Genomic DNA, 112,980 nt, shown 5'->3' with positions numbered 1-112,980 from the left:
CCGCCCAGCGCGTTGCGGACGGCCAAGCGCGCCTGGGCGTCGATCACCGCCGACGCCACCCACCACCTCGTTCTGCAGGACGACGTCGTGCCGGTCCCCGGCTTCGCCAGAGAACTGACCGAGGCCATCGCGCATCGTCCCGGCTTCGGGCTGGCGTTGTGCGTCAATTGGAACAGCCCGCACAATTCCTATTTGACGCGCAAGGCCGCTATGGCGGGACGCGCCTGGGCGCCGCTTTCTCGTTATGAGTGGACGCCGACATTGGGATTGGTGCTGCCCGTCCGGGAGGCGCGGGCGTTGGCCGAGCACCTGTCCCGGCTGCCCGACGACGCGTTCTGGGGGGACGACGACGAGGCGATCATCGACTTCCGCAACCGGCGCGGCCTGCCCATGACCGCGACGATCCCGCATCTTGTCGACCACACCGACCATCCGAGCCTGGCGGGCAACGACCTGGACGGCTCGCGGCACGGGACCGTCCTGGCCCCTGGTCTGCGCCTGCCGCCAGGGCACTGGGCCGACTCGCCGGATGAGGCCGGGTTCACCGGCGGGCCGCACGAATTCACCGTGGAATTGCGCGGGTCCCGCTGCCTGATCAGGTTCGTGCGTCCGGGCGCGGACGAATACGTCTCCCACCCGTACGGCTGGTATTGGCACGACTGGTGCGGTGTCGCGGGCTTCGATCCGGACACGATACTCGACGGTTTCGCGGATTTCCTTTCCAGCGGCCTTGTCGCGGGCGGCGTCACGGTCGCGGAAGCGACCGAGGTCTGGGCCGCCGGTTACCTGCTCGGTGCGGACCTCGCGCGTTCCGGGGCTCGCCCGGTGGCGGACGGACCCGTCCGGGCTGCGCTGCGGACGGCGGCGCTGGAATCGTGGATCGACTCGGGGCTTCGGGCCCGTCCGGCGGCGGACGCCCGCGCGGCGTACGCGGCGATCTGCGCGGCGGGGTGCGCTCGCGGGTCGTCCGACCACAGCGGGGCCGCGTGTCCGGTGTGACGGCGGTCGTCGAGCGTATGGCGCGGCGCGAGGCGGCGGTCTTCTTCCTCCGCTCGCGCGAGATGACGCCGCTGGTCGCAAGGGTGCTGCGCTGCCCGACGTGCGGCGCAGGCGCGGACGATGCCGAGGAGTATCTGCGCGGCTTGCCGGTGTGGGGCGGGCGGCCCGCCGTCACCGTCCTGCCCGTCACCGAGCCGCGCCCGGACGGCGGCGACCCGGCCCTGACGATGCTCGCCTGCGAGGCACTGCCCGCCCGCGCCTTCCTGTTGATCGCCGAAGCCGCGTACAGCACCGTGGCGCTAGACGTCCGAACCCGCGCAGTCGCTTGGACCACACGCCCGCCCAGCACCGAGGCAGACGCCCTTCACTCGCTCGACGCCGCTGAACGCTGGGCCGACGCCCTCCCGCCCCAGCCGTCCGACGACGCGGTACTCCCCATCTCCACCCGCCTACGCCCGGACCCCCGCCAGGAATGGCAAGCGCACCGAACGCGGCTCGCACAGCACTTCCTAACGCCCCACTGCACGACGCACTCGCTGCTGAAACTGAACGAGGCGTACCATCGCCTCCGCATCCGCGCCGCCGCCGACATGCTGGAACGCGAGGCTCAGCTCGGATACTGACGCGCGGAGAACATTGCGATCTCGGTGAGGTGGACGTCCGGCGGGGTGCACAGCACGTGGCGCACCTGGGCGGCGACGTCGCGGGGGTCGAGTCCCTCCTCCCGCTGGTCGCGTTCGGCGTCCGCGCGGAGGGCGGGGTCGGTGATGTAGCCGCCGTGGTTCGTCCTGACCAGGCCCGGCGCGATGACGGTGACCCTTATGCCCTTGTCGTGCAGTTCGCAGCGGATCGCCTCGCTCATGGCGTGGACGGCGTGCTTCGTCCCCGCGTACACGCCGCTCGCCGGATGGGACACGCGGCGGCCGCTCATCGACCCGATGTTGACGATCTGGCCGCGCGGGCTCCGCGCCAGGTGCGGGACGGCCGCCCGGGTCACGGCGAGCAGGCCGAGGATGTTCACCTCCACCATGTCCTGCCAGTCCGAGGTGAGCCCGTCGGTGACGTAGCCGAGGCGGAACGTCCCGGCGTTGTTGACCAGCGCGTCCAGGCCGCCGCCCAGCCCGGAGGCGGCAGCGGCCACCCCGTCGGCGGCGGCGTCGGGGTCCTTGAGATCGGCCTGGACGGGGACGCCGCCGATCTCGCAGGCCAGTGCTTCGAGGGGACGGGCCCGCCGCGCCAGCACGGCGACGTGCGCGCCGCGCCCCGCGAGGTCCCGCGCGATCGCCTCACCGATTCCGGTGGACGCGCCGGTCACGAGCACGCGCCGCCCTTTCAGTCCTGTGTCGCGGACGTCATCGGACAAAGACGCTCCCCTCTCCGGAACCGCACACGGGATTGACGTTCAGTTCGCTCGTCGCCCAACGGCGTATCCCGCCCGCGAAACGGCGGCCGACGAAGAAGGCGCCGGTGACGGAACGCGCGGGCGCCGCTCGCATTCGCCCGCCCTGGAAGGAGGTGAGGCGTTCCGTCTCCGATGGGACGAAACGCTGCACCGCCCAGAGGCGGTCGTCATCGAGCGCGCGGTCGATGCTCCGCGCCCATTCCGACTCCGCCATCGTCGCGCCAAAGGCGACGTCCGCGCCGCCGTATCCGTCGACCGGTTTAAGGACGAGGCCGTCCCGGTGCCGCGAACAATGGTCGAGGAGGTCGATTGGCGCGCCGTCGCGGGTGGTTCGTCCGTCCGCCAGGAGGCGAGTCCAGGGCAGAACGTTGCGAACATCGGCCGCGTTCGGAACGGTGCCGTTGTCGGCGGCCTCGGAGAGCATCGCCAGCAACGTCTTGTTGGCGAACACGTCACCGACGAAATCGCCGACAAGGACGACTCGTCCGGCGGCGATGTAGTTGAGCAGCCGCCGCCACCGCCCGGCCCTTTCCGGGTGGTCGTCTTCGACTTCCTCGAAGAACCGGTAGACAGCCGCGACACGGTTTCCTTCGAGCGTGATGTGATGCCCGGTGAGGTCGAGTTCCTCGATCGGCGCGACCACGGCGTTGAGCCCGCCCCGCCTGACCTGCGACTCCAGCGCGCGGCGGAACACCGGGGGCATGTTGTCGTGCCCGTCCGCCCAGTAGGCGATCACCACGAGATCGTCCGGCCGGAGCCGTTCGGACGCCAGAACGTGCTCGGCGAGCGAACTGACCGTATCGACGGAACAGACCCCGGCCTCTTTCAGGAAACGCTCCGCTCGCGGCCACCCCACAAGCGCGCGGGCGAGCAGGTCGCTTTCGCCGAGCCCGCCGAGCCAGGTGCCCGCGTTCAGTTCGAGAAGCCGCGGAACGTCCCCGTGCCAGATGACGTCGGGACGAGCGATCCGCGCCCAATCCTGGCGCCGCGCAACATGCAGAAGACCCATCTTCCAGCGCTCGATCTGAAGAGCCTCGGCCGCCTTTTCGGCATCGTCCTCGAAAGTCGCGCGCAGCAATTGGTCGATGCCCGCCATGACCGCCCGGACGCCCCGCTCCAGCGAATCGACCGCGCCCCGGGACAGGATCTGCGGCGTGACGGTGTGCCGCCATTCGTCCAGGCGGTATCCCAGCTCGATGAACTCTCCCATGGCCCGGCCGGGGGAGACCGGCGACGGGCTGAGGAATTCCGCCGCCTCGTCCGGGTTCTCGGCGAGCAGGCGGTTGAACGCCTCCGTCACATCCAGGGCCCGCGTCGGCATTCCGCACCGCTTCCATCCCGTCCGATGATCAAGAGAGTAGCGGCCGGTCGCCGCGGCGGGCGGCGAAACGTGAACGCGCCGGTGTCGATGAGGCTGGCCCCACTGTTCGCGGTCCGGGGAACCTGAACGCGGATTCGGGAGATCGCCGCAATGTGCCGGGCCGGGCCGCGAACCTAGCGTCGTCGTCCATGACCACAAGTGAATCCAGGCGGGGCCGCGCCGTCCGGGGGACGGTCGCGGTGCTCGCGGCGGGCGCCGTGATCGGCGTCCCGGCCATGGCCCCGGCGCCGGCGCGGGCCGTGGCCCCGCGCGGCTGCGAGCACGCCGCCGCCCGGCAGGTGCTGAACCGCATGACGGGCGTGCACGGGATGCCCGGCGCGGCGGTGCGGGTCGACGACCCGCGCTGCGGGACGTGGACGGCGGCGACCGGAACCGCCGACCGGCGGACCGGACGTCCCATGGACGCCGCCTCGCGGACCAGGGTCGCCAGCATCACCAAGACGTTCACCGCGACCACGGTGCTCCAGCTCGCGGCCGAGAAGCGGATCGCGCTGGACGCGCCCGTCGCGCGCTACCTGCCCGGCCTGATCGACCGGAACGGCCACGACGGCCGGAAGATCACCGTGCGGAGCCTGCTGAACCACACCAGCGGCCTGCCCGACCACATGGAGACCTTCGCGTCCGCCGACGAGTTCCGGTACCGGCATTTCGAGCCGGGGGAACTGGTCGACCGCGCGCTGTCGCTGCCCGCTCCCGAAACCGAATGGCATTACTCCACCACCAACTACGTCATCGCGGGGCTCCTCATCGAGAAGGTGACCGGGCACCGCGCGGAGGCCGAGATCCAGCGCCGGATCATCGGCCCGCTGCGGCTGCGCGACACCTACTGGCCGGGCGACGAGCTCCGGATCAAGGGCCGCCACCTGCGCGGCTACGTCCGGCAGGAGGACGGCAGGGTCGTCGACTACACGGAGATGAACACCACGGCGGCGTGGACGGGCGGCGCGCTGATCTCCACCCAGCGGGACGTGTCCGCCTTCTTCGGAGCGCTCCTCGGCGGCCGGCTCCTGCCGCCCGCGCTGCTCGCGGAGATGAAGGACACGGTCGCCCTCGACCCCGACCGCGTCTGGGACGGCGCCGCCTACGGCCTCGGCCTGATCGGCACGCCGCTGCGCTGCGGCGGGACGTGGTGGGGCCACGCCGGTGACATCGACGGCTTCACCTCGATCGCGGGCGTCGCGCCGTCCGGCCGCCGGGTCGCGATCGCGTTCAACGAGAACCCCGCGACCAAGGAGGCGTTCGACGACGAGCTGAACCTCGTCCAGACCGCCCTGTGCGACAAGTGACGCGTGCGGCTAGTGACGTGTGCGACAAATGACGGAGGCAACGATGGTGACCACGATCCGATCGGTGGCCGTGCTCGCGGTGGGCGCCGCCGCGGCCGCCGCGCTGGCGGTGTCCGCGATGCCGGGGGCGAGGTCGTCGGCCGCCTCGACGCCCGGTGACCTCAGCCGGTTCTACCAGCAGCGGCTCGACTGGAAGGCGTGCACGCTCGGCGCGGACGACGAGACCGGCAAGGAGTTGGACGCGGCCGGCGCGCGATGTGCGGACGTGACCGTCCCGCTCGACTACACCAGGCCGGACGGCCGGACGATCAAGGTGGCGATCTCCCGGCTGAAGGCGTCCGGCCCGGGGCCGCGGCTCGGCATGATGCTGCTCAACGGCGGCGGACCCGGCGCGGCCATCGACCTGCCGCCGTACATGCGGAACCTGATGGGCGCGGCCGGTCCGCGCTACGACCTCGTCGGCATGGACCCGAGGTCGCTCGGCCGCAGCGCCAAGGTCGACTGCGGCTGGCCCAGCGCCACCTGGGTCAAGGGCGCCGGGCCGACCCGCCGTTCGTTCGAGCGGGGCGTGGCCTTCGCGAAGGACCTGGCGGACCGCTGCGCCCGGACGAACGGCGACGTGATCCCGCACATCAGCACCCGCAACATCGCCCGCGACATGGACGTCATCCGGGGAGCGCTCGGCGAGAGCAAGATGTCCTACAACGGTGCGTCATATGGCACCTACCTCGGTTCGGTGTACGCGACGATGTTCCCCGGCAAGCTCGACCGCGTCCTCCTGGACAGCTCGCAGGACCCCTACTCCTGGGGTCCGCGCCTGATCGCCGGAACCGAGGACGCCAACGAGCGCGCCCTCGCCGCGTGGGCCGGATGGACCGCCGAGCGCAACCGGACCTACGGCCTGGGCGACACCCGCGACAAGGTGCTGGCGGTGGTGGACGGCATCGCCGCCGAGTCGGGCCGCCGCCCGCTCGCGGTCGGCCGGTACCGGGTGGACGCCTCGACGTTCCCGAGCGTGCTGATCGACAACCTCGGCACCGACGAGGACGGCGCCCGCGCGGTGCTCGCCGGGTCGATCCGGGTTTTCCGGGAGGCCGCGGCGGGACGTCCGGCCAAGCCCACGCCCGAGCTGGACGACGAGCTGTCCTACCTGCTGACCGGCGCCGCTTCCGCCGAGGGCAGCGGCCAGTCCGCGATCATCTGCGGGGACCGGGCCGCGCCCCGCGACCCCGCGTTCTACTGGCGGGACGTCCAGAGGCACCGCCGCTCCAGCCCGACGTTCGGACCGCTGGCCCGCAACATCCAGCCCTGCGCGTTCTGGGCGACGCGCCCCGCCGAGGCGCCGACGAGGATCGACGCGGCCCTGCCCGCGCTGATGGTGGCCGCGACCGGCGACACCCGCACCACCTACGAGCGGAACGAGACCGTCCACCGGCTGCTGCGCGGCTCGCGGATGATCACGCTGGACGGCTACGTCCACGCTCCCTACCAGCGCGGATACCCCAACACGTGCGTCCGGGACCGGGTGAACGACTACCTGCTGACCGGCCGTCTCCCGGCCAAGGACCAGACCTGCCCGGCGGAGAAGTGACCGCATGACGCCGGGAGCCCCGGATCGGGACCGGTCCCGATCCGGGGCTCCCGGATTCGCTGCTGGAAGATCAGGTGGAATTGCCTGATTGGAGATTCGAGTCGTGGACGTCCATGACGACGGCGCCGCTCGTATCGCTGTCGCCTATCTGGGCGTTCACGTCACCGGTGCCGCCGGTCACCACATTCGAGTCGTCGTAGGTCGCGATGTTCCGCTTTCCATGGACGGTCGTGCCGAGGTTGTCGTAGCCGTCCGCGCCGATCGTGAGGGAGTTCTTACCGGTGGCGTTGGATTCACCGTCGTCGGTCACCTTGCTGGAAGTCTGGCCTTTCGGGGTGGCGGGCGCCGCGGGCAGGGCGACGGGCGCGACAGTCGGCCGGGGGTCCGCTCGCCTGGCGTTGTCGTCGCTGTTCTCGTCGCCGTCCTCGCCGTCTTCGTTATGGTCGCCCGACTTGACTGTCGAGCCCGTTACGTCGACGGCGTTGAGGCCGCTCGAATCGGTGTCCCCGGTGTTCGCGTTGAGCCGCCCGTTCCGGTTCACGAACAGGTTGGAATCGTCGTAGACGGCGATCTGGTCCTCGCCGGAGACGTTCACCGAATGGTCCTCGTATCCCGAGATGGCGGTGCTTTGTCCCTTCTCCGAGACGGGAATCGGGAACTGCGGCGTCGTGGCCCGCGTGCGGGTTTTCCGGACGGGCCGCGGCTTCCCGACACGGGAGCCCGCCGGGTCCAGAGACGCATGCCCGGCCTGGGCGGGAGGCTGCGGCTGGGCTGCGACCGGGCCCGCACCGGTCGGAGTCGCGGGCGAGCCATTGGTCGAGGTGCCGGACTGGAGCGTCGAGTTCTTGTCGTCGATGCCCAGGGTCCCGCTTGAGGAGACGTCGCCTGTGTTCGCGTTGGGGCGGTTGCCGTCCCCGACCGTCGCCACCGACCGGTCGGTGACGATGGTGTTGTTGTTGCCGTAGACGTTCACCACCGTCACGGGCGCTTTGGCGCCATTCCCGACGTGCTGCGACGGTCGTGGCGCGCCCGGAGGGGTCGCGGCGTTCGCGCCGTTGCCGAGCAAGATCGTTCCCGCCGCCGCGATGGCGATCACGAAAATGCGAAACGTCATACTTCCCCCTTCTCGGACGCGCGCGGAGACCCTGAACCCGGCGCGTCGAAGACCCCGTTTTGATTTACCGCAGCATGGTAACGAGGGCGGGCGGAAGTTTGCCAAGGAAAACGTTTAATGCAGTGCCAACATCATGCCACCCTTCTCATCTTGGCGCGGACAGTGGTCTTTTTTCGCGCCCATCGGCATTCGTTTCCGCCGGTCAGAGGCGAAAGCCCGACAATTCGTCGCGATGGCGAGAATGGAGACGGTATTGCCGATGTGTCGGCGTCCTCAGCCTTCGGGGTAGAAAAGGAACAACGTGCAGCCTGTGGTGGTCTGCGGGACGTGACTGGACCCCGCCGGGGCGTGGATGAACGACCCAGCCGGGTAATCGCGGACGCCGTCGTTGAAGACGCCCGACGTCACGAAGACTTCCTCCGGGCCGGGCTCGTGGACGTCTATGCCCTGCCAGCAGGAGCCCGGGTCCATTTCCAGCACGTGGGCGGAGGCGCCGTCGTCCCCTTTCCACAGCGTGCGTAGGCGGATGCCCGGGAAGAGTTCGCGAACTGGGGCGTCCTGGACGGCCGCCCACACGTAATCGACTGTCGCCATGAGGCCAGGCTGCCCGAGCGTCCACCCCCGTCCCCAGTGTCAGGAATGACGTCTTGGGGTACTTTCCTGCCATGCATCGTGTGGTGGCGCTCGTCCGGCCGCAGCAGCTGACCTTCGAGCTCGGCTGCGCGGCCCAGGTGTTCGGCGCGCAGTGGCCGGCGCTGCCCGTCCGCTACGGCTTCGGCGTGTGCGCGGAGCGGCCCGGCCAGGTCAGCACGCGCGCCGGGTACTCCATGCTGGTCGAGGACGGGTTGGAGGCACTGGGCCGCGCGGACACGGTGGTCGTCCCCGGCTGGACGCCCGTCGACGAGGTGCCGTCGCGCGCGGTCGTCCGGGCCCTGTGGGACGCGCACGAGCGCGGCGCGCGGGTCGTCAGCATCTGCACCGGCGCGTTCGCGCTGGCGCACGCGGGCCTTCTGGAAGGACGGCGGGCCACCACGCATTGGGCGCGGACGCGGGAACTGGCCGAGCGCTTTCCGTCCATCCAGGTCGACCCCGACGTCCTTTACGTCAACCACGGGGACGTCGCCACGAGCGCCGGCGCCGGTGCGGGCATCGACCTTTGCCTGCATCTGGTGCGCGCCGACCAGGGCGCCGGTTATGCCGCGCACGTGGCGCGGAGCATGGTCATGCCGCCGCACCGCGAAGGCGGGCAACTGCAGTACGCGGCGCCGGCCCGTCCCGTCCAGATCGACGGTTCGCTCGCGCCATTGCTGGAATGGGTCACCGGACGGCTGGCCGAACCCATCAGCGTCCAGGACATGGCCGCGCACGCGGGCGTCTCCGCGCGCACCCTCGCCCGCCGATTCACCGACCAACTCGGCGTCGGCCCGGGACAACGGCTGCTCGCCCAGCGCCTTTCCGCCGCCCGGGAACTGCTGGAATCCTCCGACCTTCCGCTGGACGCCGTCGCGCAGCGGGTCGGGCTTTCCTCGTCCACCAACCTCCGCAGGCGCTTTATCCGCGCCCTGGGCACGACCCCCGGCGCCTACCGCCGCGCATTCCACGCCCGTCCCCGCTAAAAACCACGCACATCCGGTGGCCGTGCGGAAACGGCAGCTATTCCGGCTCGGCGTCAGCCGGGCGGGTCGGGGACGAGTTGTTCGCGGGCGAGCCGCTCGACCAGCACCGGGACGAAATCCCGAATGGGCCGGTTGTCGAAGCGGCGGTAGATCGCGTCGACGGCCTGCGTCACCTGTTCGGGACGCCGCCGACCGGCGAAACTGCGCAGCAGGCGGTCGGTCACCTCGCGCATGACGTGCTCTTCGCGCTCTATCGGATTCCCGGACGGGGTCATCGACAGGCCCCCTCGACCGGGCGGCGGCTGGGGCATGAACTGCTCGGCGAGGTGCGAATACCCCAGCGAGCACGCGCCCACCCGCGGCTGGACGGTGTCGATCGTCGCCAGGTCGGCCTTGATGGCGACGCTCACCAGGGAAATGAGTAACGCGATGTCGTCGTCGCCGCCCAGCCAGATCCGCACCCAGCCGCTGCCGGGCCGGATCCGCACGGACGCGCAGTCCATGAGGGGCCGCCGCATCCGCCAGATGAGCGGCCAGGTCAGATACAGCTCGGCCAGATCACGGCCGTGCAGGTGCAGGATCTGATCGCCCCCGCAAGCGAACGCCCTGCCGAAACCGCAATCGGCTCTGCACAACCTCAGCGCCGGCCACCCGCTCAACTGCTCCACCACGCAGTCGGTCGGACAGATCCCCAGACCACCGGTCCCGCCCATACCCGCAGGATCCTGCCTTGACCAGCATGATCAGTACCCGCGCCGCGAAATCGTTACCAGAATGGTTGCCAAGCCGCCGTTTTCTCGTCGGCTCCCCGCCAAACCCATCACCTAAGAGGCCGACAACGGCCACGACGAACGGCACCCGATTCCCAAACGTAGCAAAACCGTACTTGTTTCACTCGACCGCCCCGCCCATAAATCCAGTTATGGTCTACCCAATGGAGGTCACGGACGGATCGTGTACGTCGAGGTGATCGGTCGGCCGCCGGTTCGGCGGGGGGTTCAGTAGGACGCCTCGTGTTCGGTCAGGGCGGTGCGGCGGAGTTTTCCGGCGTCGTCGCGGGGTGGGCGGTCGGTGAAGCGGAAGGTGCGGGGGATCTTGTACCGGACGAGGCGTTCCGCGAGGAAGGCGCGCAGGTCGTCCGCGGTGAGGGGGACGGCGGCCTGCACCACGGCGTGGACGCGGCGGCCGAGGTCCTCGTCGAGGAGGCCGACGACGGCGCAGTCGAGCACGGACGGATGCTCGCTGATCGCCGCCTCGACCTCCGCGGGGTAGACGTTGGCGCCGCCGGTGATGATGAGGTCGGTGCGGCGGTCGCTGAGGTAGAGGTAGCCGTCGGCGTCCAGCCGGCCGAGGTCGCCCACGGACTCCCACTCGCCCGCCCGCCGGGGCTCCGCGCCCACGTAGCGGTAGGGCGGCGTGTCCGGGCCGGGCCGGGTGTAGACCTCGCCGAGTTCGCCCGCGGGGAGTTCGGCGAGGTCGGGGCCGAGGATCTTCACCTCGCCCCAGAGCGGGCGTCCGACCGAGCCCCGGTGCGCGAGCCATTCGACGCCGTCGATGTGGGTCATCATCTGGCCCTCGGTGGTGCCGTACATCTCGTGGACGTTCGCCGCGCCCACCAGGTCGAACCACGTCTCCTTCAGCCAGGCGGGACAGGGCGCGGCGCCGTGCCAGACCTGTTCGAGGGAGCCGAGGTCCCACGAGCCGCCCTTCTCCAACTCGCGCAGCACCCGCAGCATCATCGTCGGGACGAGGCTCACCCAGTCGACGCGGTGCTTCTGGACGGCCTCCAGCACGGAGACCGGGTGGAACTTCTCCAGCACGACCAGATGCTGGCCCGCGAACAGCCCGTACATGGAGAAGTTGAACGGGGCGTTGTGGTACAGCGGTCCCGGGACGAGCTGGACGCCGCCGTCCCGCTGGCTGAGCAGCGACGCGGTCGCCGCCGGGTCGAGCTCGCCGCGCTGGCCGGAGACGATCAGCTTGGGCCGCCCGGTGCTGCCGCCCGACGTCGGCGCCTTCCACGACGGCCCGACGCGCGGCTCGACGTAGGCGTCGCTGAGGCCGGGGTCCGGGGCCTCCTCGGTGACGACGAGGACGGGCTTCGCCAGGTCGATGATCGCCGCCCGTTCCGCGTCCGGCAGCCGCGGGGAGATCAGTTGCGGGACGGCGCCGAGCTTCCACAGCGCGAACACCACCGCGTAGAAGCCGATCCCGTTGGGCAGCCCGACCGTGACGAAGTCGCCCGGCCCGACGCCCCGGCTCCGGTAGGTGCGCGCCAGCCGGTTGGCCCTGGCCTCCAGCCCGGCGCGGGTCGCGGTCTCGTTCCCGCAGGTCACGATCGGCCGGTCCGGGTCGGCCAGCGCGAGGTCGGTGAGGATCTGCCCGAGCGGGACCACGCCGCCCTCACCCACGGGTGAACCGCTTCATGAAGTCGGGTTCGACGATGAAGCCGTGCACCTGCGCGTTGTGGCTGTGCGCGAGCTGGTGCAGCGCGAACGCGTGCCGGATCGCGTCCGGCCTGCCCTGCGCGTCCTGCGCCGCGTTGACCGACCGCTTGGCGAGCTTCAGCGCGAACGACGGCTGCTCGGCGATCCGCGCGGCCAGCTCGAGGGCCGTCTCGGTGAGCCGGTCGCGCGGCACGACCCGGTTGACCATGCCGATCCGCTCGGCCTCGCGGGCGGTGAGCGCGCCCGACGTGAACAGCAGCTCCTTGGCCTTCCGGACGCCGAACTCGTACGGGTGGTTGAAGAACTCGACGGCGTTCACGCCCATCGCGACGACGTTGTCGATGAACTCCGCGTCCTCGGAGGCGACGATGAGGTCGCACGGCCACACCAGCATCAGCCCGCCCGCGATCACCTTTCCCTGGACCTCGGCGATCGTCGGCTTGGGGATGTCGCGCCACCGTTCGGAGAACCCGAGGAACACCTCCTCCTCGCGGGCCATGAGCCCCTCCGCGCCCGGTCGCGTGAAACCGGACGCGGTGCCGACCGTCCGGTGGCCGTCCAGCGCCCCGAAGGGGTCCTCCTCGCGCAGGTCGTGGCCGGACGAGAAGTGCGGCCCCTCCGCCGCGAGCACGATGACGGCGATGCCGTCGTCGTGCGCGGCGCGGTCGAAGGCGTCGTTCAGCTCGTAGAGCAGGCCGGTGTCCTGCGCGTTGCGGCGCTCGGGCCGGTCCAGGACGATCCGGGCGACCTTCGGCAGCGGCGTCTCGTACCGGACGGAGCTCATCGGCGCCCCTCCCACAGGACGCGCTCGGCCCCGGCCGGGTCGTCGACCGCGGTGACGGTGTCGGTGATCAGGCCGACCGTGCGGGCGGACGGCTCGTAGGGCGCCCAGCCCGGGTCGCCGGTCGTCACGAAGGCGACCCAGACGGCGTGGAAGGCGTCCGCGACGGACTGCGGCGGCTCCGGTCCGATCCGCGCTTCGAGGCCGGGCGCGTCCAGCGTGTCGAACGCGAACGGGATGTCGACGCCGTGCCCGGAGCCGAGCTCCGGGGCCGCCCAGTCGAACCGGTAGATCCAGGTGTTGCTCCTTCCGCGTTCCTGGGCGCGCGCCTCGGCGGACCGGACGACCGGGACGCGGAAGTACCAGTCGGAGACGACGGCCGACAGCAGGTCGCCGGGCCGCGCGTCAGGCCGGTTCGCCCGGTAGACGGCGAGCGCGCGGTCGGCGTCCAGGCCGTAGGCGGCGGCGGACGCGTACAGCGTGTCCTCGTCGATCGCGTCGATCGCCCCGGACGCGACGAGGATCAGCCGGGCCTCGTCGGCGGTGGTGCCGGTCAGCAGCGCGACCTCCGGGTCGGACCCGTCCAGCGGCGGGCCGGGCAGGACGTCGCCGTCGACGGTCGGCGCGAACGGCTGCGCGGAGAGCGCGAGGTCGCCCCACTTGTCGGGGTCGGGGGCCGTCTGCACCTCCTCGACGACCGCGCGGACCCCCCGCGCGATCGTCGCCGGGGACAGCCGGGCGAACGACTCGCGGGTCGGCTCGGCGTTCACCCGCAGCGCGAGGTCGGCGGCGACGAGCCGTCCCGTCTCCGGCGTCAGGACGTGCTGGGCCCCGCCGCTCTGCGCGATGGCCCGCTGGAAGAGCCCCTTGGCGCGCGGCATGGACAGCAGCGTCTGCACGCACCACGCGCCCGCCGACTCGCCCGCGACGGTCACCCGTCCGGGGTCGCCGCCGAACGCGGCGATGTTGTCCTGCACCCACTGGAGCGCGGCGATCTGGTCGAGCAGGCCGCGGTTCGCGGGGGCTCCGTCCAGGTAGGCGAACCCTTCGGCGCCGAGCCGGTAGTTGACGCCGACGAACACGACGCCGTCGCGGGCGAACGCCGTCCCGTCGTATTCGGGGACCGAGTTCGACCCGTTGGTGAACGCGCCGCCGTGGATCCACACGAGGACCGGGAGGCCGCCTCCGCCCGGCGTCCAGATGTTGAGGTTGAGGTAGTCGTCGCCCTCGATGTCCACTTCGGGGAACAGCGGGACGTACATCGGGATGTAGTCGTCCTTGGGCGCGGTCGGCCCGAACGCGGTCGCGTCCCGGACGCCGCCCCACGGCTCGGCGGGCTCGGGCGGGCCGAAGCGACGCTCGCCGGACGGCGGCTTGGCGTAGGGAACGCCCAGGTAGGCGGTGATCCCGCCGTTGTCGCGCCCGCGCAGCGCACCCTGCTTGGTTTGCAGCAGATAAGCCATGATGTCACCTCCATGAAACATCGAGTGCTTATGTTTCATACATTGGGGTGGCCTTCGACCCGTTGTCAAGGTGTAACGTCCAATGAGGAGGTTTCATCTATGGAACAGACCCCGCTGCAACGTCAGCTGGCGGGCCGGAAGGGCAGGCCGACCGCCCTGGACGCCTTCCGGCGGGCCCGCGCCGACTTCCTCGCCGGACGGCGGCTCGACGTCCAGTCCCTGGCGGCGGAGCTGGGCGTCAGCCGCGTCACCCTCTACCGCTGGGTGGGGACGAGGGAGCAGCTCCTGGTCGAGGTCATCTGGTCGTTGACGGAACGTACCCTGCGGGACGAGTGGGAACGCCTCGCGTCCGAGCCGGGCCCGCGCGTGCCCGAGCTGATGGTCCGCCTGCTGCGCGCCATCTGGGACCAGCCCGGCGCCCGCAGGTTCCTGGAGCAGGAGAACGATCTCGCGATGCGGCTGCTGACCCTCAAGTCGCACGGCTTCCAGCCGAGGCTCCTCGACCTGATCCGCGAGAAGGTCGCCGAAGACCTGGAGGACGGGCGCGTCTCCACGCCGCTGCCGTTGGACGATCTCGCCTACACCGTCCTGCGCGTCACCGAGTCGTTCCACTACCTGCCGACCATCACCGGCGAACCCGCCGACCCCGACGCCGCCGCCCGCGTCCTGGCCGCCCTGCTTCCCCCGCCCCGCCCCTGACGCCCGAGCGCGCGGCCCGCCTCCCGCCGGCCGCGCGCCCGAAACCGCCGGTCAGTGCTTCTTGCGTCCGACGCCGATCTGCATGAGGTCGCGTCCGGGAACGACCTGCCCCGCGAAGTCGCGGCCCGCGCGGCGCCACCGTCCGTCCGGGAGGTGGCCGGGCGAGAAGTGGTTCAGGACCAGCTTGCCCGCCCCCGCCCGCCGCGCCACCTTCCCGACCTGCTCGATGGTGGTGTGGGAGCCGATCATGTGGTTGATGTAGCCGTCCTTGGTCTCCTGCGGGACGGGCAGCGCCGCGATGCTCTGCTCCACCCACGCCTGGTCGATCACCTCGTGGACGAGGACGTCGCAGCCCCCGGCGAGGTCGATCAGGTTGTCCGAGACCGTGGTGTCGCCGGAGAACACCACCGAGCCGTCGTCGGTGTCGAACCGGAAGCCGAACGCGGGGAACATCTGCCCGTGGTCGACGAGCGTCGCCGTCACGCGCACCCGGTCGTCCTCGTAGACGGGGATGGGCCGGTTCAGGCGCGGGATCTTGCGGCCGGGCGCGGCGCCGCCCGGCAGCGCGATGTCGTGGGCCCTCACCCGGGCGGTGATCGCCGGGGACCCGGTGTCGAAGAGCCGGTCGTTGAAGTCGGTGGCGAACGCGGCGACCAGGGACGCGGTCATGTCGACGGTGCCGGGCGTCGGCGCGGCCGGGTTCACCGGCTCGGGCGTGGGCCGGGCGGCCGGGAACACCGCCGGGAGGGCCCCGCGCCGCCCCGGCCCGAACACCTGGACGGGCCGGTCGTCCCGGCCTAGCCCGCCGCCGCAGATGCCGTAGAGCAGCAGGCCCGGATAGTCGGCGACGTGGTCGGAGTGCAGGTGGGTGAGGAACACGGCGCGCAGCTCGCCGAGGTCGTTCTTGCCGTCGCCGGGCCCGAGCAGGCCCGCGTCCCGGAAGTTGTGGACGGAGGAGTTCCCGCAGTCGACCAGGTAGATGGCGTCGCCGACGACGAGCGCCGAGGACACGCCGTCCCGGTCCGATCCCTTCCACCAGATGGGCCCTCCGGCGGTGCCGAGCAGGACGAGCCGCGTCCCGTACCCCTTGGCGGCCGGCGCGGCGGACGGCGCCGCCGCCGACGCGGTGCCGGACAGGACGCCGGACACGGTCATCGCCCCGGCCGCCACTCCGGCCGAGCGCAGCAGCCCCCTGCGGGACAGCCGCGAGCGGGGCTCCCCGCACGACTCCTCATGGGCCTCTGCGCGGAATTCTTCTCCGGACTCTTCGCACATGGTGGGACGACCTTCCTTCGCTGGGGGTGGCCAGAGGCATGCGGCGAGACGGTCGCCGACGACCGGCGAGGGGCGTGAATCTCTGTAGCGTTCACTACAGAGATTGGCGTGACCCTACGGCCGATCGGGGCGCGCTGGCAAGACCTCCCGCGTGCCGTCCAGGTAGGCGAGGACCGCCCGGACGCGGCGGTGGCCGGAGTCGTCCGGGGCGAGGCCGAGCTTGGCGAAGATGTTGCCGACGTGCTTGTGGACGGCGTTGTCGGAGATGCGCATCCGCTCGGCGATGGTGGCGTTGTCGTGGCCCTGCGCCATCAGTGCGAGGGACTCCCGCTCGCGGGCCGTGAGGGCGTCGAGCGGCTCGCCGGGCCGCGCGAGGAGCTGGGCGATCACCTCGGGGTCCATCGCGGTGCCGCCGGACGCGACGCGGCGCAGCGCGTCGACGAACTCGGCCACCCGTCCGATGCGGTCCTTGAGCAGGTAGCCGATGCCGCCGCGCCCGTCGGACAGCAGCTCGCCCGCGTACTCGCGCTCGACGTACTGCGACAGCACGAGGATCGGCAGCGCGCCGTGCTCGCGGCGGGCGCGCAGCGCCGCGTGGATCCCCTCGTCGCGGAACGTCGGCGGCAGCCGCACGTCCACGATGGCGATGTCGGGACGGTGCGCGGCGACGGCGGCGAGGAACGCCGGGCCGTCCCGGACGACCGCCGCCACCTCGCAGCCCTTCGACGCGAGCAGCAGCTCCAGCCCGCTGGACAGCAGGACGTTGTCCTCCGCGATCACGACTCGCACGGCGCCGCAGCCTCCGGAACGATCGCTACACGGACGGCGAGCGTGGTGGGACCGCCCGGCGGGCTGTCGAGCCGGACGGAGCCGTCCAGGGCGGCGACCCGCCGCCGGATCCCGGTGATCCCGGTGCCGCGCGCCTCGTCGGCCCCGCCCTTCCCGTCATCGGTGACATCGATGGACAGGACGTCGCCCGCCCGCTCGACCCGGACGTCCGCGCGGGTGGCGGCGGCGTGCTTGGCCACGTTCGTCAGCGCTTCGGCGATCACGTAGTAGGCCACCGCCTCCACGGTCGCCGGGAGCGCGTCCAGCCCGGCGCGCTCGACGCGGACCGGCACGCCCGACCGGGCCGCGAGGGCGGTCAGCGCGCCGTCCAGCCCTCGGTCGGCGAGGATCGGAGGGTAGATCGTCCGGAGCACGGCGCGCAGTTCGGCCATCGCCTCCTCCGCCGTGTCGTGCGCCTGCCCGATCAGCGTCGCGACCGTGTCCGGGTCGCCCGCGAGCGCCTCACGGGCGATGCCCAACTGCATGGCGATGGCCACGAGGCGCGCCTGCGTCCCGTCGTGGAGGTCGCGTTCGATCCGCTGGAGCTCCGCGCCGTGGGCGTCGACGACCCCGACCCGGCTCCTGGTCAGCGAGTCGACCCGTTCGGTCAGCCGGTCGCGGGCCGAGGGCGCGAGCACCGCCAGGCACAGCCGCGCGTGCAGCCGCGCCAGCGCCGGGAGCGCCCACCACGCCGCCGCGCCGAGGACGGCGAGCTGCGCGGAGCCCGCGACCAGCGCGGTCGTCCACCCGTCCACGTGGACGTCGACGACCGAGAACAGGGTGGGGCGCGCGTCGGCGGGGAACGCCCACCACGACGTCATCGCCACCACGGCGACCAGGATGTTGCCCAGGCACGTCAGGGCGGCGAGGCCGAGCGGGAACCCGGCGGCGACGTGCGCGAACGTCCAGGCGAGATTCCGGTGCGTCCGGCCCTCGGCGGGGACGCCGAGAAGTCTGGCGGCCCGTTGCCGGTGCCAGTCCGCCCAGGCCCGCGCCACCGGCGGCGCGAGCAGCACCGGCAGCGCGAGCACCGTGGCCACGGTGGTGACCAGCGTGCCCAGCAGGTAGGCCGAGCCGCGGAACGCCCGATCGCGCATGCGCGCCCCCTCCCTGGCGACGGCGGTTTGGAGATCATTGTCCGCCGCCGGTTCCCGCGGCGCACTACAGCGGGCTGTAGGACGGCGCCTGCGGTTGGCTGTATCGGACGGGACGTCCAACGCGCATAGCGTCCTCGGCCATGAAACCGAGACTCCTGCTGACCCGGCTGGTGCCGGTCGCCGCCCTGATCGCGCTGTCCGCCGCCGTCGCGCCGCTGAGCGAGGCCGACGGCGCCCCGCCTCCGCCGCCGCACTGGAAGCGCTGCGCCCAGGGGCCCGGCGACACGCTCGGCCGCAAGCTCGACAAGGCGGGCGCGCGGTGCGCGGAGGTCGCCGTCCCGCTCGACCACTCCAAGCCGGGCGGACGCACGATCAAGCTTGCGCTGTCCCGCATCCGCGCCAAGGACCGCGCCCATCGGATCGGGACCCTGGTCCTCAACAACGGCGGCCCCGGCGAACCCACGCTCGGCATGCCCCTGGACGTCCGCGCGGCCATGAAGGACGTCGCCCGCCGCTACGACCTCGTCGGCCTCGACCCGCGCTTCGTCGGACGCAGCACGCCGCTCGACTGCGGCTGGCCCATCGGCATGTGGCTCCGCTCGGCGGGCTCGACCCGCGCCCGGTTCGACCACCAGGTGGCGGTGCAGCGCGATCTGGCTGAGCGCTGCGCCCGCCGCCACGCCGACGTGCTCCCGTACGCCAACACACGCGACACCGCCCGCGACATCGACTTCGTGCGGCGCGTGCTGGGGGAGCGGCGGATCTCGTTCCTCGGCTACTCCTACGGGAGTTACCTGGGCGCGGTCTACGCGCAGATGTTCCCCGGCCGTACCGACCGGGTCGTCCTGGACAGCGCGGGAGACCCGGAGGCGTGGGGCGCGCGGGCGCTGCGCGGCACCGAGGACGAGGCGGAACGCGCGCTGCGCGGCTGGGCGGCGTGGGCCGCCGAACGCCACGGAACCTACGGGCTCGGCGCCACGCCCGCCCGGGTGCTCGCGACCGTGGACGGGATCGTCGCTGCGGCGGAGGAGCGTCCGCTGCGCGTCGGGCGGTACGAGGTGGACGATCAGGCCGTCCCGTATCTGCTCTCGGTCGGGTCGGGGGACGACCGTCCGGCGGGGCGCGCGGAGTTCGCGTCCACCGTCCGGACGCTGAACGAGGCGGCGCACCGCCGTAAGGCCGACCCCGGCCCGGAACTCGACGGGTTCCTGGCGTTCGTCCTGACCAGTGAGGGTTCCCCGCTCGTGAGCCCGGCCGCGGCGATCACCTGCGGCGACCGGGCCGCGCCGCGAGACCCGGACGCCTACTGGGACGACGTCCAGCGCAGCCGCGCGCTGCACCCCCTCTTCGGCCCGCTCAAGAACAACATCTGGCCGTGCGCGTTCTGGCCGAACGACCCGCGCGAGGCCCCGACGCGCGTCGGCAACGCGACTCCGGCGCTGATCGTGTCCGCGACCGGCGACGCCGCCACGACCTACGAGGGCAGCCAGGCCATGCACCGCGCGCTGACCGGCTCCCGCCTGCTCACCCTGCGCGGCGTCACCGCCCACGGCATCTACGGCGAATACGGCAACGCCTGCGTGGACGCCGAGGTCAACGCCTACCTGGCCACCGGCGTCCTCCCGGCGACCGACCCGACCTGCCACGCCGGGACGCGGTGGCCGGGGGAGCGCGGACGCTCGTGATCGTCGCCGAGCCGGAAGGCCCGGCGATCGCCCTTTACCGGTCGCTCGGCTTTGTCGAATCCGAGCGGCAGGTCAAGGTCTCGGGCGGGGCGTAGAGGACTTCGCGGGCCTGCTCGGCGGCGCGGAAGAGGCTCTCGGTGACGAAGTCGAGGAAGCGGGCGGCGTTCTCCAGGCGGGCGGCGGCCGGGGTGCCGGGCCCGAGCACGTCGACGCCCTGGCGCGCGGCGTCGGCGAACTCGTCGTTGGAGCGGGCGCTGCGGATCATCGACTGGTACCACAGGTCGTCGTCCACGACGTAGCGGTCGCGGCGCCGCTCGTCGCGCCGGCGGCGGACGAGCTCCAGGTTCTCCAGGAACGTGATCGCCTTGGAGATGGACGCCGGGCTGACCCGCAGCCGCTCCGCCAGCTCGGACGCGGTGAGGCTCCCCGAGTCGGTGGTGTAGAGGCAGGCCAGCACCCTGGCCATCATCTTCGGCAGGCCGGACGTCATGAAGACGGTGGTCAGCCGGTCGGTGTACTCGCGCACGGCCTCGGCGTCGCGTCCGTCGGCCCGCTCCGCCGCCTCCGCCCGCGGCACGGCCCGCCTGCGCCGGTGGGCGCGGCGCTCGGTGGCGTGGTGGGCCAGGTCGGCGCGGTAGCCGGTGGGCCCGCCGTTGCGCATCACCTCGCGCGTCACGGTCGAGGTCGGACGGTCGAGCCCCCGGGCGATCTCGGCGTAGGGGAGGCCGTCGGCCAGCCCCGCCGCGATCTGCCGGCGGTCCTGCTGGGTGAGCCTGCCTCCCGGCATCGCGATCCCCCTCCGTGGCGGTCCGTGGACGCCTCCACCATAGCGTTCACCGGCTTGCCATTGCAATGAGGGGGCGGGTGTTGTTGCGTTAATCTTGAAGGCTGTTGCAACACTTTCAAGCTTCTTACCTGTGTAAACATGACTCTCATGCAACGTACTTCTTGCAGTGATTTGGAATGCAACGTAGCGTTTCCATCGTTGGAAACCACGAGTGCAAGGAGTGCGCGATGCGACGGTTCGACACCCCCGACCCGATCTCCACCGTCGTCGAGATCCCGGCGGGACGGGTCCGGCTCATCGCCGCCGACCGAGGTGACACAGCGGTCGAGGTCCGTCCCGCGAACGCCGCCAAGGGGCGGGACGTGCGGGCCGCGGAGCAGGTCGCGGTCGACTTCGGCGACGGCGTCCTGCGGATCAAGGCCGCGACCGGCGGCCGGGCGCTCGGCCCGGCCGGGTCCGTCGAGGTGACGGTCAAGCTGCCCGCCGGATCCCACGTCAAGGCGGCGACCGCCGGAGCCGAACTCCGGGCCGTCGGACGCCTCGGCGACGTCGTCTTCGACGGCGCCTACCGGCACATCAAGATCGACGAGGCGGCGGGCGTCCACCTCACCGCGACGGACGGCGACGTCGAGGTCGGACGCCTGAACGGCTCGGCCGACATCAGCACCATGCGCGGCGACATCAGGATCACCGAGGCCGCGGGCGGCAAGGTCGTGCTGCGCACCCAGTCCGGCGACATCTCGGTCGGCGCCGCCGCCGGGGTCTCGGCCGTCCTGGACGCGGGCACCGCCTACGGCCGCATCGACAACGCCCTCAAGAACGACGGCGCGCCCGCGCTCGACATCCGCGCCACCACCTCCCACGGCGACATCACCGCCCGCAGCCTCTGAGGAGCAGAACCGTGACGAACCTGGCCATCGCGGCGAACGGGCTGCGCAAGTCGTTCCCCGGCAAGGACGGCGACAAGGTCGTGCTCGACGGCGTCGACCTGGCCGTCCCCGAGGCGACGATCTTCTCCCTGCTCGGGCCGAACGGCGCGGGCAAGACGACCACCGTCCAGATCCTGTCCACCCTGCTCCGCGCGGACGCCGGAGAGGTCCGGGTCGCCGGGTTCGACCTGGCCCGCCAGGCGGACGACGTGCGCGGCGCGATCGGCGTCACCGGGCAGTACTCGGCCGTCGACAAGCTGCTCACCGGCGAGGAGAACCTGCTCCTCATGGCCGACCTCAGGCACCTGTCCCGCCGCGACGGTAGGCGCAGGGCCGCCGAGATGCTGGAGCGGTTCGACCTGGTCGACGCGGCCCGCAAGCCCGCCGGAACCTACTCGGGCGGCATGCGGCGCCGCCTCGACCTGGCGATGACCCTGGTCGGCGACCCGCGCCTGATCTTCCTGGACGAGCCGACCACCGGCCTCGACCCGCGCAGCCGCCGCACCATGTGGGGCATCGTCCGGGAACTGGTCGCGGGCGGCGTCACCGTCTTCCTGACCACCCAGTACCTGGACGAGGCCGACCGCCTCGCCGACCACATCGCCCTCCTCGACCACGGACGGCTGATCGCCGAGGGCACCGCCGACGAGCTCAAGCGGCTCATCCCCGGCGGCCACGTGTCCCTGCGGTTCACCGACGACGACGCGCTCAAGGACGCGCTCGACGCCCTCGGCCGCGGCTTCGTGGACCCGTCCGACGACGACCGGCTCACCTTGCAGGTCCCGTCGGACGGCGGCGTCGCGTCCCTGCGCGAACTGCTCGCCCGGCTGGACGCGGCGGGCGTCGAACCGTCCGACCTCAGCGTCCACACGCCCGACCTCGACGACGTCTTCCTCACCCTCACCGGCCGCGACCCCGGCCAGAACACGGATCAGAAAGCGGAGGTCTCCCGATGAGCGCCCTCGGTCTCGCGGCCCGCGACTCGTCCACGATGGTCCGGCGCCAGCTCAAGCGCCTGATCCGCTACCCGTCCATGACGGTGCAGCTCGTCATCACGCCGGTGATCCTCCTGCTCCTGTTCGTCTACGTCTTCGGCGGCACGCTCGGCGCGGGCATCGGCGGCGGGCGCGACACCTACGTCGACTACGTCGTCCCCGGCATCCTGCTCATGGCCGCGACCATGGCCGCGACCGGAACGGCGGTCATGGTCGCCACCGACATGACGGAGGGCATCATCGCCCGCTTCCGCACCATGCGGATTTCCCGGGCGTCCGTTCTCACGGGACATGTGGTCGCGAGCGTCATTCAGCAGCTCGTCGGCATGGCCGTCGTCATCGGAGTGGCCCTGGCGGTCGGTTTCCGTCCCAATGCCACCGTGCTCGAATGGCTGGCCGCCGCCGGGCTGCTCACCCTGTTCGTCGTGGCCATCACTTGGCTGTCGGTCGCGCTCGGCCTGAAGTCGCCGACGCCGGAGGCGGCGAGCAACGCGCCGATGCCCCTCGTGTTTCTCCCGTTTCTCGGCAGCGGATTCGTTCCCACGGACTCGATGCCGACCGTCCTGCGCTGGTTCGCCGAATACCAGCCGTTCACGCCCATCATGCAGACCGTCCGGGGCCTTCTGCTCGGAAGCCCCATCGGCAACAACGCCGTCATCGCCATCGCGTGGTGCGCGGGAATCGGCGTCGTCTCCTACCTCTGGGCCAAGCACACCTACAACAAAGCGTGACCGTGAACCGGCCGGAAGGGCCGTCAGACCACCCGGTCTGGCGGCCCTTGGCCGTTTCGGGTGCGGAACGCGCGCCGGTAGTCGGTCGGCGTGACGCCTACATGCCGGGTGAAATGGCGGCGCAGGTTCGCGGCGGAACCGAGGCCGCTCTGCCCGCTGATCTGGTCGATCGGCAGGTCGGTGGATTCCAGCAGGAGGCGGACGCGCCCGAGCCGCTGGTCGAGCAGCCACCGCGACGGGCTCGTCCCGGTATGGGCCGCGAAGCGGCGCGCGAACGTCCGCGAACTCATCTGGGCTTGCCGGACGAGGTCGGTGACGGTCAGCGGCTCGTCGAGACGCGCGGCGGCCCATTGCAGGACGGGCCCGAGCCCCTCCGCGTCCGTGCGCGGGACGGCGGCCTCCACGTACTGGGCCTGCCCGCCGGGCCGGTGCGCGGGCACCACCATCCGCCGCGCGACCTGGTTCGCGACCTCGGCTCCGAAGTCGCGGCGGACGATGTGCAGGCACAGGTCGAGACCGGCGGTGCGTCCGGCGCTGCTCAGCACGTCCCCGTCGTCGATGTAGAGGACTGAGGCGTCCACCCGCACCTCCGGGTGGCGGCGGCGCAGCGTCTCGGCCCACATCCAGTGGGTCGCCGCCGGACGCCCGTCGAGAAGCCCGGCCGCGGCCAGCGCGAACGCGCCCGTGCACAGCGACACGATCCGTGCGCCCGCGCGGTGGGCGCGCACGAGCGCGTCGGTCAGCCCGGACGGCACCACCAGCTCCGACTCGACGTACTCCATCGGCAGGGCCGGGACGACCACCATCTCGGCCTCCGCCAGCGCGTCGAACCCGTGCTCGGCAGGCACGCCGAACCCGAACTCGAACCCCACGTCGCCGGGCTCGGCCGCGCAGAGCCGCAGCTCATACCACCCGCTTCCGCCCTTGGGCCCGGTCAGCTCGCTGCGGTCCACACCGAACACCTGGCAGGCGATGCCGACCTCGTACAGCGGCATCCCGTCCAGCAGCGCGAGGGCGACCGTGGCCATGGACGCCTCCCGGGGCGGAAGTGGCCGAAAACGTGCGGATATCGGCAAGTATGCCACTCGCCGCCGCAACGACCGCGCTGCCAGGTTTGGGAACGTCCACGAACCACCCGCGCAAGGAGTGACGATGTCAGACGACTGGGCGGTCGTTGAGCTTCGGCGATACACCTTGGTGCCGGGCGGGCGCGACATTCTGACCGAGTTGTTCGATCGGGAGTTCGTCGAGTCGCAGGAAGCCGTCGGGATGCGCGTTATCGGGCAGTTCCACGACGAGGACGACCCGAACCGCTACGTGTGGCTGCGCGGTTTCCGCGACATGGAGGCGCGGAAGGCGGCGCTCACCGCCTTCTACCTCGAAGGCGACGTGTGGCGGGAGCACGGCGCCGCCGCCCGCGCCACGATGGTCGACTCGAGCGACGTCCTGCTGCTGCGCCCGGTCGCCGAGGGCTCCGGGTTTCCCGCGACGGAGCCGCGTCCGCCGGTCGGTGCCGCGCGTCCCGGGGCGCGGGCCTCGGCGACGATCCTTTATCGGGGCGCGCCCGTCGACGCCGCGTTCAGCGCGTTCTTCGACGCCGAGGTCGTTCCGTTCCTGACGGAGATGGGAGCGGCGCCCATCGCGCGATTTCAGACCGAGGCGTCCGAGAACACGTTCCCGCGCCTTCCGGTGCGGACGGGGGAGAACGTCTTCGTCTGGTTCTCCCTCTTCGAGTCCGCCGCCGACCGGCGCGCCCATCTCGACCTCTTGGCGCGCTCACCGAAATGGTCCGACCAAATCCTGCCCGCGCTCGACCGGGGTTCCGCGGCGCCTTTGGAACGGTTGCGCCTCGTCCCGACCTGGCGTTCGGCGCTGCGATGACCGGGGCGTCCCGCAAAACGGGCACCAATGAACGCGCCATGATCGGGTAAAGGGTCGGCATGCGAATCGGTGTGCTCGACGTGGGATCCAACTCCGCTCATCTCAAGGTGGTGGACCTCGCCGTCGGCGCACCGCCGGGCTCCGTGACGACGGTCAAGCACCCGACCCGGCTGGCCGAGGCGATCGACCCCGAGGGGGCGGTGGAGAAGGCGGCGGTCGACCGGCTGGTCGCGTCGGTCGGGGAGGCCGTGCGCGCCGCCGCCGCGCACGGCGTCGAGGAGCTCGTCTCGTTCGCGACGTCGGCGGTGCGGGACGCCGCCAACCAGGAGGAGATCGTCGCCCGCGTCGCGGCGGCGACCGGCGTGCGGCTCGGCTTCCTGGCCGGCCGGGACGAGGCGCGGCTGACGTTCCTCGCCGCCCGCGCCTGGTACGGCTGGTCGGCGGGACGGCTGCTGCTCGCCGACATCGGCGGCGGGTCGCTGGAGATCGCCCACGGCGACGGCCAGGAACCGGCGCTCGCGCTGTCGCTGCCGCTCGGCGCGGGCCGGCTCACCCGCGCGCACCTGCCGGGGGACCCGCCGTCCCGCAAGCACGTGCGCAGGCTGCGCCGCCAGGTGTACGAGCGGCTGGCTGAGACGTCCGCCCAGGTGCGGCCGGGGCTGGAGGGGGAGCGTCCGGTGCGGGCGGTGGCGACGTCCAAGACGTTCACCCAACTGGCCAGGCTGACCGGGGCGCCCAAGCGCAAGGCGGGCCCGTACACGCGGCGCGTGCTGGACGTGGACCGCCTCCGCGAGCAGATCCCCGTCCTGGCGGGGAAGCGCGCGGCGTCCCGCGCGAAGCTGCGCGGGGTGTCCCGGCCCCGGGCGGCGCAGATCCTGGCCGGTGCGATCGTGGCCGAGGCGCTGATGACGACCCTGGAGGTCGACCGGGTCGACATCTGCCCGTGGGCGATCCGCGAGGGCCTGATCGTGCGGCGCCTCCAGGCGATGACCGATCCGGCGGCGGCGGACGACGAGACCGCGCGGCTCACCCAGGCCGTCCCCGCCACCGCGCGGCGCCCGGTGCCCGTCCTCACCGGCTGACCGGACTGTTGAACGGACAACTCCGTCGTATCGGGGCGTATGGGACGCAGGTGAGCGGGTAGCGCAACCGAGTGTCAAGCCGACGGAGGAGACGATGACCGTTCAGCAGGCCGCGACCCGGGGGCCCGCCGCGCGAGCGGCGGTTCCGGTGCCGCCCGGAGCGCGGGGCCCGCTGTCGCGGGCCGTCGTGGAGACCCTGACCGGCGGGCCGCCGGGCCCGTCCGACGCCCTCGGGGCCGTCGCGTCGGCCGACCCCTACGGGGAGGATCTGCAACTCGCCCTCCACACCTGTTTCGAGCTGCACTACCGAGGGTTCGCGGGCGTGGACCCCGACCGGGAATGGGACCCGGACCTGCTGCGCCTGCGCGGCGCGATGGAGGCGGTGTTCCTGGACGCCCTGCGCCGCGACGCCGACCTCCGCGACCCTTCCGACGTGGACGGCGCGCTCGACGAACTCCTGGTCGAGCCCGTCGACGGGCACGGCGTCACCCATCATCTCCAGGACGAAGGGGAGCGGTGGCACCTGCTGGAGCACGCCGCGCACCGCTCGGTGTACCACCTGAAGGAGGCCGACCCGCACGCCTGGGTCGTCCCGCGCCTCCGGGGCCGGGCCAAGACGGCGCTGGTGGCGGTCCAGCACGACGAGTTCGGCGGCGGCCGTCCGGAGATGATCCACCAGGGCCTGTACGCCGACCTCCTGGACGACCTCGGCCTCGACGCCTCCTACGGCGGCTACGTGGACGCGGCCCCGGCGGTGACGCTGGCCACGGTGAACATGATGTCGATGTTCGGCCTGCGGCGGTCGCTGCGCGGCGCGCTGGTCGGCCACTTCGCCGCCGCGGAGATCACCACGGCGCCGTCCGCGCGGCGGATGGCGCGGGCCCTGGAGCGCCTCGGCGGCGGCCCCCGCGCGCTCCGCTTCTACACCGAGCACATCGAGGCGGACGCCGTCCACGAGCAGGTGCTGCGGTACGACGTGATCGGCGGCCTGCTGGCCGACGAGCCGGACCTCGCGCCCGACGTCGTCCTCGGGATCCGCGCCACGAACCTGCTGGAGGACCGTCTCGCCGGCCACCTCCTGGGCTGCTGGCGGGCGGACCGCACGTCGCTGCGCCGCCCCCTTCCGGGGACGGTGGGCCGGTGATGCTGCTCCGCCCGCCGGGGGTGTACCGCCCGCAGTCCGACACGCGGCTGCTCGCGGAGGCGTTGCGCGGCACGGGCGTCCACCCGGGCGCGCGAGTGCTGGAACTGGGGACCGGGACGGGCGCGGTCGCGGTCGCCGCCGCCCAGGTCGGCTGCGAGGTGGTCGCGGTGGACGTGTCCGCGCGGGCGGTGCTCACGGCGCGGCTCAACGCGATGGTGCGGGGCCTGCGCGTGCGGGTGCTGCGCGGCGACCTGTTCGCGCCGGTCGCCGGGGAGGTCTTCGACGTGATCGTCGCCAACCCTCCCTACGTGCCGGGCGACGCCGACCCGATGACGACGAAGGGCCTCGCCCGCGCGTGGGAGGCGGGCGACGGCGGCCGGATGCTCCTGGACCGCATCTGCAGGGCCGCACCGCAGCACTTGGCGCCGTCCGGGACGCTGCTCGTCGTGCATTCGGCGCTGAACGGGGTGGCGGCGACCCTGGTGGCGCTGCGCCGCGCCGGAATGCGGGCCTCGGTCGTGGCCCGGCACCGCGAGCCGTTCGGCCCGGTGATGCGCGGCCGCGCCGACGCCCTCGCGGCGCGGGGGCTGCTGAGCGCGGGCCAGGGCCACGAGGACCTCGTGGTCGTGCGCGCCGAAAGGATCATGACGACGGGAAGGGATCATGACGTCGAACGCCGAGCGGCCTAAGGGAACGCGCGTGCGGGTCGTCCCCGGCGGGCCGGTGCTGGTGGAGGGCCCCGTCGAGGTCGTCCTGGACGACGGCTCGACGGTGACGTCCGACCGTTTCCTGGTGGCGCTGTGCGCGTGCCGACGCAGCCGCGCGTTCCCGTTCTGCGACACGAGCCACCGCCGCCGCGTCCGCTCCGGCGCGCCGGACGACAAGGAACGTCCGGCGGCCGACTGACCGGACACGGAACTTCGGGAGCCGACCCCCGATGCTCAGCTTCGCCGGGCCGAATGGCGGGGGCGTGCCCGACCTCCTCGTGAGCGAACTCCTGGACGCCCTCAGCGTCCGGTGACGGCGCCGAGCGCTTTGGTGGCGGCGTCGATGGCCGCGTCCGCGGAGATCTCCAGCAGGCCGGGGAAGGGCGCGCGGCCGTGCGGGTCGCCGTGCCGCCCGGCCCACAGGACGTGGTGCTCGGCGCGCGGGGGCGGGCCCCAGTGGCCGGGCGGCACCGGGCCGAACAGCAGCACCGATGGCGTGCGGTACGCGGTGGCGAGGTGCCCGACGCCGGTGTCTCCGCAGACCACCAGCCGGGCGTCCGCGATGAGCGCGGCGAGTTCCGGGAGCGGCGTGCGGCCCGACAGGTCGGCCGACTCCGGCAGCCCGGCGAGCCGGACGACGCGGCGTGCGAGGGCCGTCTCGCCGGGGCCGCCGGTGACGACGACGCGCTCGCCGCCGTCCCGCAGCGCCGCCGCGACGGCCGCGAACCGCTCGGCGGGCCAGCGCCGCGCCGCGAACGCCGCGCCCGGATGGACGACGACCGCGCCGGGCGCGGGCGACGCCGCCGCGGGCTCGGGCAGGTCCAGGTCGGCGGGGTCGGCGGCGAACCCGAACGCCGTGACGAGGTCGCACCAGCGGGCCACCTCGTGCTCGTCCGGGTCCCAGCCGGGGCCGCCGGTGTACCCGGCGTCCGGGCAGGCGAAGGCCAGCAGCTCGCCGGGGGCGAGGGCCGCGAGGAGCCGGTGGCTCCGCGGGCCCCGTCCGTGCAGGTTGACGGCGACGTCCAGCGGACCGACGGCGCGGGGGAGCGGCACCTCCAGCCCCACCGCGGGCAGGATGTCGTCGACGGCCCCCGACTCGCGGGCGAGCGGGCCGAGGACGGCCGGCGCGCCGAGCGTGATCCGCGCGCCGGGCATCCCGCGCCGCAGCGCCCGTAACGCCGGGACGGCGGTCAGCAGGTCGCCGAGCCCGAGTGCCCGGAGCACGAGCACCCTCTTGCGGCTCACGGCCACGACGGTTCCCGCGACGGGCAGACGACCATCTCGCGCATCGTGACGGCGACCTTCCCCGCCGTCTCGACGGCGAGGGCGCGGGTGAACCCGACGACGCCGGTGATGAGGACGTTCATGACGCGGTTCCCTTCGTGTTGGACGGCAGGCGCGTGGTGGAGCGCCCTTCCAGCAGGGGCGGCGGGACCTCGAACACGACCGCCGCGTCAACGTCGCTGAGCGCCTCCAGCACCCAGACGCGGTCGCACGCGGGCGTCACCGGCCGCCCCGTTTCCGCGCCACGTCGGTGAGGAGAGGACCTGTGCGGTGCCAGCGCCGTAGGCATCGACCTCGTAGAACCGGAGCGAATCCTCTGTAGGTCATTCGCCATTGCCGGGAGCCGGACACCTAAACAGAAGCAGCCCGAAGTTCCTCCAATCTGTTGATTTACCGGGACATTTAACTTTTCGAGCATGGCGTGGAGGACGCCGGGTACCGGCCGGACGATGCGCCTGACCGCCGTCCTCACCACCCGGGAGCGGCGGCGCGGGACGGATCTCCCGACGCCGTCGCGGACGAATTCGCCGCCGGACCGCTGACGTTTCGCCGCGCTGGCCCGGATACGTCGCGGGAGCAGCCCCGCACCGGACCCGAAGGGAGGCGCGGATGCGCGCAATGGCCGCCCGGTGTGGAGACCGGCCTCGGCGGCGGCGACCCGTGGCCCGCCGCGCACCCGATCCCCGCCCCGCCGTCCTGACCCTGCCCGGGTGACCAGAACGGAGCGGCGCATCCGGCTGGCGATGCACGCGGGGTTCTTCCTGCTGCTCGCCGCGTCGGCGTCCCGGCTGGCGGTCAGGCACGGGCTGGGCGGCGCGACGCCCGCGCTGCTCGCGCTGAGCGGGGTCCTCGGCGCCGGGTACGCGCTGGGCGCCGTCCGCTGGGACGCGCTCGGCCGCCGCGGCCGCCTCGGCTGGCTCGCCGCCGTGCTCGTGTGCTGGCTCGCCCTGGTCGCCGCCGCCCCGAGCTTCGCCTGGTGCGCCGTCCCGCTGTTCTTCGCGGCGCTGCGGCTGCTGTCGCCGCGCGCCGCCGTCGCCGCCGTCGTGGTGATCACCGGCGCGGTGATCTTCGCGGCCGTCTACCTGGCGGAGCCGTTCGACCCGAGCCTCGTGCTCGCCCCGATCGCGGTCGCCGGGATGGCGGCCGTGATCCTCCTGGAGTTGCAGCGGCTCGTGGACGAGCTGGTCCGCACCCGCGGCGAGCTGGCGGAGACGCAGCGCGCGGCCGGGGTGCTGGCGGAGCGCGAGCGGCTGGCCCGCGAGATCCACGACACGCTCGCGCAGGGCCTGACCAGCCTCGGGATCCTGCTCCAGGCGGCCGACCGGCAGTGGGACACCGCGCCGGAGGAGGCCCGCCGCCATCTGCGCCGGGCCGCCGACGCCGCCGCCGCGAACCTCGACGAGGCGCGCCATTTCGTCCGAGCGCTGGCCCCGCCCGCGCTGGCGTCCGGATCCCTGCCCGCCGCGCTCGCCGAGCTGGCGGGCGCGGAGGCCGGAGGCCCGCGGGTACGGTTCCGGACGGTGGGGGACGAGTACCCCGTGGACGTCCAGGTGCAGGCGGCGCTGCTCCGCGTCGCGCAGGGCGCCGTCGCCAACGCACGCGAGCACGCCGCCGCGACGGCGGTGACGATCACGCTGACCTATCTGGACGACGCCGTGTCTCTGGACGTGGCCGACGACGGCTCCGGCTTCGATCCCGCCGCCGTCGCGTCCGCCCCGGGACGCGGATACGGGCTCCGCGCGATGCGGGACCGGATGGCCGAGATCGGCGGCGCCCTCGCGGTCGAGAGCGCTCCGGGCACCGGAACCGTCGTCGCCGCCACGGCCCCGCGCCGGGCGGCACCATCGAACTCGGAGGACCGGGGATGAGCGTGGTCCGGGTGACGATCGTGGACGACCATCCCGTCGTCCGGGCCGGGCTGCGCGCCCTGCTCGGCGGTGAGCCGGACATCGAGGTGGTCGGCGAGGCGGCGGACGGGGAGGAGGCGGTCCGGCGGGTGGGGCTCGTCCCGACCGACGTCGTCCTGATGGACCTCCAGCTCGGCCGGGGGATCGACGGCGTCGAGGCCACCCGGCGGATCCTCGCGCTCCCGGATCCGCCGCGCGTCCTCGTCCTCACCACCTACGACTCCGACGCCGACATCTCCCGCGCGATCGCGGTCGGCGCGGCGGGCTACCTGCTCAAGGCGGGCCCGCCGGACGAGCTGTTCCAGGGCGTCCGCACGGCCGCGCGCGGCGAGACGGCGCTGTCGCCGGAGGTCGCGACCCGCCTCGCGGACCGGCTGCGCGAACCCGCGCCCGCGCTCAGCCCCAGGGAGATCGAGATCCTCGAACTGCTGGCCGAGGGCCTGTCCAACCAGCGGATCGCGCGCCGCCTGCTGATCAGCGAGGCCACCGTCAAGACGCACCTGGTGCACATCTTCGCCAAGCTCGACGTCGGCACCCGCACGGCCGCCGTCGCCGCGGCCGTCGAGCGCCGCCTCATCCGCCTCCCCGGCTGAGGGGGCCCGGCGGGTCCGCGGGCTCGACGGCGACGGTGACGCGCAGCCCGAGGACGTCCGCGACGCGCTCCAGCGCGGGCAGCGACGGGACGCGGGAGCCGGACTCCAGCAGGGAGATCGCCGGCTGCGTCAGCCCGGCCCGCTCGGCGAGCCCGGCCTGCGTGAGGCCGCGGGCGCGGCGCCTGAGGCGGATCGCCTCCCCGATCGGCTCGTGCACGGGCACCTCCTTCCTCCTCACACGGTCGCCGTGCGACGTCCGGTTCCCATCGGACGATCGGCGGGACACGACGCGCCGTCCGGTCGACGCTTGCGTCAACCGATCGGTTGATATCGCCGGACCCGCCGCATGGGAACGACCCGCCGAAAGCCCCTATCCCGCCGGGGAATTCGGGTCGGCAGGCCGCGCCTCACGCATAATTTATTCGCCGTTCCGAGTTGCCTCCGCAGTTTTCCGGTGCCTAGTCTCCGCTGCACCGGTCGAGATCCGGCCGGACGCCGAATCCCCGAAAAGGGGAGCCGGGGACCCAGGTTCCTTCGGGGTGAATCCGCTGGCCGCCAGCGGTAGGGCCGTCTCCTGGCCCGAACCCGTCAGCTAACCCGGCAGGCGGAAAAGGAGAGGTGGACGCCGGTGCGAACGGGCATCCAGAAAACGATCGGAAAACGCGGGCGGGGCAGAATGCTGCTGATGGTCCCGGTGATCGCCGGAGGCGTCGCCGTCCCGCTGGCCGTGACCGCCGGAACGGCGAGCGCGCCCGAGGCCGAGCGACCCGCCAGGGCCGCCGCCGCGCCGATGCCGCAGACCCAGAAGACGGTGACGGCTCCCGCGTCCCGCCCCTACGGGGTGGACGTCTCGCATCACGACAAGGGGTTCGACTGGAGCCAGAAGAAGCTCTCCTTCGGCATCGTCAAGGCCACCGAGGGCGTCGAGCACAAGGACTCGACCTTCGTCCGCAACTGGGCGGAGATCCAGGAGAACGGTCTGGTCAGGGGCGCTTACCATTACGGCCGCCCCGGCAACGACCCGGTGCGGGAGGCCGACCACTACCTCAAGACGGTGACGTCCGCCGGACTGCGTACGGGCGACCTTCTCGTCCTCGATTTGGAAACCACGGACGGCCGCTCCAAGAGCGAAGTGAACGACTGGGCCAAGCGCTGGCTGGAGCGCGTTCAGCAGAAGACCGGCGTCAAGCCGCTCTTCTACAGTTCGTGGTCGTTCGCGAAGGAGTACGGCAAGGGCCTGGGCGAGTATCCGCTGTGGGTCGCGCACTACGGAAAGGCGCGCGGACGGGTCACCGCCCCTTCGCCGTGGAAGCAGTGGGCCATTCACCAGTACGCGTCCACCGACCACGACCACAACGTGTCCCGGCTTTCCGCGGACGGTCTCCGGCAACTCGGCTACGACCCTTCGGCGCCGAGTTCCGGCTGACCGGTGTCCTACGGAATCCCTCCGCAGGTCTCGCGGATGACGTGGCGGGCGTTGGCCGAGATGACGCGATTGGTGGCCCGGTAGCAAGGGAGCTGAATGAGGGCCATCGACAGCGCTCGGCCACGCCCGCGCGTCCAGGCCGCGTCGTCCAGTCTGGAAGCCGATGAGGAACAGGACCCCGGCGACGACGAGCCCGGTCTCGACCAGGTGGACGAAGGCATCGGGATCGCCCCAGCCTGCACGCCCCCGGAGCGAACGCGCCACCGGCCCGCCGCCGGGGGCTGGACGATGTCCGAAATGTCCGTTGTCTTGCCGATGGCGACCGAAAGGTGTCGACCGTCGAAAATGGAACGGTCTTAAATGGTGTGCGCGGTGACGAAAAGTGATTGGACGATAACAATTTTCGTACCGAAGGGCGGCCGGGCAGGCCGGATGTCATGCCGACTGGCTGGTAACTGATACAGGACGAGCGTAGATGTTGGCAGTTTCAACCCTTGTAAAGGGCCTCATTCATTCAGCACAATTCCGGAAACCGTCATCCTGGGCCGACCCCCCTCCCCCGCCACCCCCAGGAGCTCCCCGTGAGGTCCATTCCGCTGATCGTGCTCGTGGGCGGCACCGCCGTCCTCGTCGCCACCGCTCCCTACATGATCACCCAGTCTCCCGACTCCGCCCTCGCCCCGGCTCCCGCCCCCGACGTGCTGCCCAAGCGTGCGCCCGCCCCGGACGCCGACTCGCTGAACGAGGCCGCGGCCGGTCGCGTCGCCGCCGAGGCAGCCGCCCCGGCCCGCGGCGGCCACCGGTCGTCCGCGTCCGGACCCGGCCGTGCGTCCGCCCCCCATCTCGCGGCTCCGGACCCTGTCGTGGCGGCCCCCGCCCCCGGCTCGCCGTCCGACCCCGGAAAGGCGAAGCCGGGCAGGCCCGACCCCGGCAGGCCCAAGCCGGGGCCCGTGACCAAGCCTGATCCCCCCAAGGGCCACGACCCCGTGACCCCGCCCGACCCCGGGACCCCCGAGCCGCCGAAGGGCCACGACCCCGACCCCGAGCCGCCGCCCGGCCTGCTCAACGCCCCGGACCCCGAGGGCGGCGAGACGATCTTCGCGCGCGGCGGCGCCCGCTGCACCCTGGGCTTCAACGTGCGCAGGTCCGGCAGCTACTACTTCCTCACCTCCGGCGGCTGCGCCGAGGTGGGCCTGAAGCTGTACGCCGATCCGACGTTCGTCATCGAGCTCGGCACCGTCGTCGAGGTCAGGAACTCCACCGCGCTCGTCCGCTATGTCAGCCCCCGCGTGGAGCGGCCCGGCAGCGTCGGGACGCCATCGGGTTCGCAGGACGTCATGGCGGCGCGCGGCCTGGAGGTCGGCCAGCGCGTCTGCCGCACCAGTCCCGACACCGGAATCAAGTGCGGCACCGTGACGGCGCGCAACCAGAGCGTGCGTCTGCGCGGAGGGACGATCACCGGCCTGGTGAAGACGACGATCTGCACGGAGTCCGGCGACACCCCGGGGACGCCCTACCTCTCCGGCCCCTTCGCGGTCGGCCTGGGAATCGGCGCCGGCGGGAACTGCGACGGCGGCGGCTCGTCCTTCATCCAGCCGCTCGACGGAGTCCTCTCCGCCTTCGACGTCGAAATCTACTGAGGGCTTCCCGCTGCGGCTCGCCGGGACGCCAATGGCATCCTTGCGAGCATGAAGGTGATCGTCGTTGGAGCGACCGGAACGGTCGGACGCGCGGTGGTGAGTGCGCTCGAACCAGCCCATGAGGTGGTTCGAGCGTCCCGACGCGGGCCGGTCGCCGTTGACTTGGAGGACCCGAGTTCCCTGGACGCCCTGTTCGCAGCAGTACCCGACCCCGATGGCGTGATCTGCTGCGCGGCCAGCGGGCCGCTGGTGTCATTGGAGACGGTGACCGATCACGAGTTCGCCCAGGGATTGCAGGGAAAACTGCTGGGGCAGGTCGCTTTGGCCCGACGGGCGCTGCATCATCTGCGCGACGGAGGCTCGATCGTGCTCACGGGCGGCACCTTCGCCGCCCCGCTGAATGGCGGTTCGCTGGGCGCCCTGGTCAATGCGGGATTGGACGGTTTCGTCCGCAATGCCGCCGCTGAACTTCCGCGCGGGCTGCGCATCAATGTGATCAGTCCGGGCTGGATCCGTGAAACGCTGGAAGGTCTCGGCATGGAAGCCTCGAATGGCACCCCGGTCGCCGATGTGGCCAATGCCTATGTCGAGGCGATCGAAGGATCCGCGCAAGGTCTGACGATCGTCCCGTGACGAATTGAGGCCGGAAGGCCGCGGCGGGCGGCGTGCTCGCCCGCCGCGGCCCGGGTCGGTCGGTCAGCGGAGGACGGGGTAGTCGCGGACGATCGGCAGCCGCGCCCAGGCCCGTCCGAGGCCGAGGGTGGTGCCGTTGTCGGCGAGCGCGACGGCGACCAGGAGCGCGGCGTAGATCCAGTGCATGTCCATGAAGGGGTTGGTGTCCGGCCAGAGGGACGCGGCCGCCAGCATGAGGAGCAGGAGCGTTCCACCGGCCGCGGCGATGCGCAGGCAGATGCCGAGGAGCAGCGCTATGCCGAGCCCGCCGAGTCCGAACATGAACAGGGCGTCGACCCAGACCTTTCCGGCCATCGCGTGGAAGAGGTCTTTGAACGGGCCTTCGGTGTGGCTGAGAAAGCCCTTGGACGGTGAGACGCCGTCGAGCCAGCCTTTCTCGGTCGGCTTGCCGAGACCGAAGAGCTTGTCGACGAAGGCCCAGAGGAATGTCCAGCCGAGGAAGATCCGTCCGGCGGCGAGCGCATAACGGGCGGGATGCTTCGAGTCCAGGGAGGACGACGGGCGCAGGGGGGTTTCGAGGGACATGGGAGTTCCTTGGGGCGGGGAGCTGACGGGCCATTCGACTGCGAAGTTTCCTATCTGTTCCCTTTCCTGGCAAGCGTCGCGACCGTTCCGCCCGGTGTACTGGAGTAAATGGTCGTTCGCTCATGTCGAGTGAGCTGGCCGGTCGTTTTGGACGGCGTCCGCGTCGATCGCCCGTCCCGCGCCGGAGACCGCATCACTCAGGTCGAACAAGGTGAACTCCCCGCCCACCACAGCCGCCCACCTGCGAGAAGGCCGTCCCGCCGAACCGGTATTTCGCGTTTTCCCAAGCCGCAAGGGACGGTTCCTATGAGAACTCTCTGAATGTCTCCACCACGGACCAGGCCGTCCTGGGTCTGAACGGCGGTGGTCCGGCTCGCGGCGCGGCGCCAGACCGTCCGGTCGGTGGACCCTCAGCGCCTTTTCTGAGAAAACACGGAGATGAGCGGTGAATGCTGGCGGCACCATGACCAATGCTGATCCCGAAGCCACGGGCCTTCGAAGAGCCGACGGCACGTCCGTCCGGGTCCTCGTCGTGGACGACGAGCCCGACTTGGCGGAGGTGCTGTCCCGCGCGCTGGCGCTGGAGGGCTGGACGGTCCGCACCGCCGCGGACGGCGCCGAGGCGCTCGCCGTCGCGGCCGACTTCCGCCCGGACGCCGTCGTCTTGGACGTGATGCTCCCCGACATCGACGGCCTGCGTGTCCTGCACCGCCTCCGCGCGGGCGCGCCGGACGTGTGCGTCCTGTTCCTCACCGCCCGTGACGCCGTCGAGGACCGCGTCGCCGGGCTGACGGCGGGCGGCGACGACTACGTCACCAAGCCGTTCAGCCTGGAGGAGGTGCTGGCCAGGCTGCACGGACTGCTCCGCCGCGCGGGCATGACCCGCCGGGCCGACGCCGCGCGCCTCATCACGGTCGGCGCGCTCACCATGGACGAGGACGCGCGGGAGGTGACCCGCGACGGCCGTCCCGTCGAACTCACCCCGACCGAGTTCGAGTTGCTGCGGCTCCTGATGCGCAACCCGCGCCGGGTGCTGAGCAAGGCGCAGATCCTCGACCGGGTCTGGAACTACGACTTCGGCGGCCAGGCCCACGTCGTCGAGCTGTACATCAGCTACCTGCGCAAGAAGATCGACGCAGGCCGCCCACCCATGATTCACACCGTCCGTGGTATCGGGTACGTCCTGAAGGCGGAGACTCGGTGAAGGGTCCGCGGTCGCTGTGGGCGCGGCTCACCGCCGGGCTCGTCCTGCTGCTGGCGTTGAGCTGCCTCGCGGTCGGGATCGCGACCACCACCGCGCTCGCCCGGTTCCTGGTCGGACGGCTGGACGACCAGCTCACCGCGTCCGGCGGCCGGTTCCCGGCGAGCCTGGAGCACAACTGGCCGAGGGACACCGGCAACGGTCCCGACACCCGCGGCCAGGCGTCGGGGACGTTCGGCGCGCGGCTGTTCGCAGGGGCGGTGACGCAGGCGGCGGTCGTCCGCGGCGACTCCGACGAGCCGGTGCCCCTCACCCCCGCCGACCGCCGCGCCCTCGCCGACCTGCCCCCCGACGGCCGGGGACGCTCCCTCTCCCTGACGGCCCTGTGCGAGTACCGGGTGGTGGCGGTGCCGGGCGCCGACGGCGACGTCCTGGTCACGGGCCTGCCGCTGCGGCCCGCCGAGGACACGCTGCACCGCGTCGTGCTGGTCGAGGTCGTGGTGTTCGCGGCCGTGCTCGCCGCCGCCGCGATCGCGGGCGCGGTGATGGTCCGGTTGACGTTGCGCCCGTTGCGGCGGGTCGCGGCGACCGCGTCCCGGATCACCGAGCGCCCGCTGGCCAGCGGGCAGGTGGCGATGCCCGAGCGCGTCCCCGACACCGACCCGCGCACCGAGGTCGGACGGGTCGGCGCCGCCCTGAACCGGATGCTCGGCCACGTGGAGAACGCCCTGGCCCGGCGGCAGGCCAGCGAGGAACGGCTGCGCCGCTTCGCCGCCGACGCCAGCCACGAACTGCGCACACCGGTCGCCGCGATCCGCGGCCACGCCGAACTGGCCCTGCGCACCGCCGAACCCGTCCCACCCGACGTGACCCGGGCGCTCGGACGCATCGAGGCCGAATCGGTCCGGATGGCCGAACTCGTCGACGACCTGCTCCTGCTGGCCCGCCTCGACGCCGGCCGCCCCCTGGACACCCGCCCGGTCGACCTGACCCGGATCGTCCTGGACGCCACCGCCGACGCCCGCGCCGCCGGTCCCGAACACCGCTGGGAACTGGTCCTGCCCGAACAACCGGTCATCGTCACCGGCGACGCCCGCAGCCTCCACCAAGTGGTCGCCAACCTGCTCGCCAACGCCCGCGCCCACACACCCCCCGGAACACACGTCACCGCCAGACTCACCCTCACCGGGAACGACGTCGTCCTCGACGTCGAAGACGACGGCCCAGGCGTCCCCGCAGAACTACGCGACGAGGTCTTCCACCGCTTCGTCCGCGCCGACCAAGGCCGCTCACGCACATCAGGCAGCACCGGCCTCGGCCTCGCCATCGTCCAAGCAGTCGCCACCGCCCACAACGGCCACGCCGAACTGATAACCGACGACCACACGATCTTCCGAGTCACCCTCGCTCATTCGGTGAAGATGAGGAGGTAGCTGAGAAGCGCGCCCGGGCGTCAGCCGCCCGGGTGTCAGCGGGGCGGGCTGTCCGGTGGGGTGGCGCCCAGGTGGGTGGCGGCGGCGCGCATCGTGCCGCGGACCGTACCCAGCAGGCCGCCGGTCAGGTGGAGGGCCATGACGCCGGGCAGGGTGATCACCTTGGGAACGATCGTGCCGCCGCCGGCGGGGGCGGCCGGGGCGGCGGCGAGGCTGCCGAAGCGGTGCTGCCGCTGGTGGTGGATCCGCAGGGCGTGCCGGAAATGCTCGGCGCGGAAGTCGGGCCAGAGGACGTCCAGGAACACCAGTTCGGCGTGGGCGCAGTGCCAGAGCGGGAAGTCCGACAACCGCTGCTCGCCGCCCGAGCGGATCAGCAGGTCCACGTCGGGCAGGTCAGGGTCCTGGAGGTGCCGGGCGAACACCTCGGTGGTGATGTCGTCGGGCGGGATTCCGGCGGCGGCCAGCGCGCGGGCGGCGTGCACCAGGTCGTCGCGGCCGTCGTAGCCGACGGCCATTGTCAGATTCAGCCCGTCGTTGTCGCGGGTGATCTCCTCGGCGTGCCGGATCTTCGCCGCCATGTCGTCGGAAAGGCGGCCTTCCAGCGCGCCCAGCATCCGCACCCGTACCCCCTTGGCGTGAAAGCGGGACAGGCTGTTGTCGATGATCCTGTTGGCCAGAGTGCTCATCAGGAATCCGACCTCGCCCGCCGGACGCGACCAGTTCTCCGTGGCGAGGGCGAAGAGCGTCAGCCACGGCACGCCCTCGGCGAGCGCGGCGTCCACGACCGCTTCCAACGCGGGCATGGAGGCCAGGTGTCCGTGAATGCGCTCCAATCCGCGGTTCATGGCCCAGCGGCCGTTGCCGTCCATGATGCAGGCCACGTGCCGGACGGAGTTCGCTGACGCCATCTGTCCTCACGGCCCCGGCCGACCAGACGGTTCGCCCGGTCCCGCGTCCGTCACGGTTTCGGGCGCCGTCGCCCAGGGATGTCCGCACCCCGCATCGAGGATCGGACCTGCCAGGTCGCCGGGCATCGGGACGTGTTCCGCCGTCGTGCCGAGCGGCTCCCCGAGCAGGGCACGGGCCAGGCGGGCCTTGGCGAACCGGGCCGTGTCGTGCAGGTTGTCCACCAGGTTGCCGCCCAGATGCACCGTGACCGTGACGGGCAGCGTCACCAGCCCCCCGACACCGACCAGGGACGGGACGAGTCGGCGCCTGTCTCCGGTGACGGCCGCGCGCATCGGATCGCCATCATGCAGGTCGGCCTCGAACGGCGTCAGGTCCGGTACGCCGAGGTGGGGCGCGTCCTCGTGATGGAGGTCTTCCTCGCACCGTTGGCGCAGGTCATAAAGCTCCAAGGCGCGCCGGAAATGCTCGGTGGTGAAGTCGGGCCACAACACGTCCAGGAAGATCAGCTCGGCGTCGGCGCAATGCCAGGGCAGCACGTGCGACAGGCGGTGCCGGCCACCGGTCCGGATCACGAGGTCGACCTCGGGCAGGCCGTCGTCACCGTGCAATCGGCGGTGGACGGCGTCGGAGGTGACAGGCCCGCCCTCGCTGTCGCCGGACCTGTCGCCGCGTCCGGTGGCGAGCAGGGCGCGGACGGCGTCCAGCAGCTCGGAGCGGCCGTCGTGATCGACGGCGACGGTCAGGTGCAGCGCGGTGTCTCCGGCCGGGAGCGCACCGGCCTGGACGAGCCGCGCGGCCGTCTCCTCGGGAAGCCCGGACGTGTCGCCCAGCGTCCTGATCCGCACGCCTCGGTGGTGCAGGCGTCGCGCGCCGAGACCGTTCAGCAGGGGGTCGACCAGCATCCATGCCGCGTCCCGTACCGCCTCGGGCGGCGGGACCAGCGTCAGGAAGGGCACGCGCTGTTGGAGGGCCGCGTCGATCACCGCCCGCAACGCCGGGTCCGCCGGCACGGAGACGGGCGAGAAATCCAGGCCGCGGTAGCTGGCCCAGTGGGTTCCGCCGTCCATGATGACGACGACGTGTCCGGGGAGGGTGGACGACGCCATACGACCTCCAGGTTGGCTACGCACCGTAGATAGCCGCCTTGTACGAGGCTAGGAAATGGCTGCTATTCCTGCCATCTAGCGCGCCCGTGGGAATCGCACCCCCTTACCGCCAGTCACGCCATCACTAAGAGTGACGGACGAGTGGCATGCCGTGCGGCTATCGCGGGCGCAATACCCGTCTCGTCTCTTTCTGCTGGGCAGGTCAGGCCGATATTGGTCGCGTTGGGGTGATATGTGCTGCTCGTGGCACTGCCCGGCTTTACAGTTGCGGTCGTGGCGGAGGGTATGGGCCTGCTGGTAGGTGGTCGGTACCGGTTGATCGAGCCGGTCGGTCAGGGCGGGATGGGGCGGGTCTGGCGCAGTCGCGACGAGGTGCTCGACCGCGAGGTCGCCGTCAAGGAGATCCTGCTCCCGCCGGGCGTCGCGGACGAGCAGCGCGAGCTGCTGATCGGCCGGATGATGCGCGAGGCCCGCGCCGCGGCCCGGCTCAACCATCCGGGGATCATCACCGTCCACGACGTGGTCGAGCATCGGGGCGCACCGGCGATCGTGATGGAGTTCCTGTCCGGGACGTCGCTGGGCGTCGAGATCCAGCGACACGGACGGCTGCCCGTCGAGCGGGCGGCGCGCATCGGTACGGCGATGGCGGACGCGCTGGCGGCGGCGCACGCGGCCGGTGTCCTGCACCGGGACCTCAAACCCGACAACGTGCTGCTGGCCGGGGACCGTCCGGTCATCACCGACTTCGGCATCGCGGGCATGGCCGACGCCACCGTCCTGACGCTCTCCGGCATGGCCATGGGCACGCCGCGCTACATGGCGCCCGAGCAGATCGAAGGCCGTCCCGTGGCCGCCAGCGACCTGTGGTCTCTGGGCGCGACGCTCTACGCGGCGGTCGAGGGCGTCCCTCCGTTCGACGGGCCGACGCTGACGGCGGTGTACGCCGCGATCCTGACGGGGGAGCCCCGTCCGGCGGAGCACGCCGGGCCGCTGACCGTCGTCCTCGACGTGCTCCTGGTCAAGGACCCCGACCAACGCGCGGACGCCGAGGCCACCGGCCGGGCGCTGGCCCAAGTCCTGTCTGAACTCCAGGCCCCAGCACCGCCTGCCCCCGCGCCGCCCGAGGACACCGTCGCGGTGCCTCCCGCCGTGGAAACGACGCTGCCGAGCTCGCCGTCAACCGAGCCCACCCGCCCGGCGGAGCGGGCCGACACTCCCGGCCGATGGTCTCGGCGGACCGTCCTGTTCGGCGGCCTCGGAGCCCTCGCGGCCGTCGCCGCCGGTACCGGCGTGACGGCGGCCTTGTGGCCGGAGCCGTCGGCTGGACAGGCCGATACCGCCGGCCGCCACGGCACGGGGACCCAACCGTCCTCCCCGAGTCCGCATGTCGTCAGGACGGCGACCTACGCGCGGACGCTCACCGGTCACACCGAATGGGTGACCTCGGTGGCGTTCAGCCCTGACGGCAAGACCCTGGCCACCGGCAGCGGCGACAAGACGGCGCGGCTGTGGGACGCGAGCACCGGCAGCCCTGTCGCCACTCTCACCGGTCACGCCGGAATCGTCCAGTCCGTGGCGTTCAGCCCCGACGGCAGGACGCTGGCCACCGGCTCGGACGCGGCAATGCTGTGGGACGTCGCGACCGCGCGCAGCACGGCCACGCTCACCGGTCAGAAGTACTCGGTCAACGGGGTGGCGTTCAGCCCGGACGGCAAGACGCTGGCCACGGCCGCCGGTGAAGCGACGGTGCGGCTGTGGAACGTGGCCGACGCCGGCGCCACCGCCACGCTTACCGGCCACACCAGCTTCTTGGAGTCCGTGGCGTTCGCACCGGACGGCAGGACCCTCGCCACCACCAGCGCTGACGGCACCGCAAGGCTGTGGAACGCGAGCACCGGCGCCGCCACGACCACCCTCCGAGGCCACAAGGGCATCGTGTTCTCCGTGGCGTTCAGCCCTGACGGCAGGAGCGTCGCCACCGCCGGGGACGACAAGACGGTCCGGCTGTGGGACGTCGCCACCGGCCGTCCAACCGCCACCCTCCGAGGCCACACCGAAGCCGTCAAGTCGGTGATGTTCAGCCCGGACGGCCTGACCCTGGCCAGCGCGAGCGGAGACAAGACGGTCCGCCTGTGGGAAGTGTCCACCGGACGCAGCATCGTGACCCTCAAAGGACGGTTCAAGCAGTACTCCTACTCGGTGGCGTTCAGCCCTGACGGCAAAGTCCTGGCCGCCACCGGAGACGAGGTGGCGTGCATGTGGACCTTGGACTGAGCGGCGGCGCTCAGCCTGAACGAGACCGTCGACGGATGGGCGCCCTCCGCCGATGGCGGAGGGCGCCGTCGTGTTTTCTAGGTGACCGTCCGCAGGCCCGCCCGCAGCCGGTCGTCCCGCAGGGGACGCACGGCGATGCGGAGCAGGGCGAGCGCGTTGTCGTCGCCCGCGATGCGGTTGACGCTCAGCGCCTCGCACGACACGCAGTGATGGATGAGCATCCATTCACCGTCCGGCCGCACGGTGAGGCTGAGCGGCGCCATCCGCCCTCGGCAGCCCGCCCGCCGGTCGCCCGGCGTCAGGTCGTCGAGGTGCAGGCTGGTCAGGCAGTGCGGACAGTGGTTGCGGTGCACCGTCCCCGGCGCGTCGGCCGGGACGTCGAGACGGCATCCGACGCATCGGAACGCGTCGAGCCGTCCCTCCGGCCCGGCCTTGCGCCGCTGGACTCTTTCCCGCCGGTGTTTTCGCCGTGGCATGGGTGCCTCAGAGATCGCCGAAAGGTTCGAGCGGGAACGGTGGTTGTGCCAGCGGTCGCACGGCCATCCGCATCAGGATGAACTGGTTGTCGTCACCGCTGATGGGGTTGGACGTGAGCTCGCCGCACCGCGAGCAGCGGTGGACGACCATCCAGTCGCCGTTCCGCAGCACCGCGATGGAGATCGGCGCCATCTGCGACCCGCACTCTGGCCGTCCGCCCTCGCGGTCGAGGACGTGCCGGGAGTGCAGGCAGCTCGGGCAGTGGTTGCGCCGGACGCCGTCCGGGGCGAGCGCGGCCACGTTCAGGCCGCAGCGCACGCAGTCGAATGTCTCGGTGCTGAGTACGGAGCGTGATACGTCCTTGGACACAGCAGGGTCCTCCTTGCCGATCGGTCATGGAACAGCAGCAAGGAAGCGCCGAACGCGCCTTGCTGGAGTCGCCGCGCACAGCGAACCTGGCCGTCCGGCCGACAGGGAGAGAACTGTCAGGGGCGTTGACGGCCCAGGGCATGGGTAAGCGCGCTCGGCGCTGACCGGGGCATAAAACCTGACTCTCTAGGCACAGAGGCCGACCATGACCAACAAGACGCCCCGACCCTAACAACCCCCCGACCAGCCGATCCACCGATTTTCCTCGCATCGTTCGGCTGCGTCGGGGTGGCTAGGTCGGGGCCGAAGGCTGTCCGGATCCTGCGCGAAGTACTTGGCTGACCTCGCCGCAGGCTTAGCGTTTGAAGAGGTAGGCCAGCATGGCGGCGGTCGTGAAGGCGACCAGGATGTAGAACATGACGTAGGCCATCAGCACGACGGCCGCCAGGACGAAGACCGCGAACGCGACGATCGAGATGACGACGACGGCCGCGCTGCCCACGATGACGGCCGACACGTTCGCGGCGGTGCCGTGCGCCAGCGCCAGTGCCGAGGTGCCCGGCAGGCCGCGGGGAGCGGGCAGCAGCACGGAGACGAGAGCGAGTGCGCCGAACGAGACCAGGCCCGCCTCCGTGGCGAAGAACTCCAGGACCGTCCAGAGGACGGAGAGCGGCCAGTGCAGCGACCAGGTGTGCACCGCGTCGTTGAGCCACTGCGTCTTCACCGCGAACGGCCCGGCCGCGATGGCGGGCGAGTGCTTGTAGATCTGTCCCCAGGCCACCAGGACGGCGATCACGACGCCGAACAGCCCGGCCCGTCCCGGACGGCCCTGCGGCATGACGTCCGCCCGCATCAGCCCGACCATGAGGAACGGATAGCCGATCATCACGGCGATGCCGAGCAGCAGGACGAGCAGGTACAGCGGGTACAGGAACGTGACGAGGATGGCGTTGTGCTCCACCCCGACGCGGGGGATCGCATAGCCGAAGGCCAGGTTGTGGAACAGCGGGACCCAGGCGACCAGGCCGACGACGGCCGCCGGGGCGCGCACCTTCTTGGGCAGCGCCATCGCGCCCCACACCAGCAGCGCGCCGCCGCCGAGGAAGCACAGGATCAGGACGCCGGCGAGCCAGGTGGGCGAGGTGTTGGCGTCGTCGTCGCTCGCGCACTGGTCGCCGCCCGAGTCGAAGCAGGCGAAGAGCGTCTCGCGGTTGCCGGAGGCGTCCCCGCGGACCCAGCGGCGGTCGACCGACTCGTACCGGACGCCCAGCTCGAACTCCTTGGACAGCCTCCGGCGCGTCCCGTCGCCGGACAGCACCGCCCGGTACGTCTCGTCGCTGTCGACCCGGCCGAGGTGGAAGGCGAACGAGCCGCCCTTCCGCGTCGTGGCCGACGCGGCGGGCTCCCATTCGCCGCCGAACATGCCGCCCCGCCGTTGCAGGACGACGCTCAAGCCCGAGGCGGCGCCCTCGAACCTGCCGCTGATCGTCACGGGTTCGCGGTTGGTCGGGTGCGCGGGAGTGGCGCGCAGCGACGGGGCGTCGGCGCGCGCGGCGGGCGCGAGGACGCACAGGAACGCGATCACGAGCGTTCCCACGGCCAGGAACCAGGCGGTGCCGCGCCGCGGACAGGGGAGGGCTGAGGACGGCATACGGCTCCTTGCGTGATCACGGTCCGCGCGGACGAGGTCGTCGCGCGGGCGGCGGCGGGGCGGGGCGAACGGACGGGAGCCGGTGGGGAAAGCGCTGCGGATCAGGGGAGCGCGTCGCGCGGATGCCGGTCGGTGAGCCCGGAAGGTTCCAGGCCGAGTGCGCGCTCCAGGTCCGCGGGCGAATGTTCGCGCAGGTAGGCGGCGAACTTGTGCTTGACCTGGTCCATGTAGCCGGACGCGGTCTTCTCGGTGATGAACAGGCGCCGCGCGATGCTGCGGAACGACTCGCCGCGGGCCCGTCCGGCCAGCACGTCCCGTTCCCGAGGGGACAGGTCGGGCAGCCGTCCGCGCCGTCCGGCCAGCTCTGCCAGCCCGGTCAGCGCCTGCGTGATGACGATCCGACCGGCCGCGACATCGGCGGCGGCAGCGGCGAGCGCGGGCAGCGGCTCGGCCTTGTGGACGACGCCGCGCGCCCCCGCGTTCAGGCACGCGACCAGCACGGCGCGGCGCCGCTCGTTGGTGTAGACGAGGACCCGCCACCCGTCCGCGGCGAGCGCCGCCACCGCGTCCGTCCCCTGGAGGACGGGATCGGTCGCGGTGCCGGTCAGCGTGAGGTCGAGCAGGACGACCTCCACGCGCGGACGGACGGCCAGGAACTCCGCCACGTCCCGGCACGCGGCCACGACGTCCAGACCGGGCACCAGGACCCGGAGGCCGTCCCGGATGAGGGTGTCGTCGTCGATCGCCGCGACCCGCACCTGCGGCTCGTCGCCCGTCACGGCGTGCCCTCCGGCTCGACGGCCTCCCACGAGGCGGGCAGGGGGCCGCGCAGCGTGACCCGCGTCCCGTCGCCGGGGACCGAGTGCACGTGGACGGCGATTCCGTGGGCGGCCAAGGCCCGCTCGACCTGGTCGCGCAGCCCGAACCCGCGCGGCGTGGCGGCCGGGTCGAAGCCGCGGCCGTCGTCGGCGACGGTCACCTCCCACTCGCCTTCGGCGGGGTCGGCGTCGGCGTGGACGACGACGTTCGAAGCGTCCGCGTGCATCCGCACGTTCGCCAGCAGGGTGCCCACGGCGGCGCGGACGGCCCCGGCGGCGGGTTCCGGAAGCGGGACGCCGTCGGCCAACTCCACGCTCGCCTCGACGGGCAGGTCCCGGTAGTCGCCGACGGCCGCGCGCAGCACCGAGACCAGCGACGGGCCGGGCTCGCCAGCCTCCACCGGCGGGTCGTCCAGGAATGCGCGGACCCGGTTGGCCAGCGCCATCGCCTGCGCGCGAAGCGGGCCGTCCAGCTCCTCCGGTACGCCGCCTCCGGCGAACAGCCGCAGCACGCTGATGTTGTCGTGCAGCAACCGCTGCTGCCGTTCCCGCTCCCGCAGCCGCGCCGCCTCGGCCGCCGCCCGCGCCGCCTCCGACCGTGCGCGCTCGGCGTCGCCCGCCAACCGCCGCAGGTAACCGACCAGGAGCCGGGCCAGCACCGCGAACCCGACATAGGCGAAGGCGTTCCCCAGTGCGGTCGCCGCCGAGCCGCCCGCCGCCCCCGGCAGGGTGGCGACCAGGTAGCACCCGGCGAGCACGACGACGGCGACCGCGATGTGCCGTCGCCGAGTGAACACGACCGCCGCTCCCACGGCGGAGCTCAACGTGCAGGCGAAGCCCCACGCCGTCCAGCTCCCCGTACGGTCGGACGCGGCGGTGAACAGCGGCTGGGCCAGCAGCACCGCACCGGCGGTCGCCGTGTCGGCCCAGCCCCAGCGGCGGTCGCGGTAGGCGCGGGCGCTCACCACGACCGCGCCGATCGCCGCCGACTCGGCCAGGTAGCCGCCGAGGACCACCAGCAGCAGGACCGGCGAGGTCGCCTCCCGCAGCGCGACCGGCGACGCGACGGCGAACTGCGCGAGGTTCACCGCGCGCACGCCCGCGAACACCGCCACCGCGCACAGCTCGACCCCGGCCGGAGTCGTCGGCAGCGCGGGTGTCGCCAGCCCGCCGATCAACTTCATGACCGAATGATCCACGATGCCGATTCGTCCGCACTACCCGGCATTTCCCGGGGGCCTTCCCTTGACCGCGTGTGCGATCGTCTAGGGGCCGGCCGCCGTGTACGCGGCGCTCCCAGGCCCGCGACGCGAAAGGACGGCGACGTGTCCGACTTCGATGATCTGGTGTCGGCCGAGCGGCGCAGGATCGACGCGCAGGCGGCGGCGCACGCCGCGCACGAGAGCGCCCGGCGGCACGGCGAACTCCCCGAATGGCAGCAGGTCGTCGCCCGCGTCCAGGACCTGCTGTCGGCCGCGGCACGCCACCTGCGAGACGCCGGCGTCCCGCCCGTCCCCGTGCTGGAGGCGCGCAAGCCCAACCAGCGGCTGGAGCTCTGGGGGCTCGTGCTCGCCGGGCGCGTCGTGATCGTCGGCCGCCGCTGGCCGCTCGGGCCCTTCGCGTTGGACGCCGACGCCCGCGCGTACCCGATGGCCCGCCTGCAACCGCTGCTGCCCGCCTACCCACTCTCGGAGAACCCTCCGAAGAACAAGAAGCTGCGCAAGGCGCGGCTCCGGACGGGCCTGGCGGCCGACCAGCAGGTGATGTGGGCGAACAACAGTCCGTACGTCCTCGACCCGGCCGTAGGCGTCGAAACCGGTCGCATCGCCTGCTTCGGCAAGGGCCAGGACGGCACGCCGCTGCTCCTCTCGGACGACCCCGCCCAAGGCCAGCCCTTGGAGCCTTACCTCGCGAAGTCCGTCGCCCAACACATCGCCCAGAACAGCCGACGCTGACGGCTGGCCCGCTACGGGTGGTCGGCGGGAGGGGGAGGCGTCCAGCGGTTGGAAGGCGTGGGGATGCCGTGGGCGGGTTTGAGTTCTTCGGGAATGGCGTAGTGCATCACGCGGCCGCGGGTCAGTGACGACAGCTCCAGGTGGGTGACCAGGCGGCCGAGCCGGTCGGACATCTGGGCCGCCCACGGGCCGCGGTCCTCGAAGCTTTCGAGGACGCCCAGCAGGGCGGGGCCCATCTTGACGAGAGTGTCGAAGCGGGAGCGGGGGACCTGGAGCCAGTCGGCGGCGGTGTCGCCGATCAGGAAGCGGATGAGGGCCGGGACGATGGGGTCCAGCAAGGTGCCGGGCACGACCTGCTCGTACATGTCGATCAGTTGCCGGGTCAGGTGGACGCCCTCGGTCGAGGGACCCATGTGGCGCATCATGTACCGGTCGGAGAACTCGCGTGCCGCCTCCAGGTCGGGCGGGATCTCCTCCGGGTCGCAGCCCAGGACGGCGCCCACGACCTTCCAGGCGTAGTAGTAGGCGTCGGCGCCGCCGGGCGTGATGTGGACGCCGAGGCGGTGCAGGGCGTCCAGCACCTGGATGCTGAACATCATCAGCCCGCCGAGCATGTCCTCCTGGCAGATCGCCACGGGTTCGGGCCAGCGGTTCTCCTGGCGCAGGTGGCGGCGGATCGTGGCGTGCAGCAGCCGCACCTTCTGCGCGGCCGGAAGGAACCGCCCTCCGGCCTGGAACGCGTCGGGTTGCATGAGGTAGACGGTGAACTGCCCGGTCTCCGCCATCCGCCGCGCCGGGTATTCCAGCGAGTGGGTGGCCGACAGCAGTTTCGCCACGTGCGGGACGACGTAGCACGCGGGCATGGACGCGAACGACAACGCGGTGGAGATGTGCACGTCGTTGTCGATGAAGAACTCCCGCGCCTGCTCCATCATCCCCCAGTCCACCCACTCCGGCGGCGTGGCCGTGGCCTCCAGGTAGTCGCGGGCGGCGACCGGGAGCCCGGCGGGCAGCTCCTGCCCGGAGGTGGTGACCCAGCGCATCAGCGTGTTGAACCGGGGCACCTCCCCGCCGGTGAACAGGGCCTCGACGGTGGCGTCGGCGAGTTTGTCGCCCTTGAGGCGCAGCGAGTCCATGTAGGCGCCGGTGTACCGGCCCTTCGCGGTGGACGGGCCGGTCTCGGCGGTGGCGGGTTCAGGCATCAGCGGTCACCTCGGTGATCAGTCGGGTCAGGGCGCCTGCGGCCTCGGACGGCAGCCGCGCGCGGGCGAGGGCCGCCCGCGACGCGGCGGCGCGGTCGTCGATCATCTGCCGGACCTGGTCGCGGGCGCCCGAGCGGTGCATGATCTGCCGGATCCGCGCGCCCTCGTCCTCCTGGACGGGCGCCCGCAGCAGTTCCCGCAGCTGGGAGCGGTCGCCGCCGTCGGCGCGCTGCAGCGTGAGGGCCAGCAGCGCGGTGGGTTTGCGGCCGGTCAGGTCGTCCAGCGACGACTTGCCGGTCTCGGCGGGGTCGCCGAACACGCCCCACAGGTCGTCGCGCAACTGGAACGCCTCGCCGAGCGGCCGGGCGTACGCGGCGAGCGCGGACAGCACCCCCGGCGCCGCGCCGCCGAGGACGGCGCCGATCCGCAGCGGCCACTCGATCGTGTACGACCCGGTCTTCAACCGCACGACCTGGAGCGACAGGCCCACGTCCGGCGCGGCCCCGGTCCGCAGGATCTCCAGGCACTCGCCCGCGATCAGCTCCCGGCCCATCGCCGTCCACGCCGACACGGCCCGGGCCAGGAACGCGCGCGGCAGGCCCGAGCTGTGGAACAGCTCGCCCGCCCACGCCAGCAGCAGGTCGCCGACCATGATGGCGAGGCCGTCGCCGAGCCTGGCGTGCGCGGTGACCCGGCCGCGGCGCAGCGGGCTGCGGTCGATGATGTCGTCGTGGACGATCGCCGCCGCGTGCACCAGCTCCAGCGCCGCGGCCGCCCGCACCATCGAGTCGGCGTCGGGCTGCCCCGCCGCCCGCCACCCCCAGTAGCAGAACGCCGGGCGGATCCGCTTGCCCCCGGTGACCGACGCGCGCAACTGCTCGGCCACGGGCGCCAGCTCGCCGTCCAGCGCGGTCAGCTCGCCGATCTCGGACTCGACGAACTCCTCCAGGGCCCGGTCGACGCGGACCCGAAGGTCACCCATCGTCCCGCACGAGCTGGGCGGGCCGGGCCGTCTGAGGGGGCGCGGCGGCGCGCTCGCTCACCCGCCGGGCCAGGACCTCCATGTGCGCCAGCGGCGAGGGCGCGTTCCGCCGCAGCGCCAGCTCGCCCCGCGCCCGCAACTCCTGCCGCACGTCGCCCAACCCGGGCAGGCGCCGCACCAGGCCCCGCATCCCGCCGAGCACCACGTCGGCCGCCCCGGCCGCCAGATGGAGCACCTCGTCATGCGCCCCGGAATCCTCGCCTCGCACCATCACGACCCACAGTCATCGAGACAACACCGTCGGCAATATCAACCCACTTTCGGTTACGTCCTGCAATAACCGCATGACGATTCTCACCTCTTGGTGAGAGCCGCCGGCCCGGCGAGCCGAGATCAGGCGATCTCGACATAGTCCGGCTCGGCCTACCGGCTTTGGTGTTGGAAACAAAGGGTGTTCCACCGTCGATTCAGACTGAGGGGCGCCGCGCCCCGTTGCCAGTCGGCTCAGCCGTGAGCGGGATAATCCAGGACGAATTGGGCGGTGCCGTTCACCGTCACGATGCGGCCCGGCTTCCGCGTACGACGGGACGGTCGTTCGCCCAGCCCAGATCCGCCGTGTAGGTCGAGCGCGTCCCTCCTTCGAGGCACTTTCCCACCCAGCCGTGGAAGAAGATGTGCTCGCCGAGCACGTCGGCGCCACCGGGGCCCCGCACCGCGCCGTCGAGGGTCTCGGTCGTCATCAGCGGCCGGTCAGCCTTGCTGAAGGGCTCCGCGAGCGACGAAGACACGGCGTAACTCGTGAAGTAATCGTTGCCGCAGTACGGGCCGCCCGAGTAGAAGAGCACGTACTGGGTGGGACGTTTGATCAGCACAGGCGCTTCGATCACACCATTCTCGACATCGCGATCGTTGCGGATCAGTTCCTTGCGGGGGCCGACGAGAGTGATTCCGTCGGCATCTGCCTTCTGCAGCCAGATGATCGAGGGCGTGCCGTTGTTCAGCGCGTTCCCGTCATTCTTGTAGAGCAGATATCTCTTTCCGTCCGTGTCGACGAAGCTCGCCGGATCGATGTCGCCGCCCTCACGCGGGTCGCAGACGAGGGGGCCGCCGTCGATGGGCCGGAACGGGCCGAGCGGTCGGGTCGAGAGCGCGGCGCCGATGCACATGCGCTCGTTCGCGGCGCTCGGGGCGGTGAAGTACATGAGGTACTGGCCGTCCGCGCGGCGGGAGACGTCCGGCGCCCAGAAACCGCCCTCCTTCGCCGCCCAGGACGGCCTGGTGGGCAGGGCGTCCCCGCGTATGGTCCACGGTCCGGAGGCGGACGGCGCACTGGCGACGGGAACGGTGCCCCTCGAACTGCTGGTCGAGTAGGCATAGACGGTGGCCCCGACTTGGATGACCTCCGGGTCGGCGAAATCGGTGATGACCTCTTTGGGAGGCGCCGTTGCCGTCGTTGAAGGCTCGGTGGCCGCCGCTGGAACCGATCCGACATGCGCCATGGCCGTCACCAACCCGGTGACCAGCAGCACGGCAAGACCAGACGATCGCATCACGCACTCCTCATAAGCGCAGGGACGGTGGAGTCTTGAGAGCTGCCCCGCCGTGCCGTGGCGGGGCGAATTCACTCCAGGTAGTCGAGGCGGCGCACTCCAGCCCAGTGCTGATTGGTGATGCGGTAGTGATGCGCGGCCTCACTGCCGGGGTGCTCTGGGCCGATGTTGACGGTGTCGGCTCGGGACCAGTCGCCGTCGACCTTCTGGTCGACGAAGTAGGTGAACTCGTTGAAGTCGAACTCCGAGGACACGAACGTGTTGGTGATGGTGAGCGAGCGGCGCCTCAGAGTCAGCACAGGTGGGAGGGCGACGGTCTGGTCTTGCCAGACCCGCGGTCCTCCATGGAGGGGCTGCCATACCGCCGCCAAGGCCCCGTTCACGGCGACGGTCGCGGTCTGCATCGCGATGATCGCGTCGAGACGGCGGGTCAGACGTAACTCGGTATGGGCGGGATCGACGCTCACGGTGAATTGGCTCGACCCGCCACTGCTGAACGCACGACCGTCGTCGGTCAGGCGTTGTCGCGGGTGGCCGCCCGCATTGGTGAGCGTCGAGAGACCGATGGCACAGGCCAGCCCCACGGCGACGATCAGTCCGACCGGCAGCGCGAGCCGCCGCCGAACAGCCTTCCCACCGCGCCCGGCCCCTCCACTGACCGGCTGACCCGTCCCGCCGACCGCCGCACCGCCGTCCTCCGCACCGCCGTCCTCCGCACCGCCGTCCTCCGCACCGCCGTCCTCCGCACCGCTGACCGCCGCGTCGTCGTCCTCCGCGTCGCCGTCCCTTGCGCCGCCGTTTTCGGGTTCGACGTCCTCGCGTGCGTTGGGGGAGGGCTCGGGGACCGGCGTGTTCTCCTGCTCGGCTTCGGGGGTCCGCATGGTGAAGGTCTGGGTGAGCTGGGTGATCTTCGCTCGTTCCCATGCGCGTTCCCAGGCGGGGAGTTCGTCCTCGGGCACCTGGCAAGCCCGCAGGAACGCCACCATGAACGCCTTCTTGGGAAACCTTCGTCCGGCCAACATGTCCGAGCACGTGGCCCGCGCCAGGCGGGTTCCGCCCGCCCGGTTCGCACGCAGTTCGAGCTCCCGCAGCGACACGTCGGCTCGGGCGCACTGTTCGGCCAGCAGCCTCGCCAGTTCCTCTCCGGTCGTCACCGAGTCCAGCTCGGACTGACGGGCGGTCGGAGGGTCTGCTGGATCATTGCTCGTCGTCACGCCTGACCTCTGCGCTTCAGTTCTGCTGTCCCGCTGCGGCCGAGTATCCCACCGATTGTGTCCGAGAGTGTCCGAGCGGTGACGACACGTGTCCGGTTGTGGTCCGGGGCATCGCCGATCGCCGTCCGCGACCGGTCAGAGCCTGGACGGAGTACGGACGAGTCCGACCGCCGCCCTGTTGGACACCTTCACGGCCGAGCTTTCCTGTTCTCGCGCACCGTGCATGGCGGGTCATGCACGGCTGGATTTCGAAGGAGCGAGAATGGCGAAGCTGATCAGCGAAACCGAACCGACGCAGTCCGTCCTCTACCGGAAGAAGCCGCCGCCACCGGCGAACCGCGGAACCGTCTCCGACGGGCAGCGTCGAGGCAGCGTGCTGACGACGGCGCTGGGACTGCGGATACCGGCCGAGCTGACGTTCGAGGACTGGGAGCGGGCCGGTCGCCAGATCACCGCGGTGGTGAACTCGTCCGCGTGGTGGCTCGGCGACTGGCTCGTATACGGCAAGGAGCACTACCGCGACCGTTACGAGCGCGGAATTCTCGCCGCCGGACTGCAGTACCAGACGCTCCGCAACTACGCCTGGGTCGCACGGCGGTTCGAATTGTCCCGCCGACGTGCCGCGCTGAGCTTCCAGCATCACGCCGAGGTCGCGTCACTGCTGGTCGAGGACCAGGACAAATGGCTCGACCGCGCCGAGAAGGCGAAGTGGACCACCAAGCAACTGAGGGCGGGCATCCGGCTCTCGTACGCGGCCGAGGTCCGCGAGGCGACGCGGGACGAGGCGACACGGGACGAGGCCACACGGCGGCTCGCGGTGCCCGGCAGCCACCTCGAACGCTGGCGCTTGGCAGCGGACCAGGTCGGCACGGACCTGCGGCAATGGGTGCTGACCACCCTGGACAGCGCCGCCGCGCAAGCGCTGCGGGACTGACATCGGCGTCAGGCTCGGGGCTCCTTCCCGGTCAGCCGGATGAGGGACGCGAGCATGGCCAGGACCATGATGCCCATGAGCACGTAGAAGGTTGGGCCGAGCGCGTCGGTGAAGGCGTCGGCGGCCGCGCCGTCGAGGTCGGACGACCCGACGAAGATCGCGATGACCAGGTCCCGGGGAATGGACCGGGACGCGGACATGATCGCCAGCGGGAAGGAGAACACCCATCCGATGCTCGCGAACGTCCGCAGCATGCCGGAGGAGATCCCCATGAGGTCCCGCGGGGCCGCCTTCATCACTGCGGAGCTGTTGGCGGGGATGAAGAACCCGAGACCGACCCCGTTGACGATGTTCGCCGCCACGATCAGCCAGACCCCGCCGGTGACGGAGACCTGGGCGTAGCAGCCGAGCGCGATGATCTCGGCGCCCAGCCCGACGGCGATCGGCGGCAGCGGCCCGGTGCGGTCGGCGAGCCGCCCGCTGCCGAGGCAGATGATCCCCGCGATCACGTATCCGGGCATGATCAGCAGCGCGGTCTCCAGCGGCGACCGTCCCTCCGGACCCTGGAGATACATGATCGCCAGCCAGAGCACGGCATAGTTGGCCAGCCCCTGGAGGAGCGCGGCGAGCAGCGGGGCCGACAGCGCCGGGATGCGGAAGAGCGACAGTCGCAGCATCGGCTCCGCCTGGCGCCGCTCAAGCTGGACGAAGACGCCGAGCAGCACGACGCCGCAGGCGATGAGCACGGCGAAGAAGAGGCTGAACGGCTCGGTCGCCAGCTTGGTGGTCGACCACAGGACGCAGAACAAGCCCGCGCCCAGCGTGCACATGCCCGGCAGGTCGAGGCCCCGCCGCTGCCGGGGGGCCTCGTCGCGCAGTGCCCCGCGGGCGAACGCCATGGCCACCGCGCCGACGGGAACGTTGATCCAGAAGATCCACCGCCAGGACACATAGGTGATGAGCAGGCCGCCGAGGACGATGCCCGCGACCGCGCCGAGGCTGAAGCCGACCCCGGTATGGCCGTAGGCCCTTCCGCGCTCGTTCCGGGAGAACGCGGTCGCGATGATCGCCCCGCTGTTCGCGGTCAGGAACGCGGCGCCCGCCCCCTGGCACAGGCGGAACACCAGGAGCGAGGGCAGGTCCCAGGCGAGGCCGCAGAACAGCGACGCCACGGTGAGCAGGACGAAGCCCGTCTTGTAGATCCGGGCGGGCCCGTAGAGGTCGCCGAGGCGTCCGGCCTGGGTGGTGAGCAGCGTGTTGACCAGGAGGAATCCGATGATGAGCCACACGAGCGAGGCCAGGGCGGCGCCGAGGCTCTGCTCCATGGTGGGCAGGGCCAGGACCACGATCGTGGTGTCCATTCCGGAGAGGAACACCCCGGTCATGACCACGCCGATGACGGACCCTTTTCGCGCGGGCGCCGCCTCGGGGCCGGTCAAAGTGTCTTGTGCAGTCGACATCCGGCCTCGATCAATCCCCTTCTCGCACGGCAGTGACGATGAGGAAGGTTCCGGGCGTGTACTCGTCCACAATGGCCATTCCCGCCGAGGAGAGCGCCTCGCTCATTTCCTTCTGAGGGAACGACGTGACGCCCAGGCACTCCTCGTGCCGTTGCTGGAAGTACCGGTAGAGCGGATCGGCGGACGGCCGGTAGGTGAGCATCGTGAACGTGCCGCCCCTGTGCAGGCACCTGCCGATCTCGCTGATCGTGACTTCCGGATCGTCGATCGACTGGATGGTGTTCCAGCAGTTCACCGCGCCGAGGGAGCCGTCGGCGAACGGAAGGGACCGGGCCGGGCCGCGCATCGTCAGCGCGTCCGGGACGACCTCCCGCAGGCGTCCGACCATCGCGGACGCGAGGTCGAAGGCGATGACCCGCTCGCCGCCGAACCGCCGCGTCAGAAGCCTCGTCCAACGGCCCGTTCCCGCCCCGAGGTCGAGAAGCGGGCCGCCTTCCGGACGCGCGTGTTCGAGGAGATACCGGTCCTCGTCGGTGATGGAGACGGCGCCGTTCCAGTTCGACCCGTTGATGCGCAGGAAGGCCGGGCGTAGAAGAGGCTCATACCTCGACAGGTAGAGCGGCGAATTACCGGCGATCTGGTCTCCGGCCCCGAACGACTCGGCGGAGAGGTCGAGATAGCCGTGGTCGGTCATGTAGTCGACGGCGCATTGAGCGCAGACCACGCTCGCCCCGTCGCGCACGAGTTCGCTTTTGCAGGACGGACACCGAATCACAGCGGCGAATTTGTCGAAAAGCGATGTCGCCTGCGCGGCGGGCGCAGGCGCGGTCTCCGGCTCTGGTTCGTGAGGCGCCTCGGACGTGACCTGCCCCGTGGCGATGGCGGCGGCGGCTTTGCCGCCCATATAGGCGAGGAGTGTCCGGGTGTCCTTCTCCCAGAACGAGGACGCCGCTTCGGGGGACAACGTCGCCAGCCATCGGCGTTCCCGATCGTGCTCCGCGTCGGTGAGCGTCCAGCGGATCGGGGACGGCCACGCCCGGCCGATGAAAGGTGCCGAAGGATCGAATGACGCGAGGCAGCGTTCGAGGCGGGCGAAATCGTCCGGATCCAGTGCGGCATTTCTGGCCGCCGGGAGTATCCGCGCGGCGTCTTCGGGGAAATGCGCCAGGAGATAGACCAGGGCGGCGCCCAGGGGCTCGTCCTGCTTCAGCGTGTCCAGCAGTTCCACGAAGCGGGGCAGCCCGTCGCGTATCCGCCGGCGCAGCTCCGGGGCGTCGTCTTCGGCTGTCTCGGCCAGCAGGCCGAGCAGGACGGCGAGATGGGCGCGCCGTCCGGCGGGCACCGCCAGCACCCGCTGAACGATCTCCTGCGCCGCGTCCGACGCGCCCGGACGCGGGCGTCCCCCGGCCCACACCATGCGGAGCAGGTCGAGGGAAAGCTGATAGACCTCATCTTCATTTACCTGAGAGAACTGTTCGAGGCGCTCGCTGAAGGCGGCGGCCTGCGCTCTCATATATGTCTCCCAACGCACGGTGGATGAGCGGAAGCGACGTATCCCGTGCAGAGATCGGACAGTTTCGTCCAGGTATAACAGGATATGTCGGCGACCGGCAAGGGGCCGCCCCGTGGCGCGTCCCGCATAAGGCGGCTGGTTATAATCGCCGTGGCCGACGAATCCGCAAGTCGGTCGGCACGTTGCACGCCGATCAAAGGTTTCCGTGCATTGTTGCGGCCACCGCAAATATGCCTGTCGGAAGCCAATTCATATCTGCTTGTGAGGTGCGTCACAACAGGAGAGGCGATGGTGTCGGCACCGCCCGGGAATCGTCACTTCTCCCGCCGCCTTGCGGCACGCACACGCACCCACCCACACATGGACGTACACGGAGGGGAACGTGGAACAACGTCGACTCGGCACAGGCGGACCCTCGGTCTCCGCCCTCGGACTCGGATGCATGGGAATGGCGGGACGCTACGGTCCCGTCGACGAGGCCGAGAGCCTCGCGACGCTCCGCGCCGCGCTGGACGAGGGCGTGACACTGCTCGACACCGGCGACTTCTACGGCATCGGGGACAACGAGCGCCTGATCGCCCGCGCCTTGCGGAACGGGCGGCGTGACCAGGTCGCGGTGAGCGTGAAGTTCGGGGTGCTCTGCGAACCGGGCGGGGGATGGGCGGGGCTCGACGCGCGTCCCGAGGCCGTCCGCAACTCCCTGGCGTACACCCTCCGCCGCCTGGAGACCGACCACGTGGACGTCTACCGTCCGGCGCGGCCCGACCCGGACGTGCCCATCGAGGAGACCGTCGGAGCGATCGCCGAACTGGTGACCGCCGGGTACGTGCGCTCCATCGGGCTGTCGGAGGTCGACGCGCAGACCCTTCGCCGGGCGCACGACACCCACCCGATCGGCGACCTCCAGATCGAGTACTCGATCCTCTCGCGCGAGATCGAGGAGGAGATCCTGCCGTTCTGCCGACAGAACGGCATCGGGATCACCGCGTACGGAGTGCTGTCGCGCGGCCTGCTCTCGGAGAGCCGGTCTCGGCAGAAGACGCGGGACGGCGACATCCGCGGCGGCTTCCCGCGCTTCCAGGGCGAGAACCTCCGGCACAACCTCGCGTTGATCGACGGGCTGCGCGAGGTGGCCGAGCCCACGGGGATGACGGTCGCCCAACTCGCCATCGCCTGGGCGCTGGCGCGAGGAGAGGACATCGTCCCCGTGATCGGGGCGCGAACCCGAGCTCAACTGGCCGAGGCGCTGGCCGTCGCCGACGTCCGCCTCACCCGAGCGGATCTCGCGGCCGTCGAGCGGGCGGTGCCCGCCGGATCGGCCGCCGGCGACCGCTACCCGAGCCGCCCCATTCCGAACCCCGACGACGGCGAAGAGTGAACCGAACCCTCCGACCCCAAGGATGAGCAGATGGCAGACCGACCGACGATAGCGATCCTGCACCCCGGACAGATGGGCACCGCGATCGCCCGGCAGTTGCTCGGCGGCGGCGCGGACGTGATCTGGCTGCCCGAGGGACGCAGCCGGGCGACCCGCGAACGCGCGGACGCCGCCGCCCTGCGACCGGTGGGCGACCTCAAGACCCTGGTCGCGGAGAGCTCCGCGATCCTCTCGATCTGCCCCTCGAACGCGGCCGAGCACGTCGCCGAATCCGTCGCGGAGCACGGGTTCACCGGGACCTACGTCGAGGCCAACGCGATCTCCCCGGAGCGGGTCCGGCGCATCGCCGCCACGGTCGCGGCGAACGGCGCCACCGTCCTGGACGGCGGGATCCTCGGCGCGTCCGGCGCGGAGATGCGCTTCTACCTGTCCGGGCCGTCCGACCGGGCCGCCGCCGTCGCGGGGCTGTTCGACGGGACCGGGGTGGCCGCGATCCCGCTGGACGGGGAGGTCGGCACCGCGTCCGCCCTCAAGCTGGCGTTCGCCCTGTGGCAGAAGGGGGCCCGCGCGCTGGCGGCGGTGTCCTACGCGCTGGCGGATCGGTACGAGGTCGCCGCGAGCCTGTGCGCCGAGGCCGAGACGGAGGCCGACGCGGAGAAGGGACGCACCGGCCGTTCGCCGTTCAGCAGCCCGGACCGCTACCTGCTGCCCGCCGCGGTGCGCGGCTGGCGCTGGGAGCACGAGATGGCGGAGGTCGAGAGCGCGCTGGACGCGGCCGACCTGCCCGGCGAGCTGTCGCGCGGAGCCGCCGAGGTGTTCGCGCGTTGGGCGCCGCTGAAGGACCGGCCCGAGGACGAGTTGGCCGAAGCCCTCGCCCTGCTGCGCGCCGAGGGGACGGGCGCCTCCCGGCAGGGCTGAGGACGCGGCCCGGGACGACCCGGGCCGGACACGGGAACGTCGCGGGGCCGACCGCCGAGAACGAGGGCGCGTCGGCCCCGCCGCGTTCGGGAGCCCCGTCCCCGCCGCGCTTCAGCCGCCTACCGGCCGCATCGCGGCCGCCTTTCGTGGTCCTCCGGTCTGTGATACAAACAGTATCTAGTGAAACGACCTGTAACATCGGAGGTGCCCGGATGACCACCAGTCACCAGGGGGTGACGACGGCGGAACGGCCCGGCCAGGACCGCATGTCGCGCCTGCTGATGATCCTGCTGGCCGCGGCGGTGGGCGCGGCGGTGGCGAACCGGTTCTACATCGAGCCGCTGCTGGGCCTGGTCGCCGACGAGTTCGACGTGTCCAACGCGGCGGCGGGCCTCCTGGTGGCCGGCGCGAACGTCGGTTACGTGGTCGGGCTCGTGCTGCTGGTTCCGCTCGGCGACCTGCTGGATCGGCGCTGGCTGGTGACGGCCATGCTCCTGCTCGCCGGTGCGGTGGCCCTCGGCTGCGCCGCCGCACCGGCGCTTCCCGTGCTGGCCCTGGCGCTCGCCGGGCTGGCGATGATGTCGGTGTCCGCCCAGATCCTGATCCCGCTCGCCGCCTCCCTCGCGGGGCCCGACGAGCGCGGGCACGTCGTGGGCTTCGTGACGAGCGGCCTGCTGATCGGCACGCTCTCCGCGCGCACGCTCAGCGGGTTCGCGGCGGGCATCGCCGGATTCCGGCTGATCTTCGTGGTCGCGGCGGTGCTGATGGTCGTCCTCGCGATCCTGCTGAACCGGACGCTGCCGCCCACGCCGTCGATGCGGCGCACCGGCTACTGGACGCTCCTCGGGTCGGTGACGACGCTGGTGAGGTCCGAGTCCGAGCTGCGCCGCCGCATGATGCTGGCCTTCTTCCAGTTCGCCGGTTTCACCGTGCTGTGGACGCCGATGGCCTTCCTCCTCACCGACTCGCCCTACGACTACGAGGCCACGACCATCGGCCTGTTCGGGCTCTTCGGAGTCGCCGGAGCGCTGGTCGCCCCATTGGCGGGACGCCTGGGCGACCGCGGCCACAGCGGCCGCACAGTCACGATCTCCCTGACCGTGATGCTCGCCAGCTGGGGACTGCTCGTCCTCGGCAGCACCTCGGTCATCGCGCTCATCGTCGGCATCGTGCTGCTCGACGCCGGGTTCCAGGGCGCCCACATCAACCACCAGCGCACCGTCTTCGCGATCAATCCCGAGGCGCGAAGCCGGATCAACACCGCCTACATGCTCGCGTTCTTCCTCGGCGGTGTGGCCGGTTCGACGTCGGCCGCGTTCGTCTACAACGCCGCGGGGTGGTCCGGGATCTGCCTCCTCGGCGCCGGGCTCGCGACGGCCGCGCTCGCCGTGTGGTGGATCACGACTCCGCGCGGGGCCGACGACCTCGCCGAGAGCACCGACAATGGCTGACCGGCGGCGGCGCGGCGGCGCGGGTCGGCCGGCTGGGCTCAGTCGGACGACTGACCGTTCTCCGGGATGCAACTCCCGAGGGTGTCCCGGACGCGGGACCGCAACCAGGCGTGCGCCGGGTCGGCCTCGCTCCGCGGATGCCACGCCATGCGAATGGCGACGGGAGTCGCTGGAATGGGGAGCCCGAATGACCGCAGCCCCGCCTTGAACAGGCCGGGATGCAGGATGACCTCCGGCGCGATCGCGACCAGATCGGTCTGGCCTATCACCGGGAACGCAGTGGTGTAGTGGTGCGTCGTCATGGTGACGCGGCGGCGCAGATCATATTTCGCGAGAGACGAGTCGACCGCGGCGCCCGCCGCGTCGGCCTCAAGGACGTCGATATGCGAGGCGTTCGCGAACCGCTCGACATCGATCGTTCCATCTAAAAGCTCATGGCCGGCCCGCACCACGGCGACGTAGCGGCTGAACAAGAGATTCTCGACCCTCAGCTCCGGTGAGAAGGAATGGACCCTCCCGATCTCCAGGGCTGCGGTTCCCTCGCGCAGGGCGTCGGGGTCGGCTTGGCTCGCGGACATGAAATGAAAGGTCGCGCCCGGTATTTGCGGGTAGTCGTATGACATGAGCCGCGGAGCGAGGACGCCCGCGTATCCGTCATCGACGAGCAGCACGAAGTTGCGCCAGGCGGACGCCATGGCGTCCACCTCTCCGGAGGAGAACAACTCCTCGGCCTCGCGGACGAGAAGGTGAACCCGTTCGCGCAGCTCGATTCCTCTCGGAGTGACGACCATGCCTCGTCCCGCGCGGGCGAGTATCGGATCTCCCAGCCGGTGGCGAATACGGTGCAGCGTCCGGCTCATGGCGGAGGGAGAAAGATGCAGCCGCTTTGCGGCCTGGGTGACGCTCTCTGTCTGAAGAAGGGCGTCCAGCGCGACGAGCAGGCGAAAATCACTGGGCAGGGAGAGCTCAGCGTCGTTATTCGGTGGAACCACTTCTGATGACACTCCTCGCAGCGGCGGTACCTGATCTACGGTAGCTCAGATGGAGGATCGACCGTATCTCGGCCAAGTCATTATCATACCCACGGACAGGCGCTAATTTGAAGGGCATGATGGCCTGTCGATGAGGCCCGTCCATGCGACTCGGGGGAGCAGGCTGCTTTTTCGTGGCGGGTCAGCTCTCGGCCGCGTCGAATCGCAGCGGAGTGATCTGCTGGATGTCGTACTTTTCGCGCAGGTTGATCACGGCATCCACATTGGCGGTGCCGCTGTCGAACATCTCCAGCAGCTCCTCGAAATACGCCTCGTGGTCCGGTGGCGGCGCGGAGAGAAAGAGCATCCGGGCGGGAGTGTCGTGCGGATTGGTGAAGGCGTGCGGGCACCCGGCGGGAACGAACATGCAACTTCCAGGGCCGGCGCGGACCGGACGGCGGCCGTCCGACCCGCGCCAGGAACGCCAGTCCTCGGGCGTGCGCTCGTCCGGCTCGAATGCGAGCAGTTCGAGTTCTCCGTCGAGAACGTAGAAGATCTCTTCGGTGCGGGTGTGGACATGCGCGCCCACGTCGAATCCAGGTGGGACGACGACCTCGAAAAGCGAGCCGGTGCGCGAATGGTCGCCCGTCACCTTGAAGGTCACTTCCTGGGCCTTGGTGACGAATTTCCGACCGGCGCCGGGCGGTATGACGAGACCGTCGGTCATGGCGCGTTCCTTCCCGAGTTCCGCTGGCGAGGACGAGGTCACGAGACGGGGTGGCGGGCGGCCCGCCGAGGGGCCGCGGCCCGCGTGGTCGTCCCGTCCGCCCAGGTCCCGACCGCCATCTCGGCCGTGATCCCCGGGCCGAAGCCCGCGATGATCCCCCTTTCGTCGTTCTGCGTTTCGTCCTCTTCAAAGAGGCGTCGCAGCGCTTCCAGGACGACGCTGCTGGCGATGTTCCCGTATTCGGTGAGCGTGGCCCTGCTGTGCCGGAAGGCGTCGGGCTTGACGTCCAGGAAACGGCACAGATCGTCCAGGATTCGCGGGCCGCCCGCGTGAATGATGTAGAAACCGAGTTTGGACACGTCCCAGCCCTGGTCGCTCACGAGGTCGCGCAGGACCGGGGCGAGCGGCTCCATCGTGGTGGGGACCCGCTTGTCGAGCTGGAAGTGGAATCCGGTGTCCTTCACGGCATAGGAGATCCAGTCCTCGGTGTTCGGAATGAGGTAGGACGCGTTGCGCTCAAGCCGCATTCCGGCGCCGCCGTGACCGCGGACGACGGCGGCCGACACCGCGTCCCCGAAGAGGCCGTTGGACAGCAGTGAGCCGATGTCGTGGTCCGTCGGCTGGTAGCACATTGAGCAGAACTCGCACGAGACGATGAGCGCGTTGCTGCCGAGGTGGGCGTTGCAGAAATCGTGCGCCCGGTTGATGGCGGCGCCTCCCGCGGCGCAGCCCAGCTGCGCGATGGGAATCTGCCGCGTGTCGTGCCGGAAGCCCATGGAATTGATGAGCCAGGCGGTGAGCGACGGCATCATGAACCCGGTGCAGGACACGTAGATGATCACGTCGATGTCCTGGGCTGTCAGTTCCGCGTTCTTCAGCGCGAGCTCCACGACCGCCGGGACCCGCTTTTTCGCGTGCTGTTCGTAGGCGAGGTTTCGCGCCTCGAATCCTGGATGCCGCAGCGTCTCGTCGAGCGGGAGGATCGTGTGCCGCTTGAGCACCCCGGTGTTGCGGATAAGCCGCAGCACCAGCTTCAGCTTGGGGTGGTCGGCGTGCAACTGCTCGGCCAGCCGAAGCGTGTCGTCCAGGGTCACTATGTTTTCCGGAACATTGACGGCCGGCTTGCAGAGGATCGGCATCGTGGCACCATCCTGGGAGTTGGGAGAACCATCCTGGCGGGAGCATGCCCGACTCTGGTGTAAAGAAATTGGCCCCGTGGGTCGCCCGGTCGGACCCCGAGAAGTCGATGGTCGTTTCCATTCGACCTCGCGGACGAACCCAATACCAGAACATCTCTACAGTCGCCAGCGCTGGCAGGTCAACCCTTATTACGCTGAGTTCGCCTTGTTCGGGACCGGTCCTTTTTGTGGCGCATATCACAGGAGCCGCTTCTCGATATGCCGTGGAGAAGGATAGTTGAGCTGCGCGCAAGGGTGGCGGGCAACTATTGAGGGCATTGCAGCGATGGCTCTACCAGTGGCTCCGCCGCCCGATCTTGCGCTCGGTGAAAAACGGGGTCTTTTCGATTACACGGGCCTTGATGAGACTTCTTGCTCGTGTCAGGGTCGTCTGATATCCCTGGACTTCCGTGCACCGACCGTCGATTGAACCGGTTTGCCGAAGACGGATCCGAGCGGGACGCGGAGCGCCGGCTCGATGGAACCGCCTTTGCTGGGAAGGGTTGGCAACTCGATGGCGAAGATAGTAGTGATCGGTGCGGGAATGGCCGGGCTGGCGGTCGCCCTGTTCTGCGCCCGGCGCGGCCACACGGTCACCGTCGTGGAGCGGGATGATCAGCCGAAGCCCGAGGCGAGTGCCGAGGAGGATTTCACGGGATGGGAGCGCAACGGCGTCCCGCACGCCCGGCAGGGCCATAACTTCCTCGGCCTCTCCAGCCGGATCATGCGGGAGGAGGCGCCCGACGTCCTGGACGCGGTCGCCGCCCGGGGCGCGCCGCGGGTCCCGATCGCGGGCGGGGGCGGCGACGAGAACGTGCTGTCCCGCAGGCTCGTCTACGAGGGGGCGCTGCGCCGTGTCGTCGAGGCGGAGCCGGGCGTCGAAGTGCTGTCGGGGACGTCCGTCAAGGGCCTGCTGGTACGGGGCGAGCTCGCCGGTGTCCCGCGTGTCGTGGGCGTGCGGCTGCCCGGCGGGGAGGTCGCGGCGGACGTCGTCGTCGACGCGAGCGGACGGCGGACGCGCTCGGTCCGCTGGCTGGCCGAGGCGGGCGGCCGTCCGCCGCGGGAGACCGCCCAGCCGTGCGGGTTCCACTACCTCACGCAGCACTTCCGGCTGCGCGAGGGCCAGTCGTTCCCCGCGCTGACCGTGCCCATCTACGTGAAGCTCGACTACACCAAGCTGGTGCTCTTCGCCGGCGACAACGGCTGCTTCCAGGTGTCCATGACGGTGGCGGCGGACGACCCGCTGCGGCACCGGCTGCGCGAGCCCGGCGTCTACCACCGATTCCTGGAATCCGTGCCGCTGACCGCGCCGTGGCTCGACCGCAGCGAATCGATCGACGAGCCGCACCCGATGGGGAACCTGGAGGACAGGTGGCGGCGGCTGGTGAACGACGGAAGCCCCGTCGTCGCCGGTCTCGTCCTGCTCGGCGACTCGGCGCTGCAGACCAACCCGGCGTTCGGACGCGGCGTGCCGCTCGCCTTCCTCCAGGCCCGGCACTTCGCCGAGACGGTCGAGGCGGCCGATGACGCGGCCGGTTTCGTCTCCCGGTTCGAGGAGTGGGCGGAGCGGAACCTGGGCTTCTGGTTCAGGGCCCAGGTCGCCAGCTCCCGCGAACAGCGCGAGCACATCGAGGCGGGCGTCCGCGGAGAGCCCATCGCCCCGCCCACCGACCCGATGGGCCGGTTCATCGCCGCCCTCGCGATCGTCAGCGAGGACGATCCGGAGGTGAACGCGGTGCAGTTGCGGTTCTTCAACATGCTCATGACACCCGAAGCCCTCGTCAACGACCCCGTCGCGGCGCCGCGGATCCGGGACTTCCTCGAAACCCATGCGGACCCTGTCGTCCCCGCACAGGGTCCGGACCGGACCGAGTTCGAACGACTCGTAGCCCACTGACCGTCGCCGCTCAGCGACCTCGCCGCATGACAACAAGGAGCCACCGGATATGACGCAGCAGAACGGATCGGTTGGAAACCTGGGGAAACTGGCGGACCTCAGCGTGCCGATGGCGATCAGGGCGGCGGCGACGCTGCGCATCGCCGACCACGTCGCCGAAGGCCCGCGCACCGCCGCGGAACTGGCCGACATCGTGAAGGTGAACGCGGGCCCGCTCGACCGGGTGCTGCGCCACCTGGCGAACGCGGGCGTGTTCAGCGAGGACGCGGAGGGCCGGTACGGGCTGACGCCGGTAAGCGAGGCGCTCAGGGACGATCACCCGTCCCACCTGCGCAAGCGTCTGGACGTCGACGGCGCGCTCGGACGCGCCGAACTGGCCCTCGTGGAGCTGCCGGGCACCGTGCGCGCCGGAACCAACGCCTACACCACGCGCTACGGGCGATCCCTGTGGGAGGACCTCTCCGCCGACCCGGCCCTCTCGGATTCCTTCAACGCGATGATGGCGATCAACCTCGCCGGGGTGGCCCCGTCGATCGTGTCGGCCTACGACTGGGGATCGCTCAAGCACGTGGTGGACGTCGGCGGCGGCAACGGGGCGCTGCTTAGAGCGCTCCTCACCGCGTACCCGAACCTCCGCGGCACGCTGGTGGAACTCCCCGAGGCCGCCGAGGCGGCCGTGCTCGCCTTCGAGGACGCGGGCCTGGCCGACCGCGTCGACGTCCGCTCCGGCAGCTTCTTCGATCCGCTCCCGTCCGGCGCCGACGCGTACGTGCTGTCCGACGTCCTGCACGACTGGGACGACGAGGACGCGAAGGCCATCCTCGGGCGCTGCGCCGAGGCGGCGGGAAGCGACGGAGCGGTGCTCGTCGTCGGGGAGTACGGCCCGGACGGCGAGTCGCCGAGCACCACCATGGACCTGCGGATGCTCGTCTACCTGAACGGCCAGGAACGCAGTGTCGGCGAGGTCGCGTCCCTCGCCGCCGACCGCGGGCTCGCCGTCGCCGGCGTCCACACCGAGGGCGAGATCTCGGTCGTCGCGCTCCGCCTCGACGACGAGGAGGACAAATGACGAGCCGTTCCATTCCTCTTGTCCCGCCCGAGTTCTCCTCGGTGGAGGAGGAGCGCCGCCACCGCAAGGAAAGGCTGGCGGCAGCACTTCGCCTGTTCGCGGTGCACGGCTTCGAGGACGGTGTCGCCGGGCACATCACGGCCCGCGACCCGGGATTCCAGGACCATTTCTGGATCAACCCGATCGGCATGCCCTTCTCACATATCCGGGTGAGCGACCTCATCCTGGTGAACGACCAGGGAGAGGTCGTCGAGGGGGAGCACCGGACGCACGAGGCGCCGTTCTCGATCCACTCCGCGATCTACCGGGCCCGCGCGGACGTCCAGTCCGCCGCGCACAGCCACTCCATTCACGGCCGGGCGGTCTCCTCGCTCGGCGAGCCGATCGAGCCCATCACCCAGGACTCCTGCGCCTTCTACAACGACCACGGATACCTCGACGACTACACGGGCGTGGTGCTGGACGAGGCGGAGGGCAAACGCCTCGCGGCGGCGCTCGGCGACTCGAAGGCCGTCATCCTGCGCAACCACGGCCTGCTCACGGTCGGGACGTCCGTGGACGCCGCCACCTGGTGGTTCATCTCCATGGAACGGTCGTGCCAGGCCCAGCTCCTGGCGAAGGCCGCCGGGAAGCCGATCTACATCGACGACGCGAGCGCCGCGCTCACGCACCGGCAGCTCGGCGGCGAGTTCGTCGGCTGGCTCAACTTCCAGCCGCTCTACCACCAGACCGTCCGAACGCAGCCGGACCTGCTCGAATAATGCGGAAGCCGGGTTTTGGCCTAGTTGAGGCGGACGACTCCGTTGAGGAGCGTGATGACGAGGCCGTCCAACTGGTCGTGGCGGAGTTTGAGCCGGACCGCCATCTCGTCGCACGGCACGAACCCGGTGACGGCCCCGATCGCGGTCGCGGACCGGTCGACGTCGGCGTCGCCGCGGAGGCGCCCGTCGTCGGCGAGCCTTCGGACGAAGGCGGCGACCTGGTCGTAACGCCACTGCTCCCGGCTCCCCACGACCTGGTCGGCCTCCGGATCCACGGCCGCGAGGCCGATCAGCCTGCGGAACAGGTCGGGGTCGGTGCCCCAGAACCGGCACATCTCCGAGACCATGGCGCGGAACGCGGCGGCCGGGTCGGCCATCGCCGCGGCGGTCTCCATGCCGCGCACCACCTGGGAGCGCTGGGCCAGGTCGTCGGCGACCGCGTCGAGCAGCCCGAGCTTCGACGTGAACTGGCGGTAGATCGTGACCCGGGTGATTCCCGCGTCCGCGGCGACCTGCTCCAGGCTCAGCCGGTGGTAGCCGACCTCGATCAGATGCTTCCGGGCGGCGGTGACGATCGCGCTCCGGGTACGCGCGACGCCCGCCGCGCGCAGGCCCGCCGCAGCCCCCCGGGAATCCTTCTCGCTCACAAGCCCATGCTACAAGCTGTAACCAATGCCGCAGCTCGCAGGCCGAATGCCGGGCGAGCACCGCGCCATTTCAGTTCACGCATTCCAAGGGAAGGGGCGTCGCCCGGAATGGCCGTGCTCCCATGTCCGCGAAACATCGGCGCCGGGCCCGCCGAGGGGCGCGCCCGGTGAAGGCCGTCCTGCTCACCGGGTTCGGCAGCCCGGACGTCCTGCGGGCGGGGGAGTTGCCGACGCCGGAGCCCGGCCCCGAAGAAGTGCGGGTCAGAGTACGCGCGGTCGCCGTAGCGCGCACCAAGGACGTCGCCACGCGCGCCGGACGTCCCCCCTTCGGGCCTCTCATCAGGCGTTTCCCGCACGTGCTCGGCACCGAGCACGCCGGTGTGGTCGACGCGGCCGGACCGGGTGTGAGCCCGGCCCTGGTCGGCCGCCGGGTCGGGGTGTCGGCCATCCTGCCCTGCCGCGAATGCCGTGCCTGCCGACGGGGCCGGGAGGAAGCATGTCCGAGCCTCGGGCTGATCGGCGTCCACCGTCCCGGCAGCTACGCCGAGTACTGCGTCGCCCCGGCCACCGGAGTGCACGTCCTGCCGGACGACGTCAGCGATCCCGAAGCCGCATCCTTGGCCGCGAACGGCCCGGTGGCCCGCGCCCAACTCGACGCCGGTGACGTGCGGGAAGGCAGCACCGTCCTCGTGGTCGGCGCCTCCGGCTCACTCGGATCCACCGTCGCCGCACTCGCCGCGTACCGGGGCGCCACGGTGATCGGCGTAGGCCGCGCGTCCCGTCGCCCGGACGGTCTCACCGGCCTTCCGATCGCCGCCGCGCTGGACGCCACCGCCGACCTGGCCGACCACATCCGCGAGGCCACCGACGGCGAGGGCGTCGACTGCGTGATCGACAACCTGGGCGTCCCCGCACTGTGGAAGGCGTACCGCCCGGCCCTCGCGACGATGGGCCGCATCGTCGTCTCCGGCGCCATCGAACACGACCCCGTCCCCCTACAGTTGCTGCCGTTCTACCTACGCAGCCAGTCGCTGATCGGAGTCCGCACCGGCAACCGACGCCAGATCGCGGCCCTCTGGCAAGACGTCCGCACCGGCTTCCGCCCACCCCCCTCCCACCTACACCAACTCCCCTGGACAGACGCCCCTTTAGCCCACCGCCAAATAGAGGACGGCACCGCCCACGGCCAAACCATCCTCGAAATCCCCTAATGCCCCCCGCGTGAGTCCGCCGCTTTCACCGGGCTGGCGTTGCAGTTGATCGAGCTTTAGCCCGACACGGCGTCGATGACGCTGGGCGTGTGTTGGGGGTGGGTTAGGCCGAGGTGTTCGTGGATGCCGCGGGGGCCTGTTGTGCCGCCGCCGGGTCCATCCACATGACCTGCCAGCCGTGGCCGTCGAGGTCGTAGAAGCTGCGGGAGTACATGAAGCCGTGGTCCTCGGCGTCGTCGGCCTCGGAGCCGCCCGCCGCGAGCGCGGCGGCGCTGACGCTGTCGACCTCGTCGCGGGAGGACACGCTGAAGCAGTACAGCGCCAGCGTGTGCGTGGTGGGATCGGCGATCGGGAGGTTCGCGAACAGCATGCGGCCGGGGTGCGCGGGATTGGTCATGGTGGGTAATAGGTAGACCTCTTCGGATTGCGACACCGCTAGGTCGTATACGGTGTCGCGGCCACGGGCGTGTGCGCGGACCCGGCGTGCACGATGACCGTTTCGCCGGTGGGGGAGATGAGCTTTCCGTATTCCTCGGGTATGAAATCCTCTTGATCAGGATTCATGAGGAAGAACTGGTGGTAGTCGATGGAGGTCCACTCGGGGCCGTGCCGGGCGATCAAGGTCATCGAGCCGTTCCTCCAGGTGGGCTGCGGCGGCCAGGTCCCGAGTTTCTGACCTCCAGGATGCATGATCCTTACCCTGGGGCAATCTCCACCTGTATGTCCGGTAGATGATATTTTGCTGTTGGTCATTGCCGATTAGGCGTTTTTGTGTCCGTCTGGGAGGTGGGCAACCGTCGATGTGAGCCTGTGATCACCGTCCCGGCGACATGACCGACGGGTGCCTCCTCCGGCGCGCGGACACGCCAGGGCCAGGCCGATCGGGTCGTCCCGTCGAGCCTTGGTCACTGTCGCACACGCCCGCGCGGGAACGCGGCACCGGCCCATGGCAGCCGGGTCCGACTTCACCGTCCCCCATCAGGGTGCCGCGCCGCCGGGGCGGCACCGCCCGGCAGCAGACCCCCGAGGTGAAGCGCCATGTCGATCGACGCCCGTTCCTCCAGCGAATCCCCGCAGGCCACGTCCTCTCGGCGGCCGTCCCGGCCGGAGTCTCCGCGCGCGGCCGAGGGCATCGCGTTCCGCCGTCTCGTCGGACCGTTGCGCAAAGACCCCCTCCAAGCCCTGTCCCAGATCGTGCAGGAGCGGGACGGTGCGATCACCCGCCTGAACCTGGGACTGTTCCGGCCCTACCTGGTGACGCGGCCCGACGACGTCAAGCACGTCCTGGTGACGCGCGCCAGGGACTGCTACCCGCGCCAGGGCATGATGTGGGACGCCATGCAGCGGCTGGTGGGAGACAACATCGGCGGCGAGGGCGACAAGCACGCGGAGGCGCGGCGGGCGCTGCAACCCCAGTTCGCGGCCGGGCACCTGCGGGAGGTCTACCCGGGCTGGGCGCCGGTGGTCACCCGGGCCGTCGACGACCTCGTCCAGCGCCGGGCGCCGGGAGAGGTCTTCGAGATCTACTGGGAGGCGACCCGGGTCATCCACCGTGCCGTCAACGACCTGTTCTTCGGCGGACGGATCAGCGTCGAGGACGCCGAGCTGGTGGGCCGGGCGGTCCGGACCGCGACCACGTCGATCGTCCCGCGGCTGCTGGTGCCGTGGATGCCGAACCTGATCCCGCTGCCGGGCGACCGGCGGTTCCGCAAGTCGGTGCGCACCGTGGACCGCGTCATCGAGCCGCTGGTGAAGGCGGCACGGGAACCGGGCAACGCCGGGATCGCCTCGATGCTGGCGCGGCGCGGCCGCACCGACCGGCAGATCCGCGACGAACTGGTCGCGCTGGCGGTCGCCGGCAGTGAGAGCACGGCGGTCGCGTTGAGCTGGCTGCCGGTGGTGCTCGCCGACCATCCCGAGGTCGAGGCCCGGCTGTACGCCGAGATCGACGCCGAGATCGGCTCCGACCCAGGGGCGGACGAGAACGCCACGCCGACGCTGGAGCAGCTCGAACGGCTCACCTACACCAAGCGGGTCCTGCGCGAACTGCTGCGCATGTACACCGTCGGCTGGATCATCCCCCGCGTCGCGCAGCAGGACGACGTGATCGACGGCGTGCGCATCGCCTCCGGATCGATCGTCGTGATCAGCCCCTACCTCACCCACCGGCTGCCGCAGGCTTGGCCCGACCCCGACCGGTTCGATCCCGACCGGTTCACCCCCGAGGCCGAGAAGGCCCGCCAGAAGCAGTTCCGGGACGGGGTGCCCGACCTCGCCTTCGGATATGGGCACCATGCGTGCCTGGGGCAGCAGTTCTTCGAAATGGAGGCCCTGCTCATTCTGGCGTCGCTGCTGCGCCGCCATCGGCTGAGCCTTCACCTGCCGTCCGGCTCGTCGCCCATCCGGCCCAAACCGGGTCTGGCGCTGAACCCGGACCGGGACGTCCAGGTCACCCTCGAACCGCGCGTCTGACCCTCGCCGACCGCGCTCGACGAGGGGCTCGTCGGCCCGCCCGCCGTGTCGGGCGCGGTCGCATGCGCCGGTGCGAGAAACCCGAACCGCCGTCCCGACAATGGAGCCGCCCCATGCAGCCAGCGCATCAACTGAATCCGCAAGTGCCCCAGTACGGGGCCGTGGCGCAAGCCGAGGACGTGATCGAGCGCCTCCGGGCCCAGTGCGAGGACGACCTGCGGTACACCATCGCGCGCTATAGCGAACTATTCCCCTCCGATGTTTTCGACGGGGGACTACCAAGCAAGCTGGCCAGGGCCATCGTCGCCCAGGCGCCCGGCAGCACCGCGGCGCTCTTGGCGCACGAGGCGCGGGCCTCGCTGTGGGTCTTCCCGGTCGATTGGCTGATCGACACCCGCGCGCGCTCGCGCGAGGAAGTGCGCGGTCTGCGACGGCGATGCCTGGCCGTCGCCGACGGCGCGGAACCCGAGCCCGGGGACGCGGTGGGCGCCTTCCTCGCCGAACTGCGTGACGACCTGGCCGCGCGTCCCGCCTTCGCCGAACGCCGCCCGCTGTGGCGGCGCCACCTGGCCGCCATGCTCGCCGCCATGGTCCGCGAATGGGACTGGCGGTTCGCGCGCGCCGCGTCCGACCCGCGCGAAGGCCCCGCGGCGCCGCCGACCTTCGAGGATTACCAGGACAACGCCGACAACTTCGGATCCACCTGGGTCAACGTCGTGCACTGGATCGCGCACGACGAGCCCGGGGTGGCGGAGTGCCTGCCCGAACTGGTGGACGCCAGCCAGCGCGTCCAGCAGACGTTGCGGCTGTTCAACGACCTGGCGACCTGGCAGCGGGAGAAGAACACCGGAGACCTCAACGCCCTGCGCCTGGTGACGTCCGACGTCCTCAAGCGGCGGATCGGCGAACTGCTCACCGAATGCGCGGCGCTGATCGACGCCCTCGCCGACGCCTGCCCGGACGGCGCCGACTACCTGCGTCGGCAACTGCGGTTCTCCGACGCCTTCTACTCCGCGGGGGACGACTATTGGCGGCGAGTTTGACCCGCGCGTCCCCGTAATGCGGCGCTCGGCAAAGCCCGACCGTCCCCGCTCGTGTGGCGAGCGGCACGAAGCCGACATTCCACATTCCCGACCTACCCGGCGTTGCTAATGTGCTGCGCGTGGCTGGTGGCGTCTCGTACGGCCGGTGTCCTCCGGACCGGGACCACATCACCCCCCTTCCCCCCCGGGTCGTTGGATTTGAGGAATTGCCGATGCCTGTGCGTCTCCGTAAGCGGAATCGTCCGTCGAACCTCCGGTTGGGCCAGAAAATCACTCTGTCGCTGGTGGCGTTGTTCGCGCTGTGGGCCTTCGCCGCGTGGGTGACGATCAGCGACGGGATCGGCCTGTACGTGGCGGCCCAGCGTGACAGCCAGGTCGGCCGGCCCACCAAGACGTTGGTCAATCACTTGCAGGACGAGCGTCGCGTCTCACAGCTCGAACTGGGACGTGCGGCCTGGGCGCGTCCGGCCGCGCGGCGAGTGTCGCCCGAACTGACCGCGCAGCGCGCGCAGACCGACCGGTTCGTCCGGGAGTGGCGGCTCACCACGGCCAAGACCGAGGACCAGAAGACCAAGGGGCATGTCCGCCAGGTCGCCGCCTACCTCGACCGGCTGCGGACGGTCCGGCAGCAGATCGACACCGGTGCCATCAGCCGCAGCCAGGCGATGCTGGTCTACGACCAGGCCATCGACGAGTGCTTTGAGATCAGTCGCGCCACCGCGGAACTGGACGACAAGGACGTCGCGGCCGACGGTCGTGCGCTGATCGAGCTGACGCGCGCCCGCGAGTCCCTGTCGCGCGAGAACGCCCTGGTGACCGGGATCTTGGCCAGGGGACGCTTCGACGCGGAGGACCACAACCGGCTGGTCGCGCTGGCCGGGATCCGGCAGGCCGACTCCGACACCGCCGCCCGCCACCTGCCGCCCACCGACCGTCCGCGCTACCAGCGGCTCACCGGCTCCAACCTCTACCGGACCCTGGAGGGCCTGGAGAGCAGGCTCATCGAGCAGGTGCGCCCCGGCGGACGGCCCTCGGTGTCCCTCGAGCAGTGGCGGCAGGTCGCCCAACCCACCCTGGACCAGCTCGACCAGGACATCGACGCCGGCGGTGACGACCTGGTCGGACGCGCCAAGCCGGGCGGCACCCTGGTGATCGTCAAACTGGTGCTGGTCGCCGGTCTCGGCCTGCTCGCGCTCCTCGCGGCCATCGTGGTCTCCATCACCACGGCGCGTGCCCTGGTGGGGCAGTTGCGGCTGCTCCGCGACGCGGCCCGCGAACTGGCCGAGCAGCGGCTGCCCAGCGTCGTCGAGCGGCTCGGACACGGCGAGAAGGTCGACGTCGCCGCCGAGGCCCCACCGCTCCAGTTCGGCTCCGACGAGATCGGGCAGCTCGGACAGGCGTTCAACGACGTCCAGGAGACCGCGCTGCGGACCGCCGTCGAGCAGGCCGAACTGCGCCGCGGCATCCGGGACGTCCTGCTCAGTCTCGCCCGCCGCACCCAGACGCTCGTGCACCGGCAGCTCACGATGCTCGACACGATGGAGCGCCGCCGCGACATCGAGGTCAAGGAACTGGAGGAGCTGTTCCGGCTCGACCACCTCGCGACCCGCATGCGGCGCAACGCCGAGAACCTGATCGTCCTGTCCGGCGCGCTGCCCGCCCGTGGGTGGCGCGACCCGGTCCCGCTCGTGGACGCCATCCGCGGCGCGGTGGGCGAGGTCGAGGACTACACGCGCGTCACCGTCCTGCCGCTGGGCCCGATCAGCCTGAAGGGTTCCGCGGTCGGTGACGTCACGCACCTGCTAGCCGAGCTGATCGAGAACGCCGTGTCGTTCTCCCCGCCCGAAACCGCCGTCCAGGTCAGCGGAACGATGGTCGCCAGCGGCTTCGCCATCGACATCGAGGACCGCGGGCTCGGCATGACGGACGAGAAACTCGACGAGATCAACACGAGCCTCGCCGACCCGCCCGACTTCAACCTGCACAGCGCACCTCAGCTCGGCCTGTTCGTGGTGGGGCGGCTTGCCCAGCGCCACGACTTGAAGATCATGTTGAAACGGTCCGCGTACGGCGGGATCACGGCCGTCGTGGTCATCCCACGGGAACTGATCAGCGAGATCAAGGAACCGGTCGTCGTGCCGGAACAGGCCCGTCAGCTGGTTCAGGTCGGCGCCGAAACCGCACCGGCCGATGCCGCGCCCGCGACGACCACCGGCGGTCAAACGCCACTGTCTCCCGGCAAACAGTCTTTGGCCTTGGTCGCGACGCCCGGCGACGGCGATGAGCGTGCCGCCGCTGCGGCCCCGGCCGAGTCCAAGTCTGAACCCGCGCCCGAGCCCGAGCCCGAGAAGGCCATCATCACCGACCCCGCCACCCCGGGCGGACTGCCCGTCCGGGTGCCCCAGGCCAGCCTCGCCGCGCCTCTGAAGGAGGACCCGCCCGCCGCCGTACCGCAGCCTTCCGAGGACGACGCCGATGCGACGCGCTCGCCCGACGAGGTCAGGCGGATGATCGACTCCTACCAGAAGGCCACCCGCCGCGGCCGCGCCGACGCCGCCGACAAGGACCCCGAGAGCGCCGAGACCCCGACCGACCAGAAGGGCACCGAGGCGTCCCCCGGCGCCACCGCCGACGACGAGGACGCCTGACGGCGTCGAAGGCCGCGTCCTCGCGCTAGGACGCGGCGGCTGATACGGACCGAGAACCCGTCGGTGGTGTGGGCGTTGCGGCGTCCCAGACCGGCGGGTTCTTCGGCGTTCATATGTCCCCTTAATGGTTGCGAGTCGTACTCGAATTAGATCTTGATCGCCCTCCTCGTCCTCGGTGGCCAGGGTGGGACAGGCCAGGTGCTCACCATGCCCGCTGCCCCCCATCAGAGGGTTCTTCGGTTATCTCTGACGTAGGGTTGAGGGCATGGGGACTGAGGAGGCGAGCGCCTTCTTTGCTCGGGTCGGGGCCGCTCTCATCAGGGAAGTCGAAAGCAAACCGAGAAGAGATATCGGTCTTTCGGAAATCATTGATGAGTGCGTCTCTATCGAGGACGGCGACGGGGAGTCCGACGCGGACGCGCAGGAGTTCGGGGCCGTCGTTGTCAGGGCCGTCGAACTGTGCGGGAACCCGGCCCTGCTCGATCCTCTGGACGAGGCCGAGAGAGGCAGGCAACTCCTCCTCTTCGGGGTTCTCCTCTCCTACCTGCTCGAACACGAGGCCCACGGGCTCGCGCCGCGTCCCCTGGAGGGCTACATCGAGCTGGTGGTGCGCAGCCCGGACCCGCACCTCGCGGCGATGTTATGGATCATGGTTTCGGGCGTCCTGGAGGGACTCGACGCACGGGAGATCAGCGGCGCCGCCGACGCCCGGATCCAGTCCTGGTTGAAGGAACGGGAATCAGAGTTCCGAGACGTCTTCTTCCGGGAGACACGGGGCGTGGCCTCGGCGGTCGGCGCCGCGCTCCACGACGAGGCCGAGAACCGGACGCACCGTTATCCCGATCTCCGGACCCTCATCGAGGAGGCTCCCGAAGAGGACGTCACTGACGCACCCGTCCGGGAGAACGAGGCTCACCTCCGCGGGCTCGGCCACGGAGCCTTACGCGCGGCCTCACTTTGTGAGCAGGCCGCCGAGATCGACGCGCTCTCACCCGAGGAACGCGCCGAAGGACTCGCGGCGCTCGTCGCCTTTTTCCATTTCGTGGTCGAGAACAAGGTCTGGCATCTGGCCCCGCAGCCCCTGACGTCCTATCCGATCCTGTGCCCGCTGTTCGAGAACCCGGCCGTTCGAGCGCACGCGGTGGGCTGCGCGGCGTCGATCACCAGGGAGAGCGGCCGCATCCAGGAGTCGTTCGACCTCCTGCTCACCCTCGAACCCGACCTTCCGGAGATCCTTCCCGAGCAGGTCGTGACGTTCCGGCTGCATGGCGCGAACACCCTGCGCGACCTGCGCCGTCTCGACGAGGCGTCCGACTGGTACGCCCAGGCCGAGCGGGAGGCCGAGAAGCTCGATCCGGACACGAGGGCCACCCTTCTCGATGACATCGCGCACCAGAGCCACCGCAGGTCCCACTACACCGGTAGCTCCGAAGGACGTCCCGGCCAGGGGACGGAGTACGACCCGAACCCCTTCCTCCCGGGATCGATCTTCAACGATCCCGAGCGGTGGAGGCGTCAGCCCTGGCAGTTGCTGACGCTGCTCCAGAACGCCAGGCACGGCAACGATCCGATCACCGCGCACGAGGCGCTGACCCACCTGGTCGACGTGGCCGCCCCGGCCGACCATGACCTGCTCGCCTCGGCGCACCAGGAGGCCGCCGAGCTGGCCCACACGATCGGGGCGCCGGACCGGGTGATCCGCTGGCACGGCTTCCTCTCCCTGTGCGCCACGGTGCTGAGCGGCAACCACCGCGAACTGGGCGGCAGGCTGTCGCGCCAGGCGACGCATCTGGCCTCGCTGGACGATCATCTGTCGGCCTTCACGCTGGCCCGTTGGGCGATGGGCGTCGACCACGTCCCGCTCTACACGGCGGGAATCCAGGCCGACATCGGCTACGTGCTGCTGCGCAACGGCACCCTTGAGGTCTCCAGGGACAGATTCGAGACTTCCCTGGAGTCCGTTCCCGGCGACGGGCTCGTCCAGGCGCAGAAGGCCATGGTCGAAACGCTGCTCGGCCTGCCCGCCTCCGAGGAGGACGAGCGGCGCCGACGCCTTTCGCCGACCGGGGAGCAGGGGGCGGCGCGCTGGCACGCGGCGGCCGGACTGCTCTCGGTGCCGGCCGCCGGGCTCGGGACCTGGTTCGATCTCCTGCGGTACTCCAAAGGCCCGGTCACGCGGTGGTCGCCCGACCTCCAGACCACGCTGGAGTCGTTCCAGCGGCTGCCCGAAGGAGACGGACGCCCCAATTCCTTCGGCAACGCGCCCATCGACGACGTCAAGGCCCGGGTGTTCGAGATCCTCTACACCCGGGGGCTGCTGGCGCTGCTCGACCGGTACTGGAGCGTCCCGCGATGGGCCGGCGCGGCCTGGGCGCTGGCAGGAGGCGGTTCGGCCGAGGCGCGACGCGAGGTGGGGCTCGACCTCATGGTCGCGGCGCCGGCGAAGGAACGGGCCCTGACGCTGGCCGCCGAGGCGGGACCGCAGGTCACCGAGGCGGAGCGGCGCGGGATCGCCGCGCACGTCGACCGGTTGCTGGCGCTCACCTTCCTGCCGGGTTCGGCCGCCGAGGCGTTCGGGGACTCCCGTGCCGCCGCCGCGGAACGCCGCTGGGCGGCGGAGTTCGTCGCCGCTCACGGCGGCGGGCTCGCGTTCCGGGTGCGGGACCTCGACGACCCCGACGGGGCGGGGGCACGGAGTGACGAACTCCAGAGCCGGTACTGGGACGCCTTCCAGCAACTGCCGATGCGGCTCCAACTGACCATCGCGAAGATCGGGGAGCTGCGGCAGGCCGCCGCCGAGGCGGGGCCGGTACGTGACCTCCGCTCGATCGAGAACGCCACCCTGGCAACTCTCGTTCCCGAGGACGCCCAGGCCATCCGGGAGGTGTTCGCGTTGCGGGCGAGGGGCGAGGACGTCCTGCCCGCGCACACCGACCGTCTGCGCGAGGAGATCGGCGGCTGGTTCGCCCGTCCCGGCCTGGCCGCCCTCGACCTGGTCCAGGGCGCGGGAGCGGCGCATGCGATCGCCTGCCGGTCCGAGTCCGCGCGGGACGTCGCGGTGGCCGACATCGCGGTCGGACGGGCCGAGGCGCAGGCCGCGGTCGGCGCGCTCCGGGTGGCTCCGGCGGTTCCGGAAGCGGCGGGACGCCTGGCCGCGGCCCTCCGGGAGACGGTGGGCGAGGCGGAGGAGGTATCGCTGCGGCTGCGCGAGCCGTGGGAGCAGATTCCGGTCGAGAACCTCCCAGACGCCACCGGACGTTCGCTGGCGCAGGACCATGTGGTCGTACGGCGGCACGGTCGGCGTCCACGTTTCGGGTTGGCGACCGTGCCCTTTCCCGACCGGGTCGAGGTGCTCGGCGACCCGATGGGCCCGCAGGACGCACTCGGCCTGCCCGGTGCCTTGGAAGAGGCTCGCGCCGTCGCGGCCCTTTTCGGCACGGTGCCGGTGGTCCAGGAACAGGTCACCTGGGAACGCCTGCGCTACAGCGCCCGCACCGCCGACCTCCTATGGTTGTCGACCCATTGCGAACCCGTCCCCGAGCTCGGCGGAGCCGCCGCCCTCCGCCTCCACGACCGCTGGGCGCTGCCCTCGGAACTGGCGGCCCTGGACGTCAACCCGGGCCTGGTCGTGGTCCTGACGATCTGCGCGGGTGGCCGGGCCGTTCCGCTGGGCAGGGTCAGTGAACCGCCGACCGCCACCGCGTTCCTTCGCGCCGGAGCCGACCTCGTGATCTCGCCGCTCCGTCCCATTCACGACAGGACCTGGTCTCCCCTGATCGTGGACGCGCTGACCCATACGCTGGACACCGACCCCACCCCGGCCGCTCTGGTCCGGTCCCTGAACGCCGCCACCCCCGCCGCCGAACTCTCCGCGCCCTGGATCATGCACGCCTGACCCTTTCCATTCCTCTTTCTTCGGAGCCTTGATGCGCCTGGAACTTGAGAACAGCGGCCTCACCCCCGAGGATCTGGCGTCCCTGGGTGATTTCACGTCCTCCCAGAGCCCCACCGGAGACCGGGGCCCCACCACCGACCTCCTGGTGGGCATCTCCGTCAACCTGGCCAGCGGCACCCTCACCGCCGCCGCCACCGGCCTCTGGATGGCCTGGCGTCACCGCCGCCGCCAAGCCCTCCGCGACGCCGACACCGCCACGGTCCACGTGGAGTTCCAGACACCCACCACCACCCACACCGCGATCATCCAGTTCCACACGACCGGCACCGAAGCCGCCCAAACCCTGGCCGCCAGCACGCCTCCCGACACCCACACCGTCCGCATCACCTTCCCGGCCCCCTAATCGGGCTCGTCCGGGTTCGGGCAGCTTCGGTCTCGTTCCCCGGTCACTGGGCCCGATAGCCTGCGCATGTGCTGAAACCGGTGTCTGGGAGCGACCGGGATGACTGAAGCCGAAGACGTTCGCCGGTTGGCGCTCGCACTACCTCACGTGGTCGAAATCGACAGCGACGGCTTCGATTTCCGGGTCGGCGGCAAAGGGTTCGTCTGGTCCTATCCCGAGCGCAAACCGGGTAAGTCGCGCGTCATCCGGACCGACATCGCCGTCCTTTACGTCGGCGACGAAGCGGAGAAACAGGCGTTGCTGCTCGGTGAGCCGGAACGCTTCTTCACCACTCCCGCCTACGACGGGCTGCCTCTGGTCATGCTGTGGCTGAGCGAAGTGGACCTCGACCGTCTGGAAGAACTCGTCACCGACGCCTGGCGCATGCGTGCGCCGGACACGCTCGCCGGGGGAGCCTGATTCAGCGGGAGCGCAAGGGAGAGGCCATCAATTGGGCGGTGGTCTGTCAGGCGGGTGTGTCGAGGCAGGACGGGCGTGGGGTTTCGGCGTAGTCCTGGGTCGCTATGGGCAAGGGGCACGGCGGTCACGGGGACGCGGAGACGGACGCCGCTACGACGACGCTGTCACGCCGGGCCGCCCAGGTTCAGCAGGGCGGGGCGCGGGCGGCCGTGCTCGGCGTCAACGACGGCCTGGTCAGCGTGCTGTGCATCATCCTCGGCGTCGCGGGCGCCGGGTCGGGGCAGACGGCCGCGCGGCTGGCCGGGGTGGCGGGGATGGTCGCGGGCGCGGTCTCGATGGCCGCCGGCGAGTGGATCTCGGTGACCGCCCAGGTCGAGTTGTTCAAGGGCGTCCTGGGAGATCTGCGGCGTATCGTCCGGGACCATCCGGGCGTGGTGATCGGCAAGCTGGAGGAAATGCTCCAGGACACCGGACTGCCGTCCGACATGTCGCGCGCGGCGGCGCACGAGATGGCACGCGACGAGGGGACGCTCTTCTCGACCTCGGCGCGCCGCGTCGTGGGCGTCAACCCGGACGAACTCGGCTCGCCCTGGAGAGCCGCGGTCTCGTCCTTCTGCCTGTTCGGGCTGGGTTCGCTGGCGCCGCTGCTGCCGTGGTTCTTCATCGGCGGCCGGACCGCCGTCGTGCTGTCGATAGCCGCCACCGGCGCCGCCGGACTCGCGGTGGGCGGGGTCGTCGCCTACTCCAGCGGACGCTCCGTCCTGTACGGCGCCGTCCGCCAACTCCTCATCATCCTGCTCGCCGCCGTCGTCACCTATTACATAGGCGCCCTGTTCGACGCCACCTGGCACGCCGGAACGGGAACGTGATTAGCCTCCGAATCATGCACTGACGCGTTGCGGAGGCGATGCGATGCTTGCACGTATGCGCGGATTCTCCGGGAATATGGGGCTGCGAAGCCGGGAGTTGGTTTGAACGGCGGGGCGACGCGGAAACCCGTCCTGGTCCTGATGGGATCCGGGGAGACCGCTCCGACGATGGTGAGCGTGCACCGGGAACTCGTCGCCCGGCTGCGTCCGGTGAAGGCGGTGCTCCTGGACACGCCCTACGGCTTCCAGGAGAACGTCGCGGAGATCTCGGCGCGGGCGCAGACCTACTTCGAGCGCAGTGTCGGGTTACAGGTGGACGTCCCGCCGGGCCTGCGCGGATTCGGTGAGATAGGCGCGGACGGCGAGGCCGGCGGCGATGTGGGCCTGGCCGCCGTGCGCGGCGCGGACTGGGTGTTCGCCGGTCCGGGCAGCCCGTCGTACGCGCTGGCGCAGTGGCGGGACGGTCCGGTGGGCGAGGCCCTGGCCGACCACGCGCGGACGGGACGCGCCGCCCTCGTGTTCGCCTCGGCGGCGGCGTGCACGCTGGGCGCGTACGCGCTGCCGGTCTACGAGATCTACAAGTCCGGCACACGCCCGCACTGGCTGGACGGCCTGGACGTCCTCGGCCGTCTCGGACTGAAGGTCGCGATGATCCCGCACTACGACAACGCCGAGGGCGGCACGCACGACACCCGGTACTGCTACCTCGGGGAGCGCCGGTTGCGGGTGCTGGAGCGCGAACTCCCCGACGACGCCGCCGTGCTCGGCCTGGACGAGCACACGGCCGCGCTGGTCGACGTCGGCCGGGACGCGGTGGAGGTGCGGGGACGGGGCGTCATGACCGTCCGGCGGCGCGGGGAGAGCGTGGTCGTCCCGTCCGGCGGGTCGGTGAGCCTGACCGAGCTGCGCGCGCTGGTGCGCGGCGAGGTCGCGCGGCCGGCCGCCCGGCCCCGGGACGAGGACGCGGAACCGGCGGCGCCCCAGGCGACCTTGCGGGACACCGTCGTCGGCTGCGAGGAACGCTTCGAGACCGGGCTCCGCGAGCGCGACGCCGAGGCACTCGTGCGGGCCGTCCTGGACATCGACGCCGCCGTGGCCGAGTGGGCCGGAGACACCGAAGAGGACGAGGGCGGCACCGACTGGGCCAGGGACGTGATGCGCAGCCTGATCGTCCGGCTCGGGCAGACGGCCGACCGTGGCCTGAGCGATCCTCGCGACGTCCTGGAACCGGTGGTGGAGCCGCTGATCGGTGTCCGCGCCGAGCTTCGCCGGACGGGGTGCTTCGCGCTCGCCGACACCGTCCGGCACGCGCTCCAGACGATAGGAGTGGAGGTGCGCGACACGCCGGACGGTTCCCATTGGCGTCCCGACGCGTGAGGAGGGCGAGACTCCGGCGACTGTCTTGCGCATGAAATGCTGTTGCGATGGGCTTGCAGCAAGCTGTCACGGGGGAGTCGGTGGTCGTGGTGGAGGCGCTCGCCTTCCGCGTGACCGGTGACGGCGGCCTGGCCTTCCGCGCGCTGGCGGGGGAGCTGGGCGGTGGACGGCATCCGGACGCGGTCGCGCGGGAGCTGCTGGGATTGTCCCGCGACACCGCCGCGCACCTGCTGCACTCGACGAGCTGGCGGCACGAGCCGTCCGGACGGGTGGTGCTCACCTACGCCTGCTGCCCCGACCCGCGGCCCGGCCTTCCCGCCGTCCCGCTGGCCGACCGGACGCTGGCCCACGGCGAAGGCCCGGCCAGCCCGTCGCCGGACCGGCCGCGGATCGAGCAGGTGGCCGCGCACGCCGTCCGCCACCTGGCGTTCCTGCGGCACACCGACCCGTCCGCCCGCCAGGTGATCGAGTCGGTTCCAGGACTGCCCGATGTCCTCGCCTCGTGGTCCCCGGTCCCGGCCGGGCAGTTGCCGGGCTCGGGCTACAGTTGCTCGGCCAGCCCGATGAAGATCCCCTCGGGGCCGCGGACGTAGCAGAGCAGATAGCTGTCCTCGAACCGGGCCACGCCGCCGAGGAGCTCGGCGCCGTGGGGGAGCAGGCGGGCGATGGTGTCCTCGATGTCGTCGACGGCGAACATGACGCGGTGCATGCCCAGGGTGTTGTGCGGCTGATCCCGCTGTCCGGCCCCGACCGCTGCGGGGGACTGGTACTTCGCCAGCTCAAGTCGGCTGTGACCGTCCGGGCTGCGCATCATGGCGATGTCGCAGCGGACGCCATCGAGTCCCATGGTGAGGTCCACCCAGGGCCCTTCGACCTGCGCCTTGCCCTCCAGTTCCATGCCGAGTTCGGTGAAGAAGGCGACGGCGGCGTCCAGGTCGCCGACGACGATGCCGACGTTGTCCATCCGCTGAATCGTCATGGTGGTTCTCCTTCGTCTTTGGCGCGGCCCATCGTGACCACTGATGTACCTGGGACGGAGCCGACGCCGCGTTCTCGACATCCCCAGCGGAGATCGCAGGGACGAAGACGATCAGGGCAATGGTTCGTCCGTGGAACGGTATGTCCGTTCACCGGGTCGTGCACCGGCGTCGGTGCGGTGGTCAATGATCTTTCCTGGTGTCGTCCAAGGAATCGGCGGGACCGGGGTGCGGGCAAGGAGGCGGGTATCGCGAGGATCGCGGCCGAAACCGGCTGACTTGACCGGATACTCGGGAGAATTGATGTCATATCGACACTTCATCGTGGGGTTCACCGCACTCGGGATCGTCACGGCCGGGGGCGTCGGCACCGCGCTTGCCGATACCGCCCCTGCCGACACCGCGCTTGCCGACACCACTGCGCGCGCCGCCGTCACCCGGACGGATCCCGGGCCCTTCCCCGTGGATCACGTCCTGTCGAACAAGTCCCTGGTGCGGGCGGCCGCCGCGCTGGTCGAGGCGGCCAAGCGGGAGGGCGACCAGCGGGTGACCATGGTCATCATGGAGCGCTCGGGCGTGATCCGCGAGGTCGTCCGGACGCGGAAGGCGGGCCCGCAGACGTATGAGTCCGCCAAGCGCAAGGCATACACCGCCGTCGCGTTCGGCCGCCCCACCAGCGAACTGACCGACAACGCGACCGTCAACCAGATTCCCGGGACGCTCACCCTGCCCGGCGGCGTCCCCGTCATCTACCGGGGGTTCCCGATCGCGGGCATCGGCGTCGGCGGCGCCCCGGACGGACGCATCGACGAGCGCATCGCCAACGCGGTGCTCAACGCCATCTACCACTCCGGCAAGCGGAAGGGGGCACGTCCGTCCACCCGCTCGTGAACGCGGCCCGGCCCGGCATGTCCCCTGAGGGGCCGTCTCAATCGGCAGGGCCAAGGGCGGGTGCCGCGGTTAGTGGGAGGTGGGAGGCGGGATCGTTTTGACTGTTGTCAGGTCTGATAGGCCCGACAGGGTCAGGACGGGCTCCAGGAGGGGCGGGGCGATCAGTTCCAGGCGTTCGGCGTGGGCGAACAGGATGCTCAGGCCCGCGCTGTCGAGGTACTCGACCGCACTGAGGTCCACGACGAGGCGGCCGTCGGCGCCGCCGAGGGCCGTGTCGATGGCCGCGGCGAACTTCTCGCTGTTGCTCATGTCGATCTCGCCGGTGGCCGTCAGGAGTGCGGTGCCGTCCGGGCGTTGACCGGTCGTGAGCGTCAAAGGTGCGGTCATGGCTCGATCCTGGTGTGCATGCGGACGGTGGTGCCGTCGGGGCCGGGCGTGATCGTGAGCTGTTGCATCATCGCGCGCATCAGGGCGGTGCCGCGGCCGCGGTCGGAGGCCAGGTCCGGCCGGGGGGTCTTCCACTGGCCCGAGTCGGCGATGGTCAGGTGCAGCCGGTCCACGTCGACCTCCGCGCGCAGCGTGACGATGCGGCCGGGAGTGTGACGGTGTCCGTGTTCGATGGCGTTCGCGCAGGCTTCACCGGCGGCGACGAGGACGCTCTGCGTCGTGCGGCGGGACAGTTGGCAGCGGGCGAGCCAGTCGCGAAGCGCCTCGCGGACGGGTGCGAGCTGGGCGGACTCGGCCGGGAAGGCCACCTCCAGCGGGGCCGGGTGCCGGTACAGCAGCAGCGCGACGTCGTCGTCGTAACCGCCGGGGGGCGCCAGTATGCCCATGATGCGGGTGGCGAGATCGTCCAGGGCCTGGTCGCGGCCGTCCTGGACGGTGCGCCCGGCCTGGGCGATGCCTTCCGTCAGGGCGCGGCGGCGGCGTTCGACCAGGCCGTCGGTGTAGAGCAGGACGGTGGCGCGGGCCGGGATGACGGTCTCGGCGGTGGGCCGGGGACGGCCGGGCCTGACCGCGAGCGGCACGGACCTGCCGTCCGCGAGCAGTTCGACGGCGCCGTCGCGGTGGGCGAGGATGGCGGGCGGGTGCCCGGCGCTGGAGTAGGTGAGGCCGCCGGTGTCGGGGTCCAGGACGCCGCAGAAGACGGTCGTGCAGGGAGCGCCGGCGACGCCGACGGCGAACTGGTCGAGCGCCATGAGGGTGTCGGCGGGGCTGGAGTTCTGGAGCAGGAGCGCGCGGCAGGCACTGCGCAACTGGCCCATGACGGTGGCCGCCTCCAGACCGCGGCCGACGCAGTCGCCCACGACGATGCCGATGCGGCCGTCGGGGAGGCCGAAGGTGTCGTACCAGTCGCCGCCCACCTCCAGCGGGCTGGCCGCGGGCTCGTAGCGGACGGCGAACCCCTCGGGCAGCTGCGAGGGGCCCAGGATGGCGCGTTGCAGGGCGAGGGCGGTGTCGCGCTGCTGGTCGATCTGGTGGGCGCGGACGAGTCCCTGCGCGATGTGCCCCGCCAGCAGCGTCAGCAGTACCTGGTCCTGGTCGGTGAAGGGGCGCCGTTCACTCAGCTCGACCCAGACCGCCAGTGTGCCCTCGGGGTGCTCCAGGGTGATGGCGGACGGATGCTCCGCCGACGGGGTGAGCGTGGGTTGGTCGCGCAGGGCGTCCAACCCGGTGCGCCGCCGCTCCGGCAGGGTCTGCCAGGTCAGGTGCCGGTCGGTGCCGACGAGGGCGGGCGGCGCGTCGTCCCGGAAGAGGACGGCCAGCACCCGCCGGGCGCGCCACAGTTTCCGCAGTTCGTCCAGCGCGCCTTCCAGGGCGTCCGACAGGCCGGCGGCGCGGGCCAGTCGCAGGCTGAGCGCCGCCAGGGCGGTCTCACGCTGGATGGCGTAGTGATCGGCGGTGACGTCGCGGAAGGTTCCCACGACGACGCGCCGCCCGGTGTCCGGGTCGTGGACGTGGTTGAAGGAGGCGCTGACCCACAGCCGGTGCCCGTCGCGATGGTCGACGGGGATGGTGTAGGTGCCGTGCGTTCTGTCCAGCAGGGTGGCGAACGCGTCGGAGACCATCCGGTGCGCCTCCCGGTCGGTCCTCTCGTTCGGCCACCACGGGTGCACCGGCGGATAGGGCAGATCCTCCGGCCCGTAGCCGAGGATGTCGGTGAACGCGGCGTTGATCTCGATGACGGCGCCGTCCTCGTCGCAGACGAAGAACGCCTCCTGGAGCGAGTCGATCAGTGCCGAGCGCCAGCGGGAGTGGTGGTTGCGCATCCGGGCGAGTTCCAGGTTCGCCCGGACCCGGGCCAGCAGCTCGGCGGCGGCGAAGGGCTTGAGCAGGTAGTCGTCCGCGCCCGCGCGCAGCCCCTCGATCGACGCCTCCTGCCCCGCGCGGGCCGACAGCAGCAGCACCGGCACCGCCGCGGTGCGCGGGTCGGCGCGCAGCTCGGCCACCAGCTCCAACCCGTTCAGGTGGGGCATCATGACGTCGCTGACCACCAGATCGGGGGCGTCCCGGCGCACCGCCTCCAGCGCGGCCCGGCCGTCATTGACGGTGTCGACCCGGTAACCGGCGCCGCGCAGCAGCCGGCCGAGGTACTCGCGCATGTCGCCGTTGTCGTCGGCCACCAGCACCGTGGCGGGCGCGGCGGGCGCCCCGACCTGCGCCGGATCGGAAGGCGGCTCCGTCGTCGGTTCGGACGGCGGGCCGAGGGCCGGGTCGGACGGCGCGCCTGAGCCGCGTTCGGCAGGCCCGCCGGGCAGCCAGCGCAGGACCTCCTGCACGTAGGGGTCGGCGGTGGACGACACCGCCTGGGCCGCCCCCGGCGAGCCGATGGCCTCGGGGGGCAGGTGGGCCGTCCCGAACGGCAGCCGGATCGTGAAACGGGTGCCCTCACCTTCGCGGCTGTCGGCGGCGATGGTGCCGCCGTGCAGGCCGACGAGCTCCTTGACCAGGGCGAGGCCGATGCCGCTGCCCTCGTTGGAGCGGGCACGCGCGTTCTCGATGCGGTGGAACCGCTCGAACAGCCGCGGCATCTCCTGCGCGGGCACGCCGATCCCGGTGTCGGCGACGGTGACCACGGCGTACCCGTCCTCGGCGCGGGTCGAGACGCGGATGCCGCCGTCGAAGGTGAACTTCAGCGCGTTGCTGAGCAGGTTGAGGATCACCTTCTCCCACATGCCGTGGTCGAGGTGCACCGGCTCGGGCAGCGGAGGGCAGTCGACGTCGAGTTCGAGGCCGGCCCGGTCGTACGCGGAACGGAACACGCTGGCCAGTTCCGCCGTGACCGCCGACAGGTCGGCCGGCTCGTAGGTCGCCTGCATCCGGCCCGCCTCGATGCGGGAGAAGTCCAGCAGGGCGTTGACCAGCTTCCCCAGCCGCATCCCGTTGCGGCGGACGACCTCCAGGTCCTGCCGCACGCCGTCGTCGGCGTCCGCCAGGCGGCCGCGCAGCTCCTCCACCGGACCCATGATCAGGGTGAGGGGGGTGCGGAACTCGTGGCTGATGTTGGAGAAGAAGGTGGTCTTCGCGCGGTCCAGCTCGGCCAGTTCCTCGGCCCGCCGCTGCTGGGCCTGGTAGCTGCGGGCGCCGGCGAGGCCCGCCGCGAGGTGCCCGGCGATCAGCTCCACGAACCCTTGGTAGCCCTCCTCCAGCGGCCGGTACCGGTTGAGCGCGGCCACCAGGAACCCGTAGGGCGCGTCGCCCTGCCGCAACAGCGGGACGGCCAGCGCCTGGACGGGCGGCTGCGACCAGCGCCCGGTCGGCAGCCCGGTGAACGGACCGCCGCCAAGCGGTACCAGCGCCGATTCGCCCCGCGCCAGTGTCGCCGCTGGCCACACTGTTCCCGAAACAGCGCCGCCGGATTCGTCCACGGGCAGTTGGAGCGGCGCGGCCGGATGGCCTTCGGTGATTCCGGTCGCACCCGCCAGCCGGGCCGACCCGCCGTCGAACAGGTAGGTCAGGGTGAACGGGAGGTCCGAGCCGTTGCGGTCCAGTTGCCGGTGGGCGAAGGCCAGCGCCTCGGACTCGGTTCGCACCACGCTGGGATCGGAACCGAGATCCCGCAGCGTCGCCATCCGCCGCTCTCCGACGACCCTCTCGGTTTCCTCGCTGACCACGCACAACATGCCGACTACCGTGCCCACATCGTCCCGCAGCGGACTGTACGAGAATGTGTGATACGTCTCTTCGGTGTATCCCGACCGTTCCAGGAAGAGCAGCAGCGCCTCGTCCCAGGTCGCCTGCGCCGTGGTGAGGACGGTGTCGATCCGCGGGCCGATGTCGTCCCAGATCTCGGCCCACACCTCGCGGGCCGGTCGGCCGAGCGCCCAGGGGTACTTGCGGCCGAGGGTGTCGCGCCGGTAGGCGGCGTTGCAGAAGAAGGTCAGCTCCGGGCCCCACGCCATCCACATCGAGAACCGGGACGACAGCAGGATGCTCACGGCCGTCCGCAGGCTCTGCGGCCAGGCGGCCGGCGGGCCGAGCGGGGTCGCCGCCCAGTCGACCGCGGCGAGGTGGCGGCCGACCTCGTGGTCGGCGGCGAACACGTCCGTCCCGGCCGCGGTCGGCGCGCGACCCTCACGACCGTCAGCTTGCGTCACCGGACGTCCTTCCGCGTCGCCCTCTCCACTTGTCCCGTTTCCCCCCGAAGCCGGGGAAGAGGTGATGCGTAGAAAAAGTAGGATAGAGCAGCTTATGGGCGAACCCGCTCAGCCTCCGGCCAGCACCCTCCCCACAGGAGTCCTCTCGGTGACGCAATACGACCTCACCATCGACCTGCCAGCTCAGGACGGCGACGTGCCCGTCCTGCGCGTCGCCGGAGACCTCGACCACCACACCGCGCCACGGCTGCGGGAGGCCCTGGACAAGGTCCCGTGGGCCGCCGGGGGAATCCTCGTGCTCGACCTGTCCGGGCTCGCCTACTGCGACTCCACCGGCATCACCGTGCTCATCAACGCCTACAAGCGCTCGAAGCCGACCGGCGGACGACTGCTGATCGCGGGCCTGAACTCCGACCTCCGCGAGGTCTTCACGATCATCGGGCTCGACCAGATCTTCGTCTTCCATCCCACGGTCGACGAGGCGATCGCAGCCTCCCACCAGGCGTGACGAGATTCCACCGACCGACGCCGGGCGGCGCCGACACGGCCGTCGGCCCGTCCGTCCGTCTTGTCCGTAATGCTCTGTTGAGGGCGGTAATGTTCGGGCGGCACTGTCGCGCGATGTCGAGCGGGCTCGCGCGTGATGGAGGGGAGTACGGCCGATGACCGGTGCGTCGGACAGCGCGCATCTTTCGACGCTGCTCGAGTCGGAGCGGGAGACACTGCTCGGCCGCTGGGTGGAGATCGTCGCCGCGACCATGCGCGGACGCCTCACCGCGGACGAGCTGAGGGTGGAGCTGGGCGAACTGTACGCGCTCATCGAGCGGGCGGTCCTCGGCGGAGACGACGAGGCGGCGGGCGAGCTGCGCGCCGCGCTGGGGGAGATATCGCGCAGCCGCGCGCGGCAGGGGTTCACCCCCACCGAGACCGCGACCAGCGTCTTCGCGCTCAAGCAGGCGGTCCTGGAGCGGGTCGAGGCGTCCGCCGACACCGCCGCCTACGCCGAGTTCGCCGCGTTCTCCTCGCGCGTGGACGAGCTGGGGCTCGTGACCTTCGAGACCTACGCCGCCGCCCGCGAGCAGGTCATCGCCGACCAGATGGAGCAGCTGCTGGAGCTGTCCACGCCGGTGGTGAAGCTGTGGGACGGCATCCTCGGCGTGCCCCTGGTCGGCACGCTGGACTCGGCGCGCACGCAGGTGGTCATGGAGTCGCTGCTGGAGCGCCTCGTCGAGACGGGGTCGCAGATCGCGATCCTCGACATCACGGGAGTGCCCGCCGTCGACACCGAGGTCGCCCAGCACCTGCTGAAGACCGTGATGGCCGCCCGGCTGATGGGCACCGAATGCGTGATCTCCGGCATCCGGCCGCAGATCGCCCAGACGATCGTGGCGCTCGGGGTCGAGTTCGGCGAGATCGCCACCAAGGCGACCCTGGCCGACGCCCTGGCGTACGCGCTGGACAAGACCGGGGCCCACCCGGGCGAGCGGACGGGCGCCTGATGGACCGCGTGCCGATTCTCAAGATCGGTGAGGTCCTGCTGGTGTCGATCCAGGTCGATCTGCAGGACCAGACCGTCCTCGCGCTGCAGGAGGACCTGGCCGAGCGCATCGTCGCCACCGGCGCCCGCGGCGTGATCATCGACATCACCGCGGTCGACATCGTGGACTCCTTCATCGGCCGGATGTTCGCCACCATCGCCTCGATGTCGCGGCTGATGGACGCCGAGACGGTGGTGGTGGGAATGCGTCCCGCCGTGGCGATCACCCTGGTGGAGCTCGGGCTCTCCCTCGGCGGGGTGCGCACGGCGCTGGACCTGGAGAAGGGCATGCGGCTGCTCGGCGCGCCGCTGCCCGCCGCCGGTCCGGGCGCCTTGGACGGCCGGTGACGACTCCGCCGGGCGACGCGCTGCCCATCGCGTCCAACGAGGACGTGGTCCAGGTCCGGCAGAGCGTGCGGGCCGTCGCCGCGGCGGTCGGCATGTCACTGGTGGACCAGACCAAGATCGTCACCGCGGCCAGCGAGCTGGCCCGCAACACCTTCGTGCACGGCGGCGGAGGCTCCGCCCAGGTCGAGCGGGTCGTCAACGCGCGCGGCCGGCCCGGTGTCCGGCTCGTGTTCACCGACAAGGGGCCGGGGATCCCCGACGTCGCCCAGGCGCTCACCGAGGGATGGACGAGCGGCGGCGGCCTCGGCCTCGGCCTGCCGGGCACGCGCCGCCTGGTCGACGAGTTCGAGCTGGAGACCGCGGTCGGCGAGGGCACCACGGTGACGGTGGCGAAGTGGGCCCGCTGACGGCCACCGGCTGGTTGAGCAGTCCGCCCACCGGTGACGCGGTGTGGGCACGGGCGGAGGAGCCGAGCTCCGCCGCCGGGATGCGCCGCCACGCCGCCCGGCTGGCCGGACGGCTCGGGTTCGGCGCGGAGCGCCTGGGCCAGATCCAGATCGCGGTGACCGAGGCCGCCACCAACCTGGCCAAGCACGCCGTGCGCGGCGAGATGCTGGTCCAGGTGGTCCGCGTCGGCGACGACGCCGCGCTGGAGATCGTCTGCCTGGACCAGGGCCCCGGCATGGGCGACGTCCCCGGTTCCCGCCTGGACGGGTACTCCACGGCCGGCACCCTCGGGATCGGCCTCGGGGCCATCGAGAGGATCGCCGACCACAGCGGCATCCACTCGCTCCCGCACGCCGGCACCGTGCTGTTCGCCCGGTTCCTGCGCGGGCGCGGCGAGGGAGCCGCCGCGACGGCGCCGTCCCGCCTGCCCTTCGCCGGGCTGACGCGCCCGATCGAGGGCGAGGAGGAGTGCGGCGACGCGTACGTCGTCCGGGTGGAGGGCGGCACGGTCTACGCGATGCTCTGCGACGGGCTCGGGCACGGGCCGATGGCGGCGCGCGCGGCGTGGGAGGCCGTCGCGGCGGTGCGGGAGGCGACGCTGCCCGCCGGTCCCGCCGACCTCCTGGCGCAGGTGCACCGGCGGCTGGGCTCGACGCGCGGCGGCGCGGTCTCGGTGGCCGCCGTCGACCCCGGCAGGGGCGTGGTGCGGTTCGCGGGACTCGGCAACGTCGCCGGCTGGATCCTCGGGCGCGAGCGCAGGCAGGGCATGGTCTCCGTCCCGGGGATCGCGGGGGCGCAGGCCAGGCGGCTGCGCGAACACGTCTACGAGCTGCCGCCGGGGGCCGCGGTGGTCCTGCACTCCGACGGGCTGACCGGCAGGTGGGACGCCGCGGGCCGTCCCGACCTCGGCCGCGACCCGCTGCTGCTCGCCGCCGACCTGCTGCGCGAGGCGGGGGTCCGGCACGACGACCGCGGCGTCCTGGCCGTGACCACCGCCGGGTGGAGGTGAGGGCGTGGCCGAGGAACTGCTGCGGTTGCGGATATCGGACGAGCAGGGCGTCTTCGCCGTCCGGCAGGCCGGGCGGCACGTAGCCGCCGCGGTCGGGCTGGACGCGCAGGACCAGGTGCGCGTCGCCACGGCGCTCAGCGAGGTGGGCCGCGAGCTGTTCGCCCACGCCGGTGAGGTCACCGTCGTCTTCCTCCTGGACGGCGAACAACCGCCCTGCCTGGTGGTGGAGCTGGACGCCGAGCCCGCCCGGGGCGCGGACCGTCCGCGCGACGGGGCCGCCGCCGCCGCGCGCCTCCTCGACGCGGTCGAGGAGGCGGGGGCCGGGCGGGGCGTCCGCCTGCGCAAGCACCTGAACCCCGCCGCGCTCGCGGTGGACGGTCCGGCGCTGGACGAACTGCGCGGCACGCTGGGGCGGCTTCGTCCCGTCCCGGCGCTGGAGGAACTGCGGACCCAGAACGCCGACCTCATCGAGGCGCTGGAGGACGTCCGGCGCCAGCGCGAGGAACTCCGGGTGCTCAACGCCGAGCTGGAGGAGACCAACCAGGGCGTCATGGCGCTCTACAACGAGCTCTCCGTGGAGCTGGAGGAGACCAACCGGGGCGTGGTGGCGCTGTACGCCGAGCTGGAGGAGAAGACCGACCAGCTACGCGAGGCGGGAGCGGCCAAGAACCGGTTCTGGGCCAACGTCAGCCACGAACTGCGCACCCCCGTCAACGGGGTCATCGGCCTGACCCGGCTGTTGCTCGACCCGGCCGCGGAGCCCCTCACCGGGGAGCAGCGGCACCAGATCTCCCTGATCGGCGACGCCGGGGAGACTCTGCTGGCGCTGGTGGGCGAGCTGCTCGACATGGCCAAGGCCGAACAGGGCCGGCTGGCGCCGCGCCGCGGCGTGGTGCGGATGCCCGTCCTGCTGCGGCGGCTGTCGGACATGCTCGCCCCCATGGCGCAGCCGCCGAGGGTGGAGCTGCGGACGGAGAGCGACCCCGCCGCGCCCGCCGACGTCGTCACCGACGAGGAGATGCTGACCCGCATCCTGCGGAACCTGCTGGCCAACGGGCTGAAGTTCACCGACGACGGGGAGGTGCGGCTGACCGTACGGCAGACCCCGGACCACCTGGAGTTCATCGTCGCCGACACCGGCGTGGGCATCCCTCCCGGCGAGCAGGAGCGCGTCTTCGAGGAGTTCTACCAGGTGCCGGGCGGCAAGCGCGGCGGGACCGGACTCGGCCTGCCCTATGCCCGGCACCTCGCCCGCGCGCTCGGCGGCGACCTCCTGCTGACCAGCGAGCCCGGCGCCGGGACCACGGTGACGCTGCGGCTGCCCCCGCACCGGAGCCTGGCCGAACTCGGGCTCGGCCACGTGCTCGTCGCGGACGCCGACGAGGCCGCCCGCCGGGCCCTGCGCGGCCTCCTGCACGGCGCCGCGGAGCGGATCACCGAGGTCGCGGACGGGCCGGCCGTCCAAGACCTGCTCGACACGGACCTGCTCGACACGGACCCGCCCGGCCTGGTCCTGCTCGGACCGAACCTGGCGGCCTCCGACGTCGCAGCCGCGCTGGCGCGACCCGTGCCCGGGGCCGTCGTCGTGCTGGTCGTCCCCGCCGACGGCGTCCGCCCGGACGAGTCCGGGCCGGGGCAGGCCGACGCGATCCTGCCGGAGGACCAGCTCTCCCCGACGATGCTGGCCGACGCGGTGACGCGCGCCCGCGCACCGCGTTCACAAGGGACCGACCGATGAACGACAGCTCCTCGTACACGACCCTGGTGGTCGACGACAACGACACCAAGCGCTACATCATCGGGAGCTGGCTGCGCCGCGCCGGCCACACCGTCGTGGAGGCCGCCTCGGCCGCGCAGGTGTGGGTGCGGCTCGCCGAACACGAGGTGGACCTGGTCGTCCTGGACATCCAGCTCCCCGACGTCAACGGCATGGAGGTCTGCGAGCAGATCAAGGGCTCGCCCGCCACGGCGTCCCTGCCCGTGATCCACATCTCCGCCACGGCCGTCGACGTCGCCGACCGCACCGACGGGCTGCAGCGCGGCGCCGACGCCTACATGACCGACCCGATCGATCCGGGCGAGTTCATCGCCACCGCCGAGGCGGTGCTGCGCTACTACCGGGCCAGGCGGCGGGCCGAGCGCATGGCCGACCGGATGGCCGCCTTCACCCGGACGTCGCTGGCCGTCAACGCCGCCGAGACCTTCGACGCGCTCGCGGTGATCGCGGCGCGCGGCGCGTTCGAGATCTTCGGCGAGCCCGCGGCCGTGTTCCTGCTGCCCCCGGACGGCCGGATGAGACGGACCGTCGCCGCGGGTGGCGTGCCGCGGTCGCTGCCGTGCCCGACCGGCATGCCCGCCCGGCTGGCGGAGCTGACCGGGCTCGGCGAGGACACCGGCACCCGGGTCGCGCCGGTCTCCGCCCGGCAGTGGGCCGAGCTGCTGCCGGACGCCGTCGTCGGTGACGACGTCCTGCTGGTGACCTCGCGGATCAAGCCGGACCGCCCCCCGATCGGCGTCGCGATCGGCGCGCGCGGAGCGGCCGACGAGGACGACGCCAACCTGCTGCGCCAGCTCGGGCAGACGCTCGTCCTCGCCATGGAGGCGCTGCGCTCGTACACCGTGGAGCACCTGATCTCGCTGACCCTCCAGCGCAGCCTGCTGCCGGCGGCCCGGCCGGTCGTGCCGGGCTGGACGTTCGCCGTCCGCTACGAGCCGGCCAGCGACCAGGCGGAGGTCGGCGGCGACTTCTACGAGGTCATCGACCGGGGCCACGAGGTGCTGATCGCCATCGGGGACGTCCAGGGGCACTCCCTGCACGCCGCCACCGTGATGGCCGAACTGCGGCACGCGCTGCGCGCCTTCGCCGAAGAGGGCCATGACGCCGTCGCGATCCTCGGACTCCTCAACGACGTGCTGCAGCGCTACCACAACGACCAGACGGCCACCATGTGCCTGATGACCCTGGACCCGCGGACCGGGGCGCTGCGGGTGGCCAACGCCGGGCATCCGCCGCCGCTGCACGTCGCGGGTGGACGGGGCGAGTACGGCGGTCGCGGCGGCCTGCTGCTCGGCTTCCCCGTCAGCCACGTCGGGTCCGAGGAGTTGACGGTGCCGCCCGGCGGCGCCGTCGTGCTGATCACCGACGGGCTGGTCGAGGAACGCGGCGTCCCCCTGGGCGACAACCTCGATCGGCTGCGGACCGTCGCCGCCCAGATGGACGACGACCTGGAGAAGTTCAGCGACCGCATCATCGCCGAGTTCGGCCCCCGCGAGGACGACGTCGCGCTCATCGTCATGCGCCGCGACCTCGCCTGAGGCGTCCCCGGGACCTGCCCATTCGGTCTGGTAGGGCGCGCGTAAAAAACCGGGTAAGGGCGTGGAATAGTTCGGTCCCGGAAGGGCATATCCGGGGCCGGAGGTGCAGAGATGGTTCCGTTGCTACTGGTTCTGCTGCTGATTGTCGTCCTTGCCGGCGCGGGTTTCGCGCTGAAAGCCCTGTGGTGGATCGCGATAGCGGTCCTGGTGCTCTGGCTGCTCGGATTCGTGGTCCGTCCGAACAACGCCGGAGGCGGCCGCGGTCGATGGTACCGCTGGTGACCGGGCGTTCACGCTGGTGAGCGACCCCTCGGGTCGCGGAGCGAGGCTCCCCTTTTTATCCGGCCGGACAGAAGTCCTCGAACCGTCAATGGCCCTCGGATCGTCCTTTCCGGACGGCCCGGGGGCCATTGCCGGATGGCCGGGATGGTAAAGCGGCGTCCGGGTATGCCACCGCGACCGGTCAACCGCGTGGAGCCGTTCACTGAGCGAGGCTGTGGGGGCCGGATGTGTTGTTGTGGTGGGCGGCGGGCGGGCGTTGGATGGCCTTTTCGATGGCGGCCAGCCGGTCGGCGAGCAGACCGATGGCGCCGACGGCGCGGTCGGCCGGGCCGCTGCCGGTTCCGCCGAGGGCCTGGGCGCGCTGGTAGGCGGTCTTGATGTGGGCCCACCGCTCGGCCTGCTCGGGGGTCGGCGTGCCGCGGAGTTCGGCGAGTTTGAGGAGATTGGCCTCGGCGCCGGTGGTGAGGGTCTGGGCTTCGGCCTGGTAGTGGTCGTCGATGAGGGCGTCGAGCTCGTCGCCGTTCATGATCGGGACGATCCGTTCGGCGAGCTTGTTCATGTCGCGGTAGGAGCCCTGGAGCTGGAACGGCGGTTCGGTGCGGGACGCGCCGGACTGGGCGGCCGAGGCGATGTAGGCGCGGTTGACGGTCAGGACGACCGTCCGGGCCTGGAGCAGTTTGCGCAGGACGGACAGGACCTGGTCCAACTCGGCCTGCGCGTAGGGGTGGGTGAGCCGGTCCGGTCGCACCGCCTGGTCGCCGGACGCGAGCCGGACGAGCAGTTCGACGTCGCCGCGGTCGCGGGTGGACAGCGGCGCCAGGACCGGGTTGGAGGTCAGGGCGTTCTCGATGTAGCTGAGAGCGAACAGGTCGTCCTTGCCGGTCAGGACGTCGCCGAGGTTCCAGATGTCGGCGCGGTTGGCGAGCATGTCGGGTACCTGGAACCGCTGTCCGGACTCGGTGTAGGGGTTGCCGGCCATGCTGACGGCGAAGCGTTTGCCGCGCAGGTCGTAGGTGCGGGTCTCGCCGTCCCAGACGCCCTCGATGCGGCGCTGCGCGTCGCACAGCGAGATGAACCGCTGCAGCAGCTCGGGGGAGGTGTGCTGGATGTCGTCGAGGTGGAGCAGCACGTTGGCGCCCATCTCCAGCGCGAAGTTGATCTTTTCGACCTCCTGCCGGGCGGTGGCGTCGGGCGCCTCGGCGGGGTCGAGGGAGGTGACGCCGTGGCCGAGCGCGGGCCCGTTCACCTTGACGAAGATCAGGCCGAGCCGGTCGGCGACGTACTCCATGAGGGTCGTCTTGCCGTAGCCCGGCGGGGAGATCAGCAGCAGCAGGCCCATCTGGTCGGTGCGCTTGGCGTCGCCGGACGCGCCGAGCTGTTTGGCCAGGTTGTCGCCGATGAGCGGCAGGTACGCCTCGTCCACCAGCCGGTTGCGGACGAAGGTGCTCATCACCCGCGGCTTGTGGTCGTGCAGCCGTAGGCGCTTCTGTTCGGCGGCCAGCAGTTCGGTGCGGCGGCGCTGGTAGGTGCGGAACGCCGGGATGTGCTCGGTGCGCAGGCGGCGGGTTCGGGCGAGGGTCTCGTCCAGGCGCAGTTCCAGGCGGCGGCCGGTGAGGCGCGGGTGGGTGCCGAGCAGACCGTCGACATCGGCAGAGATCGACGCGGTCACGTCGTAGCGGGGGAGCGGGCCGCACAGCAGCACGGCGAGGGCCTCAGGCAGGTCGTGGGCGTCGGGCAGGTCGTGGGCGGTGGGCAGGTCGTGGGCGGTGGCGGCGAATGAGCGGAGCCATGCGTCGGCGAGCTGGTGCCGGGTGCGCAGGGACGCGGTGCCGAGTGCGTCGAGGTCGTCGGTGAATTCCTTGTGGGAGTCGCCGAGCGCTTCGCGGAATCCGGTGAGCAGCGTGCGGGCCCCGGCGCTGGTCGCGAACCCGATCGGCGCGGACGCGAGTTCCTCGACCAGGTACTCGGCGGCGAGGCTCGGGTCGGCTGGGGCCGGTGCGTCGAACTCGGCGATGGCGGTCGTCAGCTCGTTGACCAGGTCGGCGACGGCGTCCGGTCGGCCGAAGGCGCGGCGGGCGCGGGCCAGCGACGCGGCCCTCGTGGTCCAGGCGGCCCGATGCGCGTCGTCCGCGCCGTGGGCCCAGAACAGCTGGGCCGCGGCGCGTCCGTCGGACGGGTAACGCAGCAGGCCAGCCGCCGTGTGCAGGCGCAGTAGCGCGGTGAGGATCGCGACAGCGTCGTGGTCGTGGACGCCGCGTTCGTAGCCCTCGTCGTAGCGGGTCGCCGCCGTCTTCCTTACGAGTTCCAGCAGTCCAGGCTCGGATTCGGTTTGGATGGTCTCGGGTCCCCGCTCGGCGAGGATCAGGGCGGCGAGGTGTTCGGCGCGGTAGGTCTCGGGTGTCTCGGAGGCCAGGCTCTGGTTCCAGAACCGCTTGGTCGCGGCGAAGGCCGCGTCCCGGACTGGCGCGCGGTAGTCCGTGCCGGTGACGCTGAAGGCCAGCGCGCCCTGATGCGGGACGAGGGTGAGTTCGATCGGCTCGGTGTTGACCGCGAAACGGTGTCGGCCGAGGCGGATCGTGCGCCCGTCGTCGGCGTAGAGGTCGAGGCGGTCGCGCAGCGACCGGCCGGCCTGCTGGCGGGCCGCGGCGATCCTGCTCTCCAGTTCCTCGGCGCGCCCGGGTTCGCCGAGGTCGCGGAGTTCGCCCGCGACGGTGCGCAGCCGCGCCACCATCGCGTCGGTGGCGAAGTAGGTGGTGACCTCCTCGGCGCTGCCCAGGTCGGCGGCCCTGCGCCGCACGCTGGACAGGATGCGGTCGGCCGAGCCGGCGAGGCGGTCGGCGCGCCGGGCGCGCTCGTCCAGCAGCGCCTGCTTGCGCGTGGAGAACGCCTCGTACAGGTCGGTGCGCTTGGCCTCCAGTTCGGCGAGGAAGTCGTCGAAGTCGGCGAAGCGCGACTCCAGGGCCTCGACCTGGAGCAGCAGCCGGCCGAGGTGCTCGTCGCAGCGGCGCGGGGAGTCGGCCATGGCGATCGCGCCGCCGATGGCCTGGTCGAGCACCGCGAACTCGGCCGCGAACGCCGCCCGCCCTTCGGCGTCGAGCAGGTCCCGGCGGCGGTTGTCCAGGACGGCGCGGGCGCGGTTGAGGCCGCCGAGGACCTCGCCGACCCGTTCCAGGATGGCGGTGCGGGCGGTCGCCTCGGTGATGTCGAGGGCCCCGACGACCCGGGTGACGACCTCCAGCCCGTCGGTCTGCGCGCCGAGCCGCTCGGCGACCGCCTCGCAGTCGGCCACCGTGGTGACGGCGTCAGCCTCCTCGGTCAGCCGCGCGACCTCGGCGTGGTACTCGGTGAAGGCCCCATCGCCTTGCAGGAACTCGACGGCGCGGCGGCCGGAGTTCTCCAGCTCGTCTTCCAGCGTCGCCGCGAGCTCGTCGATGCGGACTGTGTCGACGTAGCGCAGCTCGCGCAGCGTCTCCACCCGTCCCTGGGCGCGGCGCAGCTCGGCGAGCCGGCTCACCCACCCGTCCGCGCCGCCGGGCGCCTCGGCCCGCGCCCGCCGGACGATCCCCTCGGCCTCCTCACCCGCCCGCGCCACGGCGGCGGCCGCCTGCTCGGTGAGGGCCCGGACGTTCTCGTACTCCTCCAGGACCTGCCGCGCGGTGCCGCGGACCCCGGCCAGCGGCGCCGCCAGGTCGCCCAGATCCCCCTGGGCGAACCAGTGGTGGCGGTCGGCGGCCCGCACGCAGGCCGCGACGAGCGCGTCGAACACCTCGGCCGACGGCGCCATCTCCTCGACCATCCGGGTGATGCCCAGGCAGTCGGAGACGCCGCGCACGAGGTCGGCGTTGCCGACGCGCTCCAGCGGCCCGGTGCCGACCGGTCGCGCGGCGGCGTGCGCGTCGGAGGCGAACGGCGTCAGCCACACCTGGACGGGGTGGACGAGGCCCGGTTCGTCGGAGAAGGCCCGCAGGACCAGCAGCGTGCCATCGTCGAACAACGAGTAGCCGTGGCAGGTGACCGGCGTGGCGACCTGTTCCCGGATCACGTTGTAGGGCAGCAGCAGCGAGCGTCCGTCCGCGCGGGCGTGGAAGACGTACAGCACGTCCTCGCCGTTGGGCGAGCGCACTGTCCGCTCGAACTCCAGACCGGTGACGTCGACGTCGAAGGTCTTGGCGGCGCCGGTGGCCAGGAGGTAGCCGCCGGGGAAGACGATCCCGTGGTCGCCGGGCAGCCGCCGGCATGCCTGCGCGATGCCGTCGAGCCGCACCACCTCCTTGGTGCGGGTGTTGAACACCAGGTGCCGCCAGGCGGTCTCGTTGTACGGGCGGACCCGCAGCAGGACCAGCGCGCCGACCCTGGCATGGTGCACCTCGGCGTCGGCCAGGCTCTGCAGCGGCTCGTCCACGGGCTCGCCGTAGACGCCGGTCCCGGACTCGGTGTCGTCCTCGATCTTGACCGTGAGGGTTCCGCCGACCGTCCCGACGAAGACCTCGCCGCCGATCGAGACGTGCGGGTGGCGGCCGAGGACGTGGTCGTCGCGGGTGGTCGCGGTCCACTCGACGTCGTGGGACGCGGGAAAGACGTGGTCGCGTTCGCCCTGGTTGTCCTCGTAGAGGACGGCGCCGTCGGCGCCGACCCGCCAGCGCAGGACCCGGACGTCGTCCAGCTTCGGGCCGGTCTGGAACACCGCCAGGAGCCGGCCGTCCAACAGGCGCAACTGCAACAGGCGCGCCTGCCGGTAGTAGCGGTACATGTCGGCGAAGTCGCGTTGGAAGCGCGGGTCGTCCAGCAACCCGGGCACCGCGTCGGCCCCCGCCTCGGTGAGCGTGAACGCCGCCGCGCCCTCGGCCGGGTGCTCCACGGCGAAGCGGTGGAGGGTGAAGACGTCGGCGACGTCGGTTCCGGGCTTCGCCCCGAAGGACACGTTGTAGCCGAACAGCATCGTCTCGCCGAGGGCGACGATGTCGCGGGGCACGCCGTTGTGCCGGGTGCGGATCCGCTCGGTCCCGGCGAGCTCGAACTCGGCGCCGCCGAAGGTCTCCACCCGGCGGGCGTTCAGCGTCTCGGCGCGCCGGGCCAGCTCGGCGGCATGCTCGGCCAGCCGGGCGCGCAGCACCTCGTAGGTGCCGTGATCGAGCCCGCTCTCGTCCTCCCGCACGGACGTCTCGTCGGGGATGTCGATGACGGGCTCGGTCACGGGTGTCCTCCTCTGCTCCTGCGGTCCCTGCTCCTACGGCGCGGTCAGTTCGTGGCCGCGTTGACCGAGTTCGGCGCGGCCGCCTTGGCGAGCGGTGCTTCGGTGAGCGGTGCTTCGGTGAGCGGTGCTTCGGCGAGCGGTATGTCGGCGAGCGGGGCGTCCGCGACGCCGAGCCGGTGCGCGGTGTCCAGCAGCTCGCGGAGCTTCCCGCTCTCCGGGCCGCCGCTCTTGATCAGCCGCACCAGCAGCGCCGACAGGGTCAGGTCCCGGACGCTCGCGGCGTCCAGCGAACCGAGCAGCCGGGACACGTCGGCGGTGAAGTCCCCGGACCCGTCCAGCCACGGCCCGGCCAGCGTCTGCGCGACCTCGGAGTTCTGGACGAAGCCGTCCACGCTCCGGCCCAGCGAGACCGCGCCGACGAGCCGGTCGAAGAACACGCTGTCGCCGCCGACGATGCTGATGTCGGCCTTCTCCAACCCGGTCGCCAGCACCGTCGCCTGCGCCTCCGCGACCTGCCGCTGCACCTCGATCCCCGCCAGCCGGACGTCCTTGTCGGCCTCCAGCCGCAGCCGGTACTCCTCGTGCCGGCGGCTCGCCTCGTCCAGCGCCGCCATCGCCGCCGCCTTGTCGGTCAGCCCCTCGGCCTCGGCCTTGAGCTTCTCGCGGACGGCCGTCGCCGCCGCGTGCGCCGTCTCCCGCGCCACGACGGCCCGCGCCCGGCCGACCTTCTCGATGGCCTCGGCGTCCCGCTCGCGCACCTGGACCTCGGCGAGCCCGGTCGCGGCGGCCTCGGCCCTGATCCCCTCGGCGAGCCGGATCTTGGCCTCGGCGTCCAGATCGGCGGTCTGCCGGCGGGCCTCGGCGAGCGTCAGCTCCTCGCGCGCCCGGTGCTCGGCCGCCGCCTCCGCGGCCTCGGCCGCCTTGATGTCCTTGACCAGGTTCTCCTGCGCCTCCGCCTCGGCCTGGATGATGACCGCCTGGCGGGTCCGCTCGGCCTCCTCGACGGTGCGCAGCCGCTTGATGTGCTCCTCCTGCTCGGCGACGGTCCGCTCCACCGCGATGCGCTCCCGGACGACCTCGGCGATCTCCCGCTTCTGCGCCTCGACCTCCTTGTTCGCCGAGATCCGGGTCAGTTCCGTCTCCCGCTCGCGGGCGATGACCTCCAGCAGCCGGTCCTTCTCGATCCGCTCGCTCTCGATCGCGATGACCCGCTCCCGGTTCTTCGACGCGACCTCCACCTCCCGGTTGCGGTTCTCGGTCTGCACGCCGAGCTGCTCGTCGGTGCGGATGTGCGCGCTCTGCGCCCGCAGCCGCTCCTCGGCCTTCACCCGCTCGACCTCGGCCTCCTCGCGGGCCCGGACCGTCTCGATCTCGCGCTGCTGCTTCAGCTCGGCGTCCGCCTGCCGCCGCTCCAGCTCCAGGATCGCCTCGCGCGCCTCGACGTTCTGCCGCGCGATCTCCTTCTCCTCGGTGCGGGCGTGCTCGTTGGTCCGCACGTGCTGGATCGCGGTCAGCTCGGTGATCTTCCGGATGCCCTGCGCGTCCAGGATGTTGGACTTGTCGAGCGACAGGAGCGAGGTCTGCTCCAGGTAGTCGATCGCCGCGTCTTCCAGGCTGTAGCCGTTCAGGTCCGTGCCGATGACCTGGATGATGTGGTCGCGGAATTCATTGCGGCGGGTGTAGAGGTCCTCGAAGTCCAGGTGCTTGCCGACGGTCTTGAGCGCCTCGGAGAACTTGGCCGCGAACAGCTCCTGCAGCGTGTCCTGGTCGCTGGCCCGCGCGGTGCCTATCGCCTGCGCCACCTTGATGACGTCCTCGGCCGTCTTGTTGACCCGGACGAAGAACGTTATGCGGATGTCGGCGCGGATGTTGTCCTTGCAGATCAGCCCGTCCCGGCCGGTCCGCTCGATGTCGATCGTCTTCACCGAGATGTCCATGAGCTCCGCCTTGTGCAGGACGGGCAGCACGACCGCGCCGGTGAAGGTGACGTCCACCTTCTTCAGCTTGGAGATGATCAGTGCCCGGCCCTGCTCGACCTTGCGGAACAGGCGGGTCACGACGAACACGATGCCGAGGGCGACGAACAGCAGCAGCGCGACGAGCACGCCGGCCCCGATGGTGATGGCATCCAAGGAAGTCCCCTGTCTCTCGGGTTGGAGGAGGTGCGGATCAGGCGGCCGGATCGTCCGGCCGGGGCGGCGCCTCGTACGGCATCACCAGGAAGCACTCGGCGACCGGGTCGTAGTCGAAGATCAGCGCGGTGCTGCCCGCCGTCAGCCCCGTGCCGCCCGCTCGGCCCGCGACGGGGACGTCCGCGCTCGGCTGCCGGACCTGCACGATCGCCGACGACCCGTCCGCCGAGGTCACTTCGGCCTGGCCGAAGTCCGGCCCGACGCGCCCGGTGCGGATGACGCACATCTCGCCCACGAAGTCACGCCGGGACGGCTCCGCCGCGCCCTGGAACACCCGGCGCAGCGGCCGGACCAGGCCCCGCGTGCACAGCCACGCCCCCGTCAGCGCGACGAGCAGCACGCCGACCGACAGCAGTGCGTGCACCGCCACGCCGCCGGTGTCGCCCATCAGCACCGAGCCCGCGAGGCTCACGAACCATGCCAGGCTGATCACCAGCGACAGCGTCACGGTCGCCGGGACGCCGCCGAGCCCCGCCGCCCCGAGGAACCCGCCGCCCTCGACCTCGACGCCGGCCCCTGTATCGGCATCGGTGTCGAGGGCGTCGATCCCGAGGCCGCCGAGCAGGACCACGATCCAATACCCGGCGACCACCAACAGCGCGAAACTGAACAGCGCCGTCGGAAAACCAAGCGCAGCATCAAAGAATTCGACCATGGTGAACAGACTTTCTGTCCGACGGCGCGATCAAACGGGCGCGGGCGTAGAACGCAGGCCGTGAAGAAAGGAAAGAGCGAGTTGCTCAGGCAATGGGCAGGTGACCGGAACGGTCACCTGCTATCAGGGAAAAGGAAAGCGAAGGCGACCGGGGGTCGCGGCCCGGGAGGGCGGGAACGGGGTCGCGGGAAGGGCGGCGCGACTCGTCGCAACGGCTGTCCCTGGAGGGTGTGCTCGTCTCGGCTCATCGGCCTCTCCTGGTCGGAGACGCGCCACTGACAACGCGTCATACATTTGCCGACCAGACTTCCCGGCACACCAAGGGCCACATTAGCGCATTCTTGGCACCGGGTAAAGCGCATTAGTAACCGAGGTGACCGATGCCACCCCGAGGCGCGTCTACCGCCAAGGGTTTCTACTCAATTCACCAAAAGTGCGCCGTCGACGTCCCAGGGGTGGACGGCGATCAGAAGCGTCTTGGCAGGGTCGACGGCCAGGGTGTGCGTGGAGCCATTGGTCAACGTGGCCAGCCGCAACCCGGCCCTGTGCAACGCGCGCACGCCGTCAGAGACGTCGGGATGGACGTCAAGGTCAGCCAGGAGCACCCACACCGCAGCAGGGGGCGATTTGAAGCGGGGCGGTGAACCGTTTGGCGCGGTTGGTGCGACGTACAAGGCGTGGATGGGAGTTGGGGCTCGCGGGTGGCGCGGTGGCTTGTGGCCAGCGTGCTGGTCGCGGTCGGGGTATCGGGTAGCCGCGCATGGTGACCCGACCGCCGGATCCCCGGGAGGATTCCCAGCTTCTTGCGGCGATCACCGACGGCGACAGGGAGGCGTTCGCTGAGCTTTATCGGCGGCACCTGCCGTGGCTCTTGGTGCGCCTGGGGCGGCGGTGCGCATCACCGGAACTCGTCGACGAGGTCGTGCAGGACACGTTCGTGGCGGTCTGGCGGTCGGCCGGGAAATGGGATCGCCGGGGCGAGGTGGCCGCGTGGATCTGGGGGATCGGCATCCGGCGTCTGGTCGACGCGCTGCGGCGGAGTCGGCCGCCGACCGATGAGCTGACCGAGTTCGCCGGAGTCGAGACATCGGCCGAGGAGCACGTGCTGCTCGCCGTCCAATACGGCGACGTGGGGGCGGCGCTGGCAAGCCTGTCGCCGGAGCTGCGGGCCGTTGTGCAGGCGACCGTCCTGGACGGGCTGACGACGCGGGAGGCCGCCCGGTTGCTCGGCATTCCACCCGGCACGGTCAAGACACGGATGATGCGCGCCCGCGCTCTGCTGCGGGAGCGGCTGGCATGACGGGGAGGTTGGGATGACCGGTTGGCACCTGGATCAGGAGTCGCTCCGCCGGTATTCGCAGGGGGTCGCTTCGCCGGTGCTCGCCGCGTCCGCCGAGGCGCACCTGGTGAAATGCGCGGCTTGCCGGGACGTGATCTCGTCCTACGTGGATGCTCGGCGGGTGGAGGCGATCTGGCGTGAGGTGGTCGACCGGGTCGACGCCCCTCGGCGGACCTGGCCCGAACGGATGCTGGCCCGGCTCGGCGTCGGCGAGGCGACGGCGCGGCTCGTGGCCGCGACGCCGACCCTGCGAGGGCCGTGGTTGCTGGCCGTCGCGGGTGTGCTCGCGCTCGCGGCCTGGGCGGCTCAGGCCGATGAGCGCTTCCTCCAGATGTTTCTCGTGGTCGCGCCGCTCGGGCCGCTGGCGGGTGTCGCGGTGGCCTTCGCGGGCGGCCTCGACCCGACCCGGGAGATCGGGCTCGCCGCGCCATATTCGGGGCTGCGATTGCTGCTGATACGTACGGCCGCGGTCTTGGCGGTGACCGTGCCGATCGTGGCCGCGGCCGGGCTCGCACTACCCGGCTCGAAGTGGCTGGCCGCCGCCTGGCTCCTGCCCACCGCCGGGCTCATCTGCACCGCGCTGGCTCTGACCTCCCGCATGACGCCCGTCGTCGCGGTCGGCGTCGTGGCGGGGGCGTGGGTGCTGGTGACCGCTCCGGCCACAGTCGCCGGTCACCTCGGCGTCGCCTTCGGCATCGGAGCCCAGTTCTTCTGGCTCGCCGGGGCCATCGGCGGCGGCGCCTGGCTCGCCGTCACCCGAAACACCATCACGATCAGGCTGGGAAGAAGCGCATGACAACAGTGAGCGTGCATGGCGCGACCAAGTCCTTCGGCCGGACGAGGGCGCTGGACAGCGTCGACCTCGACGCCGATCCCGGGGTGACCGGGCTGCTCGGACCGAACGGGGCGGGAAAGACGACTCTGCTCCGGATGATCGCCACCGTTCTGGTACCGGATCAGGGCACGGTGTCCCTGCTGGGCCGTGACCCGGCGCGTCCCGCCGACCGTACGGGGATCCGCCGACGCCTCGGCTACCTGCCCCAGGACGCCGGTTTCCACCGGGGGTTCACGGTCTTCGAGTTCGTCGACTACGTGGCGATTCTGAAGGAGATGACCGACCGGCGGACGCGGCACGACGAAGTCCGCCGGGTCATCGCGCTGACCGGGCTGGAGTCCGTCAGCGCGAAGCGGATCCGTGCCCTTTCCGGCGGAATGCGGCGGCGGGTCGGGTTGGCTCAGGCGCTGCTCGGCGACCCCGACCTGCTCGTCCTCGACGAGCCGACGGTCGGCCTCGACCCCGAGCAGCGGCTGCGGTTCCGAGAGATGATCTCTCAGGCCGGTGAGGGACGCACGGTGGTCCTGTCCAGCCACCAGACCGAGGACATCACCGCCCTGTGCGGCAGGATCGCCGTGATCCACCAGGGCCGGGCCCGATTCGTCGGCACGCCCGCCGAGCTGACCGAGCAGGCCGCGGGACGCGTGTGGACGGACACCCAACGGTCGCCCGACGCGCTCACGGCGTGGCGCACCGGTGACGGCGTCTACCGCAACGTCGGCGACCCACCGGCGGGCGTCGAACTGATCCCGCCCACGCTGGAGGACGCGTACCTCCTGCTCATGAGCGAACCCGAGCTGGAGGTCACCCGCTGATGACCGCTGCGGAATCCGTCGCCACCGGCCCGGTCGAGGTCGTCTCCCGCCGCTTGACGCCACTGATCGGCCGGGAGGCGCGCCGCCTCGTCCGGCATCCCGTGCTGTGGCCGGTCCCCGTCGTCGTCACCGTGACCACCGCCTTCGACACGGCCAGCGGCGGCCGGAACGCCGGCTACTGGTACGGCACCATCTTCACCGCCCTCACGTTCTTCGGGCCGATATTCGTCCTCTTCTCGGCGAACCTGGTCGCCAGCAGTGCCCGCCGCAGTCGGGCCGAGGAGATGCTGAACGTCACGCCCATCACGGACACCCGCCGGACGTGGGCGATGAGTCTGGGCGTCGCCCTCCCGCTGGCCGGAGTCGGCGTCATCGGGGCGGGTGCCATGGCTCTCATCGACAGCGTCAAGTACATCTCGCCCGAGGACGTGTGGACTGCCGGCGAGCTCGCCCAGCTTCCGTTCGTCCTCGCCGGGGCCGGGCTGCTCGGCGTCCTCGCCGCCCGCTGGCTGCCCTTCGCGGGCGGCGTGCTCGTCACCTTCCTCGCCGCGACCCTGGGCGGCGTCATCCTGTTCAGGCGGTTCGACTCCGGCATCTGGTGGATGTGGTGGACGACGGGCACCCCCTTCGAGGGGCAGGCGCCGGCGCCGGGCGAACCGTGGCTGCATGCCGCCTACCTGGCCGGACTCTGCGCGTGCGCCGCCGTCGCCGCCGTCTACCGCGATCGCGCGCAATGGCCGCGGCTGGCCCTCGTCGGTGGGCCGGTCGTGGCCGCCACCCTCGCGCTCGGCTGGCTCCAACTGCCATGACTCCGTCCGTGGCGTGGGAACTCGTCCGCAGCGGCCACCTGGTGCGCAGCGTGCGCCTGGCTCCCTTCCTGTCCGGCGCCGCCGCCGTCGCAGTGTTCCTGGCGGCTCGTCGCGGCGGCACGCACGACGTCATCGGAGACCTGCGCGTCCTGGGCCTGCTGCTGGCACTGGGGAGCGGGTACGTGCTCGATGACGGCGCGGCTGTCACCTTGCAGGCCAGCCCGTACAGCCTGGCCCGCCGAATCTGGCTGCGCATCGGCTTCGCCGCGGCCGTTGTCGTCCCATCGTGGACGGTCATACTCGCTCGCTACCTCCCCTCGGCACCGGCCGACGACCGGTGGGCCCTCGGCGTCGGCCTCACGGTCGAACTCGCCGCCGCACTCACCGTGATCTGGGCCGTTGCCGCGTGGGGCCGTCGCCACGGATTCGAGCACCCCGGCGTCATCACCACGCCCGCGCTGCTGGCCGGACTATTGCTCGCGACGTCAATTCCGCAAGCGCCAATGTTGATCGCCTACGGAGCACAATGGACTCCGGCTCACCTGCGATGGTCGGGCGTTCTGGTCATCGCGTTCTGCGTGCTCATGGCCGCAATGCGCGACCCCGCCAGCGTCTGGAAAAGGAGCAGCGCGTCCTCTTTCGCTACCTGGCGCATATGGCGCTCGTGATAGCACTGTGATCTGTCCGCGCGCTGGCGCGTCTGAGCAGTCGTGTCTGCGTGATCGGGATGGCGGCGGTTCTTCTGACCGGCCCGCGCCGCCCCTGACCGTCACGTGACCCGTTCATGGCCGTCTGTTTTGAACGCCGTTTTCCGGGCATCCGCGTTTCCGTACGATCCGGCGCACCTTGGAGGAACCACCATGTCGACCGCGATATGGGTCATCATCGCCGTCATCGTCGTGGCCGCCCTGGTCACGGCCGCGTACTTGGCCCGGAACGCGTCCCGCACGCGGCGGCTCAGGCAGCGGTTCGGCCCAGAGTACGACCGCACCGTGGAGCGCGCGGGCGGCCGAGCCGCGGCCGAGCGTGAGCTGCGCTCCCGCGAGCGCCGCCACGAGGAACTCGACCTGCGCGACCTCGACCCGACCCGGCGCGAGCAGTACCGCGAGCAGTGGCTCCGCGTCCAGGAGCGTTTCGTCGACGCCCCGGACGCCGCGGTCGAGGAGGCCGACCGCCTCGTCACCGTCGTGATGAGCGAGCGCGGCTACCCGGCCCGAGGCTTCGAGGAGAAGGTCGCGCACCTCTCCGTCGAGCACGGCCGCACGATGGACCACTACCGGAACGCCCACGCGATCAGCGGGAAGGCCGCCGCCAAGCAGGCGTCCACCGAGGACCTGCGCCAGGCGATGGTGCACTACCGCGCCCTGTTCGAGGAACTGCTCGCCACGCCCGGCGAGCCGACCGGGCACGAAGCCGCCGCGGGGACGGGGCGGCACCGCGACGACCGGACCACGAGGAGCTGACCCCGATGGAGCACAGGCGACCCGTCGACACGGCGCCGAACACGGCCGGCGACACGCACGTCGCAGGATCCGCGACCGCACCGAAGCCGCCGGTCATCGAGGCCCCCACCGCACCGTCACCCCCGCCGCCTCCCGCCGAGCCGGGACCGCCGCCGACACCGGCGCCGACACCGGCGTCGGCGTCCGGACCGGCGAAGACGCCCGGACCGGCGGAAAAGCGCGGATCGGCGGAGAAGCGGGCGCAACTGCTCGACCCGGCCGAGGCGGAGCGGTTCCGGCAGCGCTGGCACGACGTCCAGGCCGCGTTCGTCGACGACCCGGGAGAGGCCGTCCGCCGGGCGGACGATCTCGCGTCCGACGCCGTGGACGCGCTCGGACGCGCGATAGCCGCGCACCGGCAGACGCTCACCGAAGGCCGCGACGACCAGGGGAAATCGGACACCGAACGACTCCGCCTGGCGCTGCACGGCTACCGAGACCTCCTGAACCAGGTCATCGAAGCCTGACCCGTAGTACCGGGCCGCGGCACCAGGCCGTGGACCCGCTGAGCGCAAAAGACACAGCCCGGACCGGTCGCCCATGCCGGTTCCGGGCTGTCCGGCGTAGTGGTGGCAGTTGCCGGGGATGGCCGTCGAGATCGTTTCAGCGCTGACGGGCCGGGCGGACGACGATATGGCCTGATCCCTGCGCCTCGAAGCAGGGCAGGACCGCGGCGACGCCGTACAGGAGCCGGCGGACGTTCACATCGATCATCCGGTCCCACTCCTCGACCATCCCGGCGTCGAGCCGCGACAGCGGCATGACCCCGGCGTTGCCGATCAAGACGTCGACATGTCCGAAACGGTCCTGGGCCTCTTGGACGAACCCCTGCTCGGTGACGCCGCACTCTTCGGGGGAGAAACGCACCCAGGAATCCACCCGAATTCTGACCTACTACACGGCGAAATGGCGGGCGATGTGCGGGCCAGGACGAGATGCGGCGCGGCGCGGTGGCCCGGGTGGCGGCGGGCCGTGTCGGCCTATGCGACGGCTCCCGTGATGCGCCTTGGACAATCCACTCACCAAGCGTGAGAAAGTAGTCGCGGAGAGTGTTGTAGGAGTGCGAATGACTTCCAGGAAGACGAACTCATGCACATGATGGCTGGCCCTCCCACGGTCCTCAGGGAGGGCCCCACCCTGCGGTTGCGGGACCTGGTCGCCTCCGACCTGGAGACCTTGACGCGGATCTGGGGAGATCCGGCCGTCATGGCGGACATGAGCAGTGAGGTCCGAACGGCGCAGGAATGCGCCGCGCTGCTCGATCAGGCTCGCCGCGACGCGCAGGAGCGGCCGCGCCGTTCCTACCGCATGGTGGCCGTACGGCGCCGGGACGATGTGGTGATCGGTACCACCGCCGTCGATCTGGAGCGGCATCGCAGCGCCTTCTCGCACTCGACCAGCCTCCTGCCCGAGTACCAGCTGACGGGCGCCGCCGTGGAGGGCTTCGCCCTCGTCTGCGAACTGGTCTTCGAAAGCCTGAACCGGCACAGGTTGACGCTCACTTGCACGGTGGACAACACCGCAGTGGAGAGGATCGCCCTAGCGGCCGGAGCGACACTGGTGGGCACGATTCCCGAGTACGCCTGCAAGAACGGCAATTGGCGTGATGACAAGCTGTTCAGCCTGGTGGACCATCAGTGGCGCGACAGCAGGCTGTTGAAACTGGTGGAACGCCAACGCCGTGCTCGCGGTCAGCGGCCGCCCTTGGCGCTTGCAGGAACCTGACGCGACCCCATGGAAATCACCCATCCCACGACGGACGGGGTCGTCCACCCGCCTCGCCAGACCGTCCCGACCCGGGTCCTGGTGCTGGCGCTTGGCACGTTCGCCGTGGGCACCGACGCCTTCGTCGTCGCGGGCGTGCTGCCGAGCATTGCCGCCTCGCTACACATCGGTATCGCCGCAGCGGCCCAGTCGGTGACGGTGTTCTGCCTGGCGTACGCGGTGCTGGCGCCGGTCCTCGCCACGCTGACCGGCGCCTGGCCGCGCCGCCGCGCGCTGTTGACCGGACTGCTGGTGCTGGCGGCCGGGAACGCCGCCACCGCCCTGGCCCCCTCCTACGGAGCGCTGCTGGCCACCCGCCTGCCGGCCGCCGTCGGCGCCGCCCTGTTCACCCCGGCCGCAGCAGCCGCGGCCACCACCCTGACCGCACCCCAGCACCGGGCTCGGGCACTGTCGTATGTGCTCGTCGGACTGGTCTCGGCCACGGCGCTGGGCGTCCCGGCGGGAACGCTGCTGGGAGGAATGATCAGCTGGCGGACCACGATGTGGCTGAGCGCACTGCTGGCCGCCCTCGCCGCGGCGGCCCTCGCGCTGTGGCTTCCGCACGTCCCGCAACCGCCCCGGATCGGCCTGCGGACGCGGCTGGCGCCGCTGGGCGACCGGCGGGTGACGGCCCTGCTCGCGACCACCGTGGCGATCTCCATCGGGAACTATCTGTTCCACACCTACATCGCGGTGATCCTGTCCCCGGTCACCGGTGGGGACACCACCTCCTTGGCGGTGCTGCTGCTGGTCGGCGGCCTGGCTGCCACCGCCGGTGTGCTGGTCACCGCCGCCTGGGCCGACCGGTTCGGCCCCCGCCGGGTGATCGCCGCGGTCACCGGTGCCCTGGCGGTCTGCCTGGTCCTGGCCCCCGCCGCCATCTCCCTCGGCCCGGCCGTCGCGGCGGTGTTGATGGCGGCGTGCGGATTCGCCGCCTGGAGCACCACCGTCCCCCAGCAGCACCGCCTGATCGCGGCCGCGCCGCATTCGGCCCCGCTGGCGGTGGCGCTCAACGCCGCCGCCGTCTACGCCTCCGCGGCCATGGCCGGCGGCACCGGCGGCCTGGTCCTGGACGGCTTCGGGCCCACGGCGCTGCCCTGGGCCGCCGCCGGATGCGTCCTCCTGGGCCTGGCCACGTCCGAACTGGCCCACCGCATGACGGCCCGGCCGTCTCGCTCGCAGTGAGCTGATTCGCGCGACCCGGCGACTCGCCGAGCACGTGACCTCTGCATGGCCAAGCCATGCGAGCGGGTGCCATCATCGAGACCGGCACCCAGTCCTGCCGCCGCACTCGTACCCCGCATGGAGACGTGACCGTGATCAAAACGCTCCGCCCCGAGGACTACAACGAGGTGCTCCACGTCGGGCATTTCTTCCGCAAGGGTGTCCCCGTGCTCATGGATCTCACGCGACTGACCGACGATGTGGCCAGGCAGATGGTGGATTTCTGCGCTGGACTGATCTGCGGACGAGGCGGAGAGATGGAACGACTGGACAAAAAGATCTTTCTCCTCCAGCCGCCGGCCAGGCCCCGGATCGCCGCCGCGCACATCCCCGATCTGGCCCACATCGTCGATTGACGCTGTCCCGGACGTGGCGATCAAGCATCGTCCGCATCTGATCGATGTCAGCTGCCCGGAAAGTGAGGTCGACTGGTGCGGGATCGACTGTTAGCGGGTCTGATGGCCAGGATCACGAGGTGCTTGGAAATAGGCGACCCGGCACCTCTGCTGGAGCCTGAAGTACTGCGAGAGGCCGCTCAACTGATGGAGCAGGCGTTCGCCCAGGCCAATCCGGTGGTAGCTGATCCGGAGGTCTTCACCACCGTGGGCCTGCTGCACTACGCGAGATACCGGATGCTCCCAACGGCCCAGGTGGGCGATGACCTGCGGGCCACCCTGGCCCTCTTCGGGATGGTGCAGGAGGAGTTCCCCGAGCGGATACCGCCGCTGATCCGCACATTGCTGGCCTCCGCCGACGAGGCGATTCAGGGTCAGCGGTCCGCGGTCTCCGCCGAAGCCGCCATGGTGGAGATTCGGGCGTTTGAAGGCGGTGGGGACC

108 protein-coding genes and 1 riboswitch (1 of these 109 only partly in view) are annotated in these 112,980 nt (G+C 71.4%); of the genes, 62 read left to right on the top strand and 46 right to left on the bottom strand.

The genetic code is table 11. The features are described 5' to 3' along the window. Nucleotides 1-999 carry the 3' portion of a hypothetical protein gene (locus tag FXF65_RS32480; protein WP_148353889.1) on the top strand. It extends 123 nt beyond the left edge of the window, so only the last 999 of its 1,122 coding nucleotides appear in the window; the start codon falls outside the window, past its left edge; the stop codon is at nt 997-999. Next, a complete protein-coding gene (locus tag FXF65_RS32475) occupies nt 987-1,622 on the top strand; it encodes a hypothetical protein (protein WP_148353888.1) in 636 nt (211 codons plus the stop codon). Before FXF65_RS32480 ends, FXF65_RS32475 begins: the two co-directional genes overlap by 13 nt. Here FXF65_RS32475 and FXF65_RS32470 read toward each other — a convergent pair. Both FXF65_RS32470 and FXF65_RS32465 read right to left on the bottom strand, forming a co-directional pair. After that, entirely contained in the window at nt 1,607-2,362 is a 756-nt protein-coding gene (locus tag FXF65_RS32470; protein WP_187412618.1) for an SDR family oxidoreductase, read from the bottom strand. The genes FXF65_RS32475 and FXF65_RS32470 overlap by 16 nt on opposite strands. Next, nucleotides 2,352-3,497, bottom strand: coding sequence for a hypothetical protein (locus FXF65_RS32465; protein WP_187412617.1), 1,146 nt, complete (start codon nt 3,495-3,497; stop codon nt 2,352-2,354). The genes FXF65_RS32470 and FXF65_RS32465 overlap by 11 nt, the downstream gene beginning before the upstream one ends. A gap of 413 nt (nt 3,498-3,910) precedes the next feature. Between FXF65_RS32465 and FXF65_RS32460 the strand changes: the two genes are divergently transcribed. Together FXF65_RS32460 and FXF65_RS32455 are read left to right on the top strand one after the other, a co-directional pair. After that, nucleotides 3,911-5,068, top strand: coding sequence for a serine hydrolase domain-containing protein (locus tag FXF65_RS32460; protein ID WP_222868850.1), 1,158 nt, complete (start codon nt 3,911-3,913; stop codon nt 5,066-5,068). Nucleotides 5,069-5,111: 43 nt separating this feature from the next. Then, complete coding sequence (locus tag FXF65_RS32455; protein WP_222868849.1) at nt 5,112-6,659, top strand: alpha/beta hydrolase; 1,548 nt, start codon at nt 5,112-5,114, stop codon at nt 6,657-6,659. Between the two features lie 70 nt (nt 6,660-6,729). Here FXF65_RS32455 and FXF65_RS32450 read toward each other — a convergent pair whose 3' ends face one another. Both FXF65_RS32450 and FXF65_RS32445 read right to left on the bottom strand, forming a co-directional pair. Next, nucleotides 6,730-7,878 (bottom strand): hypothetical protein, encoded by a 1,149-nt coding sequence (locus FXF65_RS32450; RefSeq protein WP_148353884.1) that lies wholly within the window; start codon nt 7,876-7,878, stop codon nt 6,730-6,732. A 168-nt stretch (nt 7,879-8,046) separates the two neighbouring features. Continuing rightward, nucleotides 8,047-8,367 carry a cupin domain-containing protein gene (locus FXF65_RS32445; protein ID WP_148353883.1) on the bottom strand — a complete coding sequence of 107 codons (321 nt, stop codon included), beginning with the start codon at nt 8,365-8,367 and terminating at the stop codon, nt 8,047-8,049. Nucleotides 8,368-8,438: 71 nt separating this feature from the next. Between FXF65_RS32445 and FXF65_RS32440 the strand changes: the two genes are divergently transcribed. Continuing rightward, nucleotides 8,439-9,389 (top strand): helix-turn-helix domain-containing protein, encoded by a 951-nt coding sequence (locus tag FXF65_RS32440; RefSeq protein WP_148353882.1) that lies wholly within the window; start codon nt 8,439-8,441, stop codon nt 9,387-9,389. A 53-nt stretch (nt 9,390-9,442) separates the two neighbouring features. Here FXF65_RS32440 and FXF65_RS32435 read toward each other — a convergent pair whose 3' ends face one another. From FXF65_RS32435 to FXF65_RS32420, 4 genes are all read right to left on the bottom strand, one after another. Next, complete coding sequence (locus FXF65_RS32435) at nt 9,443-10,048, bottom strand: three-helix bundle dimerization domain-containing protein (RefSeq protein WP_148353881.1); 606 nt, start codon at nt 10,046-10,048, stop codon at nt 9,443-9,445. 339 nt (nt 10,049-10,387) lie between these two features. Next, nucleotides 10,388-11,800: an AMP-binding protein gene (locus FXF65_RS32430; RefSeq protein ID WP_148353880.1), complete on the bottom strand. Its 1,413-nt coding sequence runs from the start codon at nt 11,798-11,800 to the stop codon at nt 10,388-10,390. Further along, nucleotides 11,793-12,620, bottom strand: coding sequence for an enoyl-CoA hydratase (locus FXF65_RS32425; RefSeq protein ID WP_148353879.1), 828 nt, complete (start codon nt 12,618-12,620; stop codon nt 11,793-11,795). The genes FXF65_RS32430 and FXF65_RS32425 overlap by 8 nt, the downstream gene beginning before the upstream one ends. Then, nucleotides 12,617-14,080 carry a carboxylesterase/lipase family protein gene (locus FXF65_RS32420; RefSeq protein WP_148353878.1) on the bottom strand — a complete coding sequence of 488 codons (1,464 nt, stop codon included), beginning with the start codon at nt 14,078-14,080 and terminating at the stop codon, nt 12,617-12,619. Before FXF65_RS32420 ends, FXF65_RS32425 begins: the two co-directional genes overlap by 4 nt. A 99-nt stretch (nt 14,081-14,179) precedes the next feature. On the opposite strand from FXF65_RS32420, the gene FXF65_RS32415 reads away from it, so the two are divergent. After that, complete coding sequence (locus FXF65_RS32415) at nt 14,180-14,779, top strand: QsdR family transcriptional regulator (protein ID WP_148353877.1); 600 nt, start codon at nt 14,180-14,182, stop codon at nt 14,777-14,779. Between the two features lie 51 nt (nt 14,780-14,830). On the opposite strand, the gene FXF65_RS32410 is transcribed toward FXF65_RS32415, so the two are convergent. From FXF65_RS32410 to FXF65_RS32400, 3 genes are all read right to left on the bottom strand, one after another. Continuing rightward, nucleotides 14,831-16,054: an MBL fold metallo-hydrolase gene (locus tag FXF65_RS32410; RefSeq protein WP_222868848.1), complete on the bottom strand. Its 1,224-nt coding sequence runs from the start codon at nt 16,052-16,054 to the stop codon at nt 14,831-14,833. 114 nt (nt 16,055-16,168) lie between these two features. Continuing rightward, entirely contained in the window at nt 16,169-16,843 is a 675-nt protein-coding gene (locus FXF65_RS32405; RefSeq protein WP_148353876.1) for a response regulator, read from the bottom strand. Beyond that, nucleotides 16,831-17,979 carry a sensor histidine kinase gene (locus FXF65_RS32400; RefSeq protein ID WP_148353875.1) on the bottom strand — a complete coding sequence of 383 codons (1,149 nt, stop codon included), beginning with the start codon at nt 17,977-17,979 and terminating at the stop codon, nt 16,831-16,833. The genes FXF65_RS32405 and FXF65_RS32400 overlap by 13 nt, the downstream gene beginning before the upstream one ends. A gap of 140 nt (nt 17,980-18,119) precedes the next feature. On the opposite strand from FXF65_RS32400, the gene FXF65_RS32395 reads away from it, so the two are divergent. Beyond that, nucleotides 18,120-19,664 carry an alpha/beta hydrolase gene (locus tag FXF65_RS32395; protein WP_148353874.1) on the top strand — a complete coding sequence of 515 codons (1,545 nt, stop codon included), beginning with the start codon at nt 18,120-18,122 and terminating at the stop codon, nt 19,662-19,664. Between the two features lie 34 nt (nt 19,665-19,698). Here FXF65_RS32395 and FXF65_RS32390 read toward each other — a convergent pair whose 3' ends face one another. Beyond that, nucleotides 19,699-20,451 carry a GbsR/MarR family transcriptional regulator gene (locus FXF65_RS32390; RefSeq protein WP_148353873.1) on the bottom strand — a complete coding sequence of 251 codons (753 nt, stop codon included), beginning with the start codon at nt 20,449-20,451 and terminating at the stop codon, nt 19,699-19,701. Between the two features lie 227 nt (nt 20,452-20,678). On the opposite strand from FXF65_RS32390, the gene FXF65_RS32385 reads away from it, so the two are divergent. From FXF65_RS32385 to FXF65_RS32375, 3 genes are read left to right on the top strand one after another with little or no spacing between them, the layout of a single operon-like run. Next, nucleotides 20,679-21,341 carry a DUF4097 family beta strand repeat-containing protein gene (locus tag FXF65_RS32385; RefSeq protein WP_148353872.1) on the top strand — a complete coding sequence of 221 codons (663 nt, stop codon included), beginning with the start codon at nt 20,679-20,681 and terminating at the stop codon, nt 21,339-21,341. Between the two features lie 11 nt (nt 21,342-21,352). Next, a complete protein-coding gene (locus tag FXF65_RS32380; protein WP_148353871.1) occupies nt 21,353-22,336 on the top strand; it encodes an ATP-binding cassette domain-containing protein in 984 nt (327 codons plus the stop codon). Next, nucleotides 22,333-23,106, top strand: coding sequence for an ABC transporter permease (locus FXF65_RS32375; RefSeq protein ID WP_148353870.1), 774 nt, complete (start codon nt 22,333-22,335; stop codon nt 23,104-23,106). The genes FXF65_RS32380 and FXF65_RS32375 overlap by 4 nt, the downstream gene beginning before the upstream one ends. Before the next feature lie 23 nt (nt 23,107-23,129). Here FXF65_RS32375 and FXF65_RS32370 read toward each other — a convergent pair whose 3' ends face one another. Beyond that, nucleotides 23,130-24,134 (bottom strand): helix-turn-helix domain-containing protein, encoded by a 1,005-nt coding sequence (locus tag FXF65_RS32370; RefSeq protein ID WP_148353869.1) that lies wholly within the window; start codon nt 24,132-24,134, stop codon nt 23,130-23,132. Between the two features lie 124 nt (nt 24,135-24,258). Here FXF65_RS32370 and FXF65_RS32365 point away from each other — a divergent pair, with 124 nt between their 5' ends. The 5 genes from FXF65_RS32365 to FXF65_RS32345 all read left to right on the top strand — a co-directional run bounded on the left by FXF65_RS32365 (nt 24,259) and on the right by FXF65_RS32345 (nt 28,119). Then, the gene (locus FXF65_RS32365) at nt 24,259-24,987 is read left to right on the top strand and encodes an NIPSNAP family protein (RefSeq protein ID WP_148353868.1); all 729 of its coding nucleotides are present in this window, start codon (nt 24,259-24,261) and stop codon (nt 24,985-24,987) included. Nucleotides 24,988-25,046: 59 nt separating this feature from the next. Continuing rightward, on the top strand, nt 25,047-26,069 hold the full coding sequence (locus FXF65_RS32360) for a Ppx/GppA phosphatase family protein (protein WP_148353867.1): 1,023 nt from the start codon (nt 25,047-25,049) through the stop codon (nt 26,067-26,069). Nucleotides 26,070-26,163: 94 nt separating this feature from the next. Continuing rightward, on the top strand, nt 26,164-27,213 hold the full coding sequence (locus FXF65_RS32355; protein ID WP_148353866.1) for an iron-containing redox enzyme family protein: 1,050 nt from the start codon (nt 26,164-26,166) through the stop codon (nt 27,211-27,213). Then, a complete protein-coding gene (locus FXF65_RS32350; protein WP_187412649.1) occupies nt 27,213-27,902 on the top strand; it encodes a HemK2/MTQ2 family protein methyltransferase in 690 nt (229 codons plus the stop codon). Before FXF65_RS32355 ends, FXF65_RS32350 begins: the two co-directional genes overlap by 1 nt. Further along, nucleotides 27,877-28,119 carry a CDGSH iron-sulfur domain-containing protein gene (locus tag FXF65_RS32345; protein WP_148353864.1) on the top strand — a complete coding sequence of 81 codons (243 nt, stop codon included), beginning with the start codon at nt 27,877-27,879 and terminating at the stop codon, nt 28,117-28,119. The genes FXF65_RS32350 and FXF65_RS32345 overlap by 26 nt, the downstream gene beginning before the upstream one ends. A gap of 101 nt (nt 28,120-28,220) precedes the next feature. On the opposite strand, the gene FXF65_RS32340 is transcribed toward FXF65_RS32345, so the two are convergent. From FXF65_RS32340 to FXF65_RS44065, 3 genes are read right to left on the bottom strand one after another with little or no spacing between them, the layout of a single operon-like run. Continuing rightward, nucleotides 28,221-29,165, bottom strand: coding sequence for a glycosyltransferase family 9 protein (locus tag FXF65_RS32340; protein WP_222868847.1), 945 nt, complete (start codon nt 29,163-29,165; stop codon nt 28,221-28,223). Next, nucleotides 29,162-29,287 carry a hypothetical protein gene (locus FXF65_RS46000; RefSeq protein WP_281288976.1) on the bottom strand — a complete coding sequence of 42 codons (126 nt, stop codon included), beginning with the start codon at nt 29,285-29,287 and terminating at the stop codon, nt 29,162-29,164. The genes FXF65_RS32340 and FXF65_RS46000 overlap by 4 nt, the downstream gene beginning before the upstream one ends. Beyond that, nucleotides 29,284-29,427 (bottom strand): hypothetical protein, encoded by a 144-nt coding sequence (locus tag FXF65_RS44065; protein WP_187412616.1) that lies wholly within the window; start codon nt 29,425-29,427, stop codon nt 29,284-29,286. The genes FXF65_RS46000 and FXF65_RS44065 overlap by 4 nt, the downstream gene beginning before the upstream one ends. A 193-nt stretch (nt 29,428-29,620) precedes the next feature. On the opposite strand from FXF65_RS44065, the gene FXF65_RS45995 reads away from it, so the two are divergent. The 3 genes from FXF65_RS45995 to FXF65_RS32330 all read left to right on the top strand — a co-directional run bounded on the left by FXF65_RS45995 (nt 29,621) and on the right by FXF65_RS32330 (nt 31,704). Then, entirely contained in the window at nt 29,621-29,746 is a 126-nt protein-coding gene (locus FXF65_RS45995) for a hypothetical protein (protein WP_281288975.1), read from the top strand. 168 nt (nt 29,747-29,914) lie between these two features. Then, complete coding sequence (locus FXF65_RS32335; protein WP_246199274.1) at nt 29,915-31,072, top strand: sensor histidine kinase; 1,158 nt, start codon at nt 29,915-29,917, stop codon at nt 31,070-31,072. Further along, nucleotides 31,069-31,704 carry a response regulator gene (locus tag FXF65_RS32330; protein ID WP_148353863.1) on the top strand — a complete coding sequence of 212 codons (636 nt, stop codon included), beginning with the start codon at nt 31,069-31,071 and terminating at the stop codon, nt 31,702-31,704. The genes FXF65_RS32335 and FXF65_RS32330 overlap by 4 nt, the downstream gene beginning before the upstream one ends. Here the strand turns inward: FXF65_RS32330 and FXF65_RS32325 are convergent. Then, a complete protein-coding gene (locus FXF65_RS32325; RefSeq protein WP_222868846.1) occupies nt 31,685-31,921 on the bottom strand; it encodes a helix-turn-helix transcriptional regulator in 237 nt (78 codons plus the stop codon). The two genes, FXF65_RS32330 and FXF65_RS32325, sit on opposite strands and share 20 nt — an antisense overlap. A 266-nt stretch (nt 31,922-32,187) precedes the next feature. Continuing rightward, nucleotides 32,188-32,327: riboswitch (cyclic di-AMP (ydaO/yuaA leader) on the top strand. Between the two features lie 62 nt (nt 32,328-32,389). Here FXF65_RS32325 and FXF65_RS32320 point away from each other — a divergent pair. From FXF65_RS32320 to FXF65_RS32305, 3 genes are all read left to right on the top strand, one after another. Continuing rightward, nucleotides 32,390-33,130, top strand: a complete 741-nt coding sequence (locus tag FXF65_RS32320; RefSeq protein WP_187412615.1) for a glycoside hydrolase family 25 protein — start codon at nt 32,390-32,392, stop codon at nt 33,128-33,130. A gap of 581 nt (nt 33,131-33,711) precedes the next feature. Continuing rightward, entirely contained in the window at nt 33,712-34,770 is a 1,059-nt protein-coding gene (locus FXF65_RS32310) for a S1 family peptidase (protein WP_148353860.1), read from the top strand. A gap of 48 nt (nt 34,771-34,818) precedes the next feature. Next, a complete protein-coding gene (locus tag FXF65_RS32305; protein ID WP_148353859.1) occupies nt 34,819-35,403 on the top strand; it encodes a short chain dehydrogenase in 585 nt (194 codons plus the stop codon). Between the two features lie 63 nt (nt 35,404-35,466). Here the strand turns inward: FXF65_RS32305 and FXF65_RS32300 are convergent, their stop codons facing one another. After that, entirely contained in the window at nt 35,467-35,988 is a 522-nt protein-coding gene (locus FXF65_RS32300) for a DoxX family membrane protein (RefSeq protein WP_148353858.1), read from the bottom strand. Nucleotides 35,989-36,451: 463 nt separating this feature from the next. Between FXF65_RS32300 and FXF65_RS32295 the strand changes: the two genes are divergently transcribed. Continuing rightward, nucleotides 36,452-37,192 (top strand): response regulator transcription factor, encoded by a 741-nt coding sequence (locus FXF65_RS32295; protein WP_148353857.1) that lies wholly within the window; start codon nt 36,452-36,454, stop codon nt 37,190-37,192. After that, nucleotides 37,189-38,622 (top strand): sensor histidine kinase, encoded by a 1,434-nt coding sequence (locus FXF65_RS32290; RefSeq protein WP_148353856.1) that lies wholly within the window; start codon nt 37,189-37,191, stop codon nt 38,620-38,622. The genes FXF65_RS32295 and FXF65_RS32290 overlap by 4 nt, the downstream gene beginning before the upstream one ends. A gap of 35 nt (nt 38,623-38,657) precedes the next feature. On the opposite strand, the gene uppS is transcribed toward FXF65_RS32290, so the two are convergent. Together uppS and FXF65_RS32280 are read right to left on the bottom strand one after the other, a co-directional pair. After that, complete coding sequence (gene uppS, locus FXF65_RS32285; RefSeq protein WP_148353855.1) at nt 38,658-39,530, bottom strand: polyprenyl diphosphate synthase; 873 nt, start codon at nt 39,528-39,530, stop codon at nt 38,658-38,660. A 6-nt stretch (nt 39,531-39,536) separates the two neighbouring features. Continuing rightward, nucleotides 39,537-40,637 (bottom strand): undecaprenyl diphosphate synthase family protein, encoded by a 1,101-nt coding sequence (locus FXF65_RS32280; RefSeq protein ID WP_148353854.1) that lies wholly within the window; start codon nt 40,635-40,637, stop codon nt 39,537-39,539. 273 nt (nt 40,638-40,910) lie between these two features. Between FXF65_RS32280 and FXF65_RS32275 the strand changes: the two genes are divergently transcribed. Next, nucleotides 40,911-42,911 (top strand): WD40 repeat domain-containing serine/threonine protein kinase, encoded by a 2,001-nt coding sequence (locus FXF65_RS32275; protein ID WP_148353853.1) that lies wholly within the window; start codon nt 40,911-40,913, stop codon nt 42,909-42,911. A 77-nt stretch (nt 42,912-42,988) separates the two neighbouring features. Here FXF65_RS32275 and FXF65_RS32270 read toward each other — a convergent pair whose 3' ends face one another. From FXF65_RS32270 to FXF65_RS32250, 5 genes are all read right to left on the bottom strand, one after another. After that, nucleotides 42,989-43,387 carry an RNHCP domain-containing protein gene (locus tag FXF65_RS32270; protein WP_148353852.1) on the bottom strand — a complete coding sequence of 133 codons (399 nt, stop codon included), beginning with the start codon at nt 43,385-43,387 and terminating at the stop codon, nt 42,989-42,991. Between the two features lie 7 nt (nt 43,388-43,394). Next, nucleotides 43,395-43,757: an RNHCP domain-containing protein gene (locus FXF65_RS32265; RefSeq protein WP_148353851.1), complete on the bottom strand. Its 363-nt coding sequence runs from the start codon at nt 43,755-43,757 to the stop codon at nt 43,395-43,397. A gap of 355 nt (nt 43,758-44,112) precedes the next feature. Then, a complete protein-coding gene (locus tag FXF65_RS32260) occupies nt 44,113-45,408 on the bottom strand; it encodes a hypothetical protein (protein ID WP_148353850.1) in 1,296 nt (431 codons plus the stop codon). Nucleotides 45,409-45,509: 101 nt separating this feature from the next. Further along, nucleotides 45,510-46,187: a LuxR C-terminal-related transcriptional regulator gene (locus FXF65_RS32255; protein WP_246199273.1), complete on the bottom strand. Its 678-nt coding sequence runs from the start codon at nt 46,185-46,187 to the stop codon at nt 45,510-45,512. Continuing rightward, a complete protein-coding gene (locus FXF65_RS32250; protein WP_148353849.1) occupies nt 46,184-47,410 on the bottom strand; it encodes a sensor histidine kinase in 1,227 nt (408 codons plus the stop codon). The genes FXF65_RS32255 and FXF65_RS32250 overlap by 4 nt, the downstream gene beginning before the upstream one ends. A 141-nt stretch (nt 47,411-47,551) precedes the next feature. On the opposite strand from FXF65_RS32250, the gene FXF65_RS32245 reads away from it, so the two are divergent. Beyond that, nucleotides 47,552-48,181 carry a hypothetical protein gene (locus tag FXF65_RS32245; protein ID WP_148353848.1) on the top strand — a complete coding sequence of 210 codons (630 nt, stop codon included), beginning with the start codon at nt 47,552-47,554 and terminating at the stop codon, nt 48,179-48,181. Nucleotides 48,182-48,192: 11 nt separating this feature from the next. Here the strand turns inward: FXF65_RS32245 and FXF65_RS32240 are convergent, their stop codons facing one another. The 5 genes from FXF65_RS32240 to FXF65_RS44060 form a co-directional block, all read right to left on the bottom strand. Then, nucleotides 48,193-49,383, bottom strand: a complete 1,191-nt coding sequence (locus FXF65_RS32240; RefSeq protein ID WP_148353847.1) for an oxygenase MpaB family protein — start codon at nt 49,381-49,383, stop codon at nt 48,193-48,195. Continuing rightward, nucleotides 49,376-50,365: a polyprenyl synthetase family protein gene (locus FXF65_RS32235; RefSeq protein WP_148353846.1), complete on the bottom strand. Its 990-nt coding sequence runs from the start codon at nt 50,363-50,365 to the stop codon at nt 49,376-49,378. Before FXF65_RS32235 ends, FXF65_RS32240 begins: the two co-directional genes overlap by 8 nt. Continuing rightward, entirely contained in the window at nt 50,358-50,636 is a 279-nt protein-coding gene (locus tag FXF65_RS32230) for a polyprenyl synthetase (protein WP_148353845.1), read from the bottom strand. Before FXF65_RS32230 ends, FXF65_RS32235 begins: the two co-directional genes overlap by 8 nt. Before the next feature lie 283 nt (nt 50,637-50,919). Next, a complete protein-coding gene (locus tag FXF65_RS32225; protein WP_187412614.1) occupies nt 50,920-51,894 on the bottom strand; it encodes a glycoside hydrolase family 43 protein in 975 nt (324 codons plus the stop codon). Nucleotides 51,895-51,986: 92 nt separating this feature from the next. Further along, on the bottom strand, nt 51,987-53,069 hold the full coding sequence (locus FXF65_RS44060; protein ID WP_222868845.1) for a helix-turn-helix domain-containing protein: 1,083 nt from the start codon (nt 53,067-53,069) through the stop codon (nt 51,987-51,989). Between the two features lie 322 nt (nt 53,070-53,391). Here FXF65_RS44060 and FXF65_RS32215 point away from each other — a divergent pair, with 322 nt between their 5' ends. Beyond that, the gene (locus tag FXF65_RS32215; protein WP_187412612.1) at nt 53,392-54,063 is read left to right on the top strand and encodes an LmbU family transcriptional regulator; all 672 of its coding nucleotides are present in this window, start codon (nt 53,392-53,394) and stop codon (nt 54,061-54,063) included. A gap of 8 nt (nt 54,064-54,071) precedes the next feature. Here FXF65_RS32215 and FXF65_RS32210 read toward each other — a convergent pair whose 3' ends face one another. Both FXF65_RS32210 and FXF65_RS32205 read right to left on the bottom strand, forming a co-directional pair. Next, on the bottom strand, nt 54,072-55,523 hold the full coding sequence (locus FXF65_RS32210) for an MFS transporter (protein ID WP_148353843.1): 1,452 nt from the start codon (nt 55,521-55,523) through the stop codon (nt 54,072-54,074). Between the two features lie 10 nt (nt 55,524-55,533). Then, nucleotides 55,534-57,036 (bottom strand): class I SAM-dependent methyltransferase, encoded by a 1,503-nt coding sequence (locus FXF65_RS32205; protein ID WP_148353842.1) that lies wholly within the window; start codon nt 57,034-57,036, stop codon nt 55,534-55,536. A gap of 382 nt (nt 57,037-57,418) precedes the next feature. On the opposite strand from FXF65_RS32205, the gene FXF65_RS32200 reads away from it, so the two are divergent. The 3 genes from FXF65_RS32200 (at nt 57,419) to FXF65_RS32190 (ending at nt 60,783) form a co-directional block, all read left to right on the top strand. After that, nucleotides 57,419-58,414 (top strand): aldo/keto reductase, encoded by a 996-nt coding sequence (locus FXF65_RS32200; protein ID WP_148353841.1) that lies wholly within the window; start codon nt 57,419-57,421, stop codon nt 58,412-58,414. Between the two features lie 30 nt (nt 58,415-58,444). Beyond that, nucleotides 58,445-59,332, top strand: coding sequence for an NAD(P)-binding domain-containing protein (locus FXF65_RS32195; RefSeq protein ID WP_148353840.1), 888 nt, complete (start codon nt 58,445-58,447; stop codon nt 59,330-59,332). A 212-nt stretch (nt 59,333-59,544) separates the two neighbouring features. Further along, on the top strand, nt 59,545-60,783 hold the full coding sequence (locus FXF65_RS32190) for an MFS transporter (RefSeq protein WP_148353839.1): 1,239 nt from the start codon (nt 59,545-59,547) through the stop codon (nt 60,781-60,783). 38 nt (nt 60,784-60,821) lie between these two features. Here the strand turns inward: FXF65_RS32190 and FXF65_RS32185 are convergent, their stop codons facing one another. The 3 genes from FXF65_RS32185 to FXF65_RS32175 form a co-directional block, all read right to left on the bottom strand. After that, nucleotides 60,822-61,775 (bottom strand): LysR family transcriptional regulator, encoded by a 954-nt coding sequence (locus tag FXF65_RS32185; RefSeq protein WP_187412611.1) that lies wholly within the window; start codon nt 61,773-61,775, stop codon nt 60,822-60,824. Between the two features lie 181 nt (nt 61,776-61,956). Then, nucleotides 61,957-62,481, bottom strand: coding sequence for a cupin domain-containing protein (locus FXF65_RS32180; protein WP_148353838.1), 525 nt, complete (start codon nt 62,479-62,481; stop codon nt 61,957-61,959). A gap of 38 nt (nt 62,482-62,519) precedes the next feature. Further along, entirely contained in the window at nt 62,520-63,575 is a 1,056-nt protein-coding gene (locus FXF65_RS32175; RefSeq protein WP_281288974.1) for a type III polyketide synthase, read from the bottom strand. A gap of 598 nt (nt 63,576-64,173) precedes the next feature. Between FXF65_RS32175 and FXF65_RS32170 the strand changes: the two genes are divergently transcribed. Genes FXF65_RS32170 through FXF65_RS32160 form a run of 3 tightly spaced genes read left to right on the top strand, consistent with a single transcriptional unit; the run spans nt 64,174 to nt 67,386 of the window. Continuing rightward, nucleotides 64,174-65,556 (top strand): NAD(P)/FAD-dependent oxidoreductase, encoded by a 1,383-nt coding sequence (locus FXF65_RS32170; RefSeq protein ID WP_187412610.1) that lies wholly within the window; start codon nt 64,174-64,176, stop codon nt 65,554-65,556. Nucleotides 65,557-65,605: 49 nt separating this feature from the next. Then, nucleotides 65,606-66,625 (top strand): ArsR family transcriptional regulator, encoded by a 1,020-nt coding sequence (locus FXF65_RS32165; protein ID WP_148353835.1) that lies wholly within the window; start codon nt 65,606-65,608, stop codon nt 66,623-66,625. Then, nucleotides 66,622-67,386, top strand: coding sequence for a class II aldolase/adducin family protein (locus tag FXF65_RS32160; protein ID WP_148353834.1), 765 nt, complete (start codon nt 66,622-66,624; stop codon nt 67,384-67,386). The genes FXF65_RS32165 and FXF65_RS32160 overlap by 4 nt, the downstream gene beginning before the upstream one ends. Before the next feature lie 20 nt (nt 67,387-67,406). Here the strand turns inward: FXF65_RS32160 and FXF65_RS32155 are convergent, their stop codons facing one another. After that, a complete protein-coding gene (locus tag FXF65_RS32155; protein WP_148353833.1) occupies nt 67,407-68,033 on the bottom strand; it encodes a TetR/AcrR family transcriptional regulator in 627 nt (208 codons plus the stop codon). 122 nt (nt 68,034-68,155) lie between these two features. Between FXF65_RS32155 and FXF65_RS32150 the strand changes: the two genes are divergently transcribed. Beyond that, the gene (locus FXF65_RS32150; RefSeq protein WP_148353832.1) at nt 68,156-69,244 is read left to right on the top strand and encodes a quinone oxidoreductase family protein; all 1,089 of its coding nucleotides are present in this window, start codon (nt 68,156-68,158) and stop codon (nt 69,242-69,244) included. 103 nt (nt 69,245-69,347) lie between these two features. Here the strand turns inward: FXF65_RS32150 and FXF65_RS32145 are convergent, their stop codons facing one another. Next, nucleotides 69,348-69,641, bottom strand: a complete 294-nt coding sequence (locus FXF65_RS32145; RefSeq protein ID WP_148353831.1) for a VOC family protein — start codon at nt 69,639-69,641, stop codon at nt 69,348-69,350. Between the two features lie 38 nt (nt 69,642-69,679). Beyond that, nucleotides 69,680-69,871 (bottom strand): hypothetical protein, encoded by a 192-nt coding sequence (locus FXF65_RS32140; RefSeq protein ID WP_148353830.1) that lies wholly within the window; start codon nt 69,869-69,871, stop codon nt 69,680-69,682. 411 nt (nt 69,872-70,282) lie between these two features. On the opposite strand from FXF65_RS32140, the gene FXF65_RS32135 reads away from it, so the two are divergent. From FXF65_RS32135 to FXF65_RS32095, 9 genes are all read left to right on the top strand, one after another. Beyond that, nucleotides 70,283-71,716: a cytochrome P450 gene (locus FXF65_RS32135; protein ID WP_148353829.1), complete on the top strand. Its 1,434-nt coding sequence runs from the start codon at nt 70,283-70,285 to the stop codon at nt 71,714-71,716. Between the two features lie 113 nt (nt 71,717-71,829). Continuing rightward, nucleotides 71,830-72,759 carry a terpene synthase family protein gene (locus FXF65_RS32130; protein WP_148353828.1) on the top strand — a complete coding sequence of 310 codons (930 nt, stop codon included), beginning with the start codon at nt 71,830-71,832 and terminating at the stop codon, nt 72,757-72,759. Between the two features lie 284 nt (nt 72,760-73,043). Further along, nucleotides 73,044-75,407, top strand: a complete 2,364-nt coding sequence (locus FXF65_RS32125; protein WP_246199271.1) for a sensor histidine kinase — start codon at nt 73,044-73,046, stop codon at nt 75,405-75,407. 265 nt (nt 75,408-75,672) lie between these two features. Beyond that, complete coding sequence (locus FXF65_RS32120) at nt 75,673-79,302, top strand: CHAT domain-containing protein (RefSeq protein WP_148353826.1); 3,630 nt, start codon at nt 75,673-75,675, stop codon at nt 79,300-79,302. Nucleotides 79,303-79,333: 31 nt separating this feature from the next. Then, nucleotides 79,334-79,705, top strand: a complete 372-nt coding sequence (locus tag FXF65_RS32115; RefSeq protein ID WP_148353825.1) for a hypothetical protein — start codon at nt 79,334-79,336, stop codon at nt 79,703-79,705. A gap of 99 nt (nt 79,706-79,804) precedes the next feature. After that, nucleotides 79,805-80,164, top strand: coding sequence for an MmcQ/YjbR family DNA-binding protein (locus tag FXF65_RS32110; RefSeq protein WP_148353824.1), 360 nt, complete (start codon nt 79,805-79,807; stop codon nt 80,162-80,164). Nucleotides 80,165-80,268: 104 nt separating this feature from the next. Continuing rightward, nucleotides 80,269-81,033, top strand: coding sequence for a VIT1/CCC1 transporter family protein (locus tag FXF65_RS32105; protein ID WP_148353823.1), 765 nt, complete (start codon nt 80,269-80,271; stop codon nt 81,031-81,033). A gap of 141 nt (nt 81,034-81,174) precedes the next feature. Further along, nucleotides 81,175-82,410 (top strand): hypothetical protein, encoded by a 1,236-nt coding sequence (locus tag FXF65_RS32100; protein ID WP_148353822.1) that lies wholly within the window; start codon nt 81,175-81,177, stop codon nt 82,408-82,410. A gap of 47 nt (nt 82,411-82,457) precedes the next feature. Next, nucleotides 82,458-83,003 carry an NUDIX hydrolase gene (locus tag FXF65_RS32095; RefSeq protein ID WP_148353821.1) on the top strand — a complete coding sequence of 182 codons (546 nt, stop codon included), beginning with the start codon at nt 82,458-82,460 and terminating at the stop codon, nt 83,001-83,003. Here the strand turns inward: FXF65_RS32095 and FXF65_RS32090 are convergent. Next, a complete protein-coding gene (locus FXF65_RS32090) occupies nt 82,952-83,374 on the bottom strand; it encodes a VOC family protein (RefSeq protein ID WP_222868868.1) in 423 nt (140 codons plus the stop codon). The two genes, FXF65_RS32095 and FXF65_RS32090, sit on opposite strands and share 52 nt — an antisense overlap. A gap of 316 nt (nt 83,375-83,690) precedes the next feature. Here FXF65_RS32090 and FXF65_RS32085 point away from each other — a divergent pair, with 316 nt between their 5' ends. Next, nucleotides 83,691-84,278: a heme-binding protein gene (locus tag FXF65_RS32085; protein ID WP_148353819.1), complete on the top strand. Its 588-nt coding sequence runs from the start codon at nt 83,691-83,693 to the stop codon at nt 84,276-84,278. Between the two features lie 69 nt (nt 84,279-84,347). Here FXF65_RS32085 and FXF65_RS32080 read toward each other — a convergent pair whose 3' ends face one another. Continuing rightward, a complete protein-coding gene (locus FXF65_RS32080; protein WP_148353818.1) occupies nt 84,348-84,665 on the bottom strand; it encodes an STAS domain-containing protein in 318 nt (105 codons plus the stop codon). Continuing rightward, nucleotides 84,662-88,876 carry a SpoIIE family protein phosphatase gene (locus FXF65_RS32075; protein ID WP_222868843.1) on the bottom strand — a complete coding sequence of 1,405 codons (4,215 nt, stop codon included), beginning with the start codon at nt 88,874-88,876 and terminating at the stop codon, nt 84,662-84,664. The genes FXF65_RS32080 and FXF65_RS32075 overlap by 4 nt, the downstream gene beginning before the upstream one ends. A 148-nt stretch (nt 88,877-89,024) precedes the next feature. Here FXF65_RS32075 and FXF65_RS32070 point away from each other — a divergent pair, with 148 nt between their 5' ends. The 8 genes from FXF65_RS32070 (at nt 89,025) to FXF65_RS32035 (ending at nt 95,814) form a co-directional block, all read left to right on the top strand. After that, entirely contained in the window at nt 89,025-89,384 is a 360-nt protein-coding gene (locus tag FXF65_RS32070; RefSeq protein WP_246199270.1) for an STAS domain-containing protein, read from the top strand. A 154-nt stretch (nt 89,385-89,538) separates the two neighbouring features. Further along, nucleotides 89,539-90,375, top strand: a complete 837-nt coding sequence (locus tag FXF65_RS32065) for an STAS domain-containing protein (RefSeq protein WP_148353816.1) — start codon at nt 89,539-89,541, stop codon at nt 90,373-90,375. Next, a complete protein-coding gene (locus FXF65_RS32060; protein ID WP_187412608.1) occupies nt 90,375-90,761 on the top strand; it encodes an STAS domain-containing protein in 387 nt (128 codons plus the stop codon). The genes FXF65_RS32065 and FXF65_RS32060 overlap by 1 nt, the downstream gene beginning before the upstream one ends. Then, complete coding sequence (locus FXF65_RS32055; RefSeq protein WP_148353815.1) at nt 90,758-91,168, top strand: anti-sigma regulatory factor; 411 nt, start codon at nt 90,758-90,760, stop codon at nt 91,166-91,168. The genes FXF65_RS32060 and FXF65_RS32055 overlap by 4 nt, the downstream gene beginning before the upstream one ends. Further along, complete coding sequence (locus tag FXF65_RS32050) at nt 91,156-92,217, top strand: ATP-binding SpoIIE family protein phosphatase (protein ID WP_148353814.1); 1,062 nt, start codon at nt 91,156-91,158, stop codon at nt 92,215-92,217. Before FXF65_RS32055 ends, FXF65_RS32050 begins: the two co-directional genes overlap by 13 nt. A gap of 4 nt (nt 92,218-92,221) precedes the next feature. Continuing rightward, nucleotides 92,222-93,955: a sensor histidine kinase gene (locus tag FXF65_RS32045; RefSeq protein WP_148353813.1), complete on the top strand. Its 1,734-nt coding sequence runs from the start codon at nt 92,222-92,224 to the stop codon at nt 93,953-93,955. Beyond that, on the top strand, nt 93,952-95,532 hold the full coding sequence (locus FXF65_RS32040; protein WP_148353812.1) for a fused response regulator/phosphatase: 1,581 nt from the start codon (nt 93,952-93,954) through the stop codon (nt 95,530-95,532). The genes FXF65_RS32045 and FXF65_RS32040 overlap by 4 nt, the downstream gene beginning before the upstream one ends. Before the next feature lie 111 nt (nt 95,533-95,643). After that, nucleotides 95,644-95,814, top strand: a complete 171-nt coding sequence (locus FXF65_RS32035; protein ID WP_148353811.1) for a hydrophobic protein — start codon at nt 95,644-95,646, stop codon at nt 95,812-95,814. A gap of 199 nt (nt 95,815-96,013) precedes the next feature. On the opposite strand, the gene FXF65_RS32030 is transcribed toward FXF65_RS32035, so the two are convergent. From FXF65_RS32030 to FXF65_RS44055, 4 genes are all read right to left on the bottom strand, one after another. Continuing rightward, the gene (locus tag FXF65_RS32030; RefSeq protein WP_246199269.1) at nt 96,014-101,008 is read right to left on the bottom strand and encodes a DNA repair ATPase; all 4,995 of its coding nucleotides are present in this window, start codon (nt 101,006-101,008) and stop codon (nt 96,014-96,016) included. Nucleotides 101,009-101,052: 44 nt separating this feature from the next. Continuing rightward, complete coding sequence (locus FXF65_RS32025) at nt 101,053-103,140, bottom strand: flotillin family protein (RefSeq protein ID WP_148353810.1); 2,088 nt, start codon at nt 103,138-103,140, stop codon at nt 101,053-101,055. Nucleotides 103,141-103,177: 37 nt separating this feature from the next. Next, nucleotides 103,178-103,855 (bottom strand): hypothetical protein, encoded by a 678-nt coding sequence (locus FXF65_RS32020; RefSeq protein WP_148353809.1) that lies wholly within the window; start codon nt 103,853-103,855, stop codon nt 103,178-103,180. A 419-nt stretch (nt 103,856-104,274) separates the two neighbouring features. Further along, nucleotides 104,275-104,466, bottom strand: a complete 192-nt coding sequence (locus FXF65_RS44055) for an HAD family hydrolase (RefSeq protein WP_187412607.1) — start codon at nt 104,464-104,466, stop codon at nt 104,275-104,277. Between the two features lie 149 nt (nt 104,467-104,615). On the opposite strand from FXF65_RS44055, the gene FXF65_RS32010 reads away from it, so the two are divergent. The 7 genes from FXF65_RS32010 to FXF65_RS31980 all read left to right on the top strand — a co-directional run bounded on the left by FXF65_RS32010 (nt 104,616) and on the right by FXF65_RS31980 (nt 109,622). Next, nucleotides 104,616-105,155 carry an RNA polymerase sigma factor gene (locus tag FXF65_RS32010; protein WP_148353808.1) on the top strand — a complete coding sequence of 180 codons (540 nt, stop codon included), beginning with the start codon at nt 104,616-104,618 and terminating at the stop codon, nt 105,153-105,155. Between the two features lie 13 nt (nt 105,156-105,168). Continuing rightward, on the top strand, nt 105,169-105,990 hold the full coding sequence (locus tag FXF65_RS32005) for a zf-HC2 domain-containing protein (protein ID WP_148353807.1): 822 nt from the start codon (nt 105,169-105,171) through the stop codon (nt 105,988-105,990). Continuing rightward, the gene (locus FXF65_RS32000) at nt 105,987-106,844 is read left to right on the top strand and encodes an ABC transporter ATP-binding protein (protein ID WP_148353806.1); all 858 of its coding nucleotides are present in this window, start codon (nt 105,987-105,989) and stop codon (nt 106,842-106,844) included. The genes FXF65_RS32005 and FXF65_RS32000 overlap by 4 nt, the downstream gene beginning before the upstream one ends. Then, a complete protein-coding gene (locus tag FXF65_RS31995; protein WP_148353805.1) occupies nt 106,844-107,653 on the top strand; it encodes a hypothetical protein in 810 nt (269 codons plus the stop codon). The genes FXF65_RS32000 and FXF65_RS31995 overlap by 1 nt, the downstream gene beginning before the upstream one ends. 8 nt (nt 107,654-107,661) lie before the next feature. Beyond that, nucleotides 107,662-108,321, top strand: a complete 660-nt coding sequence (locus FXF65_RS31990) for a hypothetical protein (RefSeq protein ID WP_148353804.1) — start codon at nt 107,662-107,664, stop codon at nt 108,319-108,321. 192 nt (nt 108,322-108,513) lie between these two features. Continuing rightward, a complete protein-coding gene (locus FXF65_RS31985; protein WP_187412606.1) occupies nt 108,514-109,116 on the top strand; it encodes a hypothetical protein in 603 nt (200 codons plus the stop codon). Between the two features lie 5 nt (nt 109,117-109,121). After that, nucleotides 109,122-109,622: a hypothetical protein gene (locus tag FXF65_RS31980; RefSeq protein ID WP_148353803.1), complete on the top strand. Its 501-nt coding sequence runs from the start codon at nt 109,122-109,124 to the stop codon at nt 109,620-109,622. Between the two features lie 136 nt (nt 109,623-109,758). Here the strand turns inward: FXF65_RS31980 and FXF65_RS31975 are convergent, their stop codons facing one another. After that, a complete protein-coding gene (locus FXF65_RS31975; RefSeq protein ID WP_246199267.1) occupies nt 109,759-110,022 on the bottom strand; it encodes an SDR family oxidoreductase in 264 nt (87 codons plus the stop codon). A 276-nt stretch (nt 110,023-110,298) separates the two neighbouring features. Between FXF65_RS31975 and FXF65_RS31970 the strand changes: the two genes are divergently transcribed. The 4 genes from FXF65_RS31970 to FXF65_RS31955 form a co-directional block, all read left to right on the top strand. Then, complete coding sequence (locus FXF65_RS31970; RefSeq protein ID WP_222868842.1) at nt 110,299-110,880, top strand: GNAT family N-acetyltransferase; 582 nt, start codon at nt 110,299-110,301, stop codon at nt 110,878-110,880. A 9-nt stretch (nt 110,881-110,889) separates the two neighbouring features. After that, the gene (locus FXF65_RS31965) at nt 110,890-112,104 is read left to right on the top strand and encodes an MFS transporter (protein WP_222868841.1); all 1,215 of its coding nucleotides are present in this window, start codon (nt 110,890-110,892) and stop codon (nt 112,102-112,104) included. A gap of 125 nt (nt 112,105-112,229) precedes the next feature. Continuing rightward, nucleotides 112,230-112,499, top strand: a complete 270-nt coding sequence (locus FXF65_RS31960) for a cell division protein SepF (RefSeq protein ID WP_187412605.1) — start codon at nt 112,230-112,232, stop codon at nt 112,497-112,499. A 186-nt stretch (nt 112,500-112,685) separates the two neighbouring features. Next, nucleotides 112,686-112,980, top strand: a 295-nt coding sequence (locus tag FXF65_RS31955) for a hypothetical protein (protein ID WP_148353799.1), incomplete at its 3' end; no start/stop codon positions are given.

The sequence above is a fragment of the Actinomadura syzygii genome, assembly GCF_008085905.1.
In the GTDB taxonomy this organism is placed as follows: Bacteria; Actinomycetota; Actinomycetes; order Streptosporangiales; family Streptosporangiaceae; genus Spirillospora; species Spirillospora syzygii.
Note: the sequence above shows the minus strand (reverse complement) of the source record. Positions and strands in the feature narration are given on the sequence as shown.

Coding starts and splice junctions, on each gene's coding strand:
- FXF65_RS32465 (WP_187412617.1), bottom strand. CDS start 3,497: ATGGCGGGCATCGACCAATTGCTGCGCGCGACTTTCGAGGACGATGCC.
- FXF65_RS32460 (WP_222868850.1), top strand. CDS start 3,911: ATGACCACAAGTGAATCCAGGCGGGGCCGCGCCGTCCGGGGGACGGTC.
- FXF65_RS32455 (WP_222868849.1), top strand. CDS start 5,112: ATGGTGACCACGATCCGATCGGTGGCCGTGCTCGCGGTGGGCGCCGCC.
- FXF65_RS32445 (WP_148353883.1), bottom strand. CDS start 8,367: ATGGCGACAGTCGATTACGTGTGGGCGGCCGTCCAGGACGCCCCAGTT.
- FXF65_RS32440 (WP_148353882.1), top strand. CDS start 8,439: ATGCATCGTGTGGTGGCGCTCGTCCGGCCGCAGCAGCTGACCTTCGAG.
- FXF65_RS32425 (WP_148353879.1), bottom strand. CDS start 12,620: ATGAGCTCCGTCCGGTACGAGACGCCGCTGCCGAAGGTCGCCCGGATC.
- FXF65_RS32420 (WP_148353878.1), bottom strand. CDS start 14,080: ATGGCTTATCTGCTGCAAACCAAGCAGGGTGCGCTGCGCGGGCGCGAC.
- FXF65_RS32415 (WP_148353877.1), top strand. CDS start 14,180: ATGGAACAGACCCCGCTGCAACGTCAGCTGGCGGGCCGGAAGGGCAGG.
- FXF65_RS32410 (WP_222868848.1), bottom strand. CDS start 16,054: ATGTGCGAAGAGTCCGGAGAAGAATTCCGCGCAGAGGCCCATGAGGAG.
- FXF65_RS32400 (WP_148353875.1), bottom strand. CDS start 17,979: ATGCGCGATCGGGCGTTCCGCGGCTCGGCCTACCTGCTGGGCACGCTG.
- FXF65_RS32395 (WP_148353874.1), top strand. CDS start 18,120: ATGAAACCGAGACTCCTGCTGACCCGGCTGGTGCCGGTCGCCGCCCTG.
- FXF65_RS32390 (WP_148353873.1), bottom strand. CDS start 20,451: ATGCCGGGAGGCAGGCTCACCCAGCAGGACCGCCGGCAGATCGCGGCG.
- FXF65_RS32385 (WP_148353872.1), top strand. CDS start 20,679: ATGCGACGGTTCGACACCCCCGACCCGATCTCCACCGTCGTCGAGATC.
- FXF65_RS32375 (WP_148353870.1), top strand. CDS start 22,333: ATGAGCGCCCTCGGTCTCGCGGCCCGCGACTCGTCCACGATGGTCCGG.
- FXF65_RS32370 (WP_148353869.1), bottom strand. CDS start 24,134: ATGGCCACGGTCGCCCTCGCGCTGCTGGACGGGATGCCGCTGTACGAG.
- FXF65_RS32365 (WP_148353868.1), top strand. CDS start 24,259: ATGTCAGACGACTGGGCGGTCGTTGAGCTTCGGCGATACACCTTGGTG.
- FXF65_RS32360 (WP_148353867.1), top strand. CDS start 25,047: ATGCGAATCGGTGTGCTCGACGTGGGATCCAACTCCGCTCATCTCAAG.
- FXF65_RS32355 (WP_148353866.1), top strand. CDS start 26,164: ATGACCGTTCAGCAGGCCGCGACCCGGGGGCCCGCCGCGCGAGCGGCG.
- FXF65_RS32350 (WP_187412649.1), top strand. CDS start 27,213: ATGCTGCTCCGCCCGCCGGGGGTGTACCGCCCGCAGTCCGACACGCGG.
- FXF65_RS32345 (WP_148353864.1), top strand. CDS start 27,877: ATGACGTCGAACGCCGAGCGGCCTAAGGGAACGCGCGTGCGGGTCGTC.
- FXF65_RS46000 (WP_281288976.1), bottom strand. CDS start 29,287: ATGAACGTCCTCATCACCGGCGTCGTCGGGTTCACCCGCGCCCTCGCC.
- FXF65_RS45995 (WP_281288975.1), top strand. CDS start 29,621: ATGGCGTGGAGGACGCCGGGTACCGGCCGGACGATGCGCCTGACCGCC.
- FXF65_RS32330 (WP_148353863.1), top strand. CDS start 31,069: ATGAGCGTGGTCCGGGTGACGATCGTGGACGACCATCCCGTCGTCCGG.
- FXF65_RS32320 (WP_187412615.1), top strand. CDS start 32,390: ATGGTCCCGGTGATCGCCGGAGGCGTCGCCGTCCCGCTGGCCGTGACC.
- FXF65_RS32305 (WP_148353859.1), top strand. CDS start 34,819: ATGAAGGTGATCGTCGTTGGAGCGACCGGAACGGTCGGACGCGCGGTG.
- FXF65_RS32300 (WP_148353858.1), bottom strand. CDS start 35,988: ATGTCCCTCGAAACCCCCCTGCGCCCGTCGTCCTCCCTGGACTCGAAG.
- FXF65_RS32295 (WP_148353857.1), top strand. CDS start 36,452: ATGACCAATGCTGATCCCGAAGCCACGGGCCTTCGAAGAGCCGACGGC.
- uppS (WP_148353855.1), bottom strand. CDS start 39,530: ATGGCGTCAGCGAACTCCGTCCGGCACGTGGCCTGCATCATGGACGGC.
- FXF65_RS32280 (WP_148353854.1), bottom strand. CDS start 40,637: ATGGCGTCGTCCACCCTCCCCGGACACGTCGTCGTCATCATGGACGGC.
- FXF65_RS32270 (WP_148353852.1), bottom strand. CDS start 43,387: ATGCCACGGCGAAAACACCGGCGGGAAAGAGTCCAGCGGCGCAAGGCC.
- FXF65_RS32260 (WP_148353850.1), bottom strand. CDS start 45,408: ATGCCGTCCTCAGCCCTCCCCTGTCCGCGGCGCGGCACCGCCTGGTTC.
- FXF65_RS32250 (WP_148353849.1), bottom strand. CDS start 47,410: ATGAAGTTGATCGGCGGGCTGGCGACACCCGCGCTGCCGACGACTCCG.
- FXF65_RS32240 (WP_148353847.1), bottom strand. CDS start 49,383: ATGCCTGAACCCGCCACCGCCGAGACCGGCCCGTCCACCGCGAAGGGC.
- FXF65_RS32235 (WP_148353846.1), bottom strand. CDS start 50,365: ATGGGTGACCTTCGGGTCCGCGTCGACCGGGCCCTGGAGGAGTTCGTC.
- FXF65_RS32230 (WP_148353845.1), bottom strand. CDS start 50,636: ATGGTGCGAGGCGAGGATTCCGGGGCGCATGACGAGGTGCTCCATCTG.
- FXF65_RS32215 (WP_187412612.1), top strand. CDS start 53,392: ATGGCGAAGCTGATCAGCGAAACCGAACCGACGCAGTCCGTCCTCTAC.
- FXF65_RS32210 (WP_148353843.1), bottom strand. CDS start 55,523: ATGTCGACTGCACAAGACACTTTGACCGGCCCCGAGGCGGCGCCCGCG.
- FXF65_RS32205 (WP_148353842.1), bottom strand. CDS start 57,036: ATGAGAGCGCAGGCCGCCGCCTTCAGCGAGCGCCTCGAACAGTTCTCT.
- FXF65_RS32195 (WP_148353840.1), top strand. CDS start 58,445: ATGGCAGACCGACCGACGATAGCGATCCTGCACCCCGGACAGATGGGC.
- FXF65_RS32190 (WP_148353839.1), top strand. CDS start 59,545: ATGACCACCAGTCACCAGGGGGTGACGACGGCGGAACGGCCCGGCCAG.
- FXF65_RS32180 (WP_148353838.1), bottom strand. CDS start 62,481: ATGACCGACGGTCTCGTCATACCGCCCGGCGCCGGTCGGAAATTCGTC.
- FXF65_RS32170 (WP_187412610.1), top strand. CDS start 64,174: ATGGCGAAGATAGTAGTGATCGGTGCGGGAATGGCCGGGCTGGCGGTC.
- FXF65_RS32165 (WP_148353835.1), top strand. CDS start 65,606: ATGACGCAGCAGAACGGATCGGTTGGAAACCTGGGGAAACTGGCGGAC.
- FXF65_RS32160 (WP_148353834.1), top strand. CDS start 66,622: ATGACGAGCCGTTCCATTCCTCTTGTCCCGCCCGAGTTCTCCTCGGTG.
- FXF65_RS32150 (WP_148353832.1), top strand. CDS start 68,156: ATGTCCGCGAAACATCGGCGCCGGGCCCGCCGAGGGGCGCGCCCGGTG.
- FXF65_RS32145 (WP_148353831.1), bottom strand. CDS start 69,641: ATGACCAATCCCGCGCACCCCGGCCGCATGCTGTTCGCGAACCTCCCG.
- FXF65_RS32140 (WP_148353830.1), bottom strand. CDS start 69,871: ATGACCTTGATCGCCCGGCACGGCCCCGAGTGGACCTCCATCGACTAC.
- FXF65_RS32135 (WP_148353829.1), top strand. CDS start 70,283: ATGTCGATCGACGCCCGTTCCTCCAGCGAATCCCCGCAGGCCACGTCC.
- FXF65_RS32130 (WP_148353828.1), top strand. CDS start 71,830: ATGCAGCCAGCGCATCAACTGAATCCGCAAGTGCCCCAGTACGGGGCC.
- FXF65_RS32120 (WP_148353826.1), top strand. CDS start 75,673: ATGGGGACTGAGGAGGCGAGCGCCTTCTTTGCTCGGGTCGGGGCCGCT.
- FXF65_RS32115 (WP_148353825.1), top strand. CDS start 79,334: ATGCGCCTGGAACTTGAGAACAGCGGCCTCACCCCCGAGGATCTGGCG.
- FXF65_RS32110 (WP_148353824.1), top strand. CDS start 79,805: ATGACTGAAGCCGAAGACGTTCGCCGGTTGGCGCTCGCACTACCTCAC.
- FXF65_RS32105 (WP_148353823.1), top strand. CDS start 80,269: ATGGGCAAGGGGCACGGCGGTCACGGGGACGCGGAGACGGACGCCGCT.
- FXF65_RS32100 (WP_148353822.1), top strand. CDS start 81,175: ATGGGATCCGGGGAGACCGCTCCGACGATGGTGAGCGTGCACCGGGAA.
- FXF65_RS32095 (WP_148353821.1), top strand. CDS start 82,458: ATGGGCTTGCAGCAAGCTGTCACGGGGGAGTCGGTGGTCGTGGTGGAG.
- FXF65_RS32090 (WP_222868868.1), bottom strand. CDS start 83,374: ATGGACAACGTCGGCATCGTCGTCGGCGACCTGGACGCCGCCGTCGCC.
- FXF65_RS32085 (WP_148353819.1), top strand. CDS start 83,691: ATGTCATATCGACACTTCATCGTGGGGTTCACCGCACTCGGGATCGTC.
- FXF65_RS32080 (WP_148353818.1), bottom strand. CDS start 84,665: ATGACCGCACCTTTGACGCTCACGACCGGTCAACGCCCGGACGGCACC.
- FXF65_RS32065 (WP_148353816.1), top strand. CDS start 89,539: ATGACCGGTGCGTCGGACAGCGCGCATCTTTCGACGCTGCTCGAGTCG.
- FXF65_RS32060 (WP_187412608.1), top strand. CDS start 90,375: ATGGACCGCGTGCCGATTCTCAAGATCGGTGAGGTCCTGCTGGTGTCG.
- FXF65_RS32040 (WP_148353812.1), top strand. CDS start 93,952: ATGAACGACAGCTCCTCGTACACGACCCTGGTGGTCGACGACAACGAC.
- FXF65_RS32035 (WP_148353811.1), top strand. CDS start 95,644: ATGGTTCCGTTGCTACTGGTTCTGCTGCTGATTGTCGTCCTTGCCGGC.
- FXF65_RS32020 (WP_148353809.1), bottom strand. CDS start 103,855: ATGGTCGAATTCTTTGATGCTGCGCTTGGTTTTCCGACGGCGCTGTTC.
- FXF65_RS32010 (WP_148353808.1), top strand. CDS start 104,616: ATGGTGACCCGACCGCCGGATCCCCGGGAGGATTCCCAGCTTCTTGCG.
- FXF65_RS32005 (WP_148353807.1), top strand. CDS start 105,169: ATGACCGGTTGGCACCTGGATCAGGAGTCGCTCCGCCGGTATTCGCAG.
- FXF65_RS32000 (WP_148353806.1), top strand. CDS start 105,987: ATGACAACAGTGAGCGTGCATGGCGCGACCAAGTCCTTCGGCCGGACG.
- FXF65_RS31995 (WP_148353805.1), top strand. CDS start 106,844: ATGACCGCTGCGGAATCCGTCGCCACCGGCCCGGTCGAGGTCGTCTCC.
- FXF65_RS31985 (WP_187412606.1), top strand. CDS start 108,514: ATGTCGACCGCGATATGGGTCATCATCGCCGTCATCGTCGTGGCCGCC.
- FXF65_RS31980 (WP_148353803.1), top strand. CDS start 109,122: ATGGAGCACAGGCGACCCGTCGACACGGCGCCGAACACGGCCGGCGAC.
- FXF65_RS31965 (WP_222868841.1), top strand. CDS start 110,890: ATGGAAATCACCCATCCCACGACGGACGGGGTCGTCCACCCGCCTCGC.